The organism is Actinomadura rupiterrae (assembly GCF_024172125.1).
Classification (GTDB): domain Bacteria; phylum Actinomycetota; class Actinomycetes; order Streptosporangiales; family Streptosporangiaceae; genus Spirillospora; species Spirillospora rupiterrae.
In genome coordinates, this window is sequence record NZ_JAMZEA010000011.1 from 227810 (window position 1) to 343152 (window position 115343).

At 73.8% G+C, this 115343-nt stretch carries 97 protein-coding genes, 1 pseudogene and 1 riboswitch (2 of these 99 running past the window's edge); of the genes and pseudogenes, 65 read left to right on the forward strand and 33 right to left on the reverse strand.

All coding sequences use genetic code 11. The features are described 5' to 3' along the window. From FHU30_RS34855 to FHU30_RS34900, 10 genes are all read left to right on the forward strand, one after another. Positions 1–46, forward strand: partial view of a (2Fe-2S)-binding protein gene (locus FHU30_RS34855; RefSeq protein WP_253881800.1) — the end only. Its footprint begins 269 nt before the window's first position; the window shows 46 of its 315 coding nt (coding positions 270–315); its start codon lies beyond the left edge, outside the window; the stop codon is at positions 44–46. Further along, complete coding sequence (locus tag FHU30_RS34860) at positions 43–1593, forward strand: FAD/NAD(P)-dependent oxidoreductase (RefSeq protein ID WP_253881801.1); 1551 nt, start codon at positions 43–45, stop codon at positions 1591–1593. The genes FHU30_RS34855 and FHU30_RS34860 overlap by 4 nt, the downstream gene beginning before the upstream one ends. Continuing rightward, on the forward strand, positions 1583–2515 hold the full coding sequence (locus FHU30_RS34865; RefSeq protein WP_253881802.1) for a dihydrodipicolinate synthase family protein: 933 nt from the start codon (positions 1583–1585) through the stop codon (positions 2513–2515). The genes FHU30_RS34860 and FHU30_RS34865 overlap by 11 nt, the downstream gene beginning before the upstream one ends. Next, a complete protein-coding gene (locus FHU30_RS34870; RefSeq protein ID WP_253881803.1) occupies positions 2515–3516 on the forward strand; it encodes a proline racemase family protein in 1002 nt (333 codons plus the stop codon). The genes FHU30_RS34865 and FHU30_RS34870 overlap by 1 nt, the downstream gene beginning before the upstream one ends. Before the next feature lie 154 nt (positions 3517–3670). After that, on the forward strand, positions 3671–5173 hold the full coding sequence (locus tag FHU30_RS34875; RefSeq protein ID WP_253881804.1) for an amino acid permease: 1503 nt from the start codon (positions 3671–3673) through the stop codon (positions 5171–5173). Continuing rightward, positions 5170–6588, forward strand: a complete 1419-nt coding sequence (locus tag FHU30_RS34880; RefSeq protein ID WP_253881805.1) for an aldehyde dehydrogenase (NADP(+)) — start codon at positions 5170–5172, stop codon at positions 6586–6588. The genes FHU30_RS34875 and FHU30_RS34880 overlap by 4 nt, the downstream gene beginning before the upstream one ends. Positions 6589–6784: 196 nt before the next feature. Next, on the forward strand, positions 6785–8365 hold the full coding sequence (locus tag FHU30_RS34885; RefSeq protein WP_253881806.1) for a serine/threonine-protein kinase: 1581 nt from the start codon (positions 6785–6787) through the stop codon (positions 8363–8365). Positions 8366–8439: 74 nt separating this feature from the next. Beyond that, positions 8440–9738 (forward strand): extracellular solute-binding protein, encoded by a 1299-nt coding sequence (locus FHU30_RS34890; RefSeq protein ID WP_253881807.1) that lies wholly within the window; start codon positions 8440–8442, stop codon positions 9736–9738. A gap of 77 nt (positions 9739–9815) precedes the next feature. Further along, positions 9816–10721 (forward strand): carbohydrate ABC transporter permease, encoded by a 906-nt coding sequence (locus FHU30_RS34895; protein ID WP_253881808.1) that lies wholly within the window; start codon positions 9816–9818, stop codon positions 10719–10721. After that, positions 10714–11541 carry a carbohydrate ABC transporter permease gene (locus FHU30_RS34900; RefSeq protein WP_253881809.1) on the forward strand — a complete coding sequence of 276 codons (828 nt, stop codon included), beginning with the start codon at positions 10714–10716 and terminating at the stop codon, positions 11539–11541. The genes FHU30_RS34895 and FHU30_RS34900 overlap by 8 nt, the downstream gene beginning before the upstream one ends. Before the next feature lie 30 nt (positions 11542–11571). Here the strand turns inward: FHU30_RS34900 and FHU30_RS34905 are convergent, their stop codons facing one another. Further along, a complete protein-coding gene (locus FHU30_RS34905) occupies positions 11572–12594 on the reverse strand; it encodes a GlxA family transcriptional regulator (RefSeq protein ID WP_253881810.1) in 1023 nt (340 codons plus the stop codon). Positions 12595–12666: 72 nt separating this feature from the next. On the opposite strand from FHU30_RS34905, the gene FHU30_RS34910 reads away from it, so the two are divergent. The 22 genes from FHU30_RS34910 to pgi all read left to right on the forward strand — a co-directional run bounded on the left by FHU30_RS34910 (position 12667) and on the right by pgi (position 41151). Then, positions 12667–14025: an APC family permease gene (locus tag FHU30_RS34910; protein ID WP_253881811.1), complete on the forward strand. Its 1359-nt coding sequence runs from the start codon at positions 12667–12669 to the stop codon at positions 14023–14025. Positions 14026–14064: 39 nt separating this feature from the next. After that, positions 14065–14496, forward strand: a complete 432-nt coding sequence (locus FHU30_RS34915) for a VOC family protein (RefSeq protein WP_253881812.1) — start codon at positions 14065–14067, stop codon at positions 14494–14496. A 212-nt stretch (positions 14497–14708) separates the two neighbouring features. Then, positions 14709–16694 carry an amidase family protein gene (locus FHU30_RS34920; protein ID WP_253881813.1) on the forward strand — a complete coding sequence of 662 codons (1986 nt, stop codon included), beginning with the start codon at positions 14709–14711 and terminating at the stop codon, positions 16692–16694. A 481-nt stretch (positions 16695–17175) separates the two neighbouring features. Continuing rightward, a complete protein-coding gene (locus FHU30_RS34925; RefSeq protein ID WP_253881814.1) occupies positions 17176–18234 on the forward strand; it encodes a ParB/RepB/Spo0J family partition protein in 1059 nt (352 codons plus the stop codon). Between the two features lie 384 nt (positions 18235–18618). Continuing rightward, the gene (gene pepN / locus FHU30_RS34930) at positions 18619–21108 is read left to right on the forward strand and encodes an aminopeptidase N (protein ID WP_301324078.1); all 2490 of its coding nucleotides are present in this window, start codon (positions 18619–18621) and stop codon (positions 21106–21108) included. Further along, positions 21105–22169 carry an FAD-dependent oxidoreductase gene (locus FHU30_RS34935; RefSeq protein ID WP_253881815.1) on the forward strand — a complete coding sequence of 355 codons (1065 nt, stop codon included), beginning with the start codon at positions 21105–21107 and terminating at the stop codon, positions 22167–22169. Before pepN ends, FHU30_RS34935 begins: the two co-directional genes overlap by 4 nt. A 205-nt stretch (positions 22170–22374) precedes the next feature. Continuing rightward, a complete protein-coding gene (locus tag FHU30_RS34940; RefSeq protein WP_253881816.1) occupies positions 22375–23403 on the forward strand; it encodes a 3-oxoacyl-[acyl-carrier-protein] synthase III C-terminal domain-containing protein in 1029 nt (342 codons plus the stop codon). A gap of 15 nt (positions 23404–23418) precedes the next feature. After that, positions 23419–25332, forward strand: coding sequence for an HAD-IIIC family phosphatase (locus tag FHU30_RS34945; protein ID WP_253881817.1), 1914 nt, complete (start codon positions 23419–23421; stop codon positions 25330–25332). After that, positions 25333–25590, forward strand: coding sequence for an acyl carrier protein (locus FHU30_RS34950; RefSeq protein ID WP_253881818.1), 258 nt, complete (start codon positions 25333–25335; stop codon positions 25588–25590). Between the two features lie 68 nt (positions 25591–25658). Next, positions 25659–26975 (forward strand): lysine N(6)-hydroxylase/L-ornithine N(5)-oxygenase family protein, encoded by a 1317-nt coding sequence (locus FHU30_RS34955; protein WP_253881819.1) that lies wholly within the window; start codon positions 25659–25661, stop codon positions 26973–26975. A gap of 14 nt (positions 26976–26989) precedes the next feature. Beyond that, positions 26990–27358: a cupin domain-containing protein gene (locus FHU30_RS34960; RefSeq protein ID WP_253881820.1), complete on the forward strand. Its 369-nt coding sequence runs from the start codon at positions 26990–26992 to the stop codon at positions 27356–27358. Then, a complete protein-coding gene (locus tag FHU30_RS34965) occupies positions 27355–29028 on the forward strand; it encodes a class I tRNA ligase family protein (RefSeq protein WP_253881821.1) in 1674 nt (557 codons plus the stop codon). The genes FHU30_RS34960 and FHU30_RS34965 overlap by 4 nt, the downstream gene beginning before the upstream one ends. Positions 29029–29040: 12 nt before the next feature. Continuing rightward, complete coding sequence (locus FHU30_RS34970; RefSeq protein ID WP_253881822.1) at positions 29041–30285, forward strand: ATP-grasp domain-containing protein; 1245 nt, start codon at positions 29041–29043, stop codon at positions 30283–30285. Between the two features lie 83 nt (positions 30286–30368). Further along, positions 30369–31259: a dimethylargininase gene (gene ddaH / locus FHU30_RS34975; RefSeq protein WP_372504016.1), complete on the forward strand. Its 891-nt coding sequence runs from the start codon at positions 30369–30371 to the stop codon at positions 31257–31259. Then, positions 31256–31591 (forward strand): avidin-fold protein, encoded by a 336-nt coding sequence (locus FHU30_RS34980; RefSeq protein ID WP_253881823.1) that lies wholly within the window; start codon positions 31256–31258, stop codon positions 31589–31591. Before ddaH ends, FHU30_RS34980 begins: the two co-directional genes overlap by 4 nt. Beyond that, complete coding sequence (locus tag FHU30_RS34985; protein ID WP_253881824.1) at positions 31588–33465, forward strand: ABC transporter substrate-binding protein; 1878 nt, start codon at positions 31588–31590, stop codon at positions 33463–33465. The genes FHU30_RS34980 and FHU30_RS34985 overlap by 4 nt, the downstream gene beginning before the upstream one ends. Next, positions 33462–34787, forward strand: a complete 1326-nt coding sequence (locus tag FHU30_RS34990) for a cation:proton antiporter (protein WP_253881825.1) — start codon at positions 33462–33464, stop codon at positions 34785–34787. Before FHU30_RS34985 ends, FHU30_RS34990 begins: the two co-directional genes overlap by 4 nt. Positions 34788–34952: 165 nt before the next feature. Then, complete coding sequence (locus FHU30_RS34995) at positions 34953–36209, forward strand: ATP-grasp domain-containing protein (RefSeq protein ID WP_253881826.1); 1257 nt, start codon at positions 34953–34955, stop codon at positions 36207–36209. Between the two features lie 59 nt (positions 36210–36268). Then, positions 36269–37561, forward strand: a complete 1293-nt coding sequence (locus FHU30_RS35000) for an MFS transporter (RefSeq protein WP_253881827.1) — start codon at positions 36269–36271, stop codon at positions 37559–37561. Between the two features lie 126 nt (positions 37562–37687). Further along, positions 37688–38941, forward strand: a complete 1254-nt coding sequence (locus tag FHU30_RS35005; protein ID WP_253881828.1) for a metal-dependent hydrolase family protein — start codon at positions 37688–37690, stop codon at positions 38939–38941. A gap of 1 nt (position 38942) precedes the next feature. After that, the gene (locus tag FHU30_RS35010; protein WP_253881829.1) at positions 38943–39290 is read left to right on the forward strand and encodes a hypothetical protein; all 348 of its coding nucleotides are present in this window, start codon (positions 38943–38945) and stop codon (positions 39288–39290) included. A 211-nt stretch (positions 39291–39501) separates the two neighbouring features. Continuing rightward, positions 39502–41151 carry a glucose-6-phosphate isomerase gene (pgi, locus tag FHU30_RS35015; RefSeq protein ID WP_253881830.1) on the forward strand — a complete coding sequence of 550 codons (1650 nt, stop codon included), beginning with the start codon at positions 39502–39504 and terminating at the stop codon, positions 41149–41151. 215 nt (positions 41152–41366) lie between these two features. Here the strand turns inward: pgi and FHU30_RS35020 are convergent, their stop codons facing one another. Both FHU30_RS35020 and FHU30_RS35025 read right to left on the reverse strand, forming a co-directional pair. Next, positions 41367–41606: an EF-hand domain-containing protein gene (locus FHU30_RS35020; RefSeq protein WP_253881831.1), complete on the reverse strand. Its 240-nt coding sequence runs from the start codon at positions 41604–41606 to the stop codon at positions 41367–41369. A 101-nt stretch (positions 41607–41707) separates the two neighbouring features. Further along, the gene (locus tag FHU30_RS35025; RefSeq protein ID WP_253881832.1) at positions 41708–42733 is read right to left on the reverse strand and encodes an AraC family transcriptional regulator; all 1026 of its coding nucleotides are present in this window, start codon (positions 42731–42733) and stop codon (positions 41708–41710) included. Positions 42734–42814: 81 nt separating this feature from the next. On the opposite strand from FHU30_RS35025, the gene FHU30_RS35030 reads away from it, so the two are divergent. Together FHU30_RS35030 and FHU30_RS35035 are read left to right on the forward strand one after the other, a co-directional pair. Then, entirely contained in the window at positions 42815–43693 is an 879-nt protein-coding gene (locus FHU30_RS35030; RefSeq protein WP_253881833.1) for an NAD(P)H-binding protein, read from the forward strand. Positions 43694–43744: 51 nt separating this feature from the next. Further along, complete coding sequence (locus FHU30_RS35035) at positions 43745–44248, forward strand: anthrone oxygenase family protein (RefSeq protein WP_253881834.1); 504 nt, start codon at positions 43745–43747, stop codon at positions 44246–44248. A gap of 85 nt (positions 44249–44333) precedes the next feature. Here the strand turns inward: FHU30_RS35035 and FHU30_RS35040 are convergent, their stop codons facing one another. From FHU30_RS35040 to FHU30_RS35075, 8 genes are all read right to left on the reverse strand, one after another. Beyond that, positions 44334–46232: a GH39 family glycosyl hydrolase gene (locus tag FHU30_RS35040; protein ID WP_253881835.1), complete on the reverse strand. Its 1899-nt coding sequence runs from the start codon at positions 46230–46232 to the stop codon at positions 44334–44336. Beyond that, on the reverse strand, positions 46229–47656 hold the full coding sequence (locus FHU30_RS35045) for a sulfatase family protein (protein ID WP_301324079.1): 1428 nt from the start codon (positions 47654–47656) through the stop codon (positions 46229–46231). Before FHU30_RS35045 ends, FHU30_RS35040 begins: the two co-directional genes overlap by 4 nt. Before the next feature lies 1 nt (position 47657). Next, on the reverse strand, positions 47658–49262 hold the full coding sequence (locus FHU30_RS35050; protein ID WP_253881837.1) for a glucoamylase family protein: 1605 nt from the start codon (positions 49260–49262) through the stop codon (positions 47658–47660). Positions 49263–49300: 38 nt separating this feature from the next. Next, positions 49301–50200 (reverse strand): carbohydrate ABC transporter permease, encoded by a 900-nt coding sequence (locus FHU30_RS35055; protein WP_253881838.1) that lies wholly within the window; start codon positions 50198–50200, stop codon positions 49301–49303. After that, positions 50197–51099 (reverse strand): carbohydrate ABC transporter permease, encoded by a 903-nt coding sequence (locus FHU30_RS35060; protein WP_253881839.1) that lies wholly within the window; start codon positions 51097–51099, stop codon positions 50197–50199. The genes FHU30_RS35055 and FHU30_RS35060 overlap by 4 nt, the downstream gene beginning before the upstream one ends. 73 nt (positions 51100–51172) lie before the next feature. Next, a complete protein-coding gene (locus FHU30_RS35065; RefSeq protein WP_253881840.1) occupies positions 51173–52411 on the reverse strand; it encodes an extracellular solute-binding protein in 1239 nt (412 codons plus the stop codon). Then, entirely contained in the window at positions 52408–53433 is a 1026-nt protein-coding gene (locus tag FHU30_RS35070; RefSeq protein WP_253881841.1) for a LacI family DNA-binding transcriptional regulator, read from the reverse strand. The genes FHU30_RS35065 and FHU30_RS35070 overlap by 4 nt, the downstream gene beginning before the upstream one ends. A gap of 174 nt (positions 53434–53607) precedes the next feature. After that, on the reverse strand, positions 53608–54261 hold the full coding sequence (locus tag FHU30_RS35075; RefSeq protein ID WP_253881842.1) for a class I SAM-dependent methyltransferase: 654 nt from the start codon (positions 54259–54261) through the stop codon (positions 53608–53610). Positions 54262–54375: 114 nt separating this feature from the next. Here FHU30_RS35075 and FHU30_RS35080 point away from each other — a divergent pair, with 114 nt between their 5' ends. Genes FHU30_RS35080 through FHU30_RS35090 form a run of 3 tightly spaced genes read left to right on the forward strand, consistent with a single transcriptional unit; the run spans position 54376 to position 59432 of the window. Continuing rightward, the gene (locus FHU30_RS35080; protein WP_253881843.1) at positions 54376–55248 is read left to right on the forward strand and encodes an alpha/beta fold hydrolase; all 873 of its coding nucleotides are present in this window, start codon (positions 54376–54378) and stop codon (positions 55246–55248) included. A 27-nt stretch (positions 55249–55275) separates the two neighbouring features. Beyond that, a complete protein-coding gene (locus FHU30_RS35085) occupies positions 55276–58410 on the forward strand; it encodes an ATP-binding protein (RefSeq protein ID WP_253881844.1) in 3135 nt (1044 codons plus the stop codon). Then, entirely contained in the window at positions 58407–59432 is a 1026-nt protein-coding gene (locus FHU30_RS35090) for a lactonase family protein (RefSeq protein ID WP_253881845.1), read from the forward strand. The genes FHU30_RS35085 and FHU30_RS35090 overlap by 4 nt, the downstream gene beginning before the upstream one ends. On the opposite strand, the gene FHU30_RS35095 is transcribed toward FHU30_RS35090, so the two are convergent. Continuing rightward, positions 59429–60598, reverse strand: coding sequence for an FAD-dependent monooxygenase (locus FHU30_RS35095; protein WP_253881846.1), 1170 nt, complete (start codon positions 60596–60598; stop codon positions 59429–59431). The genes FHU30_RS35090 and FHU30_RS35095 overlap by 4 nt on opposite strands. 61 nt (positions 60599–60659) lie before the next feature. Between FHU30_RS35095 and FHU30_RS35100 the strand changes: the two genes are divergently transcribed. Beyond that, on the forward strand, positions 60660–61112 hold the full coding sequence (locus FHU30_RS35100; protein WP_253881847.1) for a MarR family winged helix-turn-helix transcriptional regulator: 453 nt from the start codon (positions 60660–60662) through the stop codon (positions 61110–61112). A 32-nt stretch (positions 61113–61144) separates the two neighbouring features. On the opposite strand, the gene FHU30_RS35105 is transcribed toward FHU30_RS35100, so the two are convergent. Then, the gene (locus FHU30_RS35105; protein WP_253881848.1) at positions 61145–61489 is read right to left on the reverse strand and encodes an avidin-fold protein; all 345 of its coding nucleotides are present in this window, start codon (positions 61487–61489) and stop codon (positions 61145–61147) included. Between the two features lie 24 nt (positions 61490–61513). Between FHU30_RS35105 and FHU30_RS35110 the strand changes: the two genes are divergently transcribed. Further along, a complete protein-coding gene (locus FHU30_RS35110; protein WP_253881849.1) occupies positions 61514–62581 on the forward strand; it encodes a WD40 repeat domain-containing protein in 1068 nt (355 codons plus the stop codon). Here the strand turns inward: FHU30_RS35110 and FHU30_RS35115 are convergent. Then, positions 62559–63089: pseudogene (locus FHU30_RS35115) on the reverse strand (YceI family protein). The gene FHU30_RS35110 and the pseudogene FHU30_RS35115 sit on opposite strands and share 23 nt — an antisense overlap. 144 nt (positions 63090–63233) lie before the next feature. On the opposite strand from FHU30_RS35115, the gene sigJ reads away from it, so the two are divergent. Then, positions 63234–64175 carry an RNA polymerase sigma factor SigJ gene (sigJ, locus tag FHU30_RS35120; RefSeq protein ID WP_253881850.1) on the forward strand — a complete coding sequence of 314 codons (942 nt, stop codon included), beginning with the start codon at positions 63234–63236 and terminating at the stop codon, positions 64173–64175. Here sigJ and FHU30_RS35125 read toward each other — a convergent pair. From FHU30_RS35125 to FHU30_RS35135, 3 genes are all read right to left on the reverse strand, one after another. Then, positions 64120–65676, reverse strand: a complete 1557-nt coding sequence (locus FHU30_RS35125; RefSeq protein WP_253881851.1) for an MFS transporter — start codon at positions 65674–65676, stop codon at positions 64120–64122. The two genes, sigJ and FHU30_RS35125, sit on opposite strands and share 56 nt — an antisense overlap. A 56-nt stretch (positions 65677–65732) precedes the next feature. Next, the gene (locus FHU30_RS35130; protein ID WP_253881852.1) at positions 65733–66209 is read right to left on the reverse strand and encodes an RrF2 family transcriptional regulator; all 477 of its coding nucleotides are present in this window, start codon (positions 66207–66209) and stop codon (positions 65733–65735) included. Between the two features lie 78 nt (positions 66210–66287). Beyond that, complete coding sequence (locus FHU30_RS35135) at positions 66288–66896, reverse strand: TetR/AcrR family transcriptional regulator (RefSeq protein ID WP_253881853.1); 609 nt, start codon at positions 66894–66896, stop codon at positions 66288–66290. Between the two features lie 121 nt (positions 66897–67017). Here FHU30_RS35135 and FHU30_RS35140 point away from each other — a divergent pair, with 121 nt between their 5' ends. The 3 genes from FHU30_RS35140 (at position 67018) to selD (ending at position 70152) form a co-directional block, all read left to right on the forward strand. After that, positions 67018–68010 (forward strand): aldo/keto reductase, encoded by a 993-nt coding sequence (locus FHU30_RS35140; RefSeq protein WP_253881854.1) that lies wholly within the window; start codon positions 67018–67020, stop codon positions 68008–68010. A gap of 106 nt (positions 68011–68116) precedes the next feature. Beyond that, on the forward strand, positions 68117–69067 hold the full coding sequence (senB, locus tag FHU30_RS35145; RefSeq protein WP_253881855.1) for a selenoneine biosynthesis selenosugar synthase SenB: 951 nt from the start codon (positions 68117–68119) through the stop codon (positions 69065–69067). A 23-nt stretch (positions 69068–69090) separates the two neighbouring features. Continuing rightward, on the forward strand, positions 69091–70152 hold the full coding sequence (gene selD, locus FHU30_RS35150; RefSeq protein WP_253881856.1) for a selenide, water dikinase SelD: 1062 nt from the start codon (positions 69091–69093) through the stop codon (positions 70150–70152). A gap of 40 nt (positions 70153–70192) precedes the next feature. Here selD and FHU30_RS35155 read toward each other — a convergent pair whose 3' ends face one another. Both FHU30_RS35155 and FHU30_RS35160 read right to left on the reverse strand, forming a co-directional pair. Next, positions 70193–70819: a LuxR C-terminal-related transcriptional regulator gene (locus FHU30_RS35155; RefSeq protein WP_253881907.1), complete on the reverse strand. Its 627-nt coding sequence runs from the start codon at positions 70817–70819 to the stop codon at positions 70193–70195. A gap of 17 nt (positions 70820–70836) precedes the next feature. After that, the gene (locus FHU30_RS35160; RefSeq protein ID WP_253881857.1) at positions 70837–72126 is read right to left on the reverse strand and encodes a sensor histidine kinase; all 1290 of its coding nucleotides are present in this window, start codon (positions 72124–72126) and stop codon (positions 70837–70839) included. Positions 72127–72236: 110 nt separating this feature from the next. On the opposite strand from FHU30_RS35160, the gene FHU30_RS35165 reads away from it, so the two are divergent. Continuing rightward, a complete protein-coding gene (locus FHU30_RS35165) occupies positions 72237–72977 on the forward strand; it encodes an ABC transporter ATP-binding protein (RefSeq protein WP_253881858.1) in 741 nt (246 codons plus the stop codon). Then, a complete protein-coding gene (locus FHU30_RS35170; RefSeq protein ID WP_253881859.1) occupies positions 72971–75469 on the forward strand; it encodes an ABC transporter permease in 2499 nt (832 codons plus the stop codon). The genes FHU30_RS35165 and FHU30_RS35170 overlap by 7 nt, the downstream gene beginning before the upstream one ends. Here the strand turns inward: FHU30_RS35170 and FHU30_RS35175 are convergent. Beyond that, positions 75423–75857, reverse strand: coding sequence for a hypothetical protein (locus FHU30_RS35175; protein ID WP_253881860.1), 435 nt, complete (start codon positions 75855–75857; stop codon positions 75423–75425). The genes FHU30_RS35170 and FHU30_RS35175 overlap by 47 nt on opposite strands. Positions 75858–76105: 248 nt before the next feature. On the opposite strand from FHU30_RS35175, the gene FHU30_RS35180 reads away from it, so the two are divergent. Then, positions 76106–76615: a hypothetical protein gene (locus FHU30_RS35180; RefSeq protein ID WP_253881861.1), complete on the forward strand. Its 510-nt coding sequence runs from the start codon at positions 76106–76108 to the stop codon at positions 76613–76615. A gap of 95 nt (positions 76616–76710) precedes the next feature. On the opposite strand, the gene FHU30_RS35185 is transcribed toward FHU30_RS35180, so the two are convergent. From FHU30_RS35185 to FHU30_RS35200, 4 genes are all read right to left on the reverse strand, one after another. After that, positions 76711–77880, reverse strand: a complete 1170-nt coding sequence (locus tag FHU30_RS35185; RefSeq protein WP_253881862.1) for a cytochrome P450 — start codon at positions 77878–77880, stop codon at positions 76711–76713. 97 nt (positions 77881–77977) lie between these two features. Next, on the reverse strand, positions 77978–78547 hold the full coding sequence (locus FHU30_RS35190; RefSeq protein WP_253881863.1) for an NADPH-dependent FMN reductase: 570 nt from the start codon (positions 78545–78547) through the stop codon (positions 77978–77980). A 2-nt stretch (positions 78548–78549) separates the two neighbouring features. After that, on the reverse strand, positions 78550–79350 hold the full coding sequence (locus FHU30_RS35195; protein ID WP_253881864.1) for a class I SAM-dependent methyltransferase: 801 nt from the start codon (positions 79348–79350) through the stop codon (positions 78550–78552). Positions 79351–79433: 83 nt separating this feature from the next. Next, positions 79434–80081 (reverse strand): TetR/AcrR family transcriptional regulator, encoded by a 648-nt coding sequence (locus FHU30_RS35200; RefSeq protein ID WP_253881865.1) that lies wholly within the window; start codon positions 80079–80081, stop codon positions 79434–79436. Between the two features lie 164 nt (positions 80082–80245). Between FHU30_RS35200 and FHU30_RS35205 the strand changes: the two genes are divergently transcribed. Continuing rightward, the gene (locus FHU30_RS35205) at positions 80246–80704 is read left to right on the forward strand and encodes a hypothetical protein (RefSeq protein ID WP_253881866.1); all 459 of its coding nucleotides are present in this window, start codon (positions 80246–80248) and stop codon (positions 80702–80704) included. Here FHU30_RS35205 and FHU30_RS35210 read toward each other — a convergent pair. Then, positions 80667–81941, reverse strand: coding sequence for a PucR family transcriptional regulator (locus FHU30_RS35210; protein ID WP_253881867.1), 1275 nt, complete (start codon positions 81939–81941; stop codon positions 80667–80669). The two genes, FHU30_RS35205 and FHU30_RS35210, sit on opposite strands and share 38 nt — an antisense overlap. A gap of 86 nt (positions 81942–82027) precedes the next feature. Here FHU30_RS35210 and FHU30_RS35215 point away from each other — a divergent pair, with 86 nt between their 5' ends. Genes FHU30_RS35215 through FHU30_RS35225 form a run of 3 tightly spaced genes read left to right on the forward strand, consistent with a single transcriptional unit; the run spans position 82028 to position 85819 of the window. Continuing rightward, positions 82028–82912: an SGNH/GDSL hydrolase family protein gene (locus FHU30_RS35215; protein ID WP_253881868.1), complete on the forward strand. Its 885-nt coding sequence runs from the start codon at positions 82028–82030 to the stop codon at positions 82910–82912. After that, positions 82909–84978, forward strand: coding sequence for a hypothetical protein (locus FHU30_RS35220; RefSeq protein ID WP_253881869.1), 2070 nt, complete (start codon positions 82909–82911; stop codon positions 84976–84978). Before FHU30_RS35215 ends, FHU30_RS35220 begins: the two co-directional genes overlap by 4 nt. Positions 84979–85021: 43 nt before the next feature. Continuing rightward, positions 85022–85819, forward strand: coding sequence for a DUF6923 family protein (locus tag FHU30_RS35225; RefSeq protein ID WP_253881870.1), 798 nt, complete (start codon positions 85022–85024; stop codon positions 85817–85819). Positions 85820–85822: 3 nt separating this feature from the next. On the opposite strand, the gene FHU30_RS35230 is transcribed toward FHU30_RS35225, so the two are convergent. Together FHU30_RS35230 and FHU30_RS35235 are read right to left on the reverse strand one after the other, a co-directional pair. Further along, on the reverse strand, positions 85823–86506 hold the full coding sequence (locus FHU30_RS35230; protein WP_253881871.1) for a hypothetical protein: 684 nt from the start codon (positions 86504–86506) through the stop codon (positions 85823–85825). Between the two features lie 137 nt (positions 86507–86643). Further along, on the reverse strand, positions 86644–87525 hold the full coding sequence (locus FHU30_RS35235; RefSeq protein WP_253881872.1) for a S1 family peptidase: 882 nt from the start codon (positions 87523–87525) through the stop codon (positions 86644–86646). 255 nt (positions 87526–87780) lie between these two features. On the opposite strand from FHU30_RS35235, the gene lexA reads away from it, so the two are divergent. The 4 genes from lexA (at position 87781) to FHU30_RS35255 (ending at position 93669) form a co-directional block, all read left to right on the forward strand. Then, the gene (lexA, locus tag FHU30_RS35240; protein ID WP_443612899.1) at positions 87781–88452 is read left to right on the forward strand and encodes a transcriptional repressor LexA; all 672 of its coding nucleotides are present in this window, start codon (positions 87781–87783) and stop codon (positions 88450–88452) included. A gap of 61 nt (positions 88453–88513) precedes the next feature. Continuing rightward, positions 88514–88900, forward strand: a complete 387-nt coding sequence (locus FHU30_RS35245) for a hypothetical protein (protein ID WP_253881874.1) — start codon at positions 88514–88516, stop codon at positions 88898–88900. Positions 88901–88911: 11 nt separating this feature from the next. Next, entirely contained in the window at positions 88912–92736 is a 3825-nt protein-coding gene (locus FHU30_RS35250; protein ID WP_253881875.1) for a hypothetical protein, read from the forward strand. Between the two features lie 120 nt (positions 92737–92856). Beyond that, a complete protein-coding gene (locus tag FHU30_RS35255) occupies positions 92857–93669 on the forward strand; it encodes an isocitrate lyase/PEP mutase family protein (protein WP_253881876.1) in 813 nt (270 codons plus the stop codon). Here FHU30_RS35255 and FHU30_RS35260 read toward each other — a convergent pair. From FHU30_RS35260 to FHU30_RS35275, 4 genes are all read right to left on the reverse strand, one after another. Beyond that, entirely contained in the window at positions 93658–95751 is a 2094-nt protein-coding gene (locus tag FHU30_RS35260) for an outer membrane protein assembly factor BamB family protein (RefSeq protein ID WP_253881877.1), read from the reverse strand. The two genes, FHU30_RS35255 and FHU30_RS35260, sit on opposite strands and share 12 nt — an antisense overlap. Further along, on the reverse strand, positions 95751–97799 hold the full coding sequence (locus tag FHU30_RS35265) for a serine/threonine-protein kinase (RefSeq protein WP_253881878.1): 2049 nt from the start codon (positions 97797–97799) through the stop codon (positions 95751–95753). The genes FHU30_RS35260 and FHU30_RS35265 overlap by 1 nt, the downstream gene beginning before the upstream one ends. Positions 97800–97911: 112 nt before the next feature. Then, complete coding sequence (locus FHU30_RS35270) at positions 97912–99654, reverse strand: M64 family metallopeptidase (protein ID WP_253881879.1); 1743 nt, start codon at positions 99652–99654, stop codon at positions 97912–97914. Positions 99655–99758: 104 nt separating this feature from the next. Further along, positions 99759–100688, reverse strand: coding sequence for a LysR family transcriptional regulator (locus FHU30_RS35275; RefSeq protein ID WP_253881880.1), 930 nt, complete (start codon positions 100686–100688; stop codon positions 99759–99761). Positions 100689–100780: 92 nt separating this feature from the next. On the opposite strand from FHU30_RS35275, the gene FHU30_RS35280 reads away from it, so the two are divergent. Then, positions 100781–102307 carry a phytoene desaturase family protein gene (locus FHU30_RS35280; protein ID WP_253881881.1) on the forward strand — a complete coding sequence of 509 codons (1527 nt, stop codon included), beginning with the start codon at positions 100781–100783 and terminating at the stop codon, positions 102305–102307. A gap of 40 nt (positions 102308–102347) precedes the next feature. Here FHU30_RS35280 and thiC read toward each other — a convergent pair whose 3' ends face one another. After that, positions 102348–104087 carry a phosphomethylpyrimidine synthase ThiC gene (gene thiC, locus FHU30_RS35285; RefSeq protein ID WP_253881882.1) on the reverse strand — a complete coding sequence of 580 codons (1740 nt, stop codon included), beginning with the start codon at positions 104085–104087 and terminating at the stop codon, positions 102348–102350. Continuing rightward, positions 104083–104196: riboswitch (TPP riboswitch) on the reverse strand. (Overlaps the previous gene by 5 nt.) A 232-nt stretch (positions 104197–104428) precedes the next feature. On the opposite strand from thiC, the gene clsA reads away from it, so the two are divergent. Beyond that, positions 104429–105226: a cardiolipin synthase ClsA gene (gene clsA, locus FHU30_RS35290; RefSeq protein WP_253881883.1), complete on the forward strand. Its 798-nt coding sequence runs from the start codon at positions 104429–104431 to the stop codon at positions 105224–105226. 16 nt (positions 105227–105242) lie between these two features. Further along, positions 105243–107741, forward strand: a complete 2499-nt coding sequence (locus tag FHU30_RS35295) for a mannose-1-phosphate guanyltransferase (protein WP_253881884.1) — start codon at positions 105243–105245, stop codon at positions 107739–107741. Positions 107742–107893: 152 nt separating this feature from the next. On the opposite strand, the gene FHU30_RS35300 is transcribed toward FHU30_RS35295, so the two are convergent. Further along, positions 107894–109207 (reverse strand): aminotransferase-like domain-containing protein, encoded by a 1314-nt coding sequence (locus tag FHU30_RS35300; protein ID WP_253881885.1) that lies wholly within the window; start codon positions 109205–109207, stop codon positions 107894–107896. A 124-nt stretch (positions 109208–109331) separates the two neighbouring features. On the opposite strand from FHU30_RS35300, the gene FHU30_RS35305 reads away from it, so the two are divergent. The 8 genes from FHU30_RS35305 to FHU30_RS35340 form a co-directional block, all read left to right on the forward strand. Then, positions 109332–109982, forward strand: coding sequence for a LysE family translocator (locus tag FHU30_RS35305; RefSeq protein WP_253881886.1), 651 nt, complete (start codon positions 109332–109334; stop codon positions 109980–109982). 140 nt (positions 109983–110122) lie between these two features. Next, positions 110123–111040, forward strand: a complete 918-nt coding sequence (locus FHU30_RS35310; protein WP_308211457.1) for a DUF881 domain-containing protein — start codon at positions 110123–110125, stop codon at positions 111038–111040. A 103-nt stretch (positions 111041–111143) separates the two neighbouring features. Further along, complete coding sequence (locus FHU30_RS35315; RefSeq protein WP_253881887.1) at positions 111144–111476, forward strand: small basic family protein; 333 nt, start codon at positions 111144–111146, stop codon at positions 111474–111476. Beyond that, complete coding sequence (locus FHU30_RS35320; protein ID WP_253881888.1) at positions 111473–112264, forward strand: DUF881 domain-containing protein; 792 nt, start codon at positions 111473–111475, stop codon at positions 112262–112264. Before FHU30_RS35315 ends, FHU30_RS35320 begins: the two co-directional genes overlap by 4 nt. Positions 112265–112634: 370 nt before the next feature. Beyond that, the gene (locus FHU30_RS35325) at positions 112635–113171 is read left to right on the forward strand and encodes an FHA domain-containing protein (protein ID WP_253881889.1); all 537 of its coding nucleotides are present in this window, start codon (positions 112635–112637) and stop codon (positions 113169–113171) included. Between the two features lie 129 nt (positions 113172–113300). Further along, on the forward strand, positions 113301–114245 hold the full coding sequence (ftsR, locus tag FHU30_RS35330; protein WP_253881890.1) for a transcriptional regulator FtsR: 945 nt from the start codon (positions 113301–113303) through the stop codon (positions 114243–114245). Between the two features lie 181 nt (positions 114246–114426). Next, positions 114427–114897: a bifunctional nuclease family protein gene (locus FHU30_RS35335; RefSeq protein WP_026416580.1), complete on the forward strand. Its 471-nt coding sequence runs from the start codon at positions 114427–114429 to the stop codon at positions 114895–114897. Positions 114898–115275: 378 nt separating this feature from the next. Further along, on the forward strand, positions 115276–115343 hold the beginning of the coding sequence (locus FHU30_RS35340) for a MerR family transcriptional regulator (protein ID WP_253881891.1). The gene runs 535 nt beyond the window's last position; the window shows 68 of its 603 coding nt (coding positions 1–68); it begins with the start codon at positions 115276–115278; its stop codon lies off the right edge, out of view.

Genomic DNA, 115343 nt, shown 5'->3' on the forward strand with positions numbered 1-115343 from the left:
CGACGTGGTCACCACCCAGTCGCGCGAGCCGGGGGAGGAGCGATGACGCGGAACACCGATGCCCGGGCCCGGCACACCGGGGGACGGCCTCGGCATGTCGTGGTCGTCGGCGCGGGACCGGCGGGCCTGGCCGCCGCGGCCGCCGCGCTGCGCGCCGGAGCCCGGGTGACGCTGCTCGACGCGTCCGACCGGCCCGGCGGGCAGTACCACCGAATGCTCCCGGCCGCCTACGAGGCCGAGGACAACGGCCGCCTGCACCACGGCTGGGACGACTTCGAACGACTTCGCACTCATGTGCAGTCCCACCCGCGCGCCGAATGGTGGCCCGACTCCGCCGTCTGGGCCCTCGAACGCCCCGACGACACGACATCGGCACCGCACGTCCACGTGCTGCGCGGCCCGGCGGACGGGACGGAACGGTACCGTTCTGTCCTCACGCCGGATGCGCTCGTCCTCGCGACCGGCGCGCACGACCGCGTCCTGCCGTTCCCCGGCTGGCAGCTGCCCGGCGTGTTCACCGCCGGAGCCGCGCAGGCCCTCGCCAAGGGCGAGCGGGTCGTGGTCGGGGACGAGGTCGTCGTCGCCGGGTCCGGGCCGTTCCTGCTGCCGGTCGCCGCGTCCCTGCTGGAAGCCGGGTCGGACGTCCTGGAAGTCCTGGAGGCCAACCCCGCTTCGACCGTCCTGCGCGGCTGGTCGAGGCGTCCGTGGGAGCTGGCGGCGCAGAGCGGCAAGGCCGCCGAGCTGGCCGAGTACACCGGGCTGCTCGCGCGCCACCGCGTCCCCTACCGGCTCGGCCGCGCCGTGATCGAGGCGCGCGGCGACGGGCGCGTCGAAGAGGTCGTCACCGCCCGCCTCACCGCCGACTGGACGCCCGTCCCCGGCACCGAGCGCACCGTCCCCGTGGACGCCCTGTGCGTCACGCACGGCTTCAGCCCGCAGCTCGAACTGCCCGTCGCCGCCGGATGCGCGCTCAGCGAGGGCTTCGTCCAGGTGGACGACGCCCAGCGGACGACCGCGCCCGGCGTGTACGCGGCCGGTGAGATCACCGGGATCGCGGGCGCGCCCGCCGCACGCGCCGAAGGGCTGCTCGCGGGCTGGACGGCGGCGGGCGGCGACCCGTCCGACCGGACCGTCCGCGACGTCGTCCGCCGCCGCGACCGGGGCCGCGCGTTCGCCGCGCGGCTCGCCGCGGCGCACCCGATCGGGACCGGCTGGCCGGGCTGGCTGCGTCCCGACACCCTGATCTGCCGCTGCGAGGAGACCGACTACCGGACCCTCCGCGCCGCGGCCGAGGACCCGGCCACCGGCGCCCCGCGCGCCGTGAAGCTCGGCACCCGCGCTGGGCTCGGGCCCTGCCAGGCCCGGATGTGCGGCCCGGCGGTCGCCGACCTGTGCGCCCGCCGAGCCCCGGACTCCGCACCCGCACATGACGGCCTCGCACCTGACCGCTCCGTCCCCGAACGCGCCGTGCCCGGCCTGGCCTCAGCCAGCCACCACCGCCGTCCCGTCGCCCAGCCGATCCGGCTCGGCGAGCTGGCGGCGTCCCCTGGCCGGCCCCCCGAAGAAGAAGGAGAACACACCGATGAGCGGTGAGAACACGATCGAGACCCTCGACGGCGTCATCGTCGCGACGGCCCTGCCGTACCGGGACGACCCGTCCGCGCCCGCCGGGCTCGCCGTGGACTACGACCGGTTCGCCGAGCACTGCCGCTGGCTGGTCGACAACGGCTGCCGCGGCGTCGGCCCGAACGGCTCGCTCGGCGAGTACTCCTCGCTGACCGACGAGGAGCGCCGCCGCGTCGCCAAGACCGCGATCGAGGCCATCGGCGATGACGGCGTGGTCGTCGTCGGCGTGCACGGGCCCGGCGCGCACCAGGCGAAGCACTGGGCCGAACTCGCCGCCGAGGACGGCGCGGACGGCGTGCTCTGCCTCCCGCCGACCATGTACCGCGCGAACCGCGGCGAGATCATCGCGCACTTCGAGGCGGTCGCGTCCGCCGGGCTGCCGGTGATGGCCTACAACAACCCGATCGACACCAAGGTCGACCTCACCCCCGACCTGCTCGCCGAGATCGCGCAGATCGACGGGATCGTCGCGGTGAAGGAGTTCTCCGGCGACGTCCGCCGCGTCCTGGAGATCAAGGAGAGGGCGCCGGGCCTGGCGGTCGTCGCGGGCGCCGACGACGTGACCCTGGAAGCGCTGCTGATGGGCGCGACCGGCTGGTTCGCGGGCTTCCCGAACGTGTTCCCGGCCGAGTCGGCCGAGCTGTTCGAGCTCGCCACCGCCGGGAAGCTGGAGGAGGCGCGGGCGCTGTACGAGCCGCTGGTCGCCGCGTTCCGCTGGGACTCGCGCACCGAGTTCGTCCAGGCCATCAAGCTCGGCATGGAGATGGTCGGCCGGTACGGGGGCCCGTGCCGCCCGCCGCGCGGCCCGCTCACCGAGGCGCACCGCGCCGGGGTGACCGCCGACATGGAACGCGCCATCGCCGCCCTGCGGCAGCGCGAGGCCGCCTGATGCGCGCCGCCCGCGCGATCAGCGCCGTCGACTCCCACACCGAGGGGATGCCGACGCGCGTCGTCACCGGAGGCGTCGCGCCGATCCCCGGCGCGACCATGGCCGAGCGCCGCCGCCACGCGATGGCGCACCTGGACGGGCTGCGCGGCTTCCTGATGAACGAGCCGCGCGGGCACGCCGCGATGAGCGGCGCGCTGCTCCAGCCGCCGCTGCGCGAGGACGCCGACTGGGGCGTGGTCTACATCGAGGCCAGCGGGTTCCTGCCGATGTGCGGGCACGGCACGATCGGCGTCGCGACCGTCCTGGTCGAGACCGGGATGGTCGAGGTCACCGAGCCCGAGACCGTCGTCCGGCTGGACGTCCCGGCGGGCCTGGTCGAGGCGCGCGTGGCCGTCCGGGACGGCCGCGCCGAGCAGGTCACGCTGAAGAACGTGCCCTCGTTCGCGCTCGAACTGGACGCCAAGGTGGACGTGCCCGGCTACGGCGAGGTCCGCTACGACATGGCCTACGGCGGCAACTTCTACGCCATCCTCGACATCGAGTCGGTCGGCCTGCCGTTCGAGCGCGCGCGCAAGGACGACATCATCAAGGCCGGGCTCGCCATCATGGACGCCATCAACGAGCAGAACCGGCCCGTCCACCCGGCGGACGAGCTGATCGGCGGCTGCAAGCACGTGCAGTTCCTCGCGCCCGGCTCCACCGCCGAGCACAGCCGCAACGCGATGGCGATCCACCCCGGATGGTTCGACCGGTCGCCGTGCGGCACCGGCACGTCCGCCCGGATGGCGCAGCTGCACGCGCGCGGCGAGCTGCCGCTCGGCGCCGAGTTCGTCAACGAGTCGTTCATCGGCACCAGCTTCACCGGACGCCTGACCGGCACGACCGAGGTCGGCGGGCTGCCCGCCGTCCTGCCCGAGTTCTCCGGACGGGCCTGGATCACCGGGACCGCCGTCTACACGCTCGACCCGAGCGACCCCTTCCCCGAGGGCTTCGTCCTCTGACACCACGGGCCGGGTCCGCTGTGCAAGGGCCGCGCCCGCTGCCGGGCCTCGGTCCGAGGTTCCGCACCGCCGGACGGCCGCGCGCCGGGCGCCGCCGTCCGGCCGGTCTCCCACCCCGTTCACCACCCCCTCGACCTCCCCGGAGGTGCCCCGCATGTCCCGACTCATGCCCGAAACACGGTCCGGACCGCCGCCGAAACCGCTGTCGCGGTCCGGGGTGTTCCGGCTCAAGCCGGTCGACCCGTCCGAGAGCGAGGAGTCCGGCGGGCTGCGCCGGACGATGGGCCTGTGGCAGCTGGTCGCGCTCAGCCTCGGCGGGCTCGTCGGCGCCGGCGTGTTCTCGCTCGCGGGTGTCGTCGCGCACGAGGACGCCGGGCCCGGCGTGATGATCTCGTTCCTCATCGCGATCGTCGCCAGCGCCGCCGCCGCGCTGTGCTACGCCGAGTTCGCCGGGATGATCCCGAAGGCCGGGTCGGCCTACACCTACTCCTACGCGGCGCTCGGCGAGCTGGTCGGCTGGGCGATCGGCTGGGACCTGCTGCTGGAGTACACCGCGATCGTCGCGGTCGTCGCCATCGCGATCTCCGGCTACCTGTCCTACCTCACCGGCCGGATGGGCCTGGACCTGCCGGACTGGATGCTCGGCGCGCCCGGCACCGGCGCCGGCCACAAGGTGGACCTGTTCGCCGCGCTGCTGTGCCTGCTGCTGGCGTTCGTGCTGTCGCGCGGCACCAAGGAGTCGGCGCGCTTCGAGACCGTCCTGGTCGTGGTGAAGCTCGCGATCGTCGCTCTGGTCATCGTCGTCGGAGCGTTCCACATCTCCGGCGGCAACTACACGCCGTTCCTGCCGTTCGGCATCGGCGGCGCGGTGTCGGGCGCGGCCACCACGTTCTTCGCCGTGTACGGTTACGACGCGATGAGCGCCGCCGCCGAGGAGAGCGCGGAGGCCAAGAAGGTGCTGCCGCGCGCCATCGTGGTCTCGCTGGTCATCGCCGCGGCCATCTACATCGCGGTGTGCCTGGTGCTGCTCGGCATGGTGAAGTACACCGAGATCGACACCAAGAGCCCGTTCTCCAGCGCGCTCGCCTCGGTCGGGTTCGCCTGGCTCGGCACGGTCGTCGCGATCGGCGCGGTCGTCGGCATCACCACCTCCGCGCTGGCGAACATGCTGGCGGTCACGCGCGTCTGGTTCTCCATGAGCCGGGACGGCCTGCTGCCGGCCTGGTTCGCCCGCAACCACCCCACCCGCGCCGTCCCGACCCGGGTGATCTGGCCGGTCGGCGCCGGCTCGGCGGTGATCGCCGGGCTGCTGCCCATCCGGGAGGCCGCCGACCTCACCAACATCGGCATCCTGATGGCGTTCATCGTCGTCTCGGCGGCGGTCGTGGTGCTCCGCCGCACCCGTCCCGATCTGCCGCGCTCGTTCCGGACGCCGCTGGTGCCGCTCGTCCCGCTGGTCGGCATCGGCTTCGCGATCTGGCTGATCGCCAACCTCGACTGGGTCACCTGGGTCCGGTTCGCGGTGTGGATGGCCATCGGCCTGGTCGTCTACGCGCTCTACGGCTACCGGCACTCGGCGGAGCACGGCTCCGCAGGGAACGCAGGAACGACCGGCGGCGCCGTCCCGCAGCACAACCCCGAAGGGAGAAACCCGTGACCGGATCCGCTGTCGACAGCGTGGTCGCAGCAGCGGCCGAGGTGGCGTCCGAATGGGCCGCCGCACCGCGCAGCAGGGCCTCGGCCCTGACCGCGGTGGCCGCCGCGCTGGAGGAGCACCGCGAGGAGCTGGTCGGACTCGCCGACGCCGAGGCCCACCTGGGCCCGGTGCGGCTGAACGGCGAGCTGACCCGCACGACGTTCCAGCTCAAGCTGTTCGCCGAGCTGGTCGCCGAGGGCCGCTACCTGGACGTCCGGATCGACCGTCCCGTCCCGGACTGGCCGTCCGGTCCCCGGCCCGACCTGCGCCGCTACCGGACCGCGCTCGGCCCGGTGCTGGTGTTCGCGGCGAGCAACTTCCCCTTCGCGTTCAGCGTCGCGGGCGGCGACACCGCCTCGGCGTGGGCGGCCGGGTGCCCGGTCGTGGTGAAGGCGCACCCGGGCCACCCGCGGCTGTCGCGGAGGACGGCCGAGGTCATCACCACCGCGCTGCAGGACGCGGGCGCGCCGGACGGCGTGTTCGCGTTGATCGAGGGCGAGGACGCGGGCGTGGAGGCGCTGCGCCACCCGCGCCTGGCCGCCGCCGCATTCACCGGCTCGCAGCGCGGCGGGCTCGCGCTCGCGAAGATCGCCGCGGAGCGTCCGGTGCCGATCCCGTTCTACGGCGAGCTCGGCAGCGTCAACCCCGTCGTCGTCACGCCCGCCGCCGCCAAGGCGCGCACCGACGAGATCGCCGACGGCTACACCGGGTCGGTGACGCAGGGCGCGGGCCAGTTCTGCACCAACCCCGGCCTGGCGTTCCTCCCGGCGGACGGCGACCTGCTGGACGCCATCGCCCGCCGCATGGACGCCGCGTCCGCCGCGCCGATGCTGAACGACAGGATCGCCGGCGGCTTCGCGGACAGCTCGGCCGCGCTGGCGGGCCGTCCGGGCGCGCGGGCGGTGGTGTGGCCGGACGACCCGACCGCCCCGCGCCTGCTCGCGATGGACCTGGCCGCGTTCACCGCCGACGTGGAGGCCGCGTCCGAGGAGTGCTTCGGGCCGCTGGGGCTGGCCGTCCTGTACGAGCGGATCGAGGACGTCGCGGACGCGCTCGCCGCGCTGCCCGGCCAGCTCACCGCTTCCCTGCACGCCGAGGCCAAGGAGGCCGCGAGCCTCGGCGCGCTCACCGCCGCCCTGGCCGACCGCGCCGGACGCGTCCTGTGGAACCAGTGGCCGACCGGCGTCTCGGTCACGCACGCGATGCAGCACGGCGGCCCGTTCCCCGCGACGGTCGGACCGGCGTCCACCTCGGTCGGGACGGCCGCGGTCGAGCGGTTCCTGCGCCCGGTCGCCTACCAGAACTGCCCGCAGGAGCTGCTGCCCCCGCCGCTGCGCGACGACAACCCCTGGAACGTCCCGCAGACCATCACCTGACCGGCACGCAAGGCGGCCGTGCTGACCGGCATACAGTGCGGCCGTCCCGGCGCGGGGTTCCGGGACGGCCGCCCTCCGTACGTAAGGGGCGTCGCGGCGGTTCGAGCGTGGCCGTAGTCGGCCGTGCGCGGCCGCCGGTACCCGGCCGTGACCTCCGGCTGCGCACCATGGGGGCCAGGTGCTGCCGGGAGGCGCGATGGACGCAACCGCCGGCTCGCTCGACCCCCTGGGCGCGGGGGATCCGGGCTCGGTCGGTCCCTACCCCCTGCTCGCCCGCCTCGGCGCGGGATCCATGGGCCGGGTCTACCTCGGACGGTCCGCCGCCGGACGGCTCGTCGCGGTCAAGACCGTGCACGCCGGGCTCGCCGACGACCCCGACTTCCGGGAGCGGTTCGCGCGCGAGGTCGGCGCGGTCCGCCGGGTCAGCGGCGTCTACACCGCGCCGGTCGTCGCGGCCGACGCCGACGCGCCGGTGCCGTGGCTGGCCACCGCGTTCGTGCCCGCGCCGTCGCTGGAGCGGCTGATCAGGGCGGCGGGTCCGCTGCCGGTGGACGCGGTGCGCTGGCTCGGCGCCGGATGCGCCGAGGCGCTGGAGTCCATCCACGAGGCGGGCCTGGTGCACCGCGATCTCAAGCCGTCCAACGTGCTGGTCGCGCTGGACGGTCCGCGCGTCATCGACTTCGGCCTCGCCCGCGCCGCCGAGCGCGCCCAGATGACGCTCAGCCGCGCCACCGTCGGGACGCCCGCGTTCATGGCACCCGAGCAGGCGCGCGGCACCCGCGAGGTCACCGCGGCGAGCGACGTGTACTCGCTCGGCGCGACGCTGCTGTTCGCCGCGACCGGCCACGGCCCCTACCCGGGCCGGACCGTCCTCGAACTGGTCGCGCAGCTGCTCGGCGAGGACCCGGATCTGGCCGGGCTCCCCACCGGGCTCGCCGAGCTGGTCGGCGGCTGCCTGGCCCGCGCCCCGCGCGCCCGGCCCACCCCGGCGGAGATCGTCGCGATGGTCGCGCCCGCGCTGCGTCCCGACGCGGGCGCCGATTCCGCCCGCGCCTACCTGCCGTCCGCGGCGCTCGCCGTCGTGGACGCCCACCGCGCGGGCCCGGTCGTCCGGCTGACCCAGCCGTCCCGCTTCACCGACGCCCGCCACGGCGGGGCCGGGACCGACGCCCCGTCCTCCCGGCGCGGCACGAACGGCACGGACGCGTCGTTCAGCCGCCGCGGCACAAATGGGACGGACGGGTCGTTCTCGCGGCGCGGGACGAACGGGCTGGACGGACGCAGGCGGCCGGGCGCGCTCGCCCTGCCGGTGACCGCCGCCGTGATCGCCGCCGCGCTGATCGGCGTGGGCGCGCTGTTCGGCCGCTACCTGACGCCCGGCGACGGCCCGCCCAAGCCGGGCGAGCGCGGGCCGGTCCTCGCCCGGCAGAGCGACGGCGACCCGCCGCCCCCGCTCGGCGGCGAGGGCGACCAGCCCGGGACGGCGCCGAAGCTCGTGGTGAACCAGCCGCACGGCGACGGCTCGACGACCTTCGTGGTGCACGGCTCCGGCTGGCGGGCCGGCGAGGCGGTCCGGCTCACCCTGGACGGCTCGCACCGCGCGCCCCTGCCGTGCGTCGCCGACCGGCGCGGCACCTTCAACTACGCGGTCAACCAGGAGCACGAGTTCGTCACCGGCGCGTTGCCTCCCGGCAAGCACCGCGTCACCGCGGTCCCGGCCGCCCCGGGGGAGCGGCGCGGGACCGCGGTGACGGTCTGGTTCACGGTGCTCCGATAATTTCCTACCAAATTGGAGGAGATCACACTCCGGGGCGCTTGACGCTGCTCCGACCGGCCTAGATAGTGATCACCATGCTTGAGCGGCCCTTCCGATTCCTGCGACCCGCTGCCGCGGTCGCCGCCCTGTCGCTGGCCGCCGCGTGCGGCGGCGGATCGTCGGACAAGTCGTCCGGCGGGGGCACCCCCGGTCCCGCGACGTTCACCTACTGGACGACCAGCTGGACGCCCGACCAGATCAACCAGATCGACGCCGACTTCGCCAAGGCGCACCCCGGCCTGCACGCCAAGGGGCAGTTCATCGCGAGCGCCGACCAGTACCTCCCCAAGGTCATCTCGGCGATCAAGAGCAACACCCAGCCGACCGTCCTGCTCACCCAGAACGCCTCCGACCTGCCGGAGATCGCGACGAGCGGGAAGCTGATCCCGCTGGACGGGGACCTCAAGCAGCAGACCGACGGCCTGTATCCCGGCATCAAGGACTCGCTGTTCTACAAGGGCAAGCAGCTCGGGTTCGCGCGCTCGGGCGTCGGCGACATCGTGCTGTTCTACAACAAGAAGGACTTCAAGGACGCTGGCATCGCCCAGCCGCCCGCGACCTGGACCGAGCTGGTCGCGGACGCCAAGAAGCTCACCGACCCGGGGAAGAAGCGGTTCGGCTACTACGTCCCGCTCGGCGAGGCCGAGTGGATCACCTTCGCCTACATGCCGCTGCTGCGCGCCAACGGCGGCGACCTGCTCAGCGCGGACGGCACCAAGTCGGCGTTCAACACCCCGCAGGGTGTCAAGGCGCTGCAGACCTGGCTCGACCTGATGTCGGCCAAGGCCGCGCCGACCACCAGCTTCGCGCAGGCCGGCAGCTTCGACGGCGCGCCCGCTTTCGCCAGCCATACCGTCTCGATGATGGCGAACGGCCAGTGGGCCGTGGACACCTTCAAGAAGGCCGGGATCGACTTCGGCGTCGCGCCGCTGCCGAAGGGCGACGCGGGCCAGTCCACCTCGGTCGGCATGGAGGTCGCGGCGCTGCTGAAGACCTCCAAGGCGCAGGAGCGGGCGGGCCTGGAGTTCATCAGGTACCTCGCCACGCCGCAGGTCGGCGCGCACCTGGCCGCGGTGAACGGCGGCCTGCCGTCCGCGCCCGACCAGCTCCAGCAGCCCGAGCTGAAGGACCACATCGCCAAGGACCCGTACTACCAGACCTTCGCCGACAGCCTGCAGTTCGGTAAGGGCCGTCCGATGACCCCGGCCTACAGCGCCGTCTCCGAGGCGCTGTACACCGAGATCGGCAAGGCGGTGCGCGGCCAGGAGACCGCGCAGCAGGCGCTCGCCAACGCCGCGGCCAAGGCCGACAAGGCGCTCAAGGAGCAGGGCTGAGCCCGGCCGCCGCCCCGGACGCCGCTCGCGTCCGGGGCGCCGGTCTTACGCGCATTACCAGCCGCCCGGGACGTTCCGTGCGCACAGGACGTCCACGCAGTGGGCGTTCGCGCGCCGATCGGCGGAACTGGGGGCTGGCGTACCTGTTCGTCGCGCCGACCGTCCTGCTGACGGTCGTGTTCTCGATCGTCCCGCTGGTGATGCTCGGCTGGCGCAGCCTGCAGAAGGGCAACGTCTTCGGGACGTCCCTGCGGTTCGTCGGGATGCGCAACTACCGGGAGATGCTCGCCGAGGGCGGCGGCAAGGCGCTCGGCGTCACCGCCGAGTACACCGTGGCGTTCGTGCTGCTGACGATGTTCCTCGGGCTCGTCCTCGCGCTGCTGCTGAACGCGAAGGTGCCCGGCGCGAGCCGGTTGCGCGCGCCGTTCATCATCCCGCTCGTGGTGCCCGCCGTCGCGACCGCGCTGATCTGGGGCAACCTGTTCGCGCCGCGGTTCGGGCTGCTGAACCGGCTGCTGTCCGGGGCCGGCCTGTCCGAGATCGACTTCGTGTCCCGGCCCGGGCCGGCGCTCGGCATGGTGATCCTGTTCGGCACCTGGCAGTTCTTCGGGCAGAACGTCATCCTGTACCTGGCCGCCCTGAAGACCCTCCCGCAGGACGTCCTGGAGGCGTCGAGCGTGGACGGCGCGGGCCCCTGGCAGCGGTTCCGGTACATGCAGTGGCCGATGCTGCGCCGCAACACCCTGCTCATCCTGGTCGTCACGACCCTGACCGGGCTGCAGACGTTCACCCAGATCTACGTGCTCACCTCCGGCGGCCCGGACGGCGCGACCCGCACCGCCCTGTTCTACGTCTACGACCAGGGCTTCGCCAAGTTCGACGCGGGCCGCGCGGACGCGATGGGGATGCTGCTGTTCCTGCTGTCCCTCGCCGTCACCGGGCTGCAGATCGCGATGCTGGGACGGAGGGACGGGCGTGCCTAGGATCCTGCTGCACCGCGCGGCGGTGTACACGCTGCTCGCCGCCGCCGTGCTGATCGTGATGTTCCCGCTGGTGTGGATGGCGCTGACCGCCGTGAAGTCCAACGGGCAGATCATCAACCCGGCCGCGCCGCTGTGGCCGACCGAGTGGCACTGGTCCAACATCCCCGACGCCTGGGGCAAGGCGCCGTTCGCGCGCTGGTTCGTCAACACCGTGGTGTTCGCGGTCGCCGCGACGCTCGGCCAGCTCGCCGCCGGGATGCTCGCGGGCTACGCGTTCGCGATGTTCGACTTCCCCGGCCGCCGGGTGCTGTTCGCGCTCGCGCTCAGCGGCCTGATGATCCCGTTCAGCGCGATCATCGTGCCGGTCGCGCAGATCCTCGGCGACCTGCACTGGCTGAACACCTACCAGGGGCTGATCGTCCCGAACATCGCGTCCGGCCTGGCGACGTTCCTGTTCCGGCAGTTCTTCCTCGGCGCGCCGCGCCAGCTCGCCGAGGCCGCCCGCATCGACGGCGCGTCCGAGCTGCGGATCTTCTGGCAGGTGTACGCGCCGCTCGCGCGGCCCGCGACCGCCGCGCTCGGCATCATCCTGTTCCTGCAGAACTGGAACAACTTCCTGTTCCCGCTGATCGCGGTGAACACCACGAAGATGCAGGTGATCTCGCAGGGCCTCGCGGTGTTCCAGTCCCAGATGACCACGCAGACGCAGTACAACCTCATCATGTCCGCGTCGCTGATCGCGATCGTCCCGGTGCTGCTGGTCGCGGTCGCCGCGCAGCGGCACATCGTCGAAGGCATCACCCTCGGCGCGGTCGACTGACCGGCCGCTCGTCCGCGACCTGGCGTGGTGTCAGTTCTGCGCGACCAGGTCGGGGCGGGGGAGCGTGGCCGGCGTGGCCTCGGCCGTCGCCGCGGACGCGCGGTACCGGAACACGTGCCGGTAGGACTGCGGCGACACCCCGGTCACCCGGCCGAAGTGGTAGCGCAGGTTGGCCGCGTTGCCGAAGCCGGTGTCGCGGGCGACCTCCTCGATCGGCAGGTCGGTGGTCTCCAGCAGCTCCTGCGCGAGCCGGACGCGCTGCTGCAGCAGCCACTGCAGCGGCGTGATGCCGAGCGTGTCGCGGAACCGGCGCGCGAGCGTCCGCTCGCTCAGGTGCGCGACGCGCGCCAGCTGCGGGACGGTCAGCGGCAGGTGCAGCCGCTCCACCGCCCAGCGCAGCACCGGCGCGAGGTCGCCGTCCCGCTCGCCGCCGACCGCCGGGCGCGTGACCTGCGCCTGGCCGCCCTCGCGGTGCGGCGGGACGACCATCCGGCGCGCCACCTCGCCCGCCACCGCGGCGCCGTGGTCCTGCCGCAGCAGGTGCAGGCACACGTCGATCGCCGCGCCCGAACCCGCGGTGGTGACGACGTCGCCGTGGTCGATGTACAGCGGGGACGCGTCGAGCTCGACCGCGGGGAAGCGGTGCGCGAAGTCGCCGGCGTTCAGCCAGTGCGTCGTCGCGCGGCGGCCGTCCAGCAGCCCGGCGGCGGCGAGCACGTACGCGCCGGTGCACAGCGCGACGATCCGGCGGCCGCGCCGGTGCGCCTCGCGCACGGCCGCGACCAGCCCGGCCGGCGGGTCGAGCTGGACGGGCCGGGCCAGCGCCCCGACCAGCACGGTGTCGGCGTCGGGCAGGTCGTCGAAGCGGTGCGAGGCGTGCAGGCTGAGCCCGCCGGTGGACGGCAGCGCGCCCGGCTCGGCGGCGCACGTCCGCAGCTCGTACCAGGGATCGACCAGGTCGCTGCGGTCGGTCCCGAAGACCTCGCAGGGGACGGCCAGCTCGAACACCGGCGTCCCCGCGGTCACGGCCAGCCCCACGACGTGTCCGCTCATGGCAGGAATTCTACGCACGCCGTCGCTTCTGTCGCTGGCGGCGAAGGGGTGTTCAACCGACGCTTGGACCTTGTGAACGACACCGAAGTGAACGGCGCCGACGCGGACGGCTCCGCCGCTCCCGCCCCGGGCGCGTCCGGGGGCAGGCTCACGCTCGGGCAGGGCACCGCGATGTACGTCGGCGCCGTGCTCGGCACCGGCGTGATCGCGCTGCCCGCGCTCGCCGCCCGCGCCGCCGGACCCGCGTCCCTGCTCGCCTGGGCGCTGCTGGTGGTGATGTCCGCGCCGCTCGCCGCGACGTTCGCCGCGCTCGGCGCGCGCCACCCGGACGCCGGCGGGGTGTCCACCTACGCGCGGCTGGCCTTCGGCGAGCGCGCCGCCGCCGTGGTCGGCTGGTGCTTCTATTTCGCCGTCCCGCCGGGCGCGGCCGCCGCCGCGCTGTTCGGCGGCGCCTACGTCGCCGAGGCCGCGGGCGGCGGGCGGACGACCGTCCTGCTCACCGCCGCCCTGCTCATGGCCGTCGTCACCGCCGCCAACGCGGTCGGCGTCCAGGCGTCCGGACGGCTCCAGTTCGCGCTGGCCGGGCTGCTGGTCGTCCTGCTGCTGGTCTCGGTCGGGCTGTCGCTGCCGCACGCGCACACCGGCAACCTCACCCCGTTCGCCCCACACGGCTGGACGGCGATCGGGTCGGCGGCGGCGCTGCTGGTGTGGAGCTTCGCGGGCTGGGAGGCGATCACGCACCTGGCCGCCGAGTTCCGCCGCCCGGCCCGCGACCTGCCCCGCGCGACCGGCGCCGCGGTCGCCGTCGTCGGCGTGCTGTACCTGCTGCTCGCGTTCGCGATCATCGCGGTGCTCGGCCCGGGCGCGGCCGACTCGCCCGCCCCGCTCGGCGACCTGATGGCGAGCGGGCTCGGCGGCGGCGCGCGCTGGCTGGCCGCCGGGGCCGCGCTGCTGCTCACCCTCGGCGCGATGAACGCCTACTACGCCGGCGCCGCCAAGCTCGGCTCGGCGCTCGGCCGCGACGGCGCGCTGCCCGCCTGGCTCGGCCGCGGCAGCGTCGCGGGGGAGGTGCCGCGGCGCAGCCTGGGCGCCAACTCCACGCTGTCGTTCGCGTGCCTGGCGGTCGTCGGGCTGACCGACGTCGGGCCCAAGCCGCTCGTCCTGCTGACCACCGGCTCGTTCGTCACCGTGTACGCGATCGGCGTCGCCGCCGCGCTGCGGCTGCTGCCCCGCCGCACCGCCGGATGGTACGCGGCCGCCGTCGCGCTGGTGTCCGTCGCCGCGCTGCTGCTGATGTCCGGCCGGTACCTGGTGTGGCCGCTGGTGGTGACCGGCGCGTCGCTGCTCTACCTGCGCCGCCGCCGCGCCGCCGCGTCCGCGCCCGCCGAGCCCGGAGGGACCGCCGAGCCGCAGCCCGCCGAGGCCGGCTGACCGCCCCGGCACCACCGAAGACGAGACGGAGGACTCCTGGTGATACTCGGCATCGACCACATCGGCCTCGCGACCGACGACCCGGACGGCGTCGCGCCGTTCCTGACCGCGCTGGGCCTGGCGGCCACCGACCGCGGCGAGGCCGGGGCCTACGGCGTCGCCTGCGAGTTCTGGCACCGTCCCGAGGCGCCCGGCCAGGCCGCGATCGAGCTGGTGTCGCCGGTCCAGGAGGACTCCTCGATCGCCGCGCGCCTCGCCGACCAGGGTCCCGGCATATACCACGTGGCATTCACCGTGGACGACCTGGAGGCCGATCTCGCCAAGCTGCGCGCGCAGGGCTTCACGGCCGTCGACCGCGAACCCTGCGCCGGAGCGCGACCGGGCATGCGCGTCGCGTTCCTCTACGCGCGCCGTCCGGCGGGGCTGCTCGTCGAGCTCGTCCAGTACGAGGATCACCCGCGGATCGGGTGAACGGCAGGATTTTGACGAAAGGCGGCAGAACCTCCCCTCGCCGGGACGCGGCGGACGGTCCACGTTGATCTCCATGAGCCTTCTGCCGGCCCTCGGCCCCGCTCCCCGCCTCGCCGCCCCCCGCGCGCAGGGTTCCCCTGCCCTCGCGCGCCGCCGCGGAGTGTCCTGGGTGTGACGGGCCCCTACCACCCCCTTCCCCGCCTGGAGATCTCGTGAATGATTCCGAGCGGCCGTTCGGCGCCGTCCCCGACGAGGACGACCTGGAGCGGCTCGCCAACGACCTGGGGCTCGGCCTGTCCCGGGCCGAGCTCGCCGAATACACCCCGCTCGTCCGCCGCCGGCTGGACGCCTACTCCCGGCTGGACGAGCTGAACCCGGCACCGCCGCCGTGGCGGCCCCGCCCGCGCGATCCCGGCGCCCCTCCGGCCGGCCGGGCCGACCCCCGGGACGGCTGGTCGTGGCGGTGCTCGCTGCGGTACGCCGGAACCGGGCCCCTCGCCGGGCGCCGGATCGCCGTCCAGGACGACATCGCCGTCGCCGGGCTGCCGATGCGGCTCGGCTCGCCGCTGCTGTCCGGCTTCGCGCCCGCCGAGGACGCGACCGTCGTGACCCGCCTGCTGGAGGCCGGCGCCGAGATCGTCGGCAAGACCGCCGCCGCCGACGACTGCGCCGCCCGGATCGACGCCGACCCCGGCATGGCGGACCTGCCCGGCCACTACGGCCAAGGCGGCTTGAACGAGCGCAACGCCTGCAACGGACGCAACGCACCCAACGGGCACGACGGCGCCAACGCTCCTGCCGGCCTCAACGGGCAGGCCGACATGTACGGCCAGGGCGGCATGAACGGCCGGGAGGGATCGAACGCCCCGGAGGGGTTGAACGGCAGGGAGGGGCTGAACGGCTCCGACGGGCTGAACGGCTCCGACGGGCTGAAGGGCCGGGACGGGCTGAAGGGCCGGGAGGGGCTGAACGGTCATGACAGCCTCAACGGCAGCCGTGCCCTGAACGGCCGCGACCCTGCAGCCGAAGCCGTCCCAGGCCGCGCTGCGGAAGCCGAGGCGGCCCGCGCCCGTGACGCGCGGTCCGGCACCGCGCCCGCCGCCGTGCCGCGGCCGCGGAACCCGCATGACCCGGGACGGCTCGCGGGCGGGCCGTCCGGTGGCAGCGCGGTGGTCCTGGCGACCGGACAGGCGGACCTGGCGATCGGCACCGACCACGGCGGTGAGCTGCGCGTCCCGGCGTCGTGGTGCGGGTGCGTCGCGCACAAGCCGACCTACGGGCTCGTCCCGCTCACCGGCGCGTTCCCGTTCGAGCGCACGCTGGACCACCTCGGCCCGATGGCGCGGGCCGTCGCCGACTGCGCGCTGCTGCTGGAGGTGCTCGCCGGGGCGGACGGCCTGGACCCGCGCCAGCAGGTGGACCTCGGGATGCGCGGCTACCGCCGGTACCTGGACGCCGACGCGCGCGGCACCCGGATCGCGGTGCTGCGCGAGGGCTTCGACATCCCCGGCGTGTCCGAGCCCGACGTGGACGCCGCCGTCCTGGACGCGCTGGACGCCCTCGCGCACGCGGGCGCGCGTGTGGAAGAGGTCTCGGTGCCGCTGCACCGCGACGGCCCGGCGATCTGGAGCGCCGTCGCCCAGCAGGGCATGACCGACCTGACGCTGCGCAGCGACGCCGCCGCGACCAACTGGGACGGGCACGTCGAGCCCGAGCTGGTCCGGCACCACCGCCGCGCCCGCTGGACGCGTCCGGACGCGCTGCCGCCCTCGGCCGTCGTCACGGCCCTCGCGGGCGCCTACGCGACCGCGCGCTTCGGCCACTACTACTACGCCAAGGCCCAAGCGCTGGCACGGGAGCTGCGCCGGCGCTACGAGACGGTCCTGGAACGTTTCGATGTGCTCGCGCTGCCGACCGTCCCGATGAAGGCGCCGCTGTGCACCGCGGACGGGACGGCCGCGGCGGTGTCCCTCGCCTACGACAGCGCGCGCAACACCATGCCGTTCGACGCGACCGGCAATCCGGCGCTGAGCGTCCCGTGCGGATTCTCCGAAGGGCTTCCGGTGGGATTGATGTTCGTCGGGCGGTGCTTCGACGACGAGACCGTGCTGAGGGTCGGCCACGCCTACGAGACCGTTCGCGGACCGCTCGCGGCACCCGCCATGCGACGGCTGGAAGGGCGGACGAGCAGGGCCTGACCCGAAGGAAAATCACCCGCGCCGGGACCCGGGCGAGCCGATCATCGGCCGGCCCGGGTTTCGGCGCATCTCGTCCCGGGGTTATGGCTATGTAACCGCCGGGAGAGATGACACACGGAGCCCGTCCCGCCGGGGTGTCGGCTGTGGTCGCGGCTACCGCGCGGTCGGACGACCATGACGCCGGACCCGCATCGGCGACTTCTGCCAGAAATTCCCCGAACCCTCCGTGAAGGAGCTGGTAAAAAAATGTAGTCGGCGGGCGTTGACAATGAACCCTTGCGCCGGATTGCCTCACGTGTAACTGTGGTCGGGCGGTCAAAGATCGTTAACACGATGGCCGCACTCGCGGGCTTTATCAGGTCCACAGTTAAAGGGCGATGGGAGCGTCGAACGGAATGCCCGGGGAGCCTTCTCACAGATGGCACGCAGTCAACACCAGACCAACCATCGGCGCAGCGCCTGACCAGGGAGGCCCGGAGTCGTGAGTCCTGAACGCGGGACGGCCGAAGCGGCGGTCCGGGCTCCCCAGGCGTTCGACGACCAGACCGTTCACACCGTCCGGATCGAGGAGCTCCTCCCCGCCGACTCGCCAAGGCTGGCGGGGGAGGACCTGGAGCACGCGAGGGCCCTGGCCGACGTGGAGACGCCGCTGCCGCCGATCCTGGTGCACCGGCCGACGATGCGGGTCATCGACGGCATGCACCGGCTGCGCGCGGCGGTGATGCGCGGCCACGAGACCATCGAGGCGCGCTTCTTCGAGGGCCCCGAGCAGGCGGCGTTCCTGCTCGCGGTACGCGAGAACATCGCGCACGGCCTGCCGCTGACCTCGGCGGACCGGGAGGCCGCGGCGCTGCGCATCCTGCGCGCCCACCCCGACTGGTCCGACCGCGCGGTCGCGCTGGCGGCCGGCGTGTCCACCCGCCGGGTGGCGCTGGTGCGCGGGCGTTCGACTGACGCGGTGCGGCAGTCGAACGCCCGGGTCGGCCGAGACGGCCGGCTCCGCCCGCTGGACGGCGCGGCCGGGCGGCTGCGCGCCAGCGAGATCGTCCGGACGCGCCCGGACGCGTCGCTGCGCGAGATCGCCCGGGAGGCCGGGATCTCGGTGGCGACCGCCCGCGACGTCCGGGAACGGCTGCGGCTCGGCGAGGATCCGCTGCCACCGCGGCAGCGCGCCGACGCCGGGGCCGGCGCGGGCCCCGGCGCGGCCACCGGCGCGCGCCCCGGAACCGGCCTCGGCGCCGGCGGCGAGGCGGCGGCCGCGGTCGCCCCCCGCCCGGCGCGTCCCACCGACTGGCCGGTCGAGTGGCCGGTCATGCGGCAGAAGCTGCGGCAGGACCCGGCGCTGCGGTACGCGCAGTCTGGCCGGGCCTTCCTGCAGTGGCTGGACAGCCGGGTGATCAGCGGCGAGGAGCTGCGCGGGATCGTGGAGTCGGTGCCGGCGCACTGGGTCGACGAGATCGCCGCCCTCGCGCTGGTCTGCGCCGAGCACTGGCGCGAGCTGGCACGGGAGTTGGAGGACCGCCGCCAAGCCACCGCCTGACCCGCCCCCTGCCCCCTGCCCCTCCCCGGCGTGACCGCCCTGCCCGGCGCGACCGCCTGGCTCGCCCCGCGACCCTGCCCGTCGCGAAAGGCGCGAATCGAAGCGCTCGATGCCGCCTTGGCGGCTCTGCCCGCCTGGTCCGGTGACCCTGCCCTCGTAGTCACCGGACCGGGCGTGCGGACCTGCCCTGCGGCTGCCCGTCCGGACCCGTGAGCCTGCCCCCGGTCCTGCCCGGCCGGACGGAGTGGCCGCGGGTCGCGGTTGCGCGCCCGGAGCGCGGGGGACCCGCCTTGCGAATTGAACGGGATGCGGGGCCGCTTATGGATTCTTGACGTTATGCCGGTCCGTCTCCGACCATTCTTTCGTCGAACTGGAGGAATGCCGATGCCCAGTCTCACCCGTGACGAAGCCAGGATGCGCGGCGCACTTGTGAACGTCCACTCCTATCATGTAGGGCTCGATCTCACCGGGGCCGGGGAGACCTTTCGCTCGATCACCACCGTGCGTTTCAGTTCGGACCGCCCCGGCGCCGCGACCTTTGTCGACGTCGCTCCCGAGACCCTGCTGTCGGCCACGCTGAACGGCCGCGAGCTGCCGGTCCGCTCGCTGGCCGACGGCCGGCTGCCGCTCGACGCCCTCGCCGCCGAGAACGAGCTGACCGTCGTCGCCGACATGGCCTACTCCAAGCAGTGCGAGGGCCTGCACCGGTTCACCGACCCCGCCGACGGCCGCGTGTACGTCTACTCCTTCGTCTACCTCGACCACGCGCCGAAGGTGTTCGCCTGCTTCGACCAGCCCGACCTCAAGGCCCCCTACACCTTCGAGGTCACCTGCCCGGGCGACTGGACCGTCCTCGGCAACACCCCCGCCGAGCGCACCGGCCCCGGCCGCTGGACGCTCGGCCCGTCGCCCGCGCAGGCCACCTACCTCACCGCCCTCGTCGCCGGCCCCTACGCCGCGTTCTCGCACCGGCACGGCGAGGTCGAGCTCGGCTTCCACTGCCGCGCGTCCGAGCGGGACGCGCTGGCCGCCGACGTCGCCGAGGTCTTCGAGATCACCGGGCAGATCCTGGACGCCTGCGCCGAGATGTTCGGCATCGGCTACCCGTTCGGCAAGCTCGACCAGGTCTTCGTGCCCGAGTTCAGCGTCCTGTCGCTGGACCACCCCGGCTGCGTCCTGCTGCGCGAGCAGTACCTGTTCAGCTCCGCCGCCGCGCGGAGCGAGCGGGAGACCCGCGCGGTCGTCCTCGCGCACGGCATCTCGCTGATGTGGCTCGCCGGGCTCGTCACCAACCGCTGGTGGGACGACCTGTGGCTCGGCCAGTCCCTCGCCGACTACATGGCGCACCGGCTCACCGCCGAGGCCACCCGGTTCCCCGGCCCGCCCACCACCTTCGCCGCCCGCCGCAAGGGCCAGGCGTACGTGCCGGACCAGCGGCCGTCCACGCACCCGGTCTGCCTGGAGGGGCCGGACGTCCGGACCGTCCAGATGGAGCTGGACCGCATCTCCTACTTCAAGGGCCACTCGGTGTTCCGGCAGCTCGCCGCGCACATCGGCGACGACCGGCTGCGCTCGGCGCTGCGCACCTACTTCTCCCGGCACGGCTACGGGACGGCCACCTTCACCGACTTCGTCGCCGCGCTCACCGACGCCGTCGGCGCCGACATGACCGGCTGGGCCGACTCCTGGTTCCGGACCTGCGACGTGGACACCCTCACCGCCGAGCTGACCGTCCGGGACGGGCGGATCGCCGCGGCCGCGATCTGGCAGACCGCGCCCGAGCGCCACCCCGTGCTGCGCGCGCACACCCTCGACGTCGGCCTGTACGGCCCGGACGGGGCCCGGACCGTGCACCGCGTCCGCGTCGAGGGCGCGCACACCGAGCTGCCCGAGCTGGTCGGGCTCCCCGCGCCGCGGCTGCTGCTGCCCAACGACGGCGACCTCGCCTACGCCAAGATCCGCTTCGACCCGGCGTCCCGCGCCGCGCTGCCGGACCTGCTGCCGGCGCTGGAGCCGATCAACCGCGCGATGGTGTGGTGCGCGCTGCTGCTCGGCGTGCAGGACGGCGCCGTCCCGGCCGCCGAGCACCTGGACCTCGTCCGCCGGATGGTCGCGGTCGAGCCCGAGCTGTCCATCCTCGCCGAGGTGCTGGAGCAGGCGCGCGGCGACGTCGCCGACCGGTTCCTGCCGCCCGCCGCCCGTCCGGGCGCGATGGCGGACGTGGCGGACGCGCTGCGGAAACGGCTGTCGGACACCGCGCCGGGCGACGAACGCGCGCTCACCCTGTTCCGCGCGCTGGTCGACTTCAGCGCCGACACGGCCGAGCTGCGCGGCTGGATCGAGGGCGGCGCGGCGCCCGCCGGGCTCGCCGTCGACACCGACCTGGCCTGGCGGATCCGCTACCGGCTCGCCGCGCTCGGCGGCCTGGACGAGGGCGGGATCGCCAAGGCGCTCGCCGACGCGCCCGGCGCTGACGCCGAGCAGGCCGCCGCGCGCTGCCTGGCCGCACTGCCCGACCCCGCCGCCAAGGACCGCGCCTGGACCGCCATCACCACCGACACCGAGCTGTCCAACTACCGCCTCTGGGCGCTCGCCGAGGGGTTCTGGCAGCCGGAGCAGACCGACCTGACCGCGCCCTACGTCGAGCGCTTCTTCACCGAGATGCCGCAGGCCGCGCGACTGCGCGGCGACCTGGTGCTGGACCTGCTGCTGCGCTTCTTCTACCCGCGCCTGGCCGCCGACCCCGCGACGCTGGAGCTGGCCGAGCGGACGCTCGCGCGCGACGACCTGTCGCCCACGCTGTCCCGCCGCATCGGCGACTTCACCGACGACCTGCGCCGCGTGGTCAACGCCCGCGCCGCCGCGTCCCGATGAGCCGCCCGCGCATCGCGATCGTCGGTGCCGGCATCGCCGGCGCCCTCCTCGCCCTCCGCCTCCGCGAGCAGTGGAACCCCCCGGACGTCGACCTCTTCACCGCCTGGCCCCCCACCCACCCCGACACAGGAGGGCGAAGCGTCGGGTGGGCGGACGCGTCTCGGGCGTCGGGAGGCATGGTTCGGGCGTTCGAGACGGATCCCGGGACGGCCAGGCTCGCCGCGGAGAGTCTGGCCGAGCTGCGCGGTAGCCCGGAGCTGCGGGAGCGGGTGCGGTTCCGCGAGCACGCGGCGGTCTACGTGGCGCAACCCGGGAGCGACCTGGCCGCGTCACTTGCCGTCGTCGACGAGGTGCTGCCCGGCGCGGCAGAGGCGACGGACGCCGATCGGATCGCGCGCGAGTACGGGTTCCACGGGTTGCCCCGGGGCGCGCCCGGCGTCGTGGAACGGCAGGCCGGCCACCTGTCACCGGACGCGCTGCGCGCCGCGGCCCTGACGGATTTCGCCGACCTCGGCGGGCTCGTCCGCGCCGGACCGGTCACGCGCGTCGAGGACGGCCCGTCGCTGAAACTCGCCGACGGCACCGCGCACGGCTTCGACCTCGTGGTGGTCGCGGCGGGCGCCTGGACCGAGCGGCTGCTGGCGGACAGCGGCCTGCCCGGCGGCGGCTTCCGCACCCGGCAGATCCAGTACACGCTGTGCCGGACGGCGCGCGACGCGATCCCGTCCTTCGTGGACGAGCACAGCGGCCTCTACGGCCGTCCGGACGGTCCGGGCCGGCTGCTGCTGGGCCTCCCGACCGTCCGCTGGGACGTCGATCCGGACGCGGTCGTCCCCGATCGCGCGCTCGCGGCGCGGGTCGTCGCGGACGCCGCGCAGTTCCTCGCCGCGCCCGTGGAGGCCGAGCGCACCGTCGCCTCGTTCGACTGCTTCCGCGTCCCGCCCGGGCTGGAGCTGCGTCCCGTCGCGGAGGGCGTGGTCACCTTCACCGGCGGCAGCGGGGGAGCGGCCAAGACCGCACTCGCCGCCAGTCGCGTCGCCGGGGCGGTCCTCGCCCGCTGACCCCGGTAACGGAATCCGGCCGCCCCGTCCAGGGCGGCCGGATTTTTTTTTCGCCTTTTATCGGGCACCCCGTTCAACTGCGCCGCGGCATCGATCGAACACCGCTGTTCACCTTCTCAATTGCCTTTTCAAAGGCTCCGGGCGATGCTTTTCCAGGCCGCGATGAAGAGGCCGATTTGTTATGACCCGCAGAGAGGCAATGGCGATGACGCGACCGCCCGTAGAATTCGGGATCACCGGATTCGGATACGCCTTCGGGCAGGACCAGGACGTCGAGGCCGCGGCCCCGTCCTACGTGCCCGACCCCGAACGCATCCTGCGGTGGGGCTACCACTCCTTCCACCGCGCCCCGGACGGGGTGACCGCCGTGGACCTGGCCGCCGATGCCGCCCGCGACGCCCTGGAACGCGACGGCCTGGCCATCGGCGACGTGGACCTGCTGGTCCTCGCGCACTCCGAACTGCCCGACTACCCGCACTGGGACTCCTCCACCGCGCTGGCCCGCGCGCTCGGCTCCGACCACACCGAGACGCTGCTGCTGAACGAGGGCTGCGCGTCCGGCGTGACCGGGCTCGGCATCGTCGCCGGCCTGCTCGCGATCCGGCCCGAGCTGTCGACCGTGCTGTTCGTCGCGGTGAACCGGGTCAGCGAGTTCCACCGCAACCGGATGACCGTCAACAACGCCGTGCACAGCGACGGCGCGGTGGCCGCCGTGCTGCGCCGCGGCCACGGGCGCAACCGGTGGCTGGCCACCGAGCAGATCATCGACGCCGACCTGACCGACTGGTTCCGCACCGACTACGGCGGCGCGGTCGCCCCGCTCCCGCCCGAGGGCTGGACGGGGAGGACCGCGCCCGCCGGGCACGAGCGCGTGCAGGCGCACTTCGCCAAGGACCCGTCCAAGCTGCGCGCCTTCGCCCAGGCCGCCGTGGACCGCTCTATCGAGGTCGTGGACGCCGCGTGCCGCCGCGCCGGGGTCACCCGCGACGAGGTGACCCACTACGTCTACATCAACGACCCGGACGGCATCACCGACCTCGCGCCGCTGCTGGACGTCCCGCTGGAGCGCACCAACCTGGACGCCGCCCGCGCGCACGGCCACATGGGCGCCGCCGACCAGCTGACCGCGCTCGGCGAGTTCACCGCCAAGGGCTCGGTCCGGCCGGGCGACCTGGTCGCGCTGGGCGGGATCTCCATCGGCATGCGCTGGTACTGCTCGCTGGTCCGGGCCTGAGCGGGGGATGACGAGATGACCGAGACCCCGACCACCGCCCCGACCACGACTCCGACGCCGTCCGCGACCCCGACCACGGCCGCGCCGCTCGACGAGCTGCGCAAGGGCATCCGCGCCGGCGCCGCGCCCGGCCCGGCCCTGCGCCGCGCCCTGCTCGAACTGGACGACCCGTCCGCCGCCCGCACCGCAGGCCGCCTCCTTTCCAGAATGGACGCGGCGGACGCCGGGCTGCGCGACGTCCGGGTGACCGTCCATGCGACCTGCACGATCGGCTCGCTGGAGCACCTGCTGCGCACCCAGCTCGTCGGCGCGGGCCTCCGACCGGAGATCACCAAGGGCGAGTACGGCTCGTTCGAGATCACCCTGGCCACCGGGGCCGCCGGCGGCGCGACCGACCCCGACCTGCTGGTCCTGCTGGTCGACGCCGGGTTCCTGCTGCCGCGCGACTGGAGCCCCGCCGACCCGCTCGCCCTGGAGGAGCACGTCGAGCACCGGCTGCGCGAGCTGCGCGGCCTGGCCACCGGCGTCGCCGACCGGACGGCCGCCACGCTCGTCCTGCACACCGTCCCGCTGCCCGCCGAGGTCCGCGACACCTTCGTCAGCCTGGACGGCCGCGCCCGGTTCGCCGCGCTCTGGCACCGGATCAACGCCGAGCTGCTGAAGCTGGCGGCCGACCGTCCGCAGATCGCCGTCCTGGACCTGGCCGGGGCGCTCGCCGACAGCCCGTTCGCGGCCCGCGACGCCCGCCTGCACCGCTACGGCGACCTGCCCTACACCGACGGCGCGCTGCTGCTGCTCGCCCGCGAGATCCGCCGCGTCGCCCAGGCACGCGCGGGCCTGTCCCGCAAGGTCCTCGCCCTCGACCTGGACAACACGCTGTGGGGCGGCGTCCTCGGCGAGGTCGGCGCGGGCGGCGTGCAGCTCGGCGGCCTGTACCCCGGCAACGCCTACCTCGACCTGCAGCGCACCGCGCGGCGGCTCCGCGACCAGGGCGTCGTCCTGGTCCTGGCCAGCAAGAACGACGCCGGGCCGGTGGAGGAGGCGCTCGCCGGGCACCCCGAGATGGCGCTGCGCGCCGACGCGTTCTCGGTGCGGGCCGTGAACTGGGGCGCCAAGTCGGAGAACCTGGTCCGCGCCGCCGAGACGCTCGGCCTGTCGGTCGGCTCGTTCGTCTTCATGGACGACTCGGACTTCGAACGCGCTCAGGTCGGCGACGCGCTGCCCGAGGTCGCGGTCGTGTCGGCCGCGGGTGACCCGGCCGGGCTGCCCGGCGCGCTGCTGCGGCACGGCTGGTTCGACGTCCCGGCGCTCACCGACACCGACCGCAAGCGGCCCGAGCTGTACCGCAAGCGCGCCGAGCGGCAGGACTTCTCCGCCGGGTTCCAGACCTCCGACGAGTTCCTGCACGCGCTCGGCATCCAGGTGGACGTCGCGCCCGCGACCGCGTTCACCGTCGGCCGGATCGCGCAGCTCGCCGCCCGCACCAACCAGTTCAACCTGACCGGCGAGCGGTTCGACGAGGCCGCCACCGCCCGGATGGCCGAGTCGGCCGGGCACGTCGTCGCCTCGATCGCGGTCGCCGACCGGTTCGGCGACGAGGGTGTCATCGGCGCGTTCTGGGTCGAGTGCGGCCCGGACGCCTGGCGCGTGCTGAACCTGGTCATGAGCTGCCGCGTCCTCGGCCGCGGCGTCGAGCAGGCCGCCCTCGGCTGGCTCGCCGCGCGGGCCCGGGACGCCGGCGCCGCCCGCCTCGAAGGCCGCTACGTCCGCTCGGACCGCAACGGCGTCGCCGCCGACATGTGGACCCGCGCGGGCTTCACCCCCGCCCCCGGCGCGGACGTGGAGTCCGGACCCTTCGTCCTGGACCTCGCCAGCGCCCCCGAACTCACCCCCGCATGGATCTCGACGCGCGAAGGGAGCGCCGCCTGAATGGACGCCGCCGACACCGTGGAAACGGTCATCGAAATCATCGAGGAAGTGCTCGGAGAAATGCCGGGAGAACTGTCGCCGGACGATGTGCTCGCCGCCCGTAAATGGGACAGCATCGCCTCGCTCGAAGCGCTCGCGCAATTGGAGGGGCGGTTCGGCGTGAACCTCGATCTGCGCCGCTTCCACGCCGCGCGCACCGCCGCCGAGATGGCGGACCTGGTGGCCGAGGGCCTCGCCGTCCGGACCGGCGGCGCGTGAGCCGCCCGGCCCCCGCCCCCCTCGCCCGGCCCGCCGCCACCCGCCCCACCGCTCTCAAGGAGGACCCCATGGAACGACAGGAAGTCGAACTGCTCGCCATCGGCGCCGGCCCCGCCAACCTCGCGCTGGCCGTGGCGCTGGAGGAGCTGGCGGCGCCCGGCCTGGCCGACTCGGCCCTGATCATCGAGCGGCACGACGACATCGTCTGGCAGCGCGGGATGCTGCTGCCCTGGACCCAGAGCCAGGTGTCCTTCCTCAAGGACCTGGTCACCCTCCGCAACCCGCGCAGCGAGTTCTCCTTCGTCAACTACCTGCACTCGATCGGCCGGCTGGACGAGTTCGTCAACCTCGGCAGCTTCACCCCCTACCGGCTGGAGATCTCCGACTACCTGCGCTGGGTCGGGGAGTCGCTGCGCCGGGTGCGGATCGAGTTCGGCCGCCGCTGCGTGTCGGTCGAGCCCGTCCCCGAGCAGGACGGCGGCGTGCACCGCTGGCTGGTGCGCACCGCCGACGGCGGCGAGATCCTCTGCCGCGACCTGGTGATCGGCGCGGGCCGCGACCCGCACGTCCCGGACGAGGTCGCCGCGCTGCCCCGCGACCGGGTGGTGCACAGCACCGAGTTCAGCGCCCGGATGGCCGGGCTGGACCCCGACGGCGAGCACCGGATCGTGGTGGTCGGCGGGGCGCAGAGCGCGGCCGAGATGTACTGGGCGTCCTACCGGAACCTGCCGAACGCCCAGGTCACGATGGTGATGCGGTCGATCGGCCTGAACGCCTACGAGTCGAGCAAGTTCACCAACGAGCTGTTCTACTCCTCGTTCGTGGACGAGTTCCACGGCGCGCTGCCCGAGGCGCGCGAGCAGCTGCTGCGCGAGATGCACCGCACGAACTACGCCGGGCTCGCCCCGGCGATGCTCGACACGCTCTACCGCGAGATGTACCAGGAGCGGCTCACCGGCGGCGACCGGCTGCACATGATCACCATGACCGAGATCGCCGGCGCCCGGATGGAGGGCGGCGAGGTCGTGCTGACGCTGCTGGACCGCAAGCAGCGCCGCACCCGCGAGCTGCGCTGCGACATGGTGCTGCTCGGCACCGGCTTCGACCGGGCCATGCCGCGGCTGGCGCGGGACGTGGCCGCCGCGGCGGGTGTCGGCGGCGCGACCGTCGACCGCAACTACCGGATGAACCTGCCGCCGGACTACACCGCGGGCTGCTACCTGCAGGGCGTCAACGAGGCCACGCACGGCATCGCCGACTCGCTGCTCAGCGTGCTCGCCGTCCGCTCCCAGGAGATCGTCGCGGACCTGCTCGCGCACCGCGGCGCCGCCGAGTCCGTCCAGGCCGCCGCCGACGCGGCGGCGCTGCTGGTCAACGCCAAGTGAAGGGGAGGAACCCCATGGACATCCGCAGGCTCGACCCCGCGCAGCTCCGCCCCGACAACGGCCTGGACGCCAAGCGGCTGCTGCCCTGGCCCGCGCTGAACGCGCCCTTCGAGGGCTCCTGGTGCGTGGTGCCGCCCGGCGCGTCGTCCGGCGCGCACGACCACCACGAGTACGAGATCTGGGTCGCGATGACCGGCGAGGCCGAGCTGCGCAGCGAGGGCCGCACCGAGCCGTTCCGCGCCGGGGACGTCGTGCACTTCACCCCCGGCACCCGCCACCAGGTCGTCAACGAGGGCGCCGAGCCGTTCGCGATGTACGCGGTCTGGTGGGACCTGGAGATGACCGAGCGCTTCGCCGCCCGCCACCACGAGGACGCGTCATGACCGCCGCCGGGACGACCGGCGGACCCGCGGGCGCGGGCCGTCCGGCGATCGTCATCGCCGCGACGCCCACCTCGAACGGCGACCTGCACGTGGGCCACATGGCCGGCCCCTACCTCGCCGGGGACGTGTACGCCCGCTACGCCGCCGCCACCGGACGGCCGGTCGTCTACACCACCATCACCGACGACAGCCAGACCTACGTCCCGACCACCGCGCACCGCCTCGGCGTCGAGCCGCACGCGCTGGTCGCCGACTCGACCGCCCGGATCCAGCGGACGATCACCGCGATGGGCCTGTCCATGACGGGCCTGCCGCCGGTGGACGACCGCTACCGCGCGACCGTGCTCGACTTCTTCACCCGCCTGCACGCCGACGGGCGGCTGCGCCGCCGGACCGTCCGGCTGCCTTACGTCCCGTCCAGCGGCACCTACCTCTACGACGGGCTGATGAAGGGGATCTGCCCGTCCTGCCTGGCGGGCAGCGCGGGTGGTGTCTGCGAGGGCTGCGGTCACCCCAACAACTACGACGAGCTGCTCGCGCCCAGCGCGACCACCGACCCCGACGCCGAGGTCACCGTCCGCGAGGCCGACATCCTCGTCCTGCCCGCCGAGGAGTACCGCGACCGGCTCACCGCCTACTACCAGGAGCGCGAGGGACGCTGGCGGCCGAACGCCATGCGGCTGATCGGCGAGCTGCTGGACGGTCCGCTGCCGGAGATCCCGGTGACCGTCCCCGGCACGTGGGGGATCGCCGCGCCGTTCGCCGAGACGCCGGGCCAGATCCTCTACCCGTGGGTCGAGGCGATGCCCGCCGTCATGTACGCCACCTGGTGGGCCGCCGCCCGGGACGGCCGGACCGCCGCCGAGACCGACGCGCACTGGCGCGCCGGCGCCGCCCCGGAGGTCGTGTACTTCCACGGCTTCGACAACGTCTACCACTGGGGCTTCCTCGACCTCGTCATGCTGATGGCGCACGGCGACCGGTACGCCCTGCCGGAGAGCAACGTCGTCAACGAGTTCTACGACCTGCGCGGCGAGAAGTTCTCCACCAGCCGCGGCCACCTGGTCTGGACGGCCGACCTGCTCGACCAGGTGCCCCGCGACCTCGTCCGCTTCTACCTGTCGCTGACCGCGCCCGAGACCCAGCGCACCGACTTCACGACCGAGGCGCTGCGCGCGGTCACCGCCCGCCGCCTGGTCGGCCCGTGGAACCGGCTCGCGGACGCGCTGCGCGACGCGACCGTGGCAGCCGCGCCCGGCCCGCTGCCGGTGTCGGACGACGGCCGCGCCCGCGCCGCCGTCATGGCGGGCCGCTTCCGCGGCTGCTACGACCTGGCGTCCTTCAGCCCGGCGCGCGCCGCCGAGACGCTGCTCACCCACCTGGACCGGCTCGTCGCAAGCCTGGACACCACCACCGCCACCCCAGCCGCCACGCCGACCGCCGCGTCCGGTACCGGTGACCTGCTGCTGGAGGCCCGCACCCTGCTCGCCTTCGCCGCGCCGATCCTCATCGACGCCGCCGCCGAGGCGCGCGCCGCCGGAGTCGACCTGAGCCCGGACGCGCCCGCGCCCGCCGCGATCACCCCGTTCGTCCTGCCGAGGCTTCCCGAGTCCGCCCGGCCCGCACCCGCCCCCGCCGGGGCGGACGGCCGCGCGCCCGCCGGGGTCTGAAGGGAACCCGCCATGAAGCTGCTGACCATCGAGACCAGCCAGTACCTGAACTACTACCACTCGCGCTACCGCCAGGTGCAGGACCTCGGCGTCGACCTGTACGTCCTGAACGGCGAGGGCACCGAGGACTTCTGGCCCGCCGACCACTACCGGCTCGTCGGCACCAAGAAGATCGACGAGATCGTCGAGACCGCACGCGCCTGGCACGCGGAGGAGGAGTTCGACGGGGTCATCACCTTCTCCGAGTCCGCCGTCATCACGGTCGCGGCGGTCGCCGAGGCGCTGGGCCTGCCCGGCATCGGCGTCGAGGCCGCGGTCCGCAGCCGCAACAAGTACCTGATGCGGCAGGCGTACGAGCGGGCGGGCGCGCCCATCCCGTCCTACCGGCTCGTCCAGAGCGAGGACGAGGCGCTCGCCGCGGCGTCCGAGTTCGGCTACCCGGTCATCCTCAAGCCGACCCTCGGCGCGGGCAGCCACCTGGTGTTCCGCGTCGACTCCCCGGAGGAGATGGCCCGCCGCTACGCCCAGGCCGCCGAGGGCCTGAAGAACCTGTTCTGGGTGAACTCCGAGGCCGACGGCGTGGACCTCGGCCCGAACGCGCTGCTGGTCGAGTCGTTCCTCGACGGCCGGGAGTACCTGATGGAGGCCGTCGCCTGGGACGACGAGGTCTACCTCGGCTCGGTCGTGGACCGCATCACCGACGAGGGCCAGACCTTCGACGACGACGTGCACCACGCGCCGACCTCGCTGCCGCCCGAGGAAGTCGCCAAGGTGCAGGCCGCCGTGAAGGCGGGCGCGCACGCGATGGGGCTGCGGCGCAGCGTCATGCACGCCGAGGTCCGCTACCACGGGGGCGAGCCGCACCTGCTGGAGATCGCCGCCCGGGTCGGCGGCGGCGGGCTGGACATGATCGCGCGGATCTCCGCCGGGCACGACCCGATCAAGGCGGTGGTCGACATCGGCCGGGGCGTCCGGCCGGACGTGCGGCACTTCGCCCCGACCGGCACGCACGTCACCGCGATGTGCCTGATCAGCGAGGAGGGCGTGGTCGAGCGGGTGGACGTCCCGGACGAGGTCGCGAACTCTGAGCGGGCCTTCCTGCTGAAGATCACCGCGCGGCCCGGCGACCTGATCCGGCGGCCGCCGAACGGCAACACCATCCTCGGGTTCCTCGGCACCACCGGCACCTCGCAGGAGGACGCGTTCGCGACCATGACCGACTTCGCCTCGAAGATCAAGGTCACCTTCCGCGACTGAGCCCCCGGCCGCACCCCTCCCCGCTCTCCCTGCTCGCCCCGCCTCCCGAAACGCCTGTCTGACGCATCCCAGGAGAGACCTCAGTGTCGAACCAGACCGCGGCGGCCCGTCCCGTCCGCACCGCCACATCCCGCCGCTACCTGATGTGCCCGCCGCGCCACTTCGACGTGACCTACTCGATTAACCCGTGGATGGAGCCCGGCAAGCCGGTCGACGCCGATCTCGCGATGGCCCAGTGGGACCGGCTGCGCAACCTCTACGTCGGCCTCGGCCACCGGGTCGAGCTGATCGACCCGATCCCCGGCCTGCCCGACATGGTGTTCGCCGCCAACGGCGCGACCGTCGTGGACGGCCGGGTGCTCGCCGCCCGGTTCAAGCACGAGCAGCGCGCCGCCGAGGGCCCCGCCTACGCCGCCTGGTTCCGAGAGCGCGGCCACACCGTCCACGACGGCGCGTTCGTCAACGAGGGCGAGGGCGACCTGCTGGTCACCGGCGACCGGATCCTCGCCGGGCACGGCTTCCGCACCGACCCGCGCGCGCACGCCGAGGCCGAGGCCGCGCTCGGCCTGCCCGTCGTGCCGCTGACCCTGGTGGACCCGCGCTTCTACCACCTCGACACCGCGCTCGCGGTGCTCGACCACGAGGAGGTCATGTACTACCCGGCGGCGTTCGACGCGCGCAGCCGCGCCGTCCTGGAGGAGCTGTACCCGGACGCGATCACCGCGACCGACGCCGACGCCGAGGTGTTCGGGCTGAACGCGGTCTGCGACGGGCGGCACGTGCTGCTGCCCGAGCAGGCCGTCCACCTCATCGACCGGCTCTGGGAGCGCGGCTTCGTTCCGATCGGGGTGGACCTGGGCGAGCTGCTGAAGTCCGGCGGCAGCGCCAAGTGCTGCACGCTGGAGATCCGCCCGGCGCGGACGCCGAGCCCGGTCCGCCAGGCCGGCCCGGACGCCCTGGAGGCGGCCCGATGATCGACTACGAGGGCCGCCGGTTCCGCCCGGCCGAGGACGGCGCGCGCGACCGCGTCGCGCACTACCACCAGGACGGCGACCTGCTGTGGGGCGAGTTCGCGGGCGGCCGCGCCCGCCGCGGCACGCTCGTCGGCACCTGCGCGCCCGACGGGCGCCTCGACTTCGCCTACTGCATGGTCCTGGAGGACGGCGAGGTCGTCTCCGGGCACTGCCGCAGCACCCCGGAGTTCCGTCCGGACGGCGGCATCGACCTGCGCGAGGAGTGGGAGCGGTTCGGGAAGCACGCCGACCGGGGCGTCTCCCTCCTCACCGAGATCAGGGAGGCACGATGACGGCCCCGACCGACACCACCGGGACCACCGGGACCGCCCGCGCCGCGGCGCCGGCCGGGCGTCCGCGCAAGGGCGGCGTGGTGACCTGGGCGTGCGCGCCCGGCTTCCCGCCCGCGGTGATCTTCCCGTTCACCCCCGCCGAGCGGATGGGCACCCGGAACATCTACGAGTTCCAGATGCTCATGTACCGGACGCTGTACTACTTCGGCAGCCAGGGCACGCCCGAGGTCGACTACGCGCAGAGCATCGGCGAGCCGCCGCAGTGGAGCGAGGACGGCCGGACGGTCACCATCCGGATCAAGCCGTGGAAGTGGTCCAACGGCGAGACCCTGTGCGCCGACAACGTCCTGTTCTGGGTGAACCTGATGAAGGTGAAGGGCGCGCGGTACGGCGAGTACGTGCCGGGCTACTTCCCCGACAACTGCACCTCCTACGGCAAGCTCGCCGAGGACACCGTCTACTTCACCTTCGACAAGCCCTACTCCAAGAAGTGGGTGCTGATGAACCAGCTCAGCACCATCACCCCGCTGCCGAAGGCGTGGGACCGCACCGCCGACGGGCCGGCGAACGCGTCCGGCGACCTCGCCGACGTCGAGGCGGTCTACGCCTACCTGATGGCCGAGCAGGGCGACCACGTGGACGAGGCCAACACGCACCGGACGCGCTGGGCCGACAGCCCCATCTGGAGCGTGGTCAGCGGCCCGTGGCGGCTGAAGAGCTACACCCTCGAAGGCGTCGTCACCTTCGTCCCGAACGAGCACTACTCCGGCCCGAACAAGCCGCACCTGGACGAGTTCCGCCAGGTCCCGACCATGTCCGACGAAGAGCAGTACGAGATGCTCAAGCGCGGCGAGATCCAGGTCGGGTACCTGCCGCTGAGCTTCGCGACCGAGGCGACCACCGACCCCACGGTCGGCGGCGGCAACCCCCTGGAAGGCACCTACGACCTCGTCCCGCAGGTCGCGTTCTGCATCCGCTACTTCTGCCTGAACTACAACAACCCCGGCGTCCCCGGGAAGATCTTCAAGCAGACCTACTTCCGGCAGGCGCTCCAGCGCACCCTGGACCAGGACACCGCCGTCAAGGAGATCTACCAGGGCTACGCCTACCGGCAGAACGGCCCGGTGCCGATGGTGCCGCGCACCGACCTGGTGTCGCCGCGCCAGCGCGAGGGCGCCTGGCCGCTGCCGTTCGACCCGGACGCCGCGCGCGAGCTGCTGGAGGCGAACGGCTGGGACACCAGCCAGACCCCGGCGGTCTGCGTCGACCCGGAGAAGGCGGGGGAGGGCATCCCCGCCGGTACCAAGCTCAGCCTGAAGATGCGGTACGTCGAAGGACGGCCCGCCCTGACCGAGCTGATGCGCCGCTACAAGGAGCACGCCGCCAAGGCCGGGATCGAGCTGCGCCTGGAAGAGGTGTACGGATCGATCCTGGTCGCCGAGGACGGCCCCTGCGACCCGGGCCCGGACTGCCCGTGCGACTGGGAGCTGACCTGCTGGAACGGCGGCTGGGCCTACCACTACCCGTCCGGCGAGATCCTGTTCAAGACCCGCGCGGGCGGCAACTTCGGGTTCTTCACCGACCCGGTCGCCGACGAACTGATCGAGAAGTCGGTCACCACCGACGACCTCGAAGCCCTCTACGCCTACCAGGACTACATCGCCGAGCACGTCCCGGTCATCTTCACCCCGAACTTCCCGATCCGGCTGTTCGAGGTGTCGCGGAAGCTCGGCGGGTTCGGCCCGGTCAACCCGTTCGGCATGATCAACCCGGAGAACTGGTACTACCTCGACGACGAGCCGCCATCCGAGGCGACGGCGCGCCCCGCTGAAGGCCACCTGGACGAGGGCCTCCCGGACGAGGGGCGCCCGTGAAGCACGCGTCCCACCCCGTCCTGGCGGCGCCGGTCGCGCCGATCGGCACGCACGTGATGCTGGTGTTCCTGCTCCAGATCGCGCTGCTGCTGGGCGCCGCGCTGCTGCTCGGGCTGCTGGCCCGGCGGCTGCGGATGCCCGCGGTCGTCGGCGAGCTGTGCGCGGGCATGCTGCTCGGGCCGTCCGTCCTGGCGCACGCCGCGCCCGGCTTCGCGCACTGGCTGCTGCCCGCGCGGCCCGAGCAGCAGCACCTGCTGGACGCCGTCGGGCAGCTCGGCGTCCTGCTGCTGGTCGGCGTCACCGGGATGAACGTGGACCTCGGCATGATCCGGCGGCAGGGCCTGACCGCCGCCCGGGTCAGCGCCGGCGGCCTGCTGCTGCCGCTCGCCGCCGGGTTCGGCGTCGGGTGGGTGCTGCCGGACGCGCTGCTCGCGCCCGGCGGCGACCGGATGGTGTTCGCCTGCTTCGTCGCGGTCGCGATGTGCGTCAGCGCCATCCCGGTCATCGCCAAGACGCTGCTGGAGATGCGGCTGATGCACCGCGACGTCGGGCAGCTCATCGTCGGCGCGTCGGTGGTGGACGACATGGTCGGCTGGCTGCTGCTGTCGGTGGTGTCGGCGATGGCCACCACCGGCGTCCGGGCGGGGCACCTGGTGTTCACCGTCGGCGCGCTCCTCGGCGGGATCGCGCTGGCGATGACGCTGGGGCGGCCCGTCGTCCGGACGGTGCTGCGCCGGGCCGCCCAGTCGCCCGAACCCGCCGTCACCGTCGCCACCGCCGTCGGGCTGGTGGTGCTGTGCGCGGCGGGCACCCAGGCGCTCGGCGTCGAACCGGTCGTCGGGGCGTTCTTCGGCGGCCTGCTCGTCGCGGCGGTCGGCTGGGACGCCGCGCCGCAGCGGATGACCTCGCTGCGGACGTTCTCCATGGGCGTCCTCGCGCCGCTGTTCTTCGCCACCGCCGGGCTGCGCATGGACCTCACCGCGCTCGGCCGCCCGCAGGTGCTCGGCGCGGCGGCGCTGGTGCTGGCGGTCGCGGTGGTGTTCAAGTTCGCCGGGGCCTACCTCGGCGCGCGCGCCAGCCGCCTCGGCCACTGGGAGTCGCTCGCACTCGGCGCCGGGATGAACGCCCGCGGCGTGATCGAGGTGATCATCGCGATGGTCGGGCTGCGGCTCGGCGTGCTGTCGGCCGGGATGTACACCGTCGTCGTCCTGGTCGCGATCGCGACCAGCCTGATGGCGCCGCCGCTGCTGCGCACGGCGGTGAACCGGATCGAGATCACCGGGGCCGAGCGCGAGCGGGAGAAGGTGCTGCTCGGCGGGTGACCGCCGGGCGGCCGGCAGGGCGCTCCCGGCGGGCGGCGAATTCCCGCCGGGACCGCATCGAATTACGGACGAACCACCCAAACGACGATCTTGGCTCCGTACGTTGGGGTCGCGGGACCGCCCGCGCCCCCGGCGGACCCGCCCGGATCAGGAGGAAGGCCGAACATGACGATCCGGCGACCGGCCACCGGCGACCGGCCCCACCTGCTGGTGGTCGCCACCGGGATGCGGACCTACCGCGAGTACCTGCTGCGCTCGATCAGCACGCGGTTCCGCGTCCACCTGTTCCACACCGCCGAGCCGACCTGGGAGGTCCCCTTCCTGGACGGCTGGACGGTGGTCCCGAGCACCCTGGACGGCCCGGCGATGGCCGAGGCCGCCCGCAAGGTGCACGCGGGCGACCCGGTCGAGGGGGTGCTGTGCTGGGACGAGGGCCGCATCCTCGCCGCCTCGCACGTCGCCGAGGCGCTCGGCCTGCGCAACGGCGACCCGGCGGTGATCTGGCGCCTGCGCGACAAGGCCCAGACCCGCGCCGCGCTGGACGCCGCGGGCGTCCCGCAGCCGCGCTCGGTCGCGGTCTCCACCCTGGACGAGGCCGTCGCCGCCGGCGCGAAGGTCGGCTACCCGGCGGTCCTCAAGCCGCGCGGGCTCGGCGCGAGCCTCGGCGTGCTGCGCGTCGAGGACGAGGCGGAGCTGCGCGCCGGGTTCGCCTTCACCCGCGACACCAAGGCCCCCGACCCGGTCGTGTACGCCGGGGACGAGCCGGTGCTCGTCGAGGAGTGCGTCACCGGCGAGGAGATCAGCGTCGACTCGGTCGTCCGCAACGGCGTCGTCGCGCCGCTGTTCATCGCCCGCAAGGTCGTCGGCTACCCGCCCTACGCCGAGGAGGTCGGCCACTACGTCGACGCCGCCGACCCGCTGCTGGACGACCCGGGGCTGCTGCGCGTCATGCGCGACACGCACGCCGCGCTCGGCTTCGAGGACGGCTGGACGCACGCCGAGTACATGCTCACCGCGGACGGCCCGAAGGTCATCGAGGTCAACGGGCGGCTCGGCGGCGACATGATCCCCTACCTCGGGCTGCTCGCCACCGGCGTGGACCCCGGCCTCGCCGCCGCCGCGGTCGCCTGCGGCCGCGCGCCCGACCTGGAGCCGACCCGCACCCGCGTCACCGGCATCCGCTTCTTCTACGTCGACGAGGACGACACGACCCTGGAGTCGGTCGGCTTCGACGAGGCCCGGCTGCCCGCCGGGACCGAACGGGCCGTGGCCGTGGCCGCGCCCGGCGCGGTGGTCTCGCCGCCGCCCAAGGGCACCGTCTGGGGCCGGATCGCCTTCGCGATCGCGTCCGCCGCCGACCGCGACGCCTGCGCCGCCGCGCTGGACGGCGCGGAACGGGCGCTGTCGGTCGTCGAGCGCTGATCCTCCCCGGCCGGCGCCCACACCCCGCAGGAACCGACCCGAGAGAGATGTGAGAGTCCATGCCGACGAAGACCGAGACCGCCGGACCCGGCCGCCCCGGCGTCTGGGCGACCTTCCGCCACGCGCCCACCGCGGCCAAGGCGATCCTGGTCGGGGTGTTCCTGAGCCGCCTCGGCGGCTTCCTCAACATCTTCATCGTGCTGTACCTGACGGCGCGCGGGTACTCGGCCGGGCAGGCCGCGCTCGCGCTCGGCGTGTACGGGTTCGGCGGCGTCGCCGGCGTGCTGCTCGGCGGGACGCTCGCCGACCGGCTCGGCGCGCGCAACTCCACCGTGCTGAGCATGGCGGTCACCGCCGTGCTCACCGCGGCGCTGCTCTACCTGCCGAACTACGGTCTGCTGCTGGTCGCGGTGGCGATCGCCAGCCTGGCCGCGCAGATCTACCGGCCCGCGTCGGCGACGCTGCTGTCCGAACTGATCCCCGAGGACCAGCAGGTGATGATCTTCGGGATGTACCGGCTCGGGCTGAACCTCGGCGCGATGGCCGCGCCGCTGGTCGGCTTCGGCCTGTACCACCTGGACGGCGACGGCTACACGCTGCTGTTCTGGGGCGAGGGCGCGATCGCCATGGTGTACGCGCTGGTCGCGATCGTCGCCATCCCCGCCCGCGCGTCGGCGCCCGCGGAGGCGGACGAGGCCGCGGCGCCGGACGCCGCGCCCGAGCCGTCCGGCGGCTGGGCAGGCGTGCTCCAGGACCGGCGCTACCTGCTGTTCCTGGCCGCCGTCCTGCTCAACGCCATCGTCTACGTGCAGTACCTGTCGACCCTCCCGCTGGACGTCAAGCGCGCGGGTGTGGACCTGTTCTGGTACACCCTCGCGGTCTCGCTGAACGGCTTCATCGTCATCCTCTTCGAGCTGCCGCTCACCCGCTTCTCCCAGAAGTGGCCGTTCACCTTCACCGTCGGGCTCGCGTTCGGCCTGGTCGGCGTCGGCGTGGCGCTCTACGGGCTGCCGATGGGCGCGGCCGTCATCATCGGCGCGACGCTGGTCTGGACGCTCGGCGAGATCGTCGGCGGCCCGGCGGTGTTCGCCTACCCCGCCATGGCCGGGCCCGCACGGCTGCGCGCCCGCTACATCAGCGGGTTCCAGTTCATGCACGCGCTCGGCACGGCGATCGGGCCCGTGCTCGGCGGCGCGCTGTTCGTCCGCATGCACCACGGCGTGTGGCCGGTGCTCGCGGTCGCGGGCCTGCTGGCGGCGGTGTTCGGCGTGGCCGCCATCCGCCCGGACGCGGTCGCGCGCAGCCGAGCCAAGGACACTGCTCCCGGCGCCCTCGTCCCCGAAGAGGCCTGACCCCGCACATCCCGATCCCTCCTGCCTTCTCCCGATTCCCTCCCAGCTTCCTTCCTGATTCCTCCCGGCTTCCTCCCGCGGTCCGGGCCCGCGCGGCCCGGCACGCCCACCGATCGGAGCTACCCCATGACTCTCCAGCGTATTGAGGCCGAGCGCCTGATTCCGGGTTCCGGCCAGCCTGTGGACAACGGGGTCGTCGTCCTAGACGGCGACACCATCTCCTATGCCGGACCCGCGTCCGCCGCGCCCGAGACGCCCGGCGCGGACACCGTCTCGGCCCGCGCCGTCATGCCCGGCATGTGGGACGCGCACGGCCACTTCATGGGCCTGCGCTCGGCCGACTTCAACACCCTCCCGCAGGAGTCGATCCCGCTGCGCTCGGCGCGGATCGTCACCGACCTGCGCCGCGCCCTGGACGCCGGGTTCACCTCCGTCCGCGAGACCGGCGGGCTCGGCATCCACTTCGTCCAGGCGATCGAGGAGGGCAGCGTCGAGGGCCCGTCCATCTACGCGGCCGGCACCACGCTGTCCACCACGGGCGGCCACGGCGACCTGCACAGCCTGCCGCACCACTGGGTGGTCGACTTCGGCCACCTCGGCGGCGAGTTCCGGCTGTGCGACGGCCCGGCCGAGTGCGCCCGCGCCACCCGCGAGCAGCTGCGCCGCAACGCCAGGCTCATCAAGGTCTGCGCGTCCGGCGGCGTGCTGTCGGAGGTGGACCACCCGATCCACCAGCAGTTCACCGGCGACGAGCTGCGCGCGATCGTCGAGGTGGCCGGGATGGCCGACCGGATCGTCGCCGCGCACTGCCACGGCAAGCCGGGCATCATGGCCGCGCTGGAGGCCGGGGTGAAGACCATCGAGCACGGCACCTACCTGGACGAGGAGGCCGCCGTCGCGATGCGCGAGTCCGGCGCCATCCTGGTCACCACCCGCACCATCTTCCTGGAGCTGCTCGACAACGGGCACGTCCTGCCCGAGTACGCGCTGACGAAGCTCGCGGCGACCGTCGACCGGCACGGCGAGGCGATCCAGATCGCGCGCGAGAACGGCGTCACCATCGCCGCCGGCACCGACGTGGCGATGAGCGGCACCGACCTGCCCGACTCCTGGGGGCGCAACGGGCGCGAGGTCGAGCTGCTGGTCAAGCTGGGCCTGACCCCGCTGGAGGCGATCGAGGCGACCACCGCGCTCGGCCCGGCGACGCTCGGCCCGCAGGGACCGAAGTCCGGCGTGCTCGCCGAGGGCTACGACGCCGACGTCATCGTCCTCGACGAGGACCCCCTCGCCGACGTGTCGATCCTCGCCCAGCCCGACCACGTCACCGGCGTCTGGAAGGCCGGGCGCCGCGTCAAGACCCTCACCGCCCAGGAGGCCTGAGATGAGCGACACCGCCCTGCTGGAGATCCGCTTCTTCACCACCAGGCCCGGCACCCGCGCCGAGTTCGACCGGGTCAGCCGCGACGGGACCGTCCCGCTGATGCGCCGCTGCGGCATCGAGGTCCTCGCGCACGGCCCGATGCTGAACGACGACGACGGCTACTGCCTGGTCCGCGTGTTCGAGTCCGAGCAGGACCGGCTCGCGCGCGGCGGCTCGATGTACGAGACGGACGAGTGGAAGGACGTCTACGAGGAGCCGGTCACCGCGATGATGGCCGACTACCGGACGGCGGTGATCGAGGTCCCGCGGCACGCCGTGCACGCCTACGCCTCGGCCCTGCTCAGCTGACCGGCCCGCCGTCCCTCAGCCTGCCCGCGCGCGGCACCTCCGGGGAACCTGTGCTTCCGCCGAACCGGTGCTTCCGGAAACGGGAACACACGCGGTCAGCGGCCAATTTACTCGGGTGACGCACCGGTTCCCTATGATCGCAGGGAGAGTCCGGGGGCGCGCATGCGGGGGCGCTTCGGCGCCGCCGGGCAGGCTGAGGAGATGAGGGGTTATGGCTGATATCACCGAGACACCCGAATGGGCGGCGCTCTCGGCGCACCAGGGGGAGCTGGCGTCCCGCAACCTGCGCGACCTGTTCGCGGACGACCCGGGACGCGCCGAGCGGATGACGGTGACCGCGGGGGACCTGTACCTGGACTACTCCAAGCACCGCGCCACCGGCGAGACGATCCAGCTGCTGGTCTCGCTGGCCGACCGGGCCGGGCTGCGCGAGCGCATCGACGCGCTGTTCACCGGCGAGCACATCAACGTCAGCGAGGACCGGGCCGTCCTGCACACCGCGCTTCGGCTGCCCGCCAACGCCGAGCTCACCGTGGACGGCCAGGACGTCGTCGCCGACGTGCACGCCGTCCTGGAGAAGATGGGCCGGTTCTCCGACCGAGTCCGCTCGGGGGAGTGGACGGGCTTCACCGGCAAGCCCATCAAGACCGTGGTCAACATCGGCATCGGCGGCTCCGACCTCGGCCCCGCGATGGCCTACGAGGCGCTGCTCGACTACGCCGACGCCGGGATCGACGCGCACTTCGTGTCGAACGTCGACCCCGCCGACATCACCGGCACGCTCGCGGGCCTCGACCCCGAGACCACCCTGTTCGTCGTGGCGTCCAAGACGTTCGGCACGCTGGAGACGCTGACCAACGCGCGGGTCGCGCGGCGCTGGCTGGTCGAGCGGCTCGGCGACGACAAGGCGGTCTCCCGGCACTTCGTCGCGGTGTCCACCAACGCCGAGCGCGTCGCCGACTTCGGCATCGACACCGACAACATGTTCGGCTTCTGGGACTGGGTGGGCGGGCGCTACTCGATGGACTCGGCCATCGGGCTGTCGCTGATGGTCGTGGTCGGCCCGGCCCGGTTCCGCGAGATGCTCGACGGCTTCCACGCCGTCGACGAGCACTTCCGCACCGCGCCGTTCAGCGCGAACATGCCGGTGCTGATGGCCATGCTCGGCATCTGGTACACCGACTTCTTCGGCGCGCAGACCCGCGCCGTGCTGCCCTACAGCCAGCGGCTCGCCCGCTTCCCGGCCTACCTGCAGCAGCTCACCATGGAGTCCAACGGCAAGTCCGTCCGCGCGGACGGCGCGCCCGTCGTCGCGCAGACCGGCGAGATCTTCTGGGGCGAGCCCGGCACCAACGGCCAGCACGCCTTCTACCAGCTGCTGCACCAGGGCACCCGGCTCGTCCCGGCCGACTTCATCGGCTTCGCCGAACCGTTCCGGGACGCCAGCGCCGGCGGCGACGCGCCCGGCATGCAGGACCTGCTGGTCGCCAACCTGCTCGCGCAGACCTCGGCGCTGGCGTTCGGCAAGACCGCCGAGGAGATCGCCGCCGAGGGCACGCCCGCCGACGTCGTCCCGCACAAGCTCATGCCGGGCAACCGCCCGACCAACACCATCCTGGTGCCGAAGCTGACGCCGTCCACGCTCGGCCAGCTCGTCGCGCTCTACGAGCACATCGTGTTCGTCGAGGGGACGATCTGGGGCATCGACTCCTTCGACCAGTGGGGCGTCGAGCTGGGCAAGGTCATGGCCAACCAGCTCACCCCCGCGCTCACCTCGGCCGAGCCGACCGGCGACACCCCGGACGCCTCGACCGCCGCGCTCGTCCGCCGCTACCGCGAGCTGCGCGGCCGCCGAGTCTGAGCGCGCCGCCGGAAACGCGCCGCCGAGTCTGAGCGCGCCGCCGGAACGCGCCGCCGAGTCTGAGGGCGCCGCTGGAACGCGCCGCCGCATCTGAGGCGCGCCGGAAACGCGCCGCCCCGTCTGGGCGCGCCGCCGGAAACGCGTCGGGCCGTCCCCCTTCTCGCGGGGGACGGCCCGTGGTCGTTCCGGCGGTTTCCGGCGGCGGTGGCGGAGCGTCAGGCGGGGACGTCCCAGACCTGGGACGACAGCAGTGCGCGGAGCTCCGCGAGGGAGATGAAGCCGTCGTGGTCGGCGTCGGCCCGCTCGAACCTGTCCTGGGTCTCGGCCCGGGTCCAGGACAGCCCCACGCTGTCCAGCACCAGCCCGAACTCCATCAGGTCCAGCCTCCCGTCACCGCCGAGGTCGGCCCGCGTGAACACGGTGACCAGTTCGTCCTCGGCCGGCTTGGTCGTCATCTCACTCCTTGTGATCGTTCGGACAGGATCCCGCATCATGTCACAGCGGAACCCGCCCTCACAGGGGGAAACGCGCTTTTCGATCAAGAGGTTCCCGGTGTTCACGTGCCGTCCGGCGCACCGCCGGGCACCGGCTCCAAACCGGCCTCCAGAGCCGGCCCAGGCGCGGGCCCCGGCGCGGGCTCCAGCGAGGCGTCGGGGTAGTCGCCGCTGCGGTACTCCTGCGGGCTGACGCCGCGCTCGCGCTTGAACGCGGCGCTGAGCGCGAACGCGCTGCCGTAGCCGACCTTCCGCGCGATCGCCTCCAGCGTCAGGTCGCCGCCGCGCAGCAGGTCGGCGGCGTGCGCCAGGCGCAGCCCGGTCAGGTAGGTCATCGGCGGCTCGCCGACCAGGTCGCCGAACCGCTTGGCCAGCGCCGCCCGCGACGCCCCGGCCTCGGCGGCCAGGTCGGCGACCGTCCACGCGCGCGCCGGATGGTCGTGCAGCAGGCGCAGCGCCGGCCCGACGACCGGATCTCCGTGCGCGGCGAACCAGCCCGGCGCCCGCGCGCCCGGCCGGGAGAACCACGCCCGCAGGACGGCGATGAGGATCAGGTCGAGCAGCCGGTCTAGCACCACCGGCTGGCCCGGCGCGTCCCGGACGATCTCCTCGCCGAGCAGCGCCGCCAGCGGCGAGTCCCAGCCGGGCAGGACCGCCAGCGGCGGCAGCGCGGCCAAGAGCCTGCGCTCGACCGCGCCCTGCGCGAAGTAGGTGCCGACCAGCATCGTCGCCGACCCGTCCGGGCGGTTCCCCCACATCCGGACGCCGAACGACATCGACTCGGCCGGCGCGTCACCGAACAGCGTCGTGCACCGCTCCTCGTCATGGATGATCCACTGCACGGGGGAGTCCAGCGCGTCGGAGACCGTGTAGGGGTCGGGCCCGCGCGCGATCGCGACGTCCCCGGGGGACAGCCGCACCGGGTCGCCCTCCAGCGGCCGGATCCAGGCGGTGCCCTCCCGCACGATCATCAGGCTCAGCGGCGCGCCGTCCTCGACCCGGACCGACCACGGCGGCTCCATGACCATGGTCAACAGGAACGCGCCCCGGGCGCGGGGACCGTCGAGGAGGTCGGCGAGGGTGTCCATGCTCGCACCCTAGACGCTCGCTTATGCGGACGGGACTCTCAACCATGTTCGGTGAACCGCGCCGCCGGTTGACTTAAGGACATGACGAACACGGCGCAGAACACCGCGAACACCACCAACGACCAGAATGGGCTGACCCTGGTCCTCAACGGCACCGGCAAGACCGGCCGCCGCGTCGCCGAGCGGCTGACCGGACGCGGCGTCCCGGTGCGCATCGGCTCCCGCTCCGCCGAGACCCCCTTCGACTGGACCGACGCGTCCACCTGGCCGGCCGTCCTGGCCGGGGTGCGCGCCGTCTACGTCGCCTACGCCCCCGACCTGGCCGTCCCCGGCGCCCCCGAGGCCATCACCGCCTTCTGCGAGGCGGCGGTCGGCGCGGGCGTCGAGCGCCTCGTGCTGCTGTCCGGACGCGGCGAGAAGGAGGCCGAGGTGTGCGAGGACATCGTCCGCGCCGCCGGGGCCGACTGGACGATCGTCCGCGCCTCCTGGTTCTTCCAGAACTTCACCGAGACCGACTTCGCCGGGTACGTCGCCGCGGGCCACCTCGCGCTGCCGGTCGGCGAGGTGCCCGAGCCGTTCGTGGACGCCGACGACATCGCCGACGTCGCGGTGGCCGCGCTGACCGAGGACGGGCACGCGGGCCGGCTCTACGAGGTCACGGGGCCGCGCGCGCTGACCTTCGCCGAGGCGATGGGCGAGATCTCCGAGCTGACCGGCCGCGAGGTCGGCTTCAGCACCCTCGAAGCGGCCGACTTCACCGCCGCGCTGGAGGCCGAGGGCATGCCCGCCGAGGAGGTCGCCTTCCTGGCCTACCTGTTCACCACCCTGTTCGACGGCCGTAACGAGCGTCCCGCGGACGGCGTCCGCCAGGCCCTGGGCCGCGAGCCGCGCGACTTCCGCGACTTCGTCCGCGAGGCCGCCGCGTCCGGCGCCTGGCCCGCCCCGAACCCGTCCGCCTGACGGCTTGACCGCCACCCCGATCCCGACCCGGAACCCGAGAGGAAACCCACCATGCGATTTCAGTTCGCTACCGCGTCCGCCGCCCTGGCGATCCTGCTGACGGCCCTGATGGCCGGCGCCTTCTTCGCCTTCTCGGTCGGCGTGATGCCCGGCCTGAACGCGGCCCGGCCGTCCTCGGCCATCGGCGCGATGAACGCCATCAACCAGAAGATCCAGAACCCGGCGTTCCTGGCGACCTTCACGCTCGCGCCGGTCCTGGCGATCGCCGCCGGCGTCCTGCTCCTGACCCTGAACCAGAAGACCGCCGCCTGGCTGTTCTTCGCGGCCGCCGCCCTCTATATCGTCGGCTCCTTCCTGCCCACCGCGGCGATCAACGTCCCGATGAACAACAACCTGGCGAAGGTCAAGATCCCGCACGACGTGGCCGAGGCGGCGAAGGTCTGGAACGACTACTCCGGCCGCTGGACGGCCTGGAACACCGCCCGCGGGGTCTTCAGCTCGATCAGCGTCCTGGTGATGGGCGCCGCGGTCTACCTCTGGGGCCGCAACCACTAGCACCGGCCGCGCGCGACAGCGGCGCGAATCGGACGGCGAGGCCCCGCACCCCGTGGCAAGGGTGCGGGGCCGCTGCGCTGCCCGGCTAGCGAGGGGTGAACTCCAGGAACGACACGCCCGGCATGGGCAGCGTGAACGTGACCTCCGCCGTGCCGCCGGACACCTCGGCGGGCGGGCCGTACTCGTCGAGGGTGTTGGCTTCGGCGAGGCGCTGCCACTGCTCGTCCGACGGCCAGGCCGCGTCCGGACCGGCCATCGCGCGCCACGCGGCGCGGATGTCGGAGTGCCGGTCGTCCACGCGGAGGTGCCGGACGGTGTAGGCGCCGGACGGCAGGTCGCAGCGGACGGTCACCTCCCGCGCGAGCACCGCGTCGCCGTCCGCCTGCGCCTGGTTCAGCGTCCCGTTCCACACCAGGACGGTGAACCGGTCGCCGGCGCGGGACGCCCACGCCTCCACCCCGCCCGTGTCGCCGCTCAGCGCGACCGGCAGCTCGTCCGGGCCGAGCCGGTCCAGCAGCGCCAGCGCCCAGAACCGGGGCTTGCGGAGGTTGCCCACGGTGAGCAGGCCGAACCCGCCGTGGAACAGCGCGGGCGGGCGGCCCAGCTCCTCGAAGTGGTCGGACGCGACCCAGTGCGCCAGCGCCTCGATCCGGCCCGCCGCCGAGCGCATCCCGTGCAGCAGGAACGCCGCGCCGAACGGCCCGTCGCCGATGCCGTGGAAGTGCGTCGGGGTCGGCCCCCACTCGGTCCACCAGACCGGCAGGTCCGGGCGGCCGTGCCGGGCGAGTGCCGGACGCCAGTCGAGTGGAGCGTTCCCGTAGGTGTGCGTCGAGACGAAGTCAAGCGCCGCGCCGGACGCCTCCACGTGCTCCAGCAGCTCGTTCATCCACCCGTTGGCCGCCGACGACGGGCCGCCGACCCGCAGCCCCGGGTCCACCGCCTTCACCGCCGCCGCCGTCACGTCGTACAGGCGCATGAACTCGTCCGCCGTGCCGGACCAGAAGACCTCCAGGTTCGCCTCGTTCCACACCTCGAACGACCAGTGCTCGCGCACCTCGTCCAGCCCGTACCGGTCCACCAGGTGCCGGACGAGCGCCTCGACCAGCGCGCCCCACCGGTCGTAGTCCTTCGGCGGCGAGATGACCGCCTGGTAGGCGAACACCGTTTTGGAGGGGTCCCGCGCCAGGTCGCGCGGCATGAACGACAGCTCCACCACCGGACGCATGCCGAGCCCGGTGACGATGTCGTAGACCTCGTCCACCTTGCCGAAGTCGTGCACGGGCTCGCCGTCCACCTCGCGGTAGACGCCGAGGTCGTCGCAGAGGATCGCGTGCGCCCGGACGGTCCGCACGCCCAGCTCGTCGCGCATCACCCGCAGCGCCTCGGTCAGCTCCGCGCCGATCGGCCGCCCGCCGGTCGTGGCCGTGCTGAGCAGGTGGGACAGGTGCTCCGAGCCGATCATCGGCGTCCACGGACGGGCGACCTCGCCGACCGGATCCGCGCCGACGGCCACGGTGACCGGAGGGGGAGCCGGCGCGGCGGGCAGGGGATGCGCGGTGACGGGCGCGGACGCCGGCCCGACCAGGCCCATCCCCGCGATCGCCGCGACCGTGTACGCGCCGCCCGCCTCCGCGCCCGTGTGGACGTACCGGGTGCCGGGGACCGCGGGCACGTCCACGTCCTTCTGCTCGATCGGCGTGCCGTCGCGATGCGCGAGGTAGCCGATCGCGTCCGGCAGCGGATCCCAGGACAGCGTCACGTGGCCCGCGCCGGGCGTGGCGGTCAGCCCGTCCGGCGCGGACAGCTCGACCCCGGCGGCACGGCCGGCCTCGGACGGCCGGTAGATCCGCTCCGTCCAGTCGCGCCGCGCCCGCGCGGCCAGCTCGGACTCTCCCCGCTCGGCCAGCTCGGACTCCGCCCGCTCGGCTAGATCAGACTCCGCCGGTTCGGATCCGGACGGTTCGCTCAGGTTGGTTTCGGTCATCGCTCCCCGGATTCCTGGAGGTGGTAGGGCTCGTCGCCGAGCTCGTCCTGGAGGCGGGCCAGCTCGGCGGTCAGCTCGGCGCGCACGGACGCGTAGGCAGGGTCGTGGAAGACGCTGCGCAGCTCCCACGGGTCGGCGCCGAGGTCGAACAGCTCCCACTCCGGCGTGTACGTCCGGTCGGACGCGCCGGGCACGCCGAGCCCGTCGGCGTAGTAGTAGACGAGCTTGTGGGTGTGCGTCCGGACGCCGTAGTGGGCCCAGACGTGGTGGATGCCGTCGTCGTGCTCCCAGTAGCGGTAGTAGACCGACCGCCGCCAGTCGGCCGGGTGCTCGCCGCGCAGGATCGGAAGCAGGCTGCGGCCCTGCATCCGGTCGGGCGCCGGAACCCCGGCCGCCTCCAGGAACGTCTGCGCGAAATCGACGTTCACCGCCAGCGCGTCATGCGAGGTCCCCGGCTCGATGACGCCCGGCCAGCGGATGAGGAACGGCATCCGCAGCGACTCCTCGTACATGAAGCGCTTGTCGTACCAGCCGTGGTCACCGAGGAAGAACCCCTGGTCGGAGGTGTAGACGACGATGGTGTCGTCCGCCAGGCCGCGCTCGTCCAGGTGGTCCAGGACGCGGCCGACGTTGTCGTCCACGGACTGGACGCAGCGCAGGTAGTCCTTCATGTACTGCTGGTACTTCCACAGGGCCTCCTCGTCGCGGGTCAGGCCCGGCGGGAGGATCTTCTTGAGGTCGTCGATGCGCAGGTGGTCGGCGACGCGCATCCGCGCCTGCCGGGCGGCGGTCGCGCGGCCCGAGTAGTCGTCGAAGAAGGTGTCCGGGACGGCGAGGTCGTCCTCGAACATGCCGAGATGCTTGGCGTCCGGCTCCCAGTTGCGGTGCGGGGCCTTGTGGTGGACGAGCAGGCAGAACGGGTCGTCGCCGGTCAGGCCGTCCAGCCAGGACAGGGCCAGGTCGGTGATCACGTTGGTGGCGTAGCCGGGGACGGTGCGCTGCGTCCCGTCCATGCCGATGAACACCGGGTTGTGGTAGCGGCCCTGATCGGGCACGACGTCCCAGTGGTCGAACCCGCGCGGGTCGTGGACGCCGCCGTGGCCGAGATGCCATTTCCCCACCAGCGCCGTCCGGTATCCGGCGGCTTGCAGCAGTTCGGGGAAGGCGACCTGGCGCGCGTCGAACTCGGTCGAGAGCGTCTTGACGCCGTTGACGTGGTTGTAGGTGCCGGTGAGGATCGCGGCCCGGCTCGGCGCGCACAGCGAGTTGGTGCAGAAGCAGTTGTCCAGCCGCATCCCGCCCGCGGCGATGCGGTCGATGTGCGGCGTCTCGTTGATCTTCGACCCGTACGCGCCGACCGCGTGCGCCGCGTGGTCGTCGGACATGATGAACACGATGTTCGGCCGCCTGCCGACTCCGGCCATGTCAGTTGCCTCCGGACGGCGCGGCGGTCCGGCCCGAGGGGCCGACGTCCCAGCGCTCCAGGCCGAGAAGCGGTTTGAGCGTGGCGGTCACCTCGCCGGGGGCGAAGTACCGCTGGAGGTCGTGGCCGGCGAGGACGTTCCCGAGCTGCCCCATGACCATGCCCTGGTCGAGCGCCAGGTAGCGCTTGGAGACCTTCCCGCTGCGCACGCCGACCGAATCGTAGAAACCGCCCGGACCGTAGGCGTCGAAATGGGCCTTGAGGTTCGCGAGGTTCGCCTGCGCGGCCTCCGGCGCGTAGGGCAGCGCCAGGAAGGACGCGTGCGGGGTCACGATCCCGTCGCCGTAGGCAGGCTCGGGCTGCGGGTCACGGCATCCGGCATAGCCGGGGTCGGTCTTGTGGCCTTCCTCATCGGACGAGTAGCCGCCCATGCCGAGCATGTTCACGCCATAGGCGCGGTAGCCGCCGTAAGGGTCGTTCGAGGGGGAGAAGCCCCAGTAGCCGTAGCCCGCCTCGGCCATACCGTGCTGGATCTGCCCGTTCACATAGGCGGGGAAGTTCCGTCCCCAGCTGTTGGGGGCCCACGACTGCTCCGGGACGAGGATGTTCGGCATCAGTTCCTCGAACATCGACCCGCCCCAGGTCGGGACGAAACGCGCGCCGCGGTAGCCGTAGGTGCCCTCGTACACCGGCACGCCCAGGTAGGTGCGCGTGGTGCCCTGGGGCTTCTGCGTCTGGGACGCGGTCGTGCAGCCGTCGTCCCCCATCGTGCGGAGCTGCCCGAAGTAGGCGGTCGCGGGAATCTGGCCGCGCGCGATGCCCACGTAGGTCGCGATGCGCGTCTCGCCGGGCGCGCCGTACACGTGGCAGGTGTAGTAGACGTCCGCGCCCTTGCCCGGGTAGTTGCCCTTGATCGAGCAGCCGCCGGGGTCGGTCGCCCAGAATCCGCCGCGCATCGCGCCGGTGCCGGGGTTCGCGCCGCCCTTCGGGTCGAAGTACCAGGAGAAGTCCATGGGGGCGAGCAGCGCCGACGCCTTCGCGCTCGCCGCCGGGACGGCGTTGCGCAGCATCATCAGCGTGGCCGCGAGCCAGGCGTTGTCCACCGACGACAGGAACTGCTTGCCGGGGACGGGCTGGAGCGTGGTCTGGTCGTACCAGTTGTAGAACTGGCCGGACGGGTCGTGCCGGGCGAGCTTCCCTACCGACGTCAGGGCCTTGCTGACGCGGTCGGTCGCGTCCTGCGCGCTGATCAGGCCCAGGTCGCGGGCGACGACCGTGCTCCACAGGTACGTGGCGATGTTGGTCGGCGAGGTCGAGTGGTTCGGCGTGGTGAGGTCGCCGCTGATGTTGTCGGCGGGCAGGCCGGTGGCGGGGTCGGCCATCGCGGCGAGCGACTTCCAGGTGTCGGCCGCGTACCGGCGCAGTTGCGCGACGTCGAGCGCGGTGCCGGGGCGTCCGCCGTGGTGCCCGCCGCCGTGCGGGGGCCGGTGGTGCCCGGCGACTCCCGCGTTCCCGGACGAGGCGCTCGCGGACAGGGCGGTGGCGGGCAGGGCGGTGACGGTGAGTGCGGCGGTCAGCGCGAGCGCCGCAAAGGGTGATCTGCGCAAAGTCCACTCCTAGGGTGGGGGGGAGAGAGGGACGGCGGTCACTTGATGCCGGTGGAGGCGATGCCTTCGATGAAGAACCGCTGGAGGCACAGGAACAGCACGACGATCGGGGTGATGACGACCACCGCGCCGGCGAGCAGCAGCCCGTAGTGGGTGGTCTCCTCGTTGGAGAACAGGGCGAGCGCGACGGGCAGCGTGTACCTGTCCTGCGTCTGCGCCACGATGGCGGGCCACAGGAAGTTGTTCCACGCGTTGAGGAAGCTGAGCAGGGTGAGCGTCGCCAGCGCCGGGCGGCACAGCGGCAGGACGATCCGGAAGAAGATCCGGAACTCGCCGGCGCCGTCGATCCGCGCGGCCTGGAGCAGCTCGTCCGGGATCTCGGCGATGAACTGCCGCATGAGGAAGACGCCGAGCGGCCACACCAGGTACGGCAGCACCACGCCGAGCAGCGTGTCGGTGAGCCCGAGCCGGGTCACCACCACGAACTGGGGGATCACCAGCACGATCCCGGGCACCATCATCTGGGCCATGACCAGGCCGAACACGGCCCTCCTGCCCGGGAACGGCAGCTTGGCGAGCGCGTATCCCGCCATCGAGCAGAGCAGCAGGTTCGCGCTGACCTGCGCCGCCGCGACGAGGACGCTGTTGGTGAAGGTCGTGCCGAGGTGCAGCGAGGCGAGCATCTCCCGGTAGCCCGCGAGCGTCGGATGCGCGGGCAGGAACGTCGGCGGGGACTGCCTGATCTCGTGCTCCGGCTTGAACGAGCTGAGCAGCGTCCAGGCGAACGGCGTCACCACCAGCCCGAGGCCGAGCGAGAGCGCCGCGTAGATCGCGGTCCGCCGGAGCCGCTCGCCCCGGGCCCGCCGCGTGCGCGGCGGCGCGTCCCGGACGGAAGGGGCGGCCCCGGTGTCCCGGCCGGGCGCGGTGACCGTGCTCATCGGGCCTCCAGGTGCCGGGGCCGCAGGACGCGGAACTGGAGCAGGGCGACCAGGACGATCACGAAGAACAGCACGGTCGAGGCGGCGCCCGCGTAGCCGTAGTCGCCGCCGCCGAACTGCTGGTAGATCGCGAGCGACACCGACTCGGTGGCGCCGTCCGGGCCGCCCTTGGTCATGACCAGCGGCTCCTCCATGAACTGCAGGAAGCCGATCGAGGAGTAGACCGAGGTGAACAGCAGCGTCGGCCGCAGCATCGGCAGCGTGACGTACCGGAACCTCGCCCAGGCGCCCGCGCCGTCGGTCTCGGCCGCCTCGTACAGCTCGCGCGGCACGCCCTGGAGCGCGGCGAGGAACACCACCATGTCGAAGCCGAACCCGCGCCACGCGGCCATCGCGATCAGCGACGGCAGCGCGGTCCGCTCGTCGGCGAGCCACGCGGCGGTCGGCAGCCCGGCCGCGCGCAGCCCCTCGTTCAGCAGGCCCGACTGCGGGTCGAGGACGAACCGCCAGATCACCGCGACCGCCACGATGCTGGTCACGTGCGGCAGGAAGTACCCGACCCGGAACAGCGCCCGCGCGCGGTCCACGCCGCGGTGCATCAGCACGGCCGCGACCAGCCCGCAGCCGATCGTCAGCGGCACGCCTGCGGCGACGAACACCAGGGTGTTCCACGCTGCCTTCCGCATGACCTCGTCGTGGAGCAGCCGCCGGTAGTGCCGGAGCCCGACGAAGTCGACCGAGAACGGGTGCTGCGCGTCCGTGCTCCGCAGGTCGGTGACGCTCATGCCGAGTCCGGCCAGCAGCGGTCCCGCGTACAGGACCGCGAACACGGCCAGGAACGGCATGCTGAACAGCAGCCCGATCCGTCCTCGCCGCGCGTGCGCACGCCCTCGCCGCACCCGGCCTCCTCGGCGCGGCGGCCCTTCCCGCCCGGACGGGCGGACCCGTCCGAGCGGCTTCACGGCGGTCATGTCAGTCGCCCATGCCGAGCTGGTCGGCGCCCTTCTGCATGGCTTGGGCGGCCTGCTCCGGAGTCTCCTTGAGCAGCGCGAGCCTGCCCATCTCCCGCTCGACGACCCGGGCGACCTGCTCCCAGTTCGGGGTGGACGGCGGCGCCTTGGCGGTCTTGAGCGCCTCGCCGAACAGCGCCACCTGCTTGTCCGACGCCATCGCCGGGTCCTGCCAGGCGGCCGGCGTGGACGGCAGGTCGTTCTTGGTCTGGTACCAGCGGACCTGGACCTTGGGGTCGGTCAGCCACTTGACGAACCGCCACGCGGCGTCCCGGTTCTTGGTCCGTTTGAAGACCGCGAGGTCGCCGCCGCCCATCAAGGAGGTGTTGTTGCCCGCCGGGCCCTTCGCGTACGGCGCGAGGTCGAACTTCTTCTCGAAGCCCGGCCCGCCGTCCTTCTTCATCAGGTGGATCATCCACGGCCCGGAGTAGTACGCGGCGGCCTGGCCCTTGAAGAAGATGTTCGGGAAGGCGCCGGTGTCCACCTTGTTCGGCGCGGTGCCGTCCTCGTAGAACGACCGCCACTGCTTGAGCGCCGTGACGACCTGCGGGCTGTCGAACGTCCACTTCCCACCGGACGTGATGTCGCCGCCCGCCTGCCACACCAGCGGCAGCAGCTCCTGCCAGCTCCCGACCTGGTAGTTCTGGTACACGCCCATGGACGCGCCCTTGGCCTTGACCTGCCGCGCCCACTGCTTCGTCTCGTCCCAGGTCGTCGGCGGCTTCACGCCCAGGTCGCTGCGGTAGTAGAACGCCCGCGTCTCCACGTACCACGGGACGCCGTAGGAGGCGCCCTTGTAGACCGTGCTGTCCCACGCGCCGGGGAAGAATCCGCTCTTGTCGAACAGGTTGTTCGGGGTGACGTCGAGCGCGCCGGACTTGCCCAGCTCGCCCATCCAGGTCGTCCCGACCATGCTGACGTCGGGGGTGGCGTTGCCCGCGATGGCCGACACGAGCTTGTCGTGCGCCACGTCCATCCCCATCGAGGTCACCTTGATCTCGACGCCGGGGTTGGCCCGCTCGAACTCCTTGGCGAACGCGCCGAGGGCCTGGCCCTCGTCGCCCATCGCCCACACCGTGACGGTGCCCTTGATCCTGCCGGCGGAGACGTCCTCGGCCTTGCCGGACGTCCCGCCGCCGCCGCGCCCGCAGCCGGCCAGCGCCAGCACGACGGCGAGCAGGCCCGCGGTCGACTTCCTCATGCTTCCTCCAGGGGGTGGGTGCCGCAGCTGGCCCGGACGACCAGTTCGGTCGGGAGGGTCTGGTGGCGGGAGCCGGTGCGCTCCCCGCCGATCAGCTCGTCCAGCGCCCGGGCGGCGCGCGCGCCGAGCTCGCGCATCGGCTGCCGGACGGTGGTGAGGGCGGGCCGGGCGTGCCGGGCCGCCATGATGTCGTCCCAGCCGGTGACGGCGACGTCGGCCGGGACGGACAGGCCGAGCTCCTCGGCGGCCAGCAGCACGCCGAGCGCGATCTGGTCGTCCGCGCAGACGACCGCATCAGGCCGGCCGGTGCGCGCGAGCAGCTCGCGTCCGGCCGCGTAACCGCCCTCGACGGTGAACGCGCACGGCACGGGCGCGCCAGCGGGCAGGCCGAGCCGTTCGAGCACGCCCGTCACGCCGCGCCAGCGCTGCGCGATGTCGCTGCCGTCGCCCGCGCCGAGCAGCGTGAACGTCCGGTGGCCGTGCCCGACCAGGTGCTCGGCGAGCCGGACGGCGGAGTCGTGGTTCTCGGCCGCGACCAGGTCGGCGCCGGGCAGCGGCGCGCTGGCGATCAGCACCAGCGGGTGCCCGCCGCCGGCCAGCTCCGCCAGCAGGTCGTCCGGGACGGTGCCGCCGAACACCACCAGCCCGTCCACCCGGCCCGCCAGGTCGCGCACCAGCCGCGGCACCTCCGACCGGCCGCGGGTGGACAGCACGATCATCGACCGGCCCAGCTCGGACGCGACCTCCTCGCAGCCCATCAGCACCTCGGCGTAGTAGGGCCCGGACAGGTCGGGGAACACGATGCCGGTGGCGGCGTGCCGCCCCTCGGCGAGCGACACGCCCGCGCGGCTCGGCGTGAACCGCAGCGCCTCCGCGGCCTCCAGCACCCGGCGGCGGGTCTCGGGCGCGACCGGGCCGGTCCCGCGCAGCGTCCGCGACACGGTCGCGATCGAGACGCCCGCCCGCTCGGCGACCTCGTAGATGGTGGGCCCGTGGTCCGTACGGCGGGAGTCCTGAGTCACGATCCGTCCTATGTAAGCGCTTCCACTGTCCGGCGAACGCGTATGTAAGCGCTTCCACCGGATGCCCGGGAGTGTGCCACGGCAAAGCACCACCCGTAAACCCCCCACGCCACGGCCTCCGGCGGCGAAACCGCCGGGAACGTGGACGGCGGCAGCGCGAACGTTGCGGGCGGCTCAGGGGGTGGGTGGGTGTGCTACGCCGATGATGAACTCCTGCTCCGCCTCGCGGACGGACGCCGTCCAGCCCTCGGCGGCGAGCATCGCCGCCAGCGCGTCCGCGTCATGGAAGACCTTGACGACCCGGTATGCGCTGCCGTCTGGCAGGCGGCGCAGGACGGCGGGGGTCGCCTCGCCGGTCAGGACGGTCTCGGTGGCGGACGCGCGGGGGTTCTCGTCGATGAAGACGGCGCGTCCGTCCGGGGTGAGCATCGCGGCGACGCTCCGCCAGAACGCGGGCAGGCGCGCGGGCGGGATGTGCGAGAGCCATGCGGAGAAGAACACCGTGTCGTACCGTTTCTCCGGCCGCCAGGAGAAGATGTCCGCCTGGACGAACTCGACGTCCGGCCCGACCCGGGACCGCGCGATCTCCAGCATCTCGGCCGCCGCGTCCACCGCCGTCAGCGAGCGCGCCTTCGCGGCCAGCCGCCGAGTCCACTGGCCGGTGCCGCACGCCAGTTCCAGCACGTCACCGCCGATCGGCAGCTCGTCGAAACGCTCGATCAGCCGCCGCAGGCTCCCGCGCACCGCGTACACATGATCGTATTCCTCGGCGAACGCGCGGTAGAACGCGCGTTGCTCGGCCAGCAGGGCCTCTTCGCTCGGATCCATGAACCGACCGTAGACGGGGGCGCGGTGGTCGCTGATCGGGGGCTGATTAGGGGCTGATCGGGGGAGCGCAAGGTGGGGGGTGTCCGAGAGAGACGACTACAGATCGGGGACGTCATGAAGATCGAAGGGTTCGCTTACCGGCGGGTGCAGGTGGCCGACGGGGTGGCGCTGAACGCGGCCGTGGGCGGGTCGGGCAGCCCGGTCGTGCTGCTGCACGGCTTCCCGCAGACCCACCTGATGTGGCGGCACGTGGCCGCCGACCTGGCCGCCGACCACACCGTCATCGCCCCGGACCTGCGCGGGTACGGCGACAGCGACAAGCCCGCCGACCCCGACGGGACGGCCTACTCCAAGCGGGCGATGGCCGCCGACGTCGTGGCGCTGGCCCGCGAGCTGGGCCACGAGCGGTTCGCGCTGGCCGGGCACGACCGCGGCGCGCTGGTCGCGATCCGCGCCGGGCTGGACCACCCGGACGCCGTGACGCACCTGGCGTCCCTGGACGTCCTGCCGACGCTGGACATGTGGGACGTCATGCGGGGCGTCCGCGGCGCGATCGGGTTCCACCTGTACCTGATGGCGCAGCCGCCCGGCCTGCCCGAGCAGATGATCTCGGCCAGCGCGGACGCGTTCTTCGGCCACTTCCTGGACATCTGGACCAAGAACCCGGACGCGATCCCGGCCGAGGCGCGCGCGGCGTACCTGAAGGCGAGCCGCGAGGCCGTGCCGTCGATCGTGGCCGACTACCGGGCCTCGGCGGGCATCGACGTCGAGCACGACACCGCCGACCGCGAGGCGGGGCGGCGGCTGACCATGCCGGTGACCGTCCTGCAGCAGGACTGGGGCTCGGCGCTCGGCTTCGACGCCGCGGGCCTCTGGCGGGAGTGGGCCGGCGACCTGGACCACCGCACCGTCTCCAGCGGCCACTTCATGGCCGAGGAGGACCCGGCCGAGGTGACCAAGGCGCTGCGCGCCCTGCTCGCCCGGTGACCGGCGCGCGCCGATAGCGTGGGGGACGTGGGGGAGGTGACGTTCGGCGTCCTCGGGCCGCTGGCGGTGAGCGGCGCGGACGGCCGGTCCGTCGAGGTCCGGGGGGCCCGGCCGCGCGCGGTGCTGGCCCGGCTGCTGGTCGCCGGCGGCCGGGTCGTGCCCGCGTCGGTCCTGGTGGACGACCTGTGGGACGGCGACCCGCCGGAGAAGGCGCTCGGCGCGGTGCAGACCTTCGTCGGGACGCTGCGCCGCGCGCTGGAACCGGACCGTCCGCCGCGCACCCCGTCCCGGCTGCTGGTGACCGCCCCGTCCGGGTACGTGCTGCGCACCGCGCCCGGCGCGGTGGACGCGACGCGGTTCCGGGAGGCGGTCGCGGCGTCCGCCGGGCTGCTCGACGCGGGCCGGATCGCGGACGCGCACGCCCGCCTGGACGAGGCGCTCGGCTGGTGGCGCGGTCCCGCCTACGCGGAGTTCGAGGACCGGCCCTGGGCCCGCGGCGAGATCACCAAGCTGACCGAGCTGCGGCTGCTGGCGGTCGAGCGGCGCGCCCGTGCCGCGCTGGACCTGGGCCGCGCCGCCGAGACCGTGCCCGACCTGGAGGCGCACGCCGCCGCGCATCCGCTGCGCGAGGACGCGTGGGGGCTGCTGGCGCTCGCGCTGTACCGGTCGGGGCGGCAGGGCGACGCGCTCGGCGCGCTGCGGCGGGCCCGAGACGTCCTGCGCGAGGAGCTGGGCCTCGATCCGGGGGAGGACCTGCGCCGCCTGGAGGCCGACATCCTTGCCCAGGCCCCGCGGCTGCTCCCGCCGGAGACCGCCCGCCCCGCGCCCGCCGAAGCGCCGGCCGAGGCGTTCGTCGGGCGCTCCGACGAGCTGTCCGCGCTGGAGCAGGCCGCCGAGGCCGGACGGCCGGCCCTGGTGTCGGGCGGTCCCGGCACGGGCAAGACGGCGCTGACCCGCGTGCTGGCCGAGCGGCTGGCGGCGCGGGGCTGGACGACCGCGCGGGGCGCCGCGCCCGAGGTGCCCGGCGCTCCGGGCGGCTGGCCGTGGCAGCAGATCGTCCGGGACCTGGTCGCGGCGGGCCACGAGCCGCCGGACGATGTCGAGACCGCCGGGGCCGACCCGCTCCAGGCCCGCTTCCTGCGCCACCGCGCGATCGCCGGGTACCTCGCCCGGCTGGCTGTCGCGCGCCCGCTGCTGCTGGTCTTCGACGACCTGCACTGGACGGACGAGGAGACCCTCGCCCTGCTCACCACCCTCGTCACCAGCCTCGACACGACGCGGATCGCGATCGTCGGGACGTTCCGCGCGGGTGAGATCCCCGGCGCGCTCGCCGAGACCCTCGCCCGCCTCGCCCGCGCCGAACCCGCCCGGGTCTACCTCGGCGGGCTGGACGCGGCCGAGGCCGACCGGCTCGTCCGCGCCCTGGCGCCCGGCCCGATCACCGACGAGGCCGTGCGGGCGGTCCAGCGCCGCAGCGGCGGCAACCCGTTCTTCATCCGCGAGCTGGTCCGGCTCTGGGAGTCGGACGGAGCGCTGGACGAGGTGCCCGCCGGGGTCCGCGACGTCCTGCGGCACCGGTTCGAGGGGCTGGACGACCCGGCGCGCGGCGTCCTCAACCGCGCCGCGGTGCTGGGCGACGACATCGACCTGGACGTCCTCATCGCGCTCGGCGGCGACGAGGAGCGCGTCCTGGACGCCGTCGAGAGCGGCCTGCGGGCCGGGTTCCTCGCCGAGCCCGGACGCGGACGGCTCGCGTTCGCGCACCCGCTGATCCGCGAGACGCTGTACGCCGACCTGCCCGGCGCGCGTCGCGTCCGCTGGCACGCCCGCATCGCCGAACTGGTCGAACGCGCCCGTCCCGGCGACGTGGAGGCCATCGCCCACCACTTGGTGCGCGGTCCCGGCGGCCCGTCCGCCGCGCGCTACGCCCGCGCCGCCGCCGAACGCGCCGAGCGCCGCGTCGAACCCCGCAGCGCCCTGCGCTGGTGGCGCGCCGCCCTCGACAACGCGGACTCCGAAGCCGGCGTCGAGCCGCGCGAGATGCTGGAGATCCGGATGGGCCTCGGACGGGCGCTGGCGCTCACCGGGGACCTGGCCGGGGCGCGGCGGCAGCGGGCGACCGCGCTGGAGGCCGCCGAGGCGCTGGCCGATCCGCTGCTGGCGGCGCGCGTGCTCGGCGCGTTCGACCTGCCCGCGAACTGGACGTCCACCGACGACCCGGAACTCGCCGAGCGGACGGCCGAAACCGCCGAGCGCCTCCTCACCGCGCTGCCGCCCGCCGAGTACCCGGCCGAGCACGCGCGCCTGCTGGCGACCATCGCCATGGAGCTGCGCGCCGATGCCAGCGGACGCGGCGACGAGGCCGCCCGCGAGGCCGAGCACCTCGCCAGGTCCGTCGAAGACCCGCGGCTGCTGGCGTTCGCGCTCAACGCCCGCTACATGCAGACCTTCCACCGCGCGGGCCTGGCCGCCGAACGCGCGAAGCCCGCCGACGAGCTGCTGGCGCTCGCGCACGGCAACGGGCTCGTCCCGTACGAGATCCTCGCGCACCTGATCCTGGTGCAGTCGCGGGCGGCGCTGGCCGATTTCGCCGAGGCCGACCGGCACGCCGACGCGGCCGACGCGCTCGCCGACCGTTACGACCTGCCGCTTCCCAGCGTGTTCACCGACTGGTACCGGGCTTTGCGGACGGCCGAATCCGGGTCGCCGGAGGCCGCGAACGCGTACCGCCGCGCCGCCGCCCGCCTGGACGGCACCGGCATGAGCGGCGTCCAGGACGGCCTGCTCCCGCTCGCGCTCCTCGGCCTGCGCCTGCGCACCGGCACCGACGCCGCCGACCTGGCCGACATGGACTGGGGCCCCTACGAACCCTGGACGCGGCCGCTGCTCCTGCTGATGCGCGGACGCCGCGACGAGGCCGAAAAGGCTGCCCGCGACATCCCGCCCTCGCCTCGCGACCTGCTGTTCGAGGCCCGGACCGTCCTGCACGCCGAGACGGCCCGGCGGCTGGGCGACAGGGCCGCGATGCTCCGCCTGCGCGATGAGCTGCGGCCCGCCGCCGGGGAGCTCGCCGGAGCCGGAAGCGGCATGCTCACCTTCGGGCCCGTCCAGAATTGGCTCGACCGGTTGAACGAGGCACTAGAGCAGGGACCGACACCGTGAACCACGCACCGAAGACGTCCGGCGGCCTTGTCATCGGCAGTTCCGGGCCCGTCCCCGGCGTGGCCCTGCACCGGGCCCGGTACGACGCGTCCGGCATGGTGACCATCGAGCGGTCGATGCCGCTGGTCGAACCGTCCTATGCCGCCTTCGACGAGCGGCACGGCATGCTGCACGCCGTCCTGGAGGAGGACACCGGACGCGTCGCCTCGATCCCGCTCTACCTGGACGCGCAGGTCGCCGAGGCGTCGAGCGGGGGAGCGCTGCCCTGCCACCTGGCCGTCCACCCGGACGCGCCGTACGTGTTCGTCGCCAACTACGGCGACGGCGTCCTGTCCGTCCTGCCGACCGGCGAGGACGGGCGGATCACCGCGTCCGAACCCGTCCAGGCCATCGGCCACGAGTCCGGGTCGCACGCCCACATGGCCGCGATCTCCCCGGACGGCCGGTTCGTCCTGTGCACCGACCTCGGCGCGGACGCCGTCCACGTGTACGCGTTCGACCCGAGCACCGGGCGGCTCACCGCGCACGGCACCACCCGCGTCCCGGACGGCCGGGGCCCGCGCCACCTCGCCTTCCACCCGTCCGGACGGCACGCCTACCTGGTCAACGAGCTGTCCTGCACGCTCATCGTCTGCGCCTGGGACGTGGAGTCCGGCCGCCTCGAACCCGGCGCCGAACTCCCCACCCGCGGCGACGCGGCCAGCCCCGTCGCCAACTTCTCCGCTGCCGTCCGCGTCGCCCCGGACGGCCGCCACGTCTACAGCACGGACCGGGGCGACGACACGATCGCCGTCCATGCCGTCCTGGACGGCGGCGCGGCGCTGGAACCGGTCGAGATCGTCTCCTGCGGCGGCGACTGGCCGCGGGACATCGCCCTCACCTCGGACGGACGGCTGCTGTTCTGCGCCAACCAGCGTTCCCACACGGTGACGTCCTTCCGGCGCGAACCGGAGTCCGGACGCCTGACACCGGCCGCCGCGCCGCTGAACGTCCCCGCGCCGTCCTCGCTCCTGCCGCTCTAGCCCGCGCCGCCGCCCGCCGCCACCGCGTCGCGCGTCGCCGACGGGAGCGGCCCGTCGGTCAGCCGGTTGCTGAACCGGATGAGCAACTTGGTCTGGGACGTCTCGGGGATGCGGCGGCCGATGAACGGCGGGATGCGCCAGTTCGCCGGGTTGCGCCTGGCCATCCGCGACACCAGGTTGACGTGCGGGTAGCGGGCGCGTTCGTAGGCGCGCAGGCGGTCCGCCACAGGCTTGTCGTCCTTGGCGAGTTCGCGCCCGAGCACCCAGGCGTCCTCGAAGGTCTGGTTCGCGCCCTGCCCGAGCGTCGGCGGCATGGTGTGCGCGGAGTCGCCGAGCAGCGTGATCCGGCCCTCGCCCCAGACGCGGCGGACCTTGTTCCAGCGGTGGCCGAAGAAGTCCAGGTCGTCCTCGGTCGCGGCGGCGAGCACCTGCGGGACGGGGTAGGCCCAGTGGCCGAACCGGTCGCGCAGCATCTCCAGCGGGGCGTCCGGGCGCGGGTCGGACGGCTTCCAGCGCACGTCGAACCACCACTGGAGCAGGCCCGGACCGGCCGGGATGAGCCCGCAGGCGCCCTCCTTACCGGTGATCATGTAGTGCAGGGTCGTGTCGGTGATGTCGATGTCGATCGGGCTGAGCCCCTGCCAGGTGCCGAACGACGCGGGCCGGACGGTCCCCTCGCCCCACAGCTGCCGCCGGACGGCCGAGTGGATTCCGTCCGCGCCCACCAGGAGGTCGCCGGTGACCGACGTGCCGTCCTCGAAATGGGCCGTGACGCGGTCGGCGTCGTGCTCGACGCGCGTGCAGGCCATGCCGTGCCGGATCAGGTCGTCCGGGAGGCCGTCCGAAAGCAGGTCCACGATCTGGCGGCGGGAGATCGAACGGGTCGGGAAGCCGTAGGTCTCCGCCGTGTGCGCGAGGTCCATGGTGGTGCGCAGGCGGCCGCCGTCGGTGCGCGCGTCGATCCGGTCGATGCGCCCGCCGATGCCGTCCAGGCTGATGCCGAGGTCGCTCAGCACCGCCGCGCCGTTGCCGAAGATGGTGAGCGCCGCGCCGCCGGTCCGGCGGGCGGGGGCCCGCTCGAAGACCCGCACGCGGTGCCCGTCCGCCAGCAGCCGCCGGGCCGCGGCCAGCCCGCCCACCCCTGCGCCGATCACGATGACGTCCATATCTTCTCCCATCGGAGTATCTCCGCTTCGAAGATACATCGGAAAGCAGTAGAGTGGAACCGTGCCCGACAGTCACCCGGCGGCGGACCTGTACCGCGAGTTCGTGATCTCGTTCATGCTGCACAACCAGGCGGTCGCCGAACGGCTCGGCCTGCAGACCGTGGACGTCGCCGCGCTGATCCTGATGGAGATGCGCGGCCCGCTCCCGGTCGGCGCGATCTCCGCCGAGCTGGACCTGCCCTCGGCGTCCGCGACCCGGCTCGTCGACCGCCTCGAACGCGGCGGCTACGTGCGCCGCACCCGCAGCGCCCAGGACCGTCGCGCGGTCATCGTCGAGCCGGTCGAGGACGGCATGGCCGGGTACTACGAGGCGGCCATGACCTCACAGCGCCACCTGGAGAAGGTGGCGGAGCACTTCGGCCCCGAGCAGGCCGCGGTGATGCTGGAGATGTTCACCCACGTCGCCGCCGCCTACCGCGGCGCGACCCAGGAACTGCGCGACAAGCCCACCTGACGGCGAGCAGAACCGGGCCGCGCGTCAGCTCGTCAGCGGACCTCTTCGACCGCGCTGGTGCCCGAGCCGGGACGCGACTCCCACTCCCAGGTCTCGTCCAGCCGGAGCCGGCCGTCCGGGAGGAGCCGCAGTTCCGACACGCAGTGCCCGGTGGACGTCTCGCCGACCGCGTTGAGCTGCGCGTACCGGAACTCGATCCGGTCGCCCGCGCGGACGCCGACCAGGAAGCCGCGCCGGATCTCGCCGCCCGCGTACTCGGCCCAGATCTCGCCGCCGCGCTCGTGGTAGGCGAACTCGGTCGCGGTGCCGACCTCCCCGCCGACCGTGTCGGCCACGGCGCGGAAGCGGCGCCCGTCCAGCGACGGCATACTGCTCATAAGATCATTTTAGGGGAGGCGGGCATGGCGTCGTCCCGGGCCCCGGGGGCCGAGGTGCTGCTCCAGCGGCGGTGGCCGATCACGCAGGTCGCGTTCAACACGACCGGGCACGCGCTCGCGGTCGTCCCCGAACGCGGGAACGCGCAGCTGTGGGACGCCAGCAGCCGCGAGCCGGTGCCGTCGGAGCCGGAGCGGCACGCCAGCCAGCGCAAACGCCGCCAGGAGCGACGCGCCCGCGGCGACCTCGACGCCCGGCACGTGGAGATCGCCGAGTGCGTGGCCTTCAGCCCGGACGGCCGCACGCTCGCCGTCGGCGGCTACTACAGCAACAACATCGGCGACCCGTTCCCGCCGGTCTGGGTCGTCAGCCTGCGCGACGCGGAGACCGGCGCGTACCTGGGCGAACCCTTCGTGGACGACGCGCAGATGCCCATCTACGCAGGCCACACCGACGAGCTGACCTGCATCGCGTTCTCGCCGGACGGAACGGTCGTCGCCACCGCGAGCCTCGACGGAACCGTGCGGCTCTGGGACGTCGCGACCGGCCGTCCGCGCGGCTGCTCCCGCGTCGGCGGGGACGAGGCGCGCGCGTGCGCGTTCAGCCCGGACGGACGGCTGCTCGCGGTCGGCGACTCCGAGGGGCCCATCCTGGACCCCGAAGGACGCGTGGAGTTCTGGACTCCGGACACGCTGTCGGAACGCGGCGAACGCCTCGAATGCCTCAGCGAGGCCGTCCACGATCTGGCCTTCAGCCCGGACGGCCGCGCGCTGGTCACCGCTGACGGCGATGGCGTCCAGTTCTGGGACGTCGCCGCGCGCGAACCGGTCGGTGACCCGCTGCCCGGGCCTCCGGCGCGCGGCCTCGCGTTCAGCCCGGACGGCGGCATCCTCGCGACCGCCTGCGAGGACGGCGCGATCCGCCTCTGGGACGCGTCCGGGCGCCGTCCGCTCGGTGGCCTGCTGACCGGACACGACGGTCCGGTCAACAGCGTCGCCTTCAGCGCGGACGGCCGCCTGCTGGCGTCGGCCGGGGACGACGGCACCGCGCGCCTCTGGAACCTCCCCGGCCTCAAGGACGCCGGACGGCGGTGACGTCGATCTCCAACTCGACCTTCGGGCTCACGAACAGCTTGCTCATGGCGTTCTGGTTGACACCCCAGTCGTTCCGGTCGATGACCGTCCGGGCCTCGGCGGCTACGGTGCCGTCCTTGACGTCGGTCAGCTTCAGGTCGAGCGTGATCGGCCGGGTCACGTCGCGGATCGTCAGGTCGCCGGTGACGCGGAACGCCGTGCCGTCCAGCGCCCGCACCTACGTGGAGGTGAACGAGGCGGTCGCGTGGTCCTGAGCCCGCAGGTACTGCTTGAGCACCAGCTTGTCGCGGATCCCGCTGCCGGTCTGGAAGCTGTCCGCGCGGATCGTGAGGCGGACGGACGAGCGCGACGGGTCCCCGGCGTCCAGGTGCGCGCTGCCTTCGAACCGCTCGAAGTGCCCGCGCACGCGGCTGCCGCCGGTGTGCTTGGCGACGAAGCCGATCCGCGAGCGCCCGGCGTCGAGGACGTAGTCGCCGGCAAGCTCATCAAGCCTGGTCAGGGTGGACATAATGGGGCACTCCCAAGTTCGTAGGGCGGGTCGTTCGGCGATACGACGACGCGGCTCCGCCGAATGTGAGGTCGCGGTCCACCTCACATTCCGGCCCGCTGTCCCGTCTTACAGGGGAAGGCCACGACGAACGAGGGGGACGAGATGGACGGCATGGACGGCACGGGCGGTGTGCACGACGAGGCGCTCAGCGCGGTGATGAGCGAGCGGCGGCACCTGATCAACCTGGCGTACCGGCTGCTCGGCTCCCTCGCCGACGCCGAGGACGCCGTCCAGGAGACCTACGCGCGCTGGTACGCGATGCCGCGCGAGCAGCAGGACGCCATCGGCAACCCCGCCGCGTGGCTGACCCGCGTCGCCGGCCGCGTCTGCCTGGACGTGCTCGGCTCGGCGCGGGTGCGGCGCGAGAGCTACGTGGGGGAGTGGCTGCCCGAGCCGGTCCCCGGACGCGCCGCCTGGCTCGACGAGCGGCCCGGCGACGGCAACGCCGACCCGGCCGACCGCGTGACGCTGGACGAGTCGCTCAACATGGCCTTCCTGGTCGTCCTGGAGTCGATGACCCCGGCCGAGCGGGTGGCGTTCATCCTGCACGACGTGTTCCGGTACCCGTTCGCCGAGGTCGCCGGCATCGTCGGCCGGAGCCCGGCGGCGTGCCGCCAGCTGGCCTCCTCGGCGCGCCGCCGCCTGGACGCGTCCCGCACCCCGGCGCCCCCGGCCGCGCAGAGCGCCCGGATCGTCCGGGACTTCCGGAAGGCGTGGGAGGCCAAGGACATCGGCGCGCTCGTCGGGCTGCTCGCCCCGGACGCGGTCGCGGTCGGCGACGGCGGCGGGATCGTCGCGGCGATGCTGGAGCCGATCGAGGGCGCCGCCGCGATCGCGGCCTACCTGGTCGACCTCATGGCCCGCGCGGCCGGCATGGGCCAGGGCATGGACCTGATGGAGCAGACCGTGAACGCCCAGCCCGGCCTGGTCGTCCGGCACGAGGGCACCACCGCCGCCGTCTTCGCGTTCGAGTTCGAGGACGACCGCATCAAGCGGATGTGGTGCGTCCGGAACCCGGAGAAGCTGCGTCCGTGGGCGGGCTGAGGACGGGCCGGCCGTGGTGCCGGGTGACCACCAGGTAGGGGAGGCACAGCAGCGCCACGCCCGCGCACACGGTTATCGCCAGGGCCGCGCCGACCGGCAGGAGCAGGCCGCCGAGCGCCGTGCCGAGGGCGATGCCGCCGTAGAGCGCGGCCGCGTTCAGGCCGATGACCACGGCGGTCTCCTCCGGCGCCGCGTTGATCAGCCGGACCTGCTGCGCGGGGGTCTGGAACCACGTCGCGGCGCCCCAGGCGACCATCAGCACGGCCGTCAGCGGCAGCCAGTGGACGCCCGCGTACGCCGCGGCCGCGAACGCGGCCAGCGTGGCGGTCAGCCCGGTGAAGCCGACGGCCTGGACGCGGAACGGCCCGTGCCGGTCGACCCTGGAGCCCGAGAGGAGGTTCCCCAGCACGGCGCCGACGCCGTACAGGAACAGCAGCCACGCCTCCTCCGACGCGTCCGCGCCCAGTGCGCGCAGGACCGGCACCGCGAACGCGTACAGGCCGTACCCGGCGGCGATCCCGGCAACGGTCAGCGGCAGGATCGCGAGGACGCCCGGCCTGCGCAGCGCCGCCAGCCGCTTCGTGAGCGGGACGGGCGGCGAACCCGGCAGCGCGGGCATCACGGCGAGGACGCCGACCGCCGCCACCGCGCACAGCACGGCGACCAGACCGAGCGCCGCGCGCCAGTCCAGGGCGCGTTCGGCGAGGTTGCCCAGCGGGACGCCGAGCGCGGTCGCCATCGTCAGCCCGCCGATCACCACCGCGAGTGCCCGCGCCCGCTGGGCGGGCGCGACCAGGGACGACGCGACCGCGCCCGCGTTCGGGGTGAACGCCGCCGCGCCGACCGCCGCGAGCACGCGCGTCGCCATCAAGACCCCGAAGTCCGGCGCCAGCGCCGAGCCGAGGTTGGCCAGCGCGAGGACGACCAGCGCGCCCACCAGCAGCGCGCGGCGCGGCACCCGCGCCAGCAGCGTGGCCAGCACCGGGGACAGCGCGGCGTAGGTGATCGCGAACACCGTCGCCGACTGCCCAGCCGCCGACTCCGACACGTGCAGCGACCGCGACATCGCGGGCAGGAACCCGGCGACGACATAGGCGTCCGTCCCCACCGCGAACGTCCCCAACGCCAGAATCCCGACCCCCCCAAGCCCCCGCGACCCCGCGCCCCCCGCGTCCGCACCCCGCGTCCCCACGTCCCGCACCTCGGCACCCCGCGTCCCCACGTCCCGCACGTCCGCGTCCTGCGGCGCCGCGTTCCGCACGTCCCGCGCGTCCGCGTTCCGCGCGTCCGCGTTCCGCGCGTCCGCAACCTGCGGCGCCGCGTCCCGCGCGTCCGCAACCGGCGACAGCGTGCCCTGCGGCGGCGCGGCCTGCGGTGCCGCGTCCCGTGGCACTGCGTTCGGTGGCGGTGCGTTCTGCGCTGGCTTGTCTTGTGCGGTGGGCTTCTGCTCGGCCGCGTTCGCCGCTGCGGCGTGGTAGCGAGCTATCGGGATATTTGGCATCCCTGTTCCTTTCGCGGTCGGGCCCGGCCCGGTTCTGTGCGGGGCGGGTCAGGTGGTCAGGCGTTGGTGCTGCTCATGCGCTGGTAGTTGCGGCGGGTGCGCTCGGCGCTGTGGGGGCTGCCGGCCATCAGGTCGGCGATGGTGTGGGCGGCGAGCTCCCGCCGCCAGGCCGTCTCGGCGCGGCGCATCACCGACGAGATGCCGCACGGTTTGGCGAACTCGGACGGCGCGCCGCCCATGCCGCGCTGCCGGACCTCGGTGCAGCAGAAGAGGGCGTCCAGGCCGTCCTCCAGGGCGGCGACGACCTCCATGACGGTGATCCGCCCGGGCGGGCGCGCCAGCGCCCAGCCGCCGCGCGCGCCCGGGGACGAGGTGAGGATCCCGGCCCGGGCCAGCGCCTGGAGCCGCTTCTTCAGGTACTCCTGCGGGAGGTCGAACCAGAGCGCCAGCCGCCGGATCGAGACCGGGGTCTCGTCGTCCAGCCAGCCCAGGGTCACGCAGCAGTGCAGGCCCCATTCGACGCTCTCGCCCATCCGCATAACCGGGACTATACACATCCCGGTTAGGGTTCGCATCCGCCCGGGGTGCATGAGTGAGCGCGTATGGGCAGGTCAGAGGCGGCCGGGCGTGGCGGTTCCGGCGCCGCGCAGGAAGGTGTCCACGACGAGCGTCGCCATGGTGTCGGTGTCGTCGGCGTCCGTCCGGTGCAGGTCGGCCTGGTGGATGAGCGCGTAGTAGACGCGCCGGGCCCAGGGGACGTCCAGGTCGGCGCGCAGGATGCCCGCGTCCTGGGCGCGGCGGAACATCCGCTCGCACGTCTCGCGGATCTCGGCGTGCACGCGCTCCACCTCCGGGTCGGACGAGGACGCGCGGCTCATCGCGAACCCCCAGCTGACCTTCACGCCCAGCACGTTCGCGGTCGTCTGGTACAGCGCGACCAGCGGCGGCGCGGTGTCGGGGTGCGCGGCCTCCACGGCGTCCGCGAAACGGCGGGTCGCCCAGACCGCGAGCGCGTCGATGAGCGCCTCGCGGGTGGCGAAGCGCCGGTGCACGGTCGTGCGGGCCACCCCTGCCGCCTCGGCGATCTGCTCCATCGTGGCCGCCGGGTCGGCGCTGAGCGTGCGCTCGGCCGCCTCCAGGATCGCGGTCACCGTCCGCTCGGCGTCCGCGCGAAGGGGACGGCGGCCCGCCGCCGGGGCCGCCTGCCGCTGAGTCGTCATGCCGGAAAGTATACGTGTCGGTCGCTGTTCTTCCCAGACTTGCAACATTGATGTTGCAAGTTGTAGCTTCCTCGCATCGCAGCTGATGCGGCTACGGATTCTCCCTGGAAGGTTGGAAGCGATGGAGTACACGCGTCTCGGCCGGAGCGGCCTCTCGGTCTCCCGGCTCGTCCTCGGCACCATGAACTTCGGCGCGGAGGCGACCGAGCAGGACAGCCACGCGATCATGGACTCGGCCCGCGACCAGGGCATCACCTTCTTCGACACCGCCAACGTGTACGGGCGGCAGCTCGGCGAAGGGGTCACTGAGCAGATCGTCGGCCGGTGGTTCGCGCAGGGCGGCGGACGCCGCGAGAACACCGTCCTGGCGACGAAGGTGTACCTGCCGATGGGGGAGGGCCCGAACGAAAGCGGCCTGTCCGCGCTGCACATCCGGCGCGCGGTCGAGGGCTCGCTGAAGCGGCTCCAGACCGACCACATCGACCTGTACCAGATGCACCACATCGACCGGACGACCCCGTGGGAGGAGATCTGGGAGGCGTTCTCGGTGCTGCGCCAGCAGGGCAAGGTGCTGTACTTCGGATCGTCCAACTTCGCCGGGTGGAACATCGCGCAGGCGCAGGAGGCGGCCCGCACGCGGCACTTCCTCGGCCTGGTCAGCGAGCAGTCGATCTACAACCTGATGACGCGCTGGGTCGAGCTGGAGGTGCTGCCCGCCGCGCGGCACTACGGCGTGGGCGTGATCCCGTGGTCGCCGCTGCACGGCGGGCTGCTCAGCGGCGTCCTGCGCAAGCAGCGCGAGGGCGTCGCGGCGCGCAGCGGCAAGGGCCAGTGGGCCGAGACGCTCGACCAGCACCGCGACACCCTGGCCGCCTACGAGAAGCTGTGCGCCGACCTCGGCGAGGACCCCGCGCACGTCGGGCTCGCGTGGCTGCTCGCCCAGGACGGCGTGACCGGCCCCATCATCGGCCCCCGCACGCTCGGCCAGCTGGACGGCTCGCTGCGCGCCCTCGACATCACCCTGGACGCCGACACCCTCGCCAAGCTGGACGAGCTGTTCCCGCCGCCCGCCCCGAACGGCGCCAAGCCCGCCCCCGAGGCATACGCCTGGTAACGCGGCAGCCCGGTAGCCCGGCAGGTCTGCGGCATATGATCGGCAACGTGTGGGAACGGACGGTCCGCGACATCCTCGGCGGCCTGCGGACGGGCGCGGTCGGCCCGTGATCCTGCTGGCCACCCCGACCGCGCCGGGCAGCACGCACGGCAACGGCGTCTCCACGCGCCGCTGGACCCGGATCCTGGAAGACCTCGGCCACACCGTCGAGGTCGCCGAGGACTACCGGGCCGGCGACCACGCCATGCTGCTCGCCATGCACGCCCGGCGCGGCGCCGCCGCCGTGCGCGCCTTCCGCGCCGACCACCCGCGCGCCCCGATCGTGCTGGCGCTCACCGGCACCGACCTCTATCCCGACTTCTCCGGCATCGACCGCGCGATGCTCGCGCTGACCGACCGGCTGATCGTCCTGCAGCCGCACGGCCTGGTGCAGGTCGGCCCCGACCTGGCCGGACGGACCCGCGTGATCGTCCAGTCGGTGCCCGCGATCGAGCGGCGCCCGCCGCGCGGGGACTGCTTCGAGGTCGCCTTCCTGGCTCATGCCCGTCCGGTCAAGGACCCGCTGCGCCTGCCCGAGGCGACCCGCCTGCTGCCGCCCGGCTCCCGCATCCGCGTCACCCACGTGGGCAGGACCCGGGCGCCGGAGCTCGCCGGCGTGCTCACCGCCGAGACCGCCGCCAACCCGCGCTACGACTGGCTCGGCCCGGTCGGGCGCGAGCAGGCCCTCGCCGTCCTGGCCCGCAGCCGGCTCATGGCCCTTACCTCGCTGCACGAAGGCGGCGCCAACGTCATCTCCGAGGCCCTGGCCGCCCGCGTCCCGATCATCGCCTCGCACATCCCGAGCTCGGTCGGCCTGCTCGGCGAGACCTATCCCGGGTACTTCCCACCTGGCGACACCGCCGCCCTGGCTGAACTCCTCTACCAGGCCGAACACGACTCCGACTTCTACGCCGCCCTCGCCGACCACTGCGCCGCGCTCGCTCCCATGGTCGACCCCGCCCGCGAGAGGCAAGCCTTCGCCTCACTCCTGAAGGAACTGAACGTCACGCCCCACTGAGCCACCGCTGCGGAGGACCTGGCATGGGTGCATCGTCTTACGGGACCGTCAAGCTCACCGCGTTGTCCCCCGGAGCGGGATGCGCCTGCAAGCTTCCGCTCAGCAAGCTGGAAGGGCTGTTCGCCTCGCTCGGCAGCGCGGGCCTGGAAGCGGCCTCGGGGGATCTGCTCATCGGCGCGGCAGAAGGCGACGACGCGGCCGTCCTGCGGCTGGACGACGAGCGCGCGCTGATCCTCACCACCGACTTCTTCACCCCGATCGTGGACGACCCCTACGACTGGGGACGCATCGCCGCCACCAACGCGCTGTCCGATGTGTACGCGATGGGCGGCCGTCCGCTGATGGCGGTCAACCTCGCCGCATGGCCCGGCGACGCCCTGCCCGTGGAGATGCTCGCCGACGTCATGCGCGGTGGTGCGGACGCCGCCCGGGCTGGCGGCTGCTTCGTGGTCGGCGGCCACACCATCAGCGATCCCGTGCCCAAGTACGGCATGGCGGTGGTCGGGCTCGCGCATCCGGACCGGCTCCTGGCGATCGACCAGGTGACCGCGGGATGCCGGCTCGTCCTGACCAAGGCCATCGGGACGGGCGTGGTCTCGACGGGCGTCAAGCGCGGCATGGCCTCGTCGGAGAGCGTCGCGGCCGCGGTGGCGTCGATGACCACGCTCAACGCTGTCGCCTCGGAGGTCGCGCTGGCGGCCGGGGTGAAGGCCGCGACCGACGTGACCGGGTTCGGGCTGCTGGGCCATCTGCACCGCATGATGCGCGCCAGCGGCCTCGCCGCCGAGATCCACGCGGCGAGCGTCCCGCTGCTGCCGGGCGCCGTGGAGCTGGTCGCCGCCGGGTTCGTCCCGGGCGGGACGAACGCGAACATCAGCCACCTCGCCGATTTCGTGACCATCGGCAGTGGCGTTTCAGACGAACTCGGCGTGCTGATGCACGACGCGCAGACCTCCGGCGGGCTGCTCCTGGCCATCGAGGACGACCCGGACGACCTGCTGAACGAGCTGCGCGACCGGGGCGTCCCCGCCGCCCTCGTCGGCAGCGCGAGCCACGGCGAACCCGGACGGGTCACCGTCGTCTGAAACCCCGGACCCGCCGCCGGGCCAGACCCTGCTGAGCGCGCTATTCGCGCAGGTCGGAGCGCAGGTAGGCCAGGACGGCTCGGACCCGGCGGTGGTCGTCCTCGTCCGGCGGCAGGTCCAGCTTCGCGAGGATGGCGCGGATGTGCTTGGCCACCGCGGCGTCGCTCACGAGCAGCGCGCGGGCGATCGCCGCGTTGGACCGGCCCTCCGCCATCAACGCCAGCACCTCGCGCTCGCGGGGGCTGAGCGCGTTCACCGGATCGCGGCGGCGCAGCAGCAGCCGGCGGACGACCTCCGGGTCCACGGCGGTGCTGCCCGCCGCGACCCGCGCGACCGCCTCGGCGAACTCCTCGACGTCCCCGAGCCGGTCCTTCAGGAGGTAGCCGACGCCCGCGCCGCCGTGCGAGGACAGCAGCTCGGCGGCCGAGTCGCGCTCGACGTACTGGCTCAGGACCAGCACCGGCAGCCGCGGGCGCGCCGCGCGCAGCTCCAGCGCGGCGCGCAGGCCCTCGTCCGAGAAGCCCGGCGGCATCCGGACGTCGGTGACCACCAGATCGGGTTCGTGCTCCGCCACCGCCGCGACCAGCGCGGCCGCGTCGCCGACCGCCGCGACCGTCCGGTGGCCGAACCGCCGGAACAGCCCGGGCAGCCCCTCGCGCAGCAGCATGCCGTCCTCGGCGAGGACTATCCGGAGAGGTCGGTCGGCGCACACGGAAGCTCCACGCGAAGCACGGTCGGTCCCTGAGCAGGGCTGGACAGCGACAGCCTGCCATCGACCGCGGCGACCCGCGCCGCGAGCCCCGCCAGGCCCGTCCCGGCGGACGGGTCGGCCCCGCCGCGGCCGTCGTCGCGGACCTCCAGCGCCAGCACGCCCGCCGCGGTCCCGCCCCGGACGGTCGCGCGCTCCGCGCCGCTGTGCTTGGCGACGTTGGCGAGCGCCTCGCTGACCACGAAGTAGGCGGTGCTCTCGATCGCGGGCGGCAGCCTTCCGGGCAGGTCCAGGTCCACCTCGACGGGCACCGGCGAGCAGTCGGCCGCGTCCTCGACGGCGGCGCGCAGGCCCCGGTCGGTGAGCACGCCGGGATGGACGCCGCGGATCAGCCGCCGCAGCTCGTCCAGCACCAGCCGCGACTCCCGGTGCGCCTGGTCCACCAGCGCGGACGCCTCGTCCCCGGTGCTGATCCGGGCCAGCCCGAGCGTCATGGTCAGCGCGACGAGCCGCTGCTGCGCGCCGTCGTGCAGGTCCCGCTCGATGCGCCGCCGCTCGACCTCGAAGGCGTCCACCAGCTCCGACCGGGACCGCGTCACCTGCGCGAGCCGCACCCCCAGCTCGGTCTCCCGCGTCGCGAGCAGTGCCCGCGCGACCGTTCCGCGCGCGGCGGCGGCCACCGCCAGGAGGTATCCGGCGACGGGCAGCAGGAGCAGCCCGACCGGCACCAGCGCCCACGCCTGCGCCGCGCTGCTCACCGGGACCAGTTTCAGCACTTGGATCCGGTCGTCGCCGGGATCGGCGAACGACTGCGCATAGGGCGCCGAGAGGAACGCCAACGGGAACATCAGCGCCGTGGTCAGCACCGCCAGGTCGAACGGCCACAACACGGTCGTCAGCAACAGCGCGTAGGCGAGTTCCCGCCAGGTCGCCTGCTCCTGGTATCGGAACACCGCCCACGCCCACGCTCCCGGACGCGGTGGAGGCGCATGCCCGCTGCGTGCCGGACGCCCGTCCACCAGGGCGAGACGCCGCCGCTCGAACACCGCCAGCGGAATCCCGCACAGACCCAGCGTCACCAGGACCGGGATGCCCACGAGAACCACCGAGCCGACCGTCCCGACCACGAACAGCGGCAGCAGGACCAGCAACGCCAGCAGACCCGTGACCGCGCCGCCGGCCAGGTAGGCCAGCGCCCGCCACGGACGAGCCGTCAGCAGGAACCGCCGGCTCGTGAGGGCCCGCCAGGCCGTCGTGCTCGCCATGCGGTCACCGTAGGGCAACCGCGACGAATACGGAGGTAGCGCCAGCGCTACCCGCAAAGGTGGCGCTGGTGGCGCTGTGGCCAGGTGCGTTCCCCGGTTGACTCCTCCGCATGGACGAAGTGGTTCGACTCTCGGCGGTCCGCCGGGTCTTCGGCGGCGGCGGCGCGGGCGGCGGCGTCACCGCGCTCGACGGCGTGACCGCGACTTTCCGAGCGGGGACGTTCACCGCGGTGATGGGGCCGTCCGGGTCCGGAAAATCCACGCTGCTGCAATGCGCGGCGGGCCTGGACCGTCCGACGAGCGGCAGCGTCGTCGTCGCGGGCGTGGAGCTGGACCGGCTCGGCGAGACCGCGCTGACCCGGCTGCGCCGCGACAGGATCGGGTTCGTGTTCCAGGCGTACAACCTGGTCTCCTCTCTGACCGCCGAGCAGAACGTCGGGCTGCCGCTGCGCCTGGCGGGCCGCTGGCCGAAGCGGGCGGAGGTCCGGGACGTCCTGGCGGAGGTCGGGCTGGCCGACCGGGCCGGGCACCGGCCGGGCGAGCTGTCCGGCGGGCAGCGGCAGCGGGTCGCGATCGCCCGCGCGCTGGTCACCCGGCCCGCCGTGCTGTTCGCCGACGAGCCCACCGGCGCGCTCGACACCGCGACCTCGCGCGACGTGCTGGCCCTGCTGCGCGCGCTGGCCGACCGGCACGGGCAGACGATCATCATGGTCACGCACGACCCGGTCGCGGCGTCCCGCGCCGACCGCGTGGTGTTCCTGGCCGACGGGCGGCTCGCCGGAGAGCTCGCCGCCGCCACGCCCGAGCAGGTCGCCGCGCACGTCACGCGCCTGGAGGCGCGCGCATGCTGAGCCTCGCCCTCGCCACCCTGCGGACGCGCCGGCTCTCGCTCGCCGGGACGTTCGCCGCGCTCGCGCTCGGCGTCACCATGACCGCCGCGCTGGCCCTCGCGCTCGCCGCGACGCTGTCCCCGGCCCGGCAGCCGAAACCGCAGCGGTTCGCGCAGGCCGACGCCGTCATCCGGCCGAGCCGGACGCTCGCCGTCCCGGGAGCCCGGGGGAGCAGGACGCTGGACACCTCGCGGGGCCTGGCGCCCGACCTGGTGGCGCGGGTGAGCGCGGCCGTTCCGGTCGTCCCGGACCGGACGTTCCCGGCGCACGTGATCGGCAACGGGCCGAGCAGCGTCGGACACCCCTGGTCGGTGGCCCGCTTCGGCGGCTACCGCCTCACCGCCGGAACCGCCCCGCGCCGCCCCGACGAGATCGTCCTGGCGACCGGCGAAGCCCGCGTCGGCGACCGCGTCAGCGTGCTGACGGCCTCCGCTGAACGGCCCTACACCGTCTCCGGGACGGTCACCCGGGTCGGCTTCGAGCATGCGGTGTTCTTCGCCGACGCCGAGGCCGCGCGCCTGTCCCCGCGCGTGGACGGCCTCGCGGTCACCGGCTTGCCGGACGCCGCCCGCCGCGCGGTCGAAGCGTCGGGGGTGTCCGTGCTGACCGGCGACGCGCGGCACGACGCCGATCCCGATCCGGACCGCGAGCGCCGCGCGCTGAACGACGCCGACGTGCTGCTCGGTATCGCGGCGGGCATCGCCGGGTTCGTCGCGGTGTTCGTCGTGGCGTCCACGTTCGCGCTGTCCGTGGCGCAGCGGCGGCGCGAGCTGGCTCTGCTGCGCCTCATCGGCGCCACGCCCCGCCAGGTCCGCCGGATGCTGACCGCCGAGGCGCTGCTGGTCGGCCTGCTCGCCGCGGCCACCGGCTGCGCCGTCGCCCCGGTCTGCGCGCGGCTGCTCGGGCACTGGCTGGTTGCGCACCGGCTCGCGCCGTCCTGGTTCACCGTCCCGGTGGCGGCCTGGCCGCTGGTGATCGCGTTCCTGACCGGGCCTGCCGTGGCACTGATCGGCGTCGCCGCCGCGTCGCGGCGCGCGGGACGGGTGCGTCCGGCGGAGGCGCTGCGCGAGGCGGCCGTCGAGAGCCGCACGATGACGCCCGTCCGGCTGCTGTTCGGCCTGGCGGCCTTCGGCGGCGGTCTCGCGACCCTGGTCACCACGGCTGTGAGCGACCCGGCCTCGGCCGCCAACCGCAAGGGCTACACCCCGGCGGTGATGCTCCTGATCACCGGCGCCGCGCTGCTCGCACCGCTGTTGGTGCCCCCGCTCGCCCGGCTGCTCACCCGTCCGCTGGCCCGCTCCGGCGGGGCCACCGGGCTGCTGGTCCGGGAGAACACCCTCGCGGCGGCCCGCCGGACGGCGTCGGTCGCCGCACCCGTCCTGATCACGGTCGGCCTGGCGGGATCGCTGCTGGGCACCGGCGCCAGCGCGGACGCCACCAAGTCCGCCGAAGCCCGGCACAACGTCCGCGCCGATTTCGTGGTGCGCCCGACCCGCGGCGACACGGTCAGCGCCGTGGTGCTGCAACGGCTGCGGACCGTCCCAGGGATGGAGGCCGTGCCATCGGCGGAGACCCACGTCTACGCGATCGGGGACGGCGGCAACCTCAGACGGTACGAGGCCCAGATCGTCCGGCCCGGCGACCTCGCGAGGATCGCCCGGATGGACGTCCGGAAGGGCTCGATCGCGGCCCTTGGCGAGAACGACCTGATTGTGGACGACGACTGGGGCAAGAAGCCCGGCGATGTCGTGAACCTGTGGCTCGGCGACGGCACGCGCACTTCCGTCCGCGTCGCGGCGGTCATGAAGAGCGGCCTGGACGACGGCCGCGCCTACCTGACGTCCGCCCGCGCCGACCCAGCCCAGATCGGACGCGCCGAGCCGTCTCGCACCGGACGCGTCGAACCATCCCAGATCGGACGCATCGACGTGCTCCTTCGGCCGGGCGCGGACAAGGCGGCCGTGGCGAAGGGGCTTCGCGCGGCCACCGAGGGCCTCGGCGTCGAGACGGTGTCCGCGCGCGACGCGGCCGACGGGTCTTCGGGCAAGGGTGGCAGCAGCCGGCTCGGGATCTTGGTGACGCTCGGCATCGCGCTCGCCTACTGCGGGATCTCGGTCGCCGGGACCCTGGCGATGGCGGCGGCCGGCCGGTCGCGGGACCAGGCCGTCCTGCGGCTGTCCGGCGCGACGCCCGCCCAGGTGGCGCGCGTGGCGCTGGGTGAGGCGGTCTTGGTGGTCTGCGTGGGGGTGGTGGCGCTGGCGGTTTCGGCCGTGAGCCTGGCCGGGTTCTGGATGGCGCTGAACCGCGTGACCAGTGCGACGGCGCTGGTCGTCCCCTGGACGACGCTCGCCGCCGTCACAGCGGCCTGCGTACTGATCGCCTTGCTGGCCACACTCGTCCCGATGCTCAGTTCGCTGCGCTCCAAGGCCAGCGCCAGCGGCCTTCGCGGCTGACGGTGGCCACCCGCAGCGCCGCCCGCTCGGACGGCGTGTCGACGACCACCCGCCGGGCCCGGACGTCCGCCTCGGCGACCCAGAACCGGTCGCCGAGGACGCGGACACCCGCAGAGAGGTCGACGTGCCGTCCGGTGAACGCCACCTGGACGTCCGCGCCGTCCGGAGGGAGCTGGCCCCATGCCAGCGCCCAGCCCGGTCCCTGGACCGCGCCCCGCAGCAGCGACCGGGCGAAGCCGTCCGCCACCGCCACGTCGTACAGGCCGCCCTGCACGTAGACCTCCAGGGCCGGACGGCCCAGGGTGCCCCGGGCCAGGCGCGCCCGGTAGCGGTCGGTGCCGGTGCCGTCCGCCGTGCCCTCGGTGAATCCCCGCGCCATGACCGTCATCCCCGAACCCTCGCTTCCGATCGCTCATCTTCCAGCATCGGCGCGGCGCGGACGCCTGTCGGTAACCTCCGCTTCCGACCGGGGGTGGTGCTGGCATTACCCCCGGGCCCGCGCAGCCAGCGGACGCGGAGCCCGCGGACGTGCGGACGGCGGGCGGCTCACTTCGCTCCTGACCCGTGTAAACCACCCGGAGGCGCCAGGGGTCATATGTAACGTTTGTTGCCAGTTGTGAAGGGATGGAACGCTACATGCTCAGAATCGGCCTGGTCGGCGGTGTGGTGCTGGCCGCGGGGATCGCGCTGGCCGCGCCCGCGTCGGCGGACACGGGGCACGCCGTCGGCGGAGCCACCCGGGACGGCGCGGGAACGGTCGCGGCCGCCGGGAAGGCGGGCTTCCACCGGATCGGGAAGATCCACCGGTTCCGGGCGCAGGGCGTCCGCGGCGCCTCGGTGTGGGGCGACTGGTACTGGGCCCAGGACGCCATGGGCAAGTTCGTCTGGATGGACATCATGGTCAAGGACACCCGCGCCGACGGCAAGAGCGCCGGGTTCTGCTACGACCTGACCAGCCCGAAGGCGCACGTCCGGAACAAGTGCAAGGTGAACACGCTCGGCGCGGGCAAGACGCTCAGCACCGGCTGGTCCATGAGCTACTGGAAGCAGGACCGGATGCGGATCCGCTCCGCGGTCGGCAAGCTCGACCGCAAGCGCCACATCTTCTACACCAGCTCCGAAGGCGCGTGGCTGCGGCTGCGCTGACGCCCCCGTCCCGCCGAAGGCTCTCCCTCGTCCCGGGGGAGAGCCTTCTCCGCGTTCAGCGGCGAGCCTTCGCCTCTAGCGGCGAGCCTCCGCGCTTAGCGGGGAGTCGCGCGCACCGGCAGGAAGGTGAAGTCGCGGAACTGCGCGGACCCCGCCCGCTCGGCCCGGGCGTCGTCGATCTCGAAGTCGGCGACCCGGCCGGTGAACTCGCGCAGGGCGATCCGCGCCTCCAGCCGCGCGAGCTGCGCGCCGACGCAGTGGTGGTGGCCGCTGCCGAAGGTGACCTTCGCGCTGGTGTCGCGCTTGGGGTCGAACCGGTCCGGATCGGTGAACACCTCGGCGTCGCGGTTGGCGGACGCCAGCAGCAACAGGACGCGCTCGCCCTCGGGGATGTGCACGCCATGCAGGGTGAGGTCGCGGGTGAGCGTCCGCCCGGCGAACTGGAAGGGCGGCTCGAAGCGCAGCGTCTCCTCAACCCAACCGTCCACGTCGGCGTACGCGTCGGCCCGTGCTGCGGGGAAGCGCCACACCGCGTCCAGGGCGTTGGCGATGAGGCCCGAGGTCGTCTCGCCGCCCGCCAGCACCAGGACGAGCAGCAGCGCGAGCACCTCGGGGTCGGTGACCGTCCCGTCGGCGTCGGCGGACGCCACGACCTGCGACGCGAGATCCTCGCGCGGACGCCGCCGCCGCTGCTGGACGAGGTCGGCGAAGTAGCCGGTGAGGACGGCCATGCACTCGGCGCGCTGCGCGGCCGCGGCGTCGGTGTCCTCCTCGCGGTCGATGAGGATGCTCTGCAGCCGCCAGATCTCCGCCCGGTCGGCGACCGGGACGCCGATCAGCTCGCCGATCACGTCCACCGGCAGCCGCGAGGAGAACTCGGCGACCAGGTCGAACTCGCCGCCCGCCAGCGCCCGGTCCAGGTGCCCGCGCGCGATCTCGGCGACGCGCTCCTCCAGCCGGGCCAGCCGCGCCCGCGTGAACGACCGGGCGACCAGCCCCCGGATCAGCGTGTGCCGGGGCGGGTCGATCGCCGAGATGGACGCGAACGCCGCCGCGTTCGGCCCCCACAGCAGCGGGTCCAGCATGTTGCCGTTGCGGCTGGAGAACGTCTCCGCGTCGCGGAAGGCGACGCTGACGTCGGCGTGCCGCGACAGCGCCCAGAAGTCGCACTCGTCGTCGCGGTGCACCGGCGCCTTCTCGCGCAGCCGCGCGTACGCCTCGTAGGGGTCGGGCTGGAAGAGGGGGACGTCCAGAGCAGTAGCCATCGCGGCCTCCGAGGTCGGTCCGCTCCATGCTCACCCCGATGCCCGCCCCGGGCGCGCGGCAATGCCCAGACCTGCCGGAACCGGCCACGCCTTCGGCTTATCTCGCGTCCGCCCACGCGTCCCGGTGCTCGTCCGCCGCAGCGGCAAGGGCACGCAGCGAGGCCACGATGGCCGCACGCGTCCCGGCGTCCCCGATGAGCCCGTCCGGGCCGACGTCCTGGCGCGACAGCGGGACGCGCGCGCACGCGTCTTCGACGATCGAGGTGCCGGCGTAGCCGAGCACGGCGCGCAGCGAGTCGTGCGCTCCGGCGCCGCCGGTCGGCGCGGCGATCGACGACACGTTCAGCCAGGCCACCGGCTTCTCGTACATCTCGCCGCCGCCGATCGTCCAGTCCAGCAGGTTCTTGAACGACCCGGGCAGCGCCCCCGCGTACTCGGGCGTGCAGAACAGCACCGCGTCGGCCGCGCCGATCGCGTCCCGCAGTTCGCGGACGGCGGCGGGCAGCGGCTCGCGGTCGTCGTCGGGGTTGAAATGCGGCAGCGCCGCCAGCCCGCCGAAGCCCAGGACCTCGATCCCCTCGGGCGCGACCGCCCCCGCCGTCCGCAGCACGGCCGAGTTGGTCGACCCGTCCCGCAGGCTTCCCGACACCGCAAGCACCTTCGTCATGATCACGCCAACCCGCGGTCCGGCCCGTCCATTCCCCCGGCCGCCGGGGCCTCCCGCCGGACGGCGTGCAGCAGCCGGATCGCGACCTGCCCGGCGTCGAACAGCCGGCTGAACCGCTCAGCCTGCCCCGCCGCGAGCACGTGCGCGCGGTCGGTCCGGTGCCGGGACGCGACGACCGCGGCGACCCGGTCGGCGCGGCGCTTCCACGACAGCGGCGGGACGTCGGGCTGGTCGATCTGCTCGGCCGCCGCGAACCCCGCCCGGACGACCAGCTCGGCGAGCGCCCGCCGGGTCGGGAAGTGGTTGCCCTCGGGGCAGGGCAGCAGCTGCGGCCCCTGCGCGACCACGACCAGCAGGCCCAGCGGCGCCCCCGGCCGCAGGACGCGGTGGATCTCGCGCAGCACGGCGGCCTTGTCCCGCAGGACGTCCAGCACCCCGAGGCACCAGGCGGCGTCGACCGAGGCCGTCCGGAGCGGGATGCGGGCGCCGTCGGCGGTGACGACCGGCAGCCCGAACAACCGGGCGGCGGCGCGTCCGGCGCCCGGCATCGGCTCCAGCAGGACCGGCCGCGCGCCGAACCGGGCCGCGACCCAGGCGGCCGGACCGCCCATGCCCGCCCCGACGTCCAGCAGGCGCGTCCCGGCCGACAGCTCGCAGGCCTCGGCCAGCCACGCGAGCGCGGCCGGGTTCGCGCTGCCCCGGCAGGCGGCCGGGATCGCGTAGGCGGCACCGAGCCGCTCGACGGCCTCGGCGGTCCAGCCGGCGATGTCGTCGAACTCCGCCATCAGCGCACGCGCGGTCATGCGGACCTCCCCGTCCGGCCGCATCTCGCCCCCCGGTACCTACCCGGACGCCGCGGCGGGGAAGCCCGGCCGCCGCCAGGCGGTCAGGAGCGCAGGCGGTCGGCGGGACGGTCCGGTTCGTCCGGGAGCAGCGGGCCCGCGGGGGACAGGTCGTAGATCGCGTAGACGCGGCGGCGCACCGCCTCCAGCGGGTAGGTATCGGGGTAGACGGCCAGCTTGAACACCACGCCCTCCAGGACGCTGCGCAGCAGCACCTCCTCCAGGGCCGGGTCGGGCGCGCCGCGCTCGGTGAAGATCGACCGGATGGCGTCCTCGAACGCGGTCAGCTCGGCGGCGTGCGACGCCTCGACCCGCACGTAGACGCCGCGGGTCGCGGGCTGGAGCATCAGGCACAGCACGAGCCGCTGGAGTGGAACGGTCCGGGAGGCGGTGAGCAGGACGCGGTCGATCAGCCCGGCCAGCCGCTCGTCGGCGGTCGTCTCCTCCGGCGCCGGGGCGACCAGGCCGAAGATCCCGAACATCGCCTCGGTCAGCAGCTCCTCCAGCAGCCGCTCCTTGGCCGGGAAGTAGTAGGAGACCAGGCCCCGCGCGACCCCCGCCCGGTCGGCGATCTGCGCCACCGACGCGCCGCCGTACCCGCGCTCGGCGAACAGCTCCAGCGCCGCGTCCAGGATGCGGCGGCGGGACTGCTCCCGCAGCTCCCGGTTGGTCTCGGCGGACCGTGGTGACAAGCCGAACCCCCCTGCGTGCCGAATGAGCCTGTGTGCCGAACGAAGGCGTGCCGCCCGCCATTGTCCCCGGTCGCGGGGAGATCGCGGAAATCGCCCCGCGCCGTTGACTGGCTGGATGTACAGTCAACGCCATTCACATGATCGCATCGAGAAGGGAACCCCCCATGGCCGCACGCGACTGGCCGGTCAAGAAGGCGTTCGCACAGGTCGCGCAGCAGGACGAGCGGCTGCTGGCCAGCTGCATGGTCAGCCTGCCCGGCACGCTCAAGCGGGACGGCTACTACGCGGCGCTCGGCAACGTCACCGGCATCCGCCTGGTCGAGGCGACCGGCGCGAACGGCCTGCCCGCGAAGATGGTCGCCGCCGTCACCGACCGCAGGCTGCTGCTGTTCTCCCAGTCCTGGCTGGTGATGGGCCGCGCCAAGGACCTGGTCGTCGAGCTCGACCTGCGGCAGGTCAAGGGTGTCGAGCAGCGGGCCGGGTCCCGCGCCCAGGTCACCATCAAGCTCGCGAACTTCGCTATCCACCTGCGGGACGGCAACCTCGTCGAGCTGGAATCGGCCGATCCGCGCGGCGCGGAAGGGCTCATCGCGGCCCTGTCGTCGGCCGCCGCGACGGGGTGAAGTCGTGCGCGACCAGCGCGGCGCGTAGCTGCGGGAGGTCGGCCGGGCAGGTCGGGTCCAGGCCGGTCAGGACGCCGATGCGGCGCAGCCGGTAGTCCACGGTGTTCGGGTGGACGTGCAGCAGCGGCGCCGCCCGCCGCCGGTTGAAACCGCTGGCCACGTAGGCGCGCAGCGTCTCCAGCAGGACCGGGTTGCCGTCCAGGACGGCCAGCAGCCCGGCCAGGTGCGTCCGCGCGGGACCGGGCCGGGAGAGCTGGTAGTCGAGCAGCACGTCGGTGATCCGGTAGGCGCCGGGAGCGCGGCCGGTGATCCGGACGATCTCCAGGATGTCGGCGGACTGGCGCGCCGCGTCGGCGACCGACCCCGCCGCGGACGCCGCGACCCCGGCGTGCACGGCGCCGCCCGCGCGGCCCGCGATCCGCGCGACGAGCCCGGCCAGCCGGTCCCAGCCGCCCGCCAGCGCCGCGTCGGGGTCGTCCACCGGCAGCAGGGCCGTCCCGCCGCGCGCGTTCAGGGCGTGCAGCGCCTGGTCCCGGCCGTGGTGGTCGATCTCGGCCTGGACGCGGCGCAGCTTGCGGCGCGCGGCGACGCTGCCGGTGACACCCGCCTCGGTCTCGTCCGGGTGGGCGCCGAGCGCGAGGGTGAGCACCGCGTAGGCCGGGGCCGGACGGACGCCGGCGCGCCGGGCGGCGTCCTTCGGGTCCTGGCCGTCCAGCAGCGCCGACAGCACCTCGTGCCGCGCCGCCTGGTCCTGGCCGTGCAGGGCCTGGTGCTCCTCGACGTAGGCGTCCGCGACCGCCGCCGACACCAGCTGCAGCACGTCGAGCAGGATGCGCTCGACCTCGATGACCGCCTCCAGGTCCGCCGGGCCGGCGTGCGCGAGCAGCGCGTCCAGCCCGATCCGCCAGCCGAGGTGGTAGGCCGACAGCACCGCGCCGAGCGGCACGCCCTCCTCGGCGCGGCGGGCCGCCGAGCGGGTCATCTCCACCAGGTCGTCGGGCGCGGGTAGCCGACCGGTGCGCAGGGTCCGGACGAACGTCCGCAGGTTGTCCTCGACCACGCGGGTGATGTCGCCGGCCAGCTCCTCGCGCGGCAGCGCCGAATACGTCGGGAACCTGTCGGCGAACGCGGCCACCATCCGGCGCGCCAGCACCGGCACCTGCGGACCCAGGACGGAGTCGGCGGGGCATCCGCCGATGGTCGGGGCGCGGCTACCGGCCGGTTTGGTCTCCGTCACAGGATCCTCCGCCCATCTCTGGATAATTCCCTGATGGTCATCGGGTCCGGCGGGCCGAGTATTGCATCGCCCCCCAAGGAGGACCCGTGCCCCTCACATCCCGCCCCTGGCTCCGCCGGTCCCTCGTCACCCTCGTCCCCGCCGCGCTGGCCGCGCTCGCGCTCGCCCCGGCCGCGCGGGCGGCCGCGCCCGCCTACGTCGCGCTCGGCGACTCGATGGCGTCCGGGCCGCTCATCCCCGACATCACCGGCCCGGTCGCCTGCGGGCGCTCGACGCACAACTACGCGCACGTGCTCGCGTCCACGCTCGGCGTCGCCGGGCTGAACGACGTGACGTGCAGCGGCGCCGCGACCAGGCACATGACCGAGCCGCAGAACCTCAGCGTCCTCGGGCAGCCCGCCGGGACGGCCCCGCCGCAGTTCGACGCGCTCACCGCCGACACCAGGCTCGTGACGCTCACCATCGGCGGCAACGACGCCGGGCTCGTCGGCGTCGCGCAGACCTGCGTCAACCTGCTGCCGACCGGGACGCCCTGCAAGACCAAGTACACCCAGGGTGGCGTGGACCAGGTCGCCCAGCGCATCGACGCCTTCGAGCCGAAACTCGCCGCCGTGCTGGACGGCATCCGGCAGCGGTCGCCGCAGGCGCGCGTGGCCGTCACCGGCTACGGCCTCTACATCAAGCCCGGCGGCTGCTGGCCCACCGTGCCCGTCCTGCCCGCGGACGCCGACTGGCTCCAGGGGAGCGTCGCGCGGATGAACGGGGTGATCGCCCGGCAGGCCGCCGCGCACGGCATGGCCTACATCGACCTGGTCACCCCGAGCGCGGGCCACGACGCCTGCCAGGCGCCGGCCGCCAAGTGGCTGGAGGGGTACGTGCCGACGTCGGCCGCCGCGCCCCTGCACCCGAACCGGACGGGCGAGGAGAACTACGCGCGGATCATCGCCGGGCAGCTCCAGGCCGCGCGATGAGGCCCCGCGGCGTCCTGGTCGCGCTGCTCGCCCTGCCCGCCTCGGCCCTGGCACTCCCGGCCCCGGCCGTCGCGGCCCCGGGCCCGGCCGCGGCGCGTCCCGCCGCCGCGGCCGGACCCGGGACGTCCGCAGCCGGGAAGCTCGCGGCTGGGAAGCTCGCGGCTGGGACGTCCGCGGCGCATGTGTGTGATCCGGCCGACACCGCGGCGTGCATGCTGCCGTTCCCGAACGACTGGTTCACCGTCCCCGACCGGAGCACCGCGACCGGACGGCGCGTGAACCTCTCGCCGCTCGCGACGCCGCGCGCCGGGGGAGTCGTCCCGACCGACCCCGCGCAGTGGAACCGCAGCGACGGGTTCTCCCCGGGCTCGGCGATGCTCACCCGCGTCCCGGGCCTGGACCTGGCCCGGACCGGCGCGGCCCCGATCACCGACATGGCCCGCTCGCTCGCCTCGGACGCACCCATCGTCCTGATGGACGCGCGCACCGGCGAGCGCCGGCCCTACTTCGCCGAACTCGACGTCAACGCGCCCGAGTCGCGGCGGCTGCTGCTCGTCCGCCCTGCCCGGAACCTGCGCGAAGGCCACCGCTACCTGGTCCTCCTGCGCAACCTCAAGGACACGGAGGGGCGGACGCTCCGAGCGTCGGCCGCCGTCCGGCGCATGCTGTCGGGCCATCCGCTCGGCACCACGGAGAAGGAACGCGGGACGGCCCTCCGGCGCACCGTCCGCGAGCTGAACGGGCACCACGTTTCCACCTCCGGGCTCTACCTGGCGTGGGACTTCACCGTCGCGTCCACGCGGAACCTCACCGAACGGGCCGTCCACATGCGGGACGACGCCTTCCGCGCCCTCGGTACGCGCGCGCCGGCGTTCACCATCGGCAAGGTCACCGACTTCACCACCGACCAGGACCCTTACCTGGCCCGCCGAGTCGAGGGCACCGTGGACGTGCCCAGCTACCTCGACCTTCCCGGCGGACCGCCCGGCTCGTCCCTGCACTACGGACGCGACGGGCTGCCGCAGCAGATCCCCGGCAACGTCCAGAAGGCGAACTTCCGCTGCAACATCCCGCGCGCCGCGCTCACCACGGCCGCGCAGCCGGTCCTGTACGGGCACGGGCTCATGGGCAGCGCGTCCGAGATCGACAGCGAGAAGCTCCGGCGCGCCGCGCAGCAGCACGACCTGATGCTGTGCGCGACCGACTGGATCGGGATGTCCGCCGGCGACATCGCCAACGTCGCGAGCGTCCTGCTGAACATCTCGCGGTTCAACACCGTCCCGGACCGGCAGCAGCAGAGCTACCTGGACTTCCTGTTCCTCGGCCGCGACCTCGTCCACCCGAAGGGCTTCACCGCCGACGCCGCGTTCCGCACGCAGGACGGCCGCCCGCTCATCGGCGGCGGCCTGGCCTACGCCGGCGCCAGCCAGGGCGGCATCCAGGGGACGGCGCTGACCGCGCTCGCGACCGACTTCCGGCGCGCTGCCCTGATCGTCCCCGGCATCAACTACAGCACGATGCTGAACCGCAGCGTCGACTTCGCCCAGTACGAGAAGCTCCTCGACGTCAGCTACCCGGACAGGCTGGAGCAGCAGCTCGTCCTGAACCTGATCCAGATGCTCTGGGACCGCGGCGAGGGCGACGGCTACGCCGCCCACGTCACGCGCGACCCGCTGCCGGGCACGCCGGTCCACCGCGTCCTGATCCACGAGGCGTTCGGCGACCACCAGGTGGCCAACATCGCCACCGAGACCATGGCCCGCACCCTCGGCGACGTCCCCGTGCGGCAGCCCGCGCTCGCCCCCGGACGCAAACCCGACGTCACGCCGTTCTGGGCCCTGCCGTCGCTCACCCGCTTCCCGTATGCGGGTTCCGGCCTGGTCATCTGGGACGCCGGCACGCCCGCGCCGCCGACCACCGACACCCCCAACACCGCCGGGGACGACCCGCACGGCAGCACCCGCGGGTCGGCCGAGGCCATGGCCCAGCTCGCCGAGTTCCTGCGCACCGGCCGCATCATCGACACCTGCGCAGGCCGGCCCTGCACCATCCCGCCGCAGGGCTGACGGCCCCTGCACCAGCCACCCGCCGCCTCCGAGGAGCACGCCCGTGTGGAAGCCCACCGCCCTGACGACCGCGCTGACCCTGCTGGCCGCTGCCTTCACCGTTTCGGGGACGGCGTCGGCGGCGGGCTGGCAGCAGGTGTCCAGCGACACCTTCTACCTGACCGATGCGCTGCAGCGCTCCCAAGGCGTCACCACCGACGGCAACGCCTGGTACTTCTCCTGGCAGTACGGCCTGAGCCGCGTCGGCATGGACGGCAGGACCCAGGCGTCCAACACCCTCGCCATCCCGACCGCGCTGGCGCTCCAGGGCGACAACCACATCGGCGGCATCGACTACTACAACGGCAAGCTCTACGCGCCGATCGAGGACGGCAGCAAATACCAGCACCCCTACATCGCCATCTACAATGCCGCAACGCTCGCCTACACGGGCACGGCTTTCGCGCTGCCCCAGGACGTCCAGCGCGACGGGGTGCCCTGGACGGCGGTCGGCGGCGGCTACCTGCTGTCGTCGGAGTACGAGGCCACCGCCATCAACGCCTACAGCCTCAGCGACGGCCACCTGATGAAGCGGGTGCCTTTGAGTCAGCCGATCCCGCACGTCCAGGGAGCGAAGTACTACGACGGCCGCCTGTACGCCTCGTCCGACGGCGCGACCAAAGCCATCTACACAATCGACCTGACCAGCGGCGCCGTCAGCCAGGCATTCGCCGAGAACCTTCCGTCCGGCACCGAAGTGGAAGCGCTGACCTTTCTTCCACGGCCGGACGGGTCGGTCATGCACGTCCTGGATGTGGCCCCCAACCGCCTCTCAGTGAACTTCCGTCACTATCGGCCTTGACCCTTACGGCGTGGGACCGAGTCGGACCCAAGCATCCGGGTACTCCAAGCAATCCGTTGTGTCAGGCCGCAGGCCCGCATAGACGAGGCAGTTCGCTATCGCGCTGCCGTCGGACACGAATCCCGCGAGGATTTCCCGACCGCCGGCCTGGTCGCTGTGCGGCGGGAAGGCGGGATGCAGATCTCCCCGGACGACGGTTCCGTCCTCGGCGATGTAGCCCTGGTTGCCGCTCTTGGGATTGGCGAACATGCCGTACCCGAACGTCCCGGCCGTCGCCGGGCCGAGCAGCCTTGCCGCAAGGTAGCCCCAAGGCTGGGCGATGACGCACCCGCCGGGCACGTCGGTGATGCCGACGACGTCCTCGGCGTCGTGGAAGTCGAGCTCGTACCAGGGTGTCTGCTCGTCCATGACGATGACCTCGCGCACCGACAGCAACGGCAGGACGTCCACGGCCCTGCGGGCGGCGACGCACGCCAGAGAGAACCCGTCGTAGGCGATATCGAAGAACACGTCGGCCAGCTCCGGACCGGACTCGACCATCGCCCGCTCGGCGGGGCTGAGCTGCTGCACTTCGGGAATGTCGGTCAGGACCCCGGACGAGTCCTTGTGCGCCTCCAGGTACCGCCGGATTCCCTCCGGAAGGTCGAAGCCCTCGTCCAAGAATTCTTCCCAGTACGCGCCGTCCATGACCGTCCCTTCGCCCGTGGCGTCAAGCCCTTGACCGAAAGCTACGGGCCGCCTCCGACATAACTGCGCGGCATGGCTCGGCCCGGACGGCATGGGTCGGCCCGGGCGCATTGCGCGCCCGGGCCGGGAAACGCGGGTCAGGCCGGCCGCGGCAGCTGGCAGTTGGGGTTGCTCAGGTCGATGTCGCTGTTGGTGGTGAGGCACTGCGTGAGGAGGTACGTTTCCTCGCCGTAGTTGGTGCCCTGGTGGACGGTCACGTTGCCGTTCTGGTCCACCTCGCACGGGTTGTCGAGCGTGCACCGCTCGCCGTTCTCGTTGCCGGTGTTGTTGACGCCGACGACCTGGCCGGAGGTGTTGCTGATGATGGGCGAACCGGACGTCCCGCCGATGGTGTCGCAGGACGAGGTGTAGCGGATGGAGTCCTTCCACACCCAGTCGGCCTCGTGCAGCCGGTAGACGAAGCCGTCGATGCTGCAGTTGTAGATCTTGCGCCAGTAGCCGGACACCACGCTGATCGGCGTCCCGGCGACCGGGTGGTCGGTCGACAGCTGCAGCGCGCTGGTGCCGTACCGGGACTTGATCTGCCCGTAGGTCAGGCGCAGCTTGTACAGGGTGACGTCGGTGTCGGTCATCGTGCTGTACTCGATCTGCGAGGCGCGCAGGGTGCCGAGCGAGCCCGACCCGCTGCTGTTCAGCAGGGTGAACGAGCGCGACGACGAGTGGTTCACGATGACCTGGCCGGGGCCGGGCATGCCCAGCTCGCTGCAGTGGCCGTTGGTGAGCACGAGCGCGGGGTCGGTGTCGAGGGACTTGGGCCCGCGGACGATCGAGCCCGAGCAGTTGCTCAGGGCGACGATCGCGTGGAAGTCGGCCGCGGCCTGCGTGCGCGGCGCGGTCGGCGCCGGGCGTTCGAGGGACGGCGCGGTGGGGGCGGGGTCGGCGAACGCGGCCGTGGGGGCGGTCGCGAGGGCGCCGGCGGCGAGGGCGGCGGCGGCCGCCCCGATGAGGCGTCGGGTCATGGGGGATCGGGTCCTCTCGGGCGGGGGACGACGGTCTCCGCCGCACACGGGGGCGCGCGGCGGGAGGGTCAGAACTCGGGACCAAGCGATGTCAGCGCGACTCTAGATCAGCTGGACGATGCCCGGAAGATCCGAAATTTGCCAGTAAAGAACCGGCTGTTACGACAGAAACCGCCAGCGCTCAAGCTCAGCCGTGTAAGGAGTGCCCGCGCCGCAGGCCCGTCGCGGCAGCCCGCGGGGGCCTGGAGCCCTAGAATCTCCCAGGTGACCACCTACGATGATCTTGACGGGTTCGGGGGGCTCGACACGTCGGCCCTGACCCAGCGCCAGCAGCAGATCCTGGCCGCGATCCGGGACTGGGTGGTCCGGCACGGGTACCCGCCGAGCACGCGCGAGCTGGGCGACGCGGTCGGGCTGCGGTCGGCGTCCTCGGTCTCCCGGCACCTGCGGAGCCTGGAGGACCTCGGATTCCTCAGCCGGTCGGCGTCGGTGACCCGGCCGATCGACGTGCGGACCTTCCTGCGCGAGCCCGGCGGACCCGCCCCCGCCGAGGCCGCGGTGCCCGTCCCGGTCGTCGGCCGCATCGCCGCCGGGACGCCCATCTCCGCCGAGGAGCACGTCGATGACACGCTGGCGCTGCCCCGCGAGCTGACCGGACGCGGCACCGTGTTCGCGCTGCGCGTGCGCGGCGACTCGATGGTGGACGCGGCGATCTGCGACGGCGACCTGGTGGTCGTCCGGCAGCAGCCCGAGGCCCACTCCGGCCAGATCGTCGCGGCGATGATCGACGACGAGGCCACGGTCAAGGTCTACCGCCGCCGCGACGGCCACGTGCACCTGGAGCCGCGCAACCCGGCCTACGACGTGATCGACGGCGACAACGCCGTCATCCTCGGCGTGGTCGTCTCCGTCCTGCGCAACGTATGACGCGTCCGCCCGGACCCGGCCGAAGCTGGCGGGACGAGGGCGGATGGGGTTTCCTTGACCCATGTCCCTCGTAACGCGTGGACGGGTGGTCGCGGCCGGTGTCGCGGTCGCCTCCGCCATCGGCGGTGTGGCGACCAACCGGGTGCAGGGCGCGTGGTGGATCCAGGCGCTCTGGTTCGCGGCGGCCGTCGTCGCGGCCGGGACGGCGGCGTGGCTCGTCCGGATCGGGGAGGGCTCCATGAGGGACGGCAAGTCCGGCGCGAGCGCCACGCAGGTGAAGGTCGCCGACACCGGCAAGGCGATGTCCGGGACCGGCGGCGAGGCGAACACCGGCCTCACCGGACCGGCGGACGCGCTGCCCGGCGACGGGCCCGCTGAGATCGTGGTCGAGCGGACCGGCGATGCCGAGGGCGGAGCGGGCGCGAACACGGGCATCAGGCTCACCTGAACGACGGCCTGGTGAACGACCGTCCCGACACCGGCGAGGCCAGGCCCCCCGTGACGCGCCTGGAGGCCCGGCGGACCGGGGACGCGACCGGCGGCCCCGGCAGCAACGTCAACACCGGAATCCAGCAGTTCATCACCGTCCAGAACTCCGACGCGCCAAGGCCCGCGCGGTCGGCGTACCGGTACCAGGTCGAGCAGATCTTCCCCTGGGAACTGGTCGGCCGCGAGGCGGAACTGGCGGAACTCGCGGGCTTCTGCGCCGGGGACGCGGCCTACGCCTGGTGGCAGGCGCCGGCCTGGGCGGGCAAGTCGGCGCTGATGGCCTGGTTCGTCCTGCATCCGCCGCCGGGTGTCCGGATCGCGTCGTTCTTCATCACCGCCCGCTACGCCGGGCAGAGCGACCGGACGGCCTTCCTGGACGTCATGCTGGAGCAGCTCGCCGAGATCGCCGAGCAGTCCGCGCCGCCGCCGCTGACCGAGTCGACCCGGCCGTCCTGGTTCGGACGGCTGCTGGACGCCGCCGCGACCGCCTGCCGCGAGCGCGGCGAGCGGCTCGTCCTGGTCGTGGACGGCCTGGACGAGGACCAGGGCGTCACGGCCGGTCCGTCCGCGCACAGCATCGCCGCGCTGCTGCCCGCCCGTCCGCCCGAAGGCGTGCACGTGATCGCGGCGGGACGCCCCGACCCGCCGGTCCCCGCCGACGTGCCCGCGCGCCACCCGCTGCGCGACCCGGCGATCGTGAGGCGGCTGGAACCGTCCGCCGAGGCGCGCGTGATCAGGGACGACGCCGAACGCGAACTCGCGCACCTGCTGTTCGGGGACGGCATCGAACGCGACGTCCTCGGCCTGTCCGCCGCGGCGGGCGGCGGCCTCAGCGCGGCCGACCTGGCCGAGCTGACCGGCGAGCCGCCCGGCCGCATCGAACGCCACCTGCGCGCCGCCCCCGGACGCACCTTCACCTCCCGCGCCGCGCAATGGCGCCCCGGCACGAAGGTGTACGTGCTCGGCCACGAAGAACTGCACAACGCGGCGGTCACCGAACTGCAAGGCGCGACCCTGGACGCCTACCGCGACCGCATCCACGCCTGGGCCGACCGCTACTGCGACCGGCCATCCGACGCGCCGGAGTACCTGGTCCTGGGCTACTTCCGGATGCTCGTCCAGGCGGGCGATCTGCCCAGGATGGTCGCCCTCGCCACCGACCCCCGCCGCCAGGACATGCTGCTGGACGTCACCGGCGGGGACACGGTCGGGCTCGCCGAGACCACCGCCTGCCAGGACGCCATCGGCGCGGTATCCGAGCCCAGCCTGCGCGACCTGCTCGTCCTGGCGCGCATGCGCGAGCGCCTCTTCCAGCGCAACAGCGCCATCCCGGCCAAGCTACCGGCGGCGTGGGCGCGGATCGGCGACCTGGTACGAGCCGAGGCGCTGACGCAATCGCTCACCGAGCCGCTGCGCTCGGAGGCCCTCGGTCTGCTCAGCGAAGCCCTGGCCGACCTCGGCGAACTCGCCGAGGCCGAACGGTTCGCGCATGCCATCAGCGACCCGGATCCCAAGCTCAAGGCGCTGCTGAAGGTCGTCGAAGGGCTGGTCATCCACCGCGAGCCGGAACGCGCGCGGCGGCTGGCCGACCGCGTCCGGACGGCGCACTGGTCGCCGCGGGACGGTGCGCGCCGGGAGAACGCCCTGCTCCTCGCTGCGGCCGGTGACCTGCGCGAAGCGGCGGCGATCGCCGAGGGCGCCGAGCAGCAGGGCGACCGCGAGAGCCTGCTGGTGGAGATCGTCACGCGGTTCGCCGTGCTGAACGTCGCGGAGGCGTCCGCGGTCCTCGACCTCATCAGCCATGCAGACCGCTGGGCGCGTTGCGTGCTGGCTCTGGCCGAGGTCGTCGCACGGATCGACAAGGACCACGCGCTGGCGCTGCTGGACTCCGCCAGGCGGGCTCTGCGCCCGAGACGGGAGCACTTCACCGACCCAAATATCGTAGGTGCGGAGTGCCGCGTCCTGGCGCGGGCGGGTCAGCCTGCCGAAGCCATCGAACTCGCCCGGTCCGTCTTCGTCTCGAATTTCGCCGTTTACAGGGAATCAGTGCTCGTCGACATCATCCGCATCCTTGCCGAGGGTGACCTTGGCAAGGCGCGCGACCTCGCCGCGCTCTACAGCCGCGCCTACGGCTCGCGCGACCCAGACCTTCCCCTGTACAGCGACAACCCGTTCGCCGACCTGCGCGTCCTGCTCGCGGCGCGGGACGTCGAAGGCGCCGCGGAGTCGCTCGCGGCCCGGCTGCACCTGGCCGACCTCGAACTCGCCGAGGGGTACGCCGCGCACGGCTGGACCGGCGAGGCCGCCGAACTCGCGCGCCGCGCCGAGCGGGAGGCCCGCGACAAGGCCGTCCTCGGCCCGCCCGATGGCACGCTCGTGGAACTGGTGTCGGCGCTGGGCGAGATCCCCGCGCCGGACCGGGCGCGGCGGCTCGCCGCGACCATCAAAGGGCCCGGTGCCCGCCGGGACGCGCTGATCCGGCTGGCGAGGTACGCGCTCGCCGCCGGAGAGATCGACCGGGCCCAGGACATCGCCGCGCTCGTCCCGGACCCGCGCCGCGCCGCCGAACTCCGGCACGAGATCATCACCACGGTCGCGGCGCGCGGCGACCTGGACCGCGCCCGGACGCTCATCGCGGCGATCGACACCGTCCGCTACCGCGACATGGCGTACGCCGACATCGCGCGGATCGCCGACGTCGCGGGCGCGTCCGGCGAGGCCGACGCCGACGCGGCGCGCATCGACGACCCGCAGGTCCGCTCGCTCGTCCAGAACGAGCTGCTGCAAGGCGCGGTGACCCGGCAGGACTTCGACCGCGCGGAGGCGATCGCCCGCTCGGCCCGCGAGCCGCACGTGCGGACGGGCCTGCTCCTGGCGGTCGTCCGGGCCCTCGCGGAGGCCGGACGCCGCGACCGCGCCCTCGCCCTGGCCGGGGAACTGCAGGAGGCCGCCGAGCACCTGGACGATCCGCTCGACCGGGACTGGGCGACCCTGGACGCGGTCATCGCGATCGTCACCTCCGGCGACACCGGCCGCGCCCTGCGGGCGGCCGAGTCGATCGGCGACGCGGTCGTCCGCGTCGGCGCCCTCGCCGAGATCGCCAAGGCCCCGGCCGCCGGCCCGCCGCTGGTGGCGCGGCTGCTGGCGCAGGCCGCCGAGCTGGCCGGGTCCCTGCCCGGACGAGCCGACCGCGAGGCCGCGCTGCAGAGCGTGATCCGCGCGCACGCCGCGACCGGCGGCTTCGCCGAGGCCCGGGCGATGGCCGCCGCGTTCGGGCCGCAGCTGAAGTCCGACATCCTGCACGAGCTGGCCAAGGCGGCCGCGGCGGCGGGCCAGTACGACTGGGCGCACTCCACGGCCGGCGCGGTCGCCTCGCTCAAGCACGAGTGGGCGCTGTACGACATCGCCGCCGCCGCGATCAGGGCCGAGGACGTGCCGCGCGCCGAGACCCACATCCGCGCGATCGCGAACCTGCGGATGCGGGACCGCGCGATCCGGCTGCTGGCCGAGACCACCGCGACCACGCTGAACCCCAGCGACGAGGACCCCGGGGTCGCCGAGGTCAAGGCCGCGCTTCGGGCGGGTGACCTGCCCCGCGCCGAGGAGTTGGCGGCGGCCCTCGAACCGCCCGCCCGGCGCATCGCCCGTGCGCGCATCGCCGAGGCCGCCGACCCCGAGCGCTCCCGCGCGATCCTGGCCGACCTGCTGCGGAACGCGCCGTACGTCCTGTCGCTGAAAGCCCTGGCCAAGACGGATCCGCAAGCGCTCCTGGACGCGATCGACGACCTCCCCTGAAGCCTGATCCCGGCCCCTGACGCCCGCCCCCGGGCCGCTGATGCCGGACCCCGGCCGCTCCCCGCCCGCGCACGGTTTGTTTCCATGGGGATGGAAGCGTTCCGCCCTTACGGTCGGGGCGTGAACAGGGGAGGACCGCTGATGAACTTCCGCGAACTGCACTACGCCGACCGGCCGCTGATCCTGCCGAACGCCTGGGACGTCGCCTCGGGCGCGGCGCTGGCGGCGGCCGGGTTCCCCGCGGTCGGGACGACCAGCCTGGGCGTCTCCGCCGCCGCGGGCGAGGTGGACGGGTCGGGGGCGATCCGCGAGCAGACCGTCCGGCTGGCGCGGATCCTGTCCGCGCTGCCCGTCATGGTGACCGTGGACATCGAGTCCGGGTACTCCAGCGACCCCGGCGAGGTGGGCGCGCTGGTCGCCGAGCTGGCGTCGTTCGGGATCGTCGGGGTGAACATCGAGGACGGCCGTCCGGGCGAGACCCTCGCCACCGTGGCGGCGCAGACCGACCTGATCCGCGCGGTCAAGGCCGCCGCGCCCGGGGTCTTCGTCAACGCCCGCAGCGACGGGTTCTGGCTGACCAAGCCGGGGGAGAAACCGCCGCTGGACGACACGGTGGCGCGGCTCAACGCCTACGCCGAGGCGGGCGCGGACGGTGGGTTCGTCCCGGGCATCGCCGACGACTCCGACATCACCGCCGTGGTGACCCGCGTCCCGCTGCCCCTGAACGTCCTGCAACTGCCTGGCCGGACCGATCCGGCGCGGCTCGGCGACCTGGGCGTGCGCCGGATCAGCAGCGGCGGGCTCCTGTACCGGAAGGCGCTGCACGCCGCCGTGACCACCGCGCTCGACCTCGCCGGCCGCGCGAGCGACCAGCCCGTCCCGTCCTACCACGACGTCGTGGGGCTGGTCGCCGACCTGAAGTCACGCCGGTAGCGCCCGCACCTCGGACGTCGTGGTGACGTAGAGCGCCGTGCCGTCCGTGACGAGATGCTGGGAGTCGGGGACGGACCGGGTCCGCAGCGCGCGCCCGGTCGCCGGATCGAAGCTGCGGACGCTTTCGCCCATCAGGATGTGCAGGCGTCCCTTCGCCAGGAAAGGCTGCTCGCGTTCGGACGAGAGCGCCTTGGTGAAGCGCCACCGGACGGTCCCGGAGGCCGTGTCGAGCGCGACCAGAACCCCCGAACGCGCGGTGAACGTCAGGCCGCCCGCCTCGATCGGCACGGATTCGGCCGGGTAGATGGTCGTGTTCGGGCCGAACGCATACTCCCAGCGTTGGCGGCCGTCGCGCGGGTCGAGCGCGACGAGCCGCCCCTCGGACGTGATGACGTACAGCGTCGTCGCGGTGCGGCCCAGCGCCGCCTTCGACTCCGGATGCCCGGACGCGAGGAAACGCTTGGACCGCCAGCGCTGGGTGCCGTTCCGCACGTCCAGCGCGACGACGGAGCTGTCGGCGGTGACGGTGTAGACGGTCGTCGCGTCGGCGACCGGCGGCCCGTCGATGGCCCGGCTCGAATGCTCGGTCTGGACGGTCGTCCGCCACAGGATGCGTCCGCTGGTGCCCTCGATCGCCTGCATCTCGCTGCCCGCGACGACGTACAGGACGCCGCTCGCGACCGTCGGCGCGTTCATGCTCGGCGAGCCGAGCGCGATCGTGAACTGCTGCGCCCCGGTCATCGCGTCGAAAGCCGCAAGGGTGGACATGTCGGTGAACGCGTAGACGTGTCCACCCGCCAGCGCGGGCGGTGACGCGTCGTTGGGCATCTCGGTGAAGACGTGCCAGTTCACCTTGCCCGTGCCCGGGTCGAGCCCGAACAGCGACTCGGCGCGCAGCACGATCATGCCGCCGTTGACCAGCGCGGACGGTTTCGACGCCGAGGACAGGCCCAGGCCCTCGCCGGTCCAGCGGCGCGTCCCGGTGCGCGCGTCGACCGCGTCGAGCGTGCCGCCGTCCTTCACCGCCAGCACCAGCCCGCCGACCACGGTCACCGGGCCCGCGAGATCGCCCCTCGGGGTGTAGGTCCAGTCGTCCGGACGAGTGGACGGCCCGTGCGCCAGCAATGGCACACCTGCGGCTCCGGCCAGAACGGCGGCTCCCGCGCCACCGAGCAGCAGCGTCCGGCGGCTCACCTTCGGCGCGGGGGCGGCCGTCGGGATCTCCACCGGGCGGGTCACCGCCGCCCGCGCGTCCGGCGGCAGCCACTCGACGCCCTGCGGCGGCACCTCCACGGCCAGCGCCGACAGCACTGCCTCGGCCGTCGGCCGCCGCGCCGGATTCTTGTCCAAACACGCCGCGACCAGCGCGGTCAGCGAGCCGAGACCGTCCAGGACGGGCGGCTCCTGGACGGTCCGGTACAGCAGCTCGTGCGGCGGCCCCTCGCCGAACGGTCCGCGTCCGGTGGCGGCGAACACCAGCACCGCGCCGAGCGAGAACACGTCGCCGGGCGGGCCGGTCTCCGCGCCGGTCGCGCGCTCGGGCGGCAGGTAGCCGGGCGAGCCGACCGCCGTCCCGGTGCGGGTCACCGCGCTCGCCTCGGCCGCGTGCGCGATGCCGAAGTCGATGACGCGCGGGCCGTCCGGGGTCAGCATCACGTTCGACGGCGTCAGGTCGCGGTGCACGATCCCGGCCCGGTGGATCGACAGCAGCGCCTCGGCGAGCGCCGCGCCGAGCGCCCGCACCGACGGCTCCGGCAGCGGCCCGCGCGCGGACACCAGCGCGCGCAGCGACGAGCCCGCCAGGTAGGTCGTGACCAGCCACGGGACGGCCGCGTCGGGGTCGGCGTCCACGACCGGCGCGGTGAACGCGCCGCTGACCGCCCGCGCCGCCGCGACCTCCCGCTGGAACCGCCGCCGGAAGTCGGCGTCCGAGGCGAGCCCCGCGTGCACCAGCTTGATGGCGACGAGCCGTCCGGCGGGGGAGCGGCCCAGCAGGACGCGGCCCATGCCGCCCTCGCCGATGCGGGCGAGCACGGTGTACGGGCCGATCCGGCGGGGATCGCCGTCGAGCAGCGGCCGCACTAGGCCCCCTTCACCGGGAATGCGAGCAGCGTGCCCGCCTGGATCCCGACATAGACGGCATCGTCCTGGACGGCGACCGTCCGGACCTTGTCCAGCTGCCCGGTCCGCCAGAGCGGACGGCCGCCCGCCGCGTCCAGGCCGAACACCTCCGAGACCGCCGCGACGACCACGACGCCGCGCGCGATCCCGGCCGTCCATACGCCCGTGCCGGTGCCGGTCGGCCACGTCCAGCGCGTGCGGCCGGTCGCGGCGTCCAGGGCGTAGACCTTGCCGTCGCCGTCGGCGACGTACACCAGGCCGCCGGACATGAACGGGTCGGAGGCGGTGCGTCCGCCGACGAAGTCCCACTTCTTCGCGCCCGTCCGCGCGTCGAGCGCGGTCATCGTGCCCGCGCCGTCCGCGCAGTAGACCATCCCGCCCGAGACCGCCGGGCTCTGCGCGCCCCTGGTCATCGGATGCCGCCACCGATCCCGGCCCGTCCGCGCATCGAGGGCATGCAGGGCGTTCGCCGTCCCGCCCGACGAGGCCCCGTCGGACGTCCCCGCGTACACGAGGCCGTCACCGATGGCGGGTGTCGCGTTCAGCGCGTTGCCGATGGACGCGCGCCAAAGAACCCGCCCATCCGATGTGCTCAGCGCCGACAGCGCCCCGGTGTCACCGACGAACAACGTGCCGCCGGATACCGCCGGGTTGAGGGCGTCGGTCATCGTCGCGCTCCACCGCTGGTCGCCGTTGCGCACGTCGAACGCGTACAGCGCGCCGGGCGCGTCGGGCCAGCCGACGAACAGCGTCCCGTCCGCGACCACCGGCGTGCGCCAGGACGCGGCGCCGTCGCCGCGGTTGCCCTTCCTGTGCTGCCAGACGGTCTTGCGCCTCCGGACGTCCAGGCAGATCAGCCTGCCCTCCTCGGCCGAGACGACCAGCGTGGTCCCGGCGGACGCCAGGCCGCCATAGGGGTCGGCGCCCAGGTCGACCGTCCACCGCGCCTGCGCCAGGACGGGCGAGGGCGGCGCGGACGGGGTCGGCGACGCCGTCGTGCGCGCGGCGGCCTTCCGCCCACCGGACCCCTCCAGCAGCACCGCACCGGTGACCGCCGCCACCAGCGTCCCCGCCCCCGCGACCCCGCCGACCGCGAGGACCTTCCGCCGCGAGCGGGACGGCAGCGCCAGCGTCCGGTCGGCGACGCGCCGGGCGACCGGTTCGGGCAGCCACCCGGTCCCATGCAGCACCTCCGGCGCGGGCGCGCGCGGCACGAACCGCTCAAGGAGCTCCTGCGGCGTGGGCCGCCGCGCCGGGTCCTTGTCCATGCAGGCGGCGAGCAGGCCGCGCAGCTCGGGGTCGGCGACGCCGTCCAGCCGCGGCTCGTCGTGGACGACCTTGTACAGCAGCGCCACCACGTCCCCGGTGCCGAACGGCCCCTCGCCGGCCGCCGCGAACGCCAGCACCGCCCCGAGCGAGAACACATCGCTGGCCGTGCTGGTCTTCCCGCCGCGCGCCTGCTCCGGCGCGAGGAACCCCGGCGACCCCATCACCCCGCCGGTCCGGGTGAGCGCGGCCGCGTCGGCGGCGTGCGCGATGCCGAAGTCGATCAGGCGCGGGCCGTCCGGCGCGAGCATCACGTTGGACGGCTTGAGGTCGCGATGCACGATCCCGGCCCGGTGCACCGCCACCAGCGCCTCGGCCAGGCTCGCGCCGAGCGCGAACACCGACGCCGCCGGCAGCGGCCCGTCCCCGGCGACCGCCTCGGCCAGCGACAGCCCTGGCAGGTAGGCGGTCACCAGCCACGGGCTCGGCGCGTGCGGATCGGCGTCGATCACCGGCGCCGTGAACGCGCCGCCGACCGTCCGCGCGACCGCGACCTCGCGCGCGAACCGCGCCCGGAAGGCCGGATCGGCGGCGAACTCGGCGTGCACCAGCTTGACCGCCACCGCCGCCCCCGCCGGCGACCGGCCGAGGTACACCACGCCCATCCCGCCCGCGCCCAGCCGCCCCAGCACGCGGTAGCGCCCGACGCGGCGCGGATCGCCCTCCTCCAACGGTCCGACCATGCCGCGCATTTTGGCACCGACCGGTATAAGCCGGGTTCAGAACTCCCGCATCGGCGAACCGCGCGAGGGCCGTGGCGGTTTGCCACGGCCCTCGCGCGGTAGATGCGAAGGATCAGTGGAGGGTCATGGTGAAGCTGAGGGGCTTGCTGTAGTTGCCGGCGGCGTCGATGGCGCGGTATTCGACGGTGTGCTTTCCGGCGGTGAGCTTGCCGTAGATCAGGTTGTCGATGTTGGTGCCGGTCTTGGTGAACACGAACGGGTGGTTCGAGTCGGTCGGCCAGCCGTAGTAGTTGTACCAACCGTCGCCGTCCACGCGGAACTCGGCGACGACGTATCCGGGCTGGTCATCGGTGGGGGAGAGCTTCAGGCTCAGCTCGTCCCCGGCGGGCGGCTGCTGCGCCTGCGCCGTCACGGCGGGCGGGGTCGCGTCGACCGTCCAGGTCTTGGTGGCCGCTCCGACCGTCGCGGTGACGTGGTGGAGGCCAGGGCGCAGCGGCGGCAGGCGCAGGTCGCGGTCGGCCTTGACGCGGTGTCCGTCCAGGCGCCACTGGATGCGCGGGGCCGCGGTCGCCGGGTGCGTGGTCTCGGCGGCGATGACGCTGCGCGCCCCCACGGGACGGTCCGTCGGCGTGGTCGTGGTGAAGCCGGGCGCGGTGTCGCCGGGCGGGGTCTTCACGGACGTGTCGACCGTCCAGGTGCGGGTTCTCGCGAAGGACGCGCGGACCGCCGGGTCGCGGATGAAGGCGGTCGGGTCGTCCACCCGGACGGAGACCTTGTGCGCGCCGCGCCGCAGGTGCAGGGCGCGCAGGTCCAGGTCGTGGCCGCCGCGCACCGGACGGCCGTCGACCGTCCAGGCGACCCGCAGGGCGTGGTCGACGGGGTGCAGCGTCTCCAGCCACAGCACCCGGTCCGCGCCGACCGTCCCCTCGGGCGTGCCGTCCTGGATCAGGTCGACCTTCGCGGAGACCGCCTGGGTCATCCGCTCGCGGCTGACCTGGTCGTAGTAGTAGCCGAGCGTCTTCATGATCGAGTGCCGGCTGGGCCGCCAGACGCCCTTGCTGGAGTACAGGCCGCCCTCGTAGCGGCCGATCGTCCCGCCCGCCTCGGAGCGCTCGCCGAGCCAGCGCCACCACTTCCTGTGCTGGTCGCGCATCTGCTGCTCGGTGAGCAGCGTGTGGTGGATCGAGTCGGGCTCGGGCCCGGTGTAGGTGCCGCCGGGGACGCCCCGGTAGTAGTAGTCGTACTCGTCCTGCAGCCCGCCGACCGAGTGGCCGAGCTCGTGCGGGGAGATCAGCGCGGACATGGCGTTGCCGCCCGACGCGGTCGCGTAGGTGCCGCCCGCGCCGCCATAGGTGGTGCTGTTGGCCAGCGCCAGGATCTGCCGGTTCGCCGCCGGGACGCCCTTGACCAGCCCGGCGTACTTGTTCGCGGCGTCGTCGTCCATCACCAGCAGCCGCTGGATGCCGTCGGCGCGGCAGCCGCTCCAGAACGACATGCCGAGCGGGGTGTCGCGCTTGGCGTCCGAGACGCCCGGGTCGCAGCTGACACCGGACACCTTGGACGGGATCTCCACCCGGTACACGTTGATGTAGCTGCGGTACGACTTGTACGGCTCGATGCTCCACAGCACGTTCAGGTGCTTGTCGACGTTCGCCCGGAACTTCGGCATGTCGGCCTCGGTGTAGCCGTCGCCGAGCACCACCAGGTTGAAGCGCTTGGCCGGATCGCCCGTGACCTGAACGGGCACGACGCTGGCCGCCGGGTCGTCGGCGTGCGCGGCGGGCGCGGCCCAGCCCGCGGCCATGGACAGGGGGGTGATGGCTGCCGTGATGACGGCAGCCGCGCGAATGAGCATGGCTGACCTCCTGCGCCGATCATGGAGGAGGCGGCGCGGGACGACCCATCCCAGAGGGGGATAACTCCGGAGTTATGCCACCGCCCTGCCGGGTCGTCGGCGGGTCAGGTGCGGGCCAGCCAGGAGGCGAGGGCCGGGTTGTCGGCGACGGCCGCCCGGTGCGCCTGCGCGGCCAGGTCGGCCAGCTCGGCGGCGCGGGCCGCGACCGGGGTGCCGTGCCGCCAGGCCAGCAGGTGCCGCAGCCACAGCGCCGGGCCGGTGAGCGGCCGGACGGCGATGCCGTGCCCGGTGCGCAGCAGCGCCTGGCACGGCGCGACCGCGCGGCCCTCGGCGACCAGCGCGCGGATCATGTCGTGCTCGGTCATCATGTGCCGGACGCGCGGGGTGAACCCGGCCTCCTGGCACGCGGTGTAGAAGTACTCCGGCCAGCCGGCCCCGTCGGGCGGGGTGACCAGCCAGTCCTCGCCGGCCAGCTCGGCCAGCGGCACCTCGGCCAGCCCGGCGAGCCGGTGCCCGGCGGGCAGCGCCACCGACACCGGCTCGGTCGCGACCGTGCGCGTCCCGACCGCCGGGACGTCCGGCAGCTCGTGCCCGGGGTAGTCGACCAGGATCGCCACGTCCAGCCGCCGCGAGGCCAGCAGGTCCAGCAGCAGCCGCGGCGAGTACTCGGTGCGGACGGTGATCGAGGTCCCCGGCGTCTCGAACAGCCGGTGCACCAGCCCGGCCAGCACCGGGGTGGCGTAGCCGCCGATCCGCAGCGTCGGGTCGACCGGCTCGTCCCCGGGGCCGGTGAGCAGCTCGTCCACCGTGACCAGCGCCGACCGCGCGCGGGTGAGGACGAACCGCCCGAACGGCGTCGGGGTGACGCCGAGCCGCCCGCGCCGGAACACCTGCCCGCCGAGCGCGGCCTCGATCCGGTGCAGCTGGCCGGTCAGCGCCGGCTGCGAGACGCCGAGCGCGCCCGCCGCGCGGCTCAGGCTGCCCGCGTCGGCGATCGCGCACAGCGTCCGCAGGTGCCGTAGCTCAAGCTGCACGATCCACGCGTCCTCCGCTCATTCCCCAGAAACTACCGGCAGGTCGCGGGGCGGGTCTTAACGATCGGGACGCGGCGTGTTCTGCTGGGCTCATGCACGATGTCGTGATCGCGGGCGGCGGCCACAACGGGCTCGTCGCCGCCGCCTACCTGGCCCGGACCGGCCGCCGGGTGCTGCTGCTGGAACGCTCCGGCCACCTCGGCGGGCTCGCCGTCTCCGAGCGGGTGTTCCCCGCTGCGGACGCGCGCCTGTCCCGCTACTCCTACCTGGTCAGCCTGCTGCCCTCGAAGATCGTGCGGGACCTCGGGCTGCGCCTGGAGCTGCGCCGCCGCCGGTACGCCTCCTACACGCCCGCCGGGGACGGCGGCCTCCTGGTCGACAACGGCGATGCCAAGCGCACCGCCGCCTCGTTCGCGGCGCTGACCGGCGGCGACGCCGAGCACGCGGCCTGGGAGCGGTTCTCCGCGATGACCGCCCGGGTCGCGCAGCGGGTCGCGCCGACTCTGCTGGACCCGCTCACCGACCGCGCGGGGATGCGCCGGATCGTGGCGGACGACGAGGCCTGGCGCGACCTGTTCGAGCGTCCCGCCGGCGAGGCGGTCGCCGGGCGCTTCGATGACGACCTGGTGCGCGGCGTGGTGCTCACCGACGCGCTGATCGGCACGTTCGCCGACCCGTCGGACGCGTCGCTGCTCGCCAACCGGTGCCTGCTCTACCACGTGATCGGCGACGGCACCGGCGACTGGAACGTGCCGGCCGGCGGGATGGGCGCGGTCACCGCGGCGCTGGCCGGCGCCGCCCGCGCGGCGGGCGCCGACCTGCGCACCGGCGCCGAGGTGACGGGGATCGACCCGTCCGGCGAGGTGGCCTTCCGCGACGAGCAGGGCGAGCACGCCGTCAGCGCCGGGCACGTCCTGGTGAACCTGCCGCCGGCGGTCCTTGCGCGGCTGATGGGCGGCGATGCCGAGCCGCCGGAGGGCTCGCAGCTCAAGCTGAACATGGTCCTCGCGCGGCTGCCCCGGCTGCGGGACCCGTCGGTGCGTCCCGAGGAGGCGTTCGGCGGCACCTTCCACATCAACGAGACCGCCTCGCAGCTGGCTGACGCCTACGCGCAGGCCGCGGACGGACGGATTCCGTCGCTCCCGCCCGCCGAGGTGTACTGCCACTCGCTGACCGACCCGTCCATCCTCGGGCCGGAGTTGCGCGCGTCCGGCGCGCAGACGCTCACGCTGTTCGGCCTGCACATGCCCGCCCGCCTGTTCCGCGACGACCCGGACGGCGCCCGCGACCGGGCGCTGCGCGCCACGTTCGCCTCGATGGACACCGTCCTCGCCGAACCCATCCAGGACTGCCTGCTGCGCGGCCCGGACGGCACGCCCTGCGTCGAGGCCAAGTCCCCGGTCGATCTGGAGAACGAGGCCGGGCTGCCCGGCGGGCACATCTTCCACCGCGACCTGTCCTGGCCCTTCGCCGAGGACGCGGACGAGACCGGACGCTGGGGCGTGGAGACCGAGCACCCGCGCATCCTGCTGTGCGGCGCGGGCGCGCGCCGCGGGGGAGGCGTGAGCGGCATCCCCGGCCACAACGCCGCCCGCGCCGTCCTGGAAGCGACCGCCTGATGACCCCGCGGCGGGCCGGGCCCGCCGCGGGGTCGGACGGTCAGGAGCCGGACGGGGCGACCGGCAGGTAGATCCGGTTCCCGGCCGCCTGGAACTCGGCGGCCTTCTCCTCCAGGCCCGCGGTGAGGGCCTGCGAGGCGTCCAGCTCGTTCGCCTCGGCGTACCGCCGGACGTCCTGGGTGATCTTCATCGAGCAGAAGTGCGGCCCGCACATCGAGCAGAAGTGCGCGGTCTTGGCGGGCGCCGCCGGGAGCGTCTCGTCATGGAACGCCCGCGCGGTGTCCGGGTCCAGGGCGAGGTTGAACTGGTCCTCCCAGCGGAACTCGAACCGCGCGTCCGACAGCGCGTCGTCCCACGCCTGCGCGCCGGGGTGGCCCTTGGCGAGGTCGGCGGCGTGCGCGGCGATCTTGTAGGCGATCACGCCCGCCTTCACGTCGTCCCGGTCGGGCAGGCCCAGGTGCTCCTTGGGCGTGACGTAGCAGAGCATCGCGGTGCCGAACCAACCGATCATCGCCGCGCCGATCGCGGAGGTGATGTGGTCGTAGCCGGGCGCGATGTCGGTGGTGAGCGGGCCGAGGGTGTAGAACGGTGCCTCGGCGCACCACTCCTGCTGCAGCTCGACGTTCTCCTTGATCTTGTGCATCGGGACGTGGCCCGGGCCCTCGTTCATCACCTGGTTGTCGAACTCCGCTGCGATCCTCGTCAGCTCGCCCTGGGTGCGCAGCTCGGCGAACTGCGCCTCGTCGTTGGCGTCGTAGATCGAGCCCGGACGCAGCCCGTCGCCGAGCGACCAGGTGATGTCGTAGGCGGCGAAGATCTCGCACAGCTCGCGGAAGTGGGTGTAGAGGAAGTTCTCCTTGTGGTGGGCCAGGCACCACGCCGCCATGATCGACCCGCCGCGCGACACGATCCCGGTCTTGCGGCGCGCGGTCATCGGGACGTAGGGCAGCAGCACGCCCGCGTGGACGGTCATGTAGTCCACGCCCTGCTCGGCCTGCTCGATCACGGTGTCGCGGAAGACCTCGAAGGTGAGGTCGGCCGGGTTCCCGCCGACCTTCTCCACCGCCTGGTACAGCGGGACGGTCCCGACCGGCACCGGGGAGTTGCGCAGGATCCACTCGCGGGTGGTGTGGATGTCCCGGCCGGTGGACAGGTCCATGATCGTGTCGGCGCCCCAGCGGGTCGCCCAGGTCATCTTGTCCACCTCGTCCTCGATGGACGAGGCGACCGCCGAGTTCCCGATGTTGGCGTTCACCTTCACCAGGAAGTTCTTCCCGATGATCATCGGCTCGATCTCGGGGTGGTTGACGTTGGCGGGCAGCACCGCGCGGCCGGCCGCCAGCTCGGCGCGGACGAACTCCGGCTCGACGCCCTCCCGCAGCGCCACGTACTCCATCTCCGGCGTGATCTCCCCGCGCCGCGCGTAGGCGCGCTGGGTGACCGCGCCGCCGGTGGCGCGGCGCGGCGGCCGGGACGGGAACGCCCCCGCCTCCCGCAGCGGGTCGCCGGACCGGCGGCCGTCGTCCTCCGGCCGGACGGCCCGTCCCTCGTACCCGGCGGTGTCGCCGCGCTCGGCGATCCAGGCGGCGCGCAGCGCGGGGAGCCCGCGCCGCACGTCGGTCTCGAACGCGGGGTCGGTGTACGGGCCGGAGGTGTCGTACAGCACCACCCGGTCCCCGTTGGTCAGGGGCACCTCCCGCATCGGCACCCGCAGGTCCGGGCGGGACCCCTGCAGGTAGGTCTTGCGGGCGTGCGTGACTTCGGACGTGTTGTCGCTCATGACGACCCGATCTCTCCCTACGCCGGCATTACCCGGTCAGGTTCCAGCGGTCGGCGGCCGTCCCAGCCGCGATCTCAGCCCGGTTCGCCGGGCCCCCGCGATCTGTCTCGGCCAGACCGTAACCCCGGCCACCCCCGTTGCCGCAACCCCCCACCACGGTGTACTGACGGAACGGTGACACAGGATCGGAATGATCTTCGTCACTCCGGCGGCGTCCGCGCAGGCCGCGCGGCCCGCGCCCGCGCCGGGACCGGGCCTCCGGCGGCCGGACGCCCCCGGGGGCTTTCGCATCCTTACCGATAGGGTCAGGATCATTGGGGGACAGGGAGGCGAGCACGTCGGTGGATGCTGAGACCGGGACGGGACCGGTGACCGGCCGGATCTGGACGGTGCCCAACCTGCTGAGCTTCGCGCGGCTGCTCGGCGTGCCCCTGTTCCTGTGGCTGGTGCTGTCCGGCCGGGACTGGTGGGCGCTCGGCGTGCTGGTGTTCGCCGGCCTGTCGGACTGGCTCGACGGCAAGCTGGCCCGCGCGCTGAACCAGACCAGCAAGCTCGGCACGGTGCTGGACCCGGCCGCCGACCGGCTCTACATCCTCGCCACGCTCGTCGGGCTGACCGCCCGCGACGTCATCCCGCTCTGGCTGGTGCTGGTGCTGGTCGCCCGCGAGGCCGCGATCACCCCGATCGTCCCGATCATGCGGCGGCTCGGCTACGCCGGGACGCTGCCGGTGCACTTCGTCGGCAAGGCGGGCACCATGTGCCTGCTGTACGCCTTCCCCTTGCTGCTGGTCGGCGACCACCACGGCTGGTGGGCCACCGCCGCGCGCGTCGCCGGATGGGCCTTCGCGATCTGGGGCACCGCGCTCTACTGGTGGGCGGCCGGCCTCTACTGGGCGCAGACGCGGCAGCTCGTCCTGGCCGACCGCGCCGAACGATCCGCAGATCCGTCCCCCGACCGGTCCGCCGATCCGTCCGCCGATCCGTCCGCCGATCCGTCCGCCGACCGGTCCGCCGGGCCGCCCCCCGCGGACGGGCCCGGGCACGGGGTCGGGCATGGTGATCCTCCGGACGCGGCTCCGCTCCCCGCCCCGGACCACGGCCCGGCCGGCGGCCAGAGGGGAGCGGAGACCCCCCGTTGAGGCCCGAGGAGACGAGATGAAGGCCGTCGTGATGGCGGGCGGTGAGGGGACGCGGCTGCGTCCGATGACCGCCAACCAGCCCAAACCCCTGCTCCCCCTGGTCAACCGCCCGATCATGGAGCACGTGCTGCGCCTGCTGAAGCGGCACGGCTTCGACGAGACCGTGGTGACGGTGCAGTTCCTCGCCGCGCTGATCCGCAACTACTTCGGGGACGGCGAGGAGCTCGGCATGAGCCTGAGCTACGCCACCGAGGAGGTGCCGCTCGGCACCGCGGGCAGCGTGAGGAACGCCGCCGAGGCGCTGCGCGACGACCGCTTCCTGGTGATCTCCGGGGACGCGCTGACCGACATCGACCTCACCGACATGGTCCGCTTCCACCGGGAGAACGGCGCCCTGGTCACCATCGGGCTCAAGCGGGTGCCGAACCCGCTGGAGTTCGGGATCATCATCGTGGACGAGCAGGGCCGCATCCAGCGCTTCCTGGAGAAGCCGACCTGGGGCCAGGTGTTCTCCGACACCGTCAACACCGGCATCTACGTGATGGAACCCGAGGTGCTGGACCACGTCGCGGAGGGCGAGTCGGTCGACTGGTCAGGGGACGTGTTCCCAAAGCTGCTCGCCGAGGGCGCACCGCTGTACGGGTACGTCGCCGACTGCTACTGGGAGGACGTCGGCACCCACGAGTCCTACCTCAAGGCGCAGGCCGACATGCTGTCGGGCCTGGTCGACATGCCCATCGACGGGTTCGAGGTGTCGCCGGGCGTCTGGGTCGCCGAGGGCGCGGAGGTCGACGCCGAGGCCGTCCTGAAGGGCCCGCTCTACATCGGCGACTACGCCAAGGTCGAGGCCGGGGTGGAGCTGCGCGAGTTCACCGTGCTCGGCAGCAACGTGGTCGTGAAGGAGGGCGCGTTCCTGCACCGCGCCGTCGTCCACGACAACGTGTTCGTCGGGCCGTCCACCAACCTGCGCGGCTGCGTGGTCGGCAAGAACACCGACATCATGGCGGGCGCCCGGGTCGAGGAGGGCGCGGTCGTCGGGGACGAGTGCGTCATCGAGGCCGAGGCGTACCTGTCCAGCCAGGTCAAGGTCTACCCGTTCAAGACCATCGAGGCCGGCGCGGTCGTCAACACCAGCGTGATCTGGGAGTCGCGCGGGCAGCGGAACCTGTTCGGGCCGCGCGGGGTGTCCGGGCTGGTCAACGTGGAGATCACGCCGGAGCTGGCGGTCCGGCTGGCCAGCGCGTACGCGACCACCCTGAAGAAGGGCACCACCGTCGTCACCGGCCGGGACGCCTCCCGCGCCGCGCGCACCCTGAAGCGCGCGGTGATCAGCGCGCTCACCGCGTCCGCGATCGACGTGCAGGACCTGGAGGCGTGCGCGCTGCCGATGGCGCGGTTCGAGACCGCCCGCGAGGACTGCGGCGGCGGCATCTACATCCGCACCACGGCGGGCGACCCGCAGGGCGTGGACATCCTGTTCCTGGACGAGGGCGGCGCGAACCTGTCGCAGGCCGCCCAGCGCAAGCTCGACCGCGTCTACGGGCGGCAGGAGTTCCGGCGCGCGTTCCCCGGCGAGATCGCCGAGCTGAGCTACCCGGCCCGCGTCGTGGAGACCTACACCCGCGACCTGCTGCGCCGCTCGGACATGTCGGGCGTCCGCGAGGCCGGGCTGAAGCTGGTGCTGGACTGCGCGGGCGGCACCGCATCGCTGGTGCTGCCGACGCTGCTCGGCAAGGTCGGCGTGGACGTGCTGACCCGCAACGCCAAGCTGGACGAGGCGAACCCGACCGAGACCGTCGCCGAGCGGATGCGCGACCTGCAGCGGCTCGGCGAGCTGGTGTCGTCCTCGCGGGCCGCGTTCGGCGCCCGGTTCGACCCGGTCGGCGAGCGGATCTCGCTGGTGGACGAGAACGGCGAGCTGATCAGCGACGACCGGGCCCTGCTCGTGATGCTGGACCTGGTCGCCGCCGAGCGCCGCGCGGGCCGGGTCGCGCTGCCGGTCACCACCACCCGGGTCGCCGAGCAGGTCTGCCGCTACCACGGCGTCCGGGTGCAGTGGGTGTCCACCTCGCAGGACGAGCTGACCCGCGCCGCCGCCGAACCCGACGTGATCTTCGCCGCGGACGGCCGGGGCGGGTTCCTGATGCCCGAGTTCTCCGCCACGATCGACGGGATCGCGGCGTTCGTCCGGCTCGTCGGGCTGGTCGCGCGGACCCGGCTGACGCTGTCGCAGATCGACCGGCGCATCCCCGAGGCGCACCTGCTGCGCCGCTCGGTCCCGACGCCGTGGGCGGCCAAGGGCAGCGTGATGCGGACGGTCGTGGAGGCCGCCGACGGCCGCACCATCGACACCACCGACGGCGTCCGGGTGGTCGAGGACGACGGCCGCTGGGTGCTGGTGCTGCCCGACACCTCCGACGCCGTCACGCACCTGTGGGCCGAGGGCCCCGACGCCGACGCGGCCCAGGAGCTGCTGGAGGAGTGGGCCGCCGTCGTCGAACGCGCCGGCTCCTAGGTCCGCCGGTCAGGGCTGCGCCGACCGGGGGCCTGCCGGTCAGGGCTGCGCTGACCGGGGGCCTGCCGGTCAGGGCTGCGCCGACCGGGGGCCTGCCGGTCGGGGCCCAGCCGGGCGTGGCCTTGGCGGTCGGGACCCGGCCGGGCGTGGTCTTAGCGGGCGGGGCCCTGGCGGGCGAGGTCGGCCAGGGCGTCCAGGGCGCGGACGAGGTCGGCGGGCGCCGGTGAGGCCAGCCCGAGGCGGACGGCCGCCGGGGTCGCCTCCGGCGCGGTGGCGAACACCGCGCCCGGCGTGACCGTGATGCCGAGCTGCGCCGCCGCGCCCGCGAACGCCTCGGCCCGCCACGGGCTCGGCAGCTCCCACCAGCAGAAATAGGCGCGCGGCGCGGCCGAGACGGCGAAGCCCGCGAGATGTTCGAGGGCGAGGGCGCGGCGGGCCGCCGCGTCCTGGCGCTTGGCGCGGGAGAGCGCGGCCACGGTGCCGTCGGCGAGCCAGCCCGTCGCGGCCTCCAGCGCGTAGCCGGTCGGCAGCCACGCGCCCGCGCGCAAGGCCGCCGCCACGCGCCCGCGCAAGGGCCCCGGGACGGCCAGGAAACCGACCGAGAGGCCCGGGGAGACCCGCTTGGACAGGCTGTCCACCAAGATCGTCCGTTCGGGCGCCAGGGACGCCAGGGGCGCCTCGTCGGCCAGGAACGACCAGATCCGGTCCTCGACCAGCGGCAGGTCCAACTCGGTGACGGCCTCGGCGAGCGCGGTGCGCCGCTGCGGCGGGACGGTCAGCCCGGTCGGGTTGTGCAGGGTCGGCTGGAGGTACAGCGCCTTCAGAGGCGCGCGCCGGTGCGCCTCGGCCAGCGCGTCCGGGCGCGGGCCGTGCTCGTCCTTGGCGATCGGGACGGCCACCACGCCGATCCGGGCGAGCAGGCCCTTGACCACCGGGTAGGTGAGCGGCTCGACGCCGAGCCGCCCGCCCGGCGGGACCAGCGCCGCGACCGCTCCCGCGATGGCCTGCCGTCCGTTGGCGGCGAACAGCACACCCTCGGGATCGCCGGTCCCCAGCAGCCCGGCCGCCTCCCGGCGTGCCGCGGGCGTCCCGGACGGCCCGACCGGCCGCAGCGCCGCGGCCAGCACGTCCGGGCGGCCTAGCCGCGCCAGCCCGGCCGCCAGCCGCTCGGCCTGGCCGTCCGCCTCGGGGTAGGTCAGCTCCAGGTCGATCGGCGCGCCGGACGGTTCGAGCAGCGCCGGGCCGCCGCCCGGCGGCGGGCCCGAGCGGACGAACGTGCCCCGGCCGACCTCGCCGGTGACCAGCCCGCGCAGCGCCAGCTCCCGGTACACGCGCGCCGCCGTGGACGCGGCGATGCCGCGGTCGCGGGCGAACCGGCGCTGCGGCGGGAGGCGCTCGCCGGGCCGCAGCCGCCCGGCCGCGATCTCGGCCGCCACCGCGTCCGCCACCCGCCGGAAGTCGTCCATCCCGCACCTCCGATTGCACCGAGTTCAATGCCCAGTATTGCACCGAGATCACGGCGTTTCCTATGGTTGGCGGAGTTTCATGGATCTTCCCCCGGAATATCGATCTCCCCCGGAATGAGGTGCGATGGTCTCCCTGACCGCCGTCGCGGGCATCGCCGCCGTGGCGTTCGGCATGGTCCTGCTGCCCGGCCCGAACATGATGTACCTGGTCTCCCGGACCATCACCCAGGGCCGCCGCGCCGGATACGTCTCGCTCGCCGGCGTCGCCGCCGGGTTCGCCGTCTACGCCGCCGCCGCGACCGCCGGGCTCACCGCCGTGTTCGCGGTCGTCCCGGCGCTCTACACCGCCATCAAGCTCGCCGGGGTCGGCTACCTGCTCTGGCTCGCCTGGCAGGCCGTCCGGCCCGGCGGGACGACCCCGTTCACCCCGCGCGACCTGCCGGTCGACTCGCCGCGCCGGCTGTTCACGATGGGCCTGGTCACCAACCTGCTCAACCCCAAGATCGCCATCCTGTACGTGTCGGTGCTGCCGCAGTTCGCCGACCCGTCCCGGGGCCACCTGTGGGCCCAGTCGCTGGTGCTCGCGGTCGTCCAGATCGCCGTCGCGCTCACCGTGAACGGGACCTGGGTGCTGTGCGCGAGCGCGGTCTCGGCGTTCCTCACCCGCCGTCCGGCCTGGCAGCGCGTCCAGCGGTACGTGATGGGCTCGGTGCTCGCGAGCATCGCCGTCATGCTCGGTATGGAACGCTCCCAGGCCGCCGTCGCGGCACCCTGACGCGCCCCGGCGGGCGCTCCTTGACAGCCGCGTCCTGACAGCGGCGCGCCTGACCGGGCGGCCACCTCCCGGTCCGTCCCGGGGTCTGATCCCGCGGCTGGACCGGCGCCGATTTGGCGGTCCTTGCCATGATGGGGCCCGTGAACGTGCGGGACGAGCGGGACGGGCCGGACGCGCCGGACGGAGCGGGCCGGCCGGTTCAGGGCGGCCCACCGGGACGGTGGCGGCGCCCCGACGCGTCCATGTCCCTGCTCTCCGACCTCTTCGAGGGCAGGCTCGCCGACCCCGGCTACGCCGCGGCCGCCGCCCGCCGCCGCGCCGCCGGGAACGCTCCGGCCCCGCGCCGGCTGCGCGCGGTCGTCGCGCTGTCCCTGCTGCTCGTCGGCGTCCTGCTCGCCGTCGCGGGCGCCCAGGTGCGGCGCGGCGAGCCCGTCGCGGCCCGGCAGCGCGCCCGGCTGGTGGACGAGATCCACAGCCGCACCCGCGAGACCGACGCGCTGTCGCGCCGCCTGGACCGGCTCCGCACCGAGACCTCCCGGCTGCGCGCCGCCGCGCTCGCCCGCAGCGCCGCCGGCCGCCGCGCCGACCGCGACCTCGCCGCCGCCGAGACCGCCGCGGCGGCCCGTCCCGCCGCCGGACCGGCCCTGGTCGTCACCCTGGACGACGCGCGCCGGCCCGGCGCCTCCGGTGCGGCCGGCGACGACGGCCGGGTCTATGATCAGGACCTTCAGATCCTGGTCAACGGGCTCTGGGCGGCCGGTGCCACCGCCGTCGGCATCAACGGGCTGCGGCTCACCCCCACCTCCGCGATCCGCACGGCGGGCGAGGCCGTCCTGGTGGACTACCGTCCGCTGACCGGCCCGTACCAGGTCACCGCGCTGGGCGACCCGGGCGCGCTGCGCGCCGGGTTCACCGGCTCGGCGGCCGACCAGCGCCTGGCGGCCCTCCGGGACCGCTACGGCCTGCGGTACGGGGTGGCGGACGAGGGCCGGGCCCGGCTGCCCGCCGCCGCGCCGTCCGCGCCGCGCTACGCCCGCCCGGCGGGGGAGAAGGAGTGACCGTGCCGACTGTGACGGCCGCGCCGGCGCCGCCTGCATCGGCGCCGCCTGCATCGGTGCCGCCCGCGCCGGAGGCGCCCGCGAGCGTGCCGAGGGCGGTGCGGTGTTCGCGCTGATCGGGCTGGTCGCCGGCGTCCTGCTCGGGCTGTTCCTCCACCCGTCGGTGCCGCTGTGGCTCCAGCCGTACCTGCCGATCGCCATCGTCGCCGCGCTGGACGCGATGTTCGGCGGCGTCCGCGCCCGGCTGGAGGGCGTGTTCGACGAGAAGACCTTCGTGGTCTCCTTCGTCGGCAACACCATCATCGCCGCGCTCATCGTCTTCCTCGGCGACCAGCTCGGCGTCGGGTCCCAGCTGTCCACCGGCGTGGTGGTCGTCCTCGGCGTCCGGATCTTCTCCAACGCCGCCGCCATCCGCCGCAAGCTGTTCGGCGCATGAGCGAGCACAGCGAGGCGCCCGCGCCGGAAGCCGCGCCCGAGCCCGAGGCCGAGGACGCGGCGGAGACCGGGTCCGCGGGGGAGACCGGGTCCGCGGGGGAGCCGGTGCGGAGGCCGCTGGCGCTCGTCGGGGACATGCTGCGGCCCCGGCTGACGCGCGGCCAGGCCGCCGGGGCGCTGCTGTGCCTGGTGCTCGGGTTCGCCGTCGTCACCCAGGTCCGGGCCAACCACCACGACACCAAGTTCGCCACCGCCCGGCAGGACGAGCTGGTCGGGATCCTGTCCGACCTCACCCAGCGGTCCGAGCGGCTCCGCGGCGACCTGCGCGACCTGGAGAACACCAAGGCGGGCCTGGAGCGCGACGCGCGCGGGCAGACCGCCCTGGAGGAGGCCCGCCGCCGCGCCGACGACTACGGGCTGCTCGCCGGGACCGTCCCGGCGCAGGGGCCCGGCGTGGAGATCGTGGTGACCGACCCGCGGCGCGCCGTCCGGGCCGCGAACCTGCTGGACGCCCTGGAGGAGCTGCGCGACGCCGGCGCCGAGGTCGTGCAGGTCGGGGACGTGCGCGCCGGGGTCGACACCTACTTCGTGGACCGCCCCGAGGGCGTCATCGCCGACGGCCGGTTCCTGCCACCGCCCTACCGGATCCTCGCGATCGGCGACCCGCACACCATGGCCACGGCGCTCGGCATCCCCGGCGGCGTGGTGCGCACTCTGCGTGGTCTGGGGGCGGGGGTCACGGTCACCCCGCGTGCGCGGATGACCGTCAGCGCGGTACGGTCGGGGTAGGGGAAACGGGGGATCGGACCGCGAGCGCGGGCCGCGCCGCCCTGCGCGCGCGTCCCCGCGGGGCGGAACGGTCGCGCCGGTCACCGGGAGGTGACGGGCGGGTGTCCGGGGGCCGTCCGCGCGGCGGCGTAGACCTGCGATCATTGTCGAAGGTAGCGTGGGGGCGACCGGCTGACCGTTCCGGTTGACCCCCAGGGCCTCACCCGCGTAAGTTGCGGCGACCGTCGCGATGGCGGGTGGCCGTGCGGGAGCACGGGCACCCGGGGTCGGGACGGACCCGGCGTGGGTTGGACGAAGGATGCGCGGGCGCGGGCGGCAGCCGGACGGGGGCCGCGGGCGCCGCGCCGGAGGTAGGAGGCCGAGCCGATCGATGCCGAGCGTCTACTGCACGCAGTGCGGTCACGCCAACCCGGATGATGCCCGCTTCTGCTCGAACTGCGGCACTCCGCTGACCCGGAGCGGCCAGCAGGCCCCGCCTCCCCGGGAGTCCCCGGGCGAGTCGACCTCGACGATCTCCATCGGCGGCTTCGAGGCGCTGGAGGACGCCGCCGGGGAACCGGGGCCGCCCGCCGCGTCCCAGGTCGCGGTGGAGGCGCTGCCCGCCGGCACCGCGCTGCTGGTGGTGGAGCGCGGGCCCAACGCCGGCAGCCGCTTCCTGCTCGACAAGGACCGCACCTCCGCCGGCCGCCACCCGGAGAGCGACATCTTCCTCGACGACATCACCGTGTCCCGCCAGCACGCCGAGTTCGCCCGGCACGGCGGCGGCTTCTCGGTGCGCGACGTGGGCAGCCTGAACGGCACCTACGTCAACCGGCAGCGGATCGACCAGGCCGGCCTGTCCGGCGGCGACGAGGTGCAGATCGGCAAGTTCCGGCTGGTGTTCCTGACCAACCCGCAGCACGGCTGAGCGGCCTGGCGCGGGCGGCCGCCCGCGCCGGGACGCCGGGGGAGCCGGTGCGCCCCGCCCGCGCGGCGGGCGGCGCACGCGCGGGTCAGGTGGAACGCCAGGCGGGAGGCGGCGAGATTTGGGAGGGCGATGAGCGCGCAGGCCGCCCGGTCCCTGATGACGATCGGGGACGTCCTCGGGCTGCTCCGGGCCGAGTTCCCGGACATCACGATCTCCAAGATCAGGTTCCTGGAGGCGGAGGGGCTGGTCGAACCGCAGCGCAGCCCGTCGGGGTACCGCAAGTTCGGCGACGCCGACGTGGCGCGGCTGCGGTTCGTGCTGACCGCGCAGCGCGACCACTACCTGCCGCTGCGGGTCATCCGGCAGCACCTGCAGGCGCTCGACCGAGGCGAGTCCCCGCCGCCGCTGGGCGCCCGCCGCGCGGCGGCCCCCGAACCTCGTTCGGGTGACGCGGCGGCCGAACGCGGTTCCGACGGCCTCCTCGTCGCCCGCGCATCGGACGGCCCCGTCGCCCGCGCCGCCGACGGCCACGCCGCCGCCGAGCGGGCCGGGGCCGAGAAGCGGGTACCAGAAGGGCGTCCGGGCGATGGACGCGCCGGAGACGGACGGCCCGGAGACGGACGGCCCGGAGACGGGCGCGGTGCGGACGGTGCGCGCCGTCCCCGCACGCTGGTCGCGGCCGACGCGGGCGCCGAGTCCGGCGCCGACGTCCGGCTGACCCGCCGCCAGCTGATCGACGGGGCGTCCATCACCGAGGCGCTGCTGGCCCAGCTGGAGGAGTACGGGCTCGTCCGCCGGGCCGGCACCCACTACGACGCCGACGCCCTGGCCGTGGCCCGCGCGGCCGCCGCGCTCGGCGCGTTCGGCTTCGAGGCCCGGAACCTGCGCGCGGTGAAGGCCGCCGCCGACCGCCAGGTCGGGCTGATCGAGCAGCTCGTCGCCCCGCAGCTGCGCCGCCGCAGCCCCGGCGCGCACGAGGAGGCGTCCCGCACCGCGCGGGAGATCGCCGAGCTCTCGGTCCGGCTGCACGCCGCCCTGGTGTCGGCGGGCCTGCGGGAGAGCCTGGACCCGTGATCCCGGCCGCGCCCCACCGGAACGCCGCCCGGCACGGGCGGCGGGCCCGGTGCGGCGTGATTTGCCCGCCTGCCGCCCGGTCATGTCGGCACGGCCCGGGTGTACGTTGGCTACAGGGGTCGGCGGGCAGCCGGTCCGGACGAGACCAGACCGAGGCCGCGAGGACCAGCAGGGAGCCGCAGTGAAGCAGATGGAGGTCGTCGGCGTCCGGGTCGAGATGCCCTCCAATCAGCCGATCGTCCTGTTGAAGGAGACCGAGGGCGACCGGTACCTGCCCATCTGGATCGGGGCGGTCGAAGCGACCGCGATCGCCTTCGCCCAGCAGGGGGTGCTGCCGGCCCGTCCGCTCACCCACGACCTGTTCCGGGACGTCCTGGACGCGCTGAGCGTGCAGCTGAGGACGGTGAACATCACCGCGCTGCGCGACGGGATCTTCTTCGCCGACCTGGTCTTCTCCAACGGGGTCGAGGTCAGCGCCCGCCCGTCGGACTCGATCGCGCTCGCGCTGCGCACCGGCGCGACGATCTTCGCCGCCGAGGACATCCTCGAAGAGGCCGGCGTGGCGATCCCCGACGAGCAGGAGGACGAGGTGGAGAAGTTCCGCGAGTTCCTCGACACCATCACCCCCGAGGACTTCGGCCGCGCCGGCTGACCGTCCCGCCCGCGCCCGGCGGCCGCACCGCTCGGGGCGCGCGTCGGTCACGTCGGCCGGTCACGCACGGTAGCCGTACCGTGCCGCCACGGACGGTGATCACCCTGGGTGACGTGCGAGGTCACGCCGCCGCCCGGACCCCCGCGGGCCCGCCGCTCCCGCCCGTTTCCGCACCGGGGGGACATGGGTAGGAGTTCCATGAGTGCGGAGGTGCGCAGTTTGCCCACGTGAAACCGGTTCATCCGGGTAGGCGACGCGCCGACGACGAACGTTGACCACACCCTGACCGGCACCTACCGTGCTGGTGGAACACCCGTGGTGTCATTCGTCAAACCCCCTTGACGAAACGTTACGGGCTGATAGAAGCCGGAGGTCCGCGTGGCGGTGAGCAGCGGCGAGGGCAAGGCGACCCCTGACAGGCGCATGGCGTCCCAGCGCGCCGGAGA

What these genes read in the sequence shown, in the direction of transcription:
- pgi (WP_253881830.1), top strand. Translation starts at nt 39,502, where the DNA reads ATGGCTGATATCACCGAGACACCCGAATGGGCGGCGCTCTCGGCGCAC.
- pepN (WP_301324078.1), top strand. Translation starts at nt 18,619, where the DNA reads ATGCCCAGTCTCACCCGTGACGAAGCCAGGATGCGCGGCGCACTTGTG.
- FHU30_RS34970 (WP_253881822.1), top strand. Translation starts at nt 29,041, where the DNA reads ATGAAGCTGCTGACCATCGAGACCAGCCAGTACCTGAACTACTACCAC.
- FHU30_RS35020 (WP_253881831.1), bottom strand. Translation starts at nt 41,606, where the DNA reads ATGACGACCAAGCCGGCCGAGGACGAACTGGTCACCGTGTTCACGCGG.
- FHU30_RS35165 (WP_253881858.1), top strand. Translation starts at nt 72,237, where the DNA reads ATGGACGAAGTGGTTCGACTCTCGGCGGTCCGCCGGGTCTTCGGCGGC.
- FHU30_RS35040 (WP_253881835.1), bottom strand. Translation starts at nt 46,232, where the DNA reads ATGACCGAAACCAACCTGAGCGAACCGTCCGGATCCGAACCGGCGGAG.
- FHU30_RS35160 (WP_253881857.1), bottom strand. Translation starts at nt 72,126, where the DNA reads ATGGCGAGCACGACGGCCTGGCGGGCCCTCACGAGCCGGCGGTTCCTG.
- FHU30_RS35185 (WP_253881862.1), bottom strand. Translation starts at nt 77,880, where the DNA reads ATGGCTACTGCTCTGGACGTCCCCCTCTTCCAGCCCGACCCCTACGAG.
- FHU30_RS35205 (WP_253881866.1), top strand. Translation starts at nt 80,246, where the DNA reads ATGGCCGCACGCGACTGGCCGGTCAAGAAGGCGTTCGCACAGGTCGCG.
- FHU30_RS34960 (WP_253881820.1), top strand. Translation starts at nt 26,990, where the DNA reads ATGGACATCCGCAGGCTCGACCCCGCGCAGCTCCGCCCCGACAACGGC.
- FHU30_RS35155 (WP_253881907.1), bottom strand. Translation starts at nt 70,819, where the DNA reads ATGCTGCTGCGCGAGGGGCTGCCCGGGCTGTTCCGGCGGTTCGGCCAC.
- FHU30_RS35320 (WP_253881888.1), top strand. Translation starts at nt 111,473, where the DNA reads ATGAGCGAGCACAGCGAGGCGCCCGCGCCGGAAGCCGCGCCCGAGCCC.
- FHU30_RS35055 (WP_253881838.1), bottom strand. Translation starts at nt 50,200, where the DNA reads ATGAGCACGGTCACCGCGCCCGGCCGGGACACCGGGGCCGCCCCTTCC.
- FHU30_RS34935 (WP_253881815.1), top strand. Translation starts at nt 21,105, where the DNA reads ATGAGCCGCCCGCGCATCGCGATCGTCGGTGCCGGCATCGCCGGCGCC.
- FHU30_RS34875 (WP_253881804.1), top strand. Translation starts at nt 3,671, where the DNA reads ATGTCCCGACTCATGCCCGAAACACGGTCCGGACCGCCGCCGAAACCG.
- FHU30_RS35005 (WP_253881828.1), top strand. Translation starts at nt 37,688, where the DNA reads ATGACTCTCCAGCGTATTGAGGCCGAGCGCCTGATTCCGGGTTCCGGC.
- FHU30_RS35035 (WP_253881834.1), top strand. Translation starts at nt 43,745, where the DNA reads ATGCGATTTCAGTTCGCTACCGCGTCCGCCGCCCTGGCGATCCTGCTG.
- FHU30_RS34980 (WP_253881823.1), top strand. Translation starts at nt 31,256, where the DNA reads ATGATCGACTACGAGGGCCGCCGGTTCCGCCCGGCCGAGGACGGCGCG.
- FHU30_RS34885 (WP_253881806.1), top strand. Translation starts at nt 6,785, where the DNA reads ATGGACGCAACCGCCGGCTCGCTCGACCCCCTGGGCGCGGGGGATCCG.
- FHU30_RS35175 (WP_253881860.1), bottom strand. Translation starts at nt 75,857, where the DNA reads ATGACGGTCATGGCGCGGGGATTCACCGAGGGCACGGCGGACGGCACC.
- thiC (WP_253881882.1), bottom strand. Translation starts at nt 104,087, where the DNA reads ATGAGCGACAACACGTCCGAAGTCACGCACGCCCGCAAGACCTACCTG.
- FHU30_RS35065 (WP_253881840.1), bottom strand. Translation starts at nt 52,411, where the DNA reads ATGAGGAAGTCGACCGCGGGCCTGCTCGCCGTCGTGCTGGCGCTGGCC.
- FHU30_RS35305 (WP_253881886.1), top strand. Translation starts at nt 109,332, where the DNA reads ATGGTCTCCCTGACCGCCGTCGCGGGCATCGCCGCCGTGGCGTTCGGC.
- selD (WP_253881856.1), top strand. Translation starts at nt 69,091, where the DNA reads ATGGGTGCATCGTCTTACGGGACCGTCAAGCTCACCGCGTTGTCCCCC.
- FHU30_RS35025 (WP_253881832.1), bottom strand. Translation starts at nt 42,733, where the DNA reads ATGGACACCCTCGCCGACCTCCTCGACGGTCCCCGCGCCCGGGGCGCG.
- sigJ (WP_253881850.1), top strand. Translation starts at nt 63,234, where the DNA reads ATGGACGGCATGGACGGCACGGGCGGTGTGCACGACGAGGCGCTCAGC.
- FHU30_RS35140 (WP_253881854.1), top strand. Translation starts at nt 67,018, where the DNA reads ATGGAGTACACGCGTCTCGGCCGGAGCGGCCTCTCGGTCTCCCGGCTC.
- FHU30_RS35080 (WP_253881843.1), top strand. Translation starts at nt 54,376, where the DNA reads ATGAAGATCGAAGGGTTCGCTTACCGGCGGGTGCAGGTGGCCGACGGG.
- FHU30_RS35300 (WP_253881885.1), bottom strand. Translation starts at nt 109,207, where the DNA reads ATGGACGACTTCCGGCGGGTGGCGGACGCGGTGGCGGCCGAGATCGCG.
- FHU30_RS34870 (WP_253881803.1), top strand. Translation starts at nt 2,515, where the DNA reads ATGCGCGCCGCCCGCGCGATCAGCGCCGTCGACTCCCACACCGAGGGG.
- FHU30_RS34890 (WP_253881807.1), top strand. Translation starts at nt 8,440, where the DNA reads ATGCTTGAGCGGCCCTTCCGATTCCTGCGACCCGCTGCCGCGGTCGCC.
- FHU30_RS35000 (WP_253881827.1), top strand. Translation starts at nt 36,269, where the DNA reads ATGCCGACGAAGACCGAGACCGCCGGACCCGGCCGCCCCGGCGTCTGG.
- FHU30_RS34965 (WP_253881821.1), top strand. Translation starts at nt 27,355, where the DNA reads ATGACCGCCGCCGGGACGACCGGCGGACCCGCGGGCGCGGGCCGTCCG.
- FHU30_RS34945 (WP_253881817.1), top strand. Translation starts at nt 23,419, where the DNA reads ATGACCGAGACCCCGACCACCGCCCCGACCACGACTCCGACGCCGTCC.
- FHU30_RS34860 (WP_253881801.1), top strand. Translation starts at nt 43, where the DNA reads ATGACGCGGAACACCGATGCCCGGGCCCGGCACACCGGGGGACGGCCT.
- FHU30_RS35170 (WP_253881859.1), top strand. Translation starts at nt 72,971, where the DNA reads ATGCTGAGCCTCGCCCTCGCCACCCTGCGGACGCGCCGGCTCTCGCTC.
- FHU30_RS35075 (WP_253881842.1), bottom strand. Translation starts at nt 54,261, where the DNA reads ATGGATCCGAGCGAAGAGGCCCTGCTGGCCGAGCAACGCGCGTTCTAC.
- FHU30_RS35280 (WP_253881881.1), top strand. Translation starts at nt 100,781, where the DNA reads ATGCACGATGTCGTGATCGCGGGCGGCGGCCACAACGGGCTCGTCGCC.
- FHU30_RS35270 (WP_253881879.1), bottom strand. Translation starts at nt 99,654, where the DNA reads ATGCTCATTCGCGCGGCTGCCGTCATCACGGCAGCCATCACCCCCCTG.
- FHU30_RS35190 (WP_253881863.1), bottom strand. Translation starts at nt 78,547, where the DNA reads ATGACGAAGGTGCTTGCGGTGTCGGGAAGCCTGCGGGACGGGTCGACC.
- FHU30_RS35135 (WP_253881853.1), bottom strand. Translation starts at nt 66,896, where the DNA reads ATGACGACTCAGCGGCAGGCGGCCCCGGCGGCGGGCCGCCGTCCCCTT.
- FHU30_RS35030 (WP_253881833.1), top strand. Translation starts at nt 42,815, where the DNA reads ATGACGAACACGGCGCAGAACACCGCGAACACCACCAACGACCAGAAT.
- FHU30_RS35125 (WP_253881851.1), bottom strand. Translation starts at nt 65,676, where the DNA reads ATGCCAAATATCCCGATAGCTCGCTACCACGCCGCAGCGGCGAACGCG.
- FHU30_RS35180 (WP_253881861.1), top strand. Translation starts at nt 76,106, where the DNA reads ATGCTCAGAATCGGCCTGGTCGGCGGTGTGGTGCTGGCCGCGGGGATC.
- FHU30_RS34950 (WP_253881818.1), top strand. Translation starts at nt 25,333, where the DNA reads ATGGACGCCGCCGACACCGTGGAAACGGTCATCGAAATCATCGAGGAA.
- FHU30_RS34985 (WP_253881824.1), top strand. Translation starts at nt 31,588, where the DNA reads ATGACGGCCCCGACCGACACCACCGGGACCACCGGGACCGCCCGCGCC.
- FHU30_RS35095 (WP_253881846.1), bottom strand. Translation starts at nt 60,598, where the DNA reads ATGGACGTCATCGTGATCGGCGCAGGGGTGGGCGGGCTGGCCGCGGCC.
- FHU30_RS35010 (WP_253881829.1), top strand. Translation starts at nt 38,943, where the DNA reads ATGAGCGACACCGCCCTGCTGGAGATCCGCTTCTTCACCACCAGGCCC.
- FHU30_RS34955 (WP_253881819.1), top strand. Translation starts at nt 25,659, where the DNA reads ATGGAACGACAGGAAGTCGAACTGCTCGCCATCGGCGCCGGCCCCGCC.
- FHU30_RS35195 (WP_253881864.1), bottom strand. Translation starts at nt 79,350, where the DNA reads ATGACCGCGCGTGCGCTGATGGCGGAGTTCGACGACATCGCCGGCTGG.
- FHU30_RS35295 (WP_253881884.1), top strand. Translation starts at nt 105,243, where the DNA reads ATGAAGGCCGTCGTGATGGCGGGCGGTGAGGGGACGCGGCTGCGTCCG.
- FHU30_RS34940 (WP_253881816.1), top strand. Translation starts at nt 22,375, where the DNA reads ATGACGCGACCGCCCGTAGAATTCGGGATCACCGGATTCGGATACGCC.
- FHU30_RS35325 (WP_253881889.1), top strand. Translation starts at nt 112,635, where the DNA reads ATGCCGAGCGTCTACTGCACGCAGTGCGGTCACGCCAACCCGGATGAT.
- FHU30_RS35220 (WP_253881869.1), top strand. Translation starts at nt 82,909, where the DNA reads ATGAGGCCCCGCGGCGTCCTGGTCGCGCTGCTCGCCCTGCCCGCCTCG.
- ftsR (WP_253881890.1), top strand. Translation starts at nt 113,301, where the DNA reads ATGAGCGCGCAGGCCGCCCGGTCCCTGATGACGATCGGGGACGTCCTC.
- FHU30_RS35110 (WP_253881849.1), top strand. Translation starts at nt 61,514, where the DNA reads ATGGCGTCGTCCCGGGCCCCGGGGGCCGAGGTGCTGCTCCAGCGGCGG.
- FHU30_RS35105 (WP_253881848.1), bottom strand. Translation starts at nt 61,489, where the DNA reads ATGAGCAGTATGCCGTCGCTGGACGGGCGCCGCTTCCGCGCCGTGGCC.
- FHU30_RS35235 (WP_253881872.1), bottom strand. Translation starts at nt 87,525, where the DNA reads ATGACCCGACGCCTCATCGGGGCGGCCGCCGCCGCCCTCGCCGCCGGC.
- FHU30_RS34995 (WP_253881826.1), top strand. Translation starts at nt 34,953, where the DNA reads ATGACGATCCGGCGACCGGCCACCGGCGACCGGCCCCACCTGCTGGTG.
- FHU30_RS34865 (WP_253881802.1), top strand. Translation starts at nt 1,583, where the DNA reads ATGAGCGGTGAGAACACGATCGAGACCCTCGACGGCGTCATCGTCGCG.
- FHU30_RS35045 (WP_301324079.1), bottom strand. Translation starts at nt 47,656, where the DNA reads ATGGCCGGAGTCGGCAGGCGGCCGAACATCGTGTTCATCATGTCCGAC.
- FHU30_RS35245 (WP_253881874.1), top strand. Translation starts at nt 88,514, where the DNA reads ATGTCCCTCGTAACGCGTGGACGGGTGGTCGCGGCCGGTGTCGCGGTC.
- FHU30_RS35230 (WP_253881871.1), bottom strand. Translation starts at nt 86,506, where the DNA reads ATGGACGGCGCGTACTGGGAAGAATTCTTGGACGAGGGCTTCGACCTT.
- FHU30_RS35130 (WP_253881852.1), bottom strand. Translation starts at nt 66,209, where the DNA reads ATGGGCGAGAGCGTCGAATGGGGCCTGCACTGCTGCGTGACCCTGGGC.
- FHU30_RS34905 (WP_253881810.1), bottom strand. Translation starts at nt 12,594, where the DNA reads ATGAGCGGACACGTCGTGGGGCTGGCCGTGACCGCGGGGACGCCGGTG.
- FHU30_RS35265 (WP_253881878.1), bottom strand. Translation starts at nt 97,799, where the DNA reads ATGGTCGGACCGTTGGAGGAGGGCGATCCGCGCCGCGTCGGGCGCTAC.